This window comes from Comamonas sp. Z1 (assembly GCF_008121555.1).
GTDB lineage: Bacteria > Pseudomonadota > Gammaproteobacteria > Burkholderiales > Burkholderiaceae_C > Comamonas > Comamonas thiooxydans.
In genome coordinates this window covers 171,220-284,050 of sequence record NZ_VOQT01000004.1, presented here as the reverse complement: position 1 = coordinate 284,050, position 112,831 = coordinate 171,220, and the positions used below count along the sequence as shown (strand labels likewise).

General features: G+C 60.8%; 109 protein-coding genes and 1 tRNA gene (2 of these 110 running past the window's edge). 42 read left to right on the top strand and 68 right to left on the bottom strand.

Going from position 1 to position 112,831, the window contains the following annotated elements:
• The 11 genes from nuoE to rpsO form a co-directional block, all read right to left on the bottom strand.
• Nucleotides 1–481: the 5' portion of an NADH-quinone oxidoreductase subunit NuoE gene (gene nuoE, locus FSY45_RS10195; RefSeq protein WP_003057829.1), read on the bottom strand. 11 nt of this gene lie to the left of the window's left edge; only the first 481 of its 492 coding nucleotides appear in the window; it begins with the start codon at nt 479–481; its stop codon lies beyond the left edge, outside the window.
• Nucleotides 478–1,731, bottom strand: coding sequence for an NADH-quinone oxidoreductase subunit D (locus FSY45_RS10190; protein ID WP_003076498.1), 1,254 nt, complete (start codon nt 1,729–1,731; stop codon nt 478–480). Before FSY45_RS10190 ends, nuoE begins: the two co-directional genes overlap by 4 nt.
• A 29-nt stretch (nt 1,732–1,760) precedes the next feature.
• A complete protein-coding gene (locus tag FSY45_RS10185; protein WP_012837316.1) occupies nt 1,761–2,372 on the bottom strand; it encodes an NADH-quinone oxidoreductase subunit C in 612 nt (203 codons plus the stop codon).
• Between the two features lie 9 nt (nt 2,373–2,381).
• Nucleotides 2,382–2,861: an NADH-quinone oxidoreductase subunit B family protein gene (locus FSY45_RS10180; protein WP_003057832.1), complete on the bottom strand. Its 480-nt coding sequence runs from the start codon at nt 2,859–2,861 to the stop codon at nt 2,382–2,384.
• 22 nt (nt 2,862–2,883) lie between these two features.
• On the bottom strand, nt 2,884–3,243 hold the full coding sequence (locus FSY45_RS10175; protein WP_003064381.1) for an NADH-quinone oxidoreductase subunit A: 360 nt from the start codon (nt 3,241–3,243) through the stop codon (nt 2,884–2,886).
• Nucleotides 3,244–3,317: 74 nt separating this feature from the next.
• A tRNA-Leu gene (locus tag FSY45_RS10170) sits at nt 3,318–3,402 on the bottom strand.
• 120 nt (nt 3,403–3,522) lie between these two features.
• Nucleotides 3,523–3,918, bottom strand: a complete 396-nt coding sequence (gene secG, locus FSY45_RS10165) for a preprotein translocase subunit SecG (protein ID WP_034378756.1) — start codon at nt 3,916–3,918, stop codon at nt 3,523–3,525.
• 57 nt (nt 3,919–3,975) lie between these two features.
• Nucleotides 3,976–4,722: a triose-phosphate isomerase gene (tpiA, locus tag FSY45_RS10160; protein WP_034359791.1), complete on the bottom strand. Its 747-nt coding sequence runs from the start codon at nt 4,720–4,722 to the stop codon at nt 3,976–3,978.
• Nucleotides 4,719–5,726: an NAD(P)H-quinone oxidoreductase gene (locus tag FSY45_RS10155; RefSeq protein ID WP_034361840.1), complete on the bottom strand. Its 1,008-nt coding sequence runs from the start codon at nt 5,724–5,726 to the stop codon at nt 4,719–4,721. The genes tpiA and FSY45_RS10155 overlap by 4 nt, the downstream gene beginning before the upstream one ends.
• Before the next feature lie 131 nt (nt 5,727–5,857).
• Nucleotides 5,858–8,101, bottom strand: coding sequence for a polyribonucleotide nucleotidyltransferase (gene pnp / locus FSY45_RS10150; protein ID WP_039049937.1), 2,244 nt, complete (start codon nt 8,099–8,101; stop codon nt 5,858–5,860).
• Between the two features lie 205 nt (nt 8,102–8,306).
• On the bottom strand, nt 8,307–8,573 hold the full coding sequence (rpsO, locus tag FSY45_RS10145; protein ID WP_003057844.1) for a 30S ribosomal protein S15: 267 nt from the start codon (nt 8,571–8,573) through the stop codon (nt 8,307–8,309).
• Nucleotides 8,574–9,170: 597 nt separating this feature from the next.
• Between rpsO and FSY45_RS10135 the strand changes: the two genes are divergently transcribed.
• The 9 genes from FSY45_RS10135 to FSY45_RS10095 all read left to right on the top strand — a co-directional run bounded on the left by FSY45_RS10135 (nt 9,171) and on the right by FSY45_RS10095 (nt 19,993).
• Nucleotides 9,171–9,776 (top strand): GspH/FimT family pseudopilin, encoded by a 606-nt coding sequence (locus tag FSY45_RS10135; protein WP_046461242.1) that lies wholly within the window; start codon nt 9,171–9,173, stop codon nt 9,774–9,776.
• A 67-nt stretch (nt 9,777–9,843) separates the two neighbouring features.
• Nucleotides 9,844–10,416, top strand: a complete 573-nt coding sequence (locus FSY45_RS10130; RefSeq protein ID WP_223305659.1) for a GspH/FimT family pseudopilin — start codon at nt 9,844–9,846, stop codon at nt 10,414–10,416.
• Nucleotides 10,407–11,054 (top strand): type IV pilus modification protein PilV, encoded by a 648-nt coding sequence (gene pilV, locus FSY45_RS10125; RefSeq protein WP_080944439.1) that lies wholly within the window; start codon nt 10,407–10,409, stop codon nt 11,052–11,054. The genes FSY45_RS10130 and pilV overlap by 10 nt, the downstream gene beginning before the upstream one ends.
• Nucleotides 11,051–11,989 carry a PilW family protein gene (locus FSY45_RS10120; RefSeq protein WP_080944438.1) on the top strand — a complete coding sequence of 313 codons (939 nt, stop codon included), beginning with the start codon at nt 11,051–11,053 and terminating at the stop codon, nt 11,987–11,989. The genes pilV and FSY45_RS10120 overlap by 4 nt, the downstream gene beginning before the upstream one ends.
• 39 nt (nt 11,990–12,028) lie before the next feature.
• A complete protein-coding gene (locus tag FSY45_RS10115; protein ID WP_223305658.1) occupies nt 12,029–12,796 on the top strand; it encodes a PilX N-terminal domain-containing pilus assembly protein in 768 nt (255 codons plus the stop codon).
• 93 nt (nt 12,797–12,889) lie between these two features.
• On the top strand, nt 12,890–16,624 hold the full coding sequence (locus tag FSY45_RS10110) for a pilus assembly protein (protein ID WP_046461287.1): 3,735 nt from the start codon (nt 12,890–12,892) through the stop codon (nt 16,622–16,624).
• 11 nt (nt 16,625–16,635) lie between these two features.
• A complete protein-coding gene (locus FSY45_RS10105; protein WP_046461240.1) occupies nt 16,636–17,085 on the top strand; it encodes a type IV pilin protein in 450 nt (149 codons plus the stop codon).
• Nucleotides 17,086–17,115: 30 nt separating this feature from the next.
• Nucleotides 17,116–18,225, top strand: a complete 1,110-nt coding sequence (gene ribD / locus FSY45_RS10100; RefSeq protein ID WP_046461239.1) for a bifunctional diaminohydroxyphosphoribosylaminopyrimidine deaminase/5-amino-6-(5-phosphoribosylamino)uracil reductase RibD — start codon at nt 17,116–17,118, stop codon at nt 18,223–18,225.
• 52 nt (nt 18,226–18,277) lie between these two features.
• The gene (locus FSY45_RS10095) at nt 18,278–19,993 is read left to right on the top strand and encodes a phosphatidylserine/phosphatidylglycerophosphate/cardiolipin synthase family protein (protein ID WP_046461238.1); all 1,716 of its coding nucleotides are present in this window, start codon (nt 18,278–18,280) and stop codon (nt 19,991–19,993) included.
• On the opposite strand, the gene FSY45_RS10090 is transcribed toward FSY45_RS10095, so the two are convergent.
• On the bottom strand, nt 19,947–20,990 hold the full coding sequence (locus tag FSY45_RS10090) for a tRNA-dihydrouridine synthase (protein WP_046461237.1): 1,044 nt from the start codon (nt 20,988–20,990) through the stop codon (nt 19,947–19,949). The two genes, FSY45_RS10095 and FSY45_RS10090, sit on opposite strands and share 47 nt — an antisense overlap.
• 172 nt (nt 20,991–21,162) lie before the next feature.
• Between FSY45_RS10090 and FSY45_RS10085 the strand changes: the two genes are divergently transcribed.
• Nucleotides 21,163–21,774 carry a hypothetical protein gene (locus FSY45_RS10085; RefSeq protein WP_052951067.1) on the top strand — a complete coding sequence of 204 codons (612 nt, stop codon included), beginning with the start codon at nt 21,163–21,165 and terminating at the stop codon, nt 21,772–21,774.
• Between the two features lie 11 nt (nt 21,775–21,785).
• On the opposite strand, the gene FSY45_RS10080 is transcribed toward FSY45_RS10085, so the two are convergent.
• From FSY45_RS10080 to moaE, 6 genes are all read right to left on the bottom strand, one after another.
• The gene (locus FSY45_RS10080) at nt 21,786–23,000 is read right to left on the bottom strand and encodes a class I SAM-dependent methyltransferase (protein ID WP_046461236.1); all 1,215 of its coding nucleotides are present in this window, start codon (nt 22,998–23,000) and stop codon (nt 21,786–21,788) included.
• A gap of 35 nt (nt 23,001–23,035) precedes the next feature.
• Nucleotides 23,036–23,560 (bottom strand): GNAT family N-acetyltransferase, encoded by a 525-nt coding sequence (locus tag FSY45_RS10075; protein WP_034348967.1) that lies wholly within the window; start codon nt 23,558–23,560, stop codon nt 23,036–23,038.
• 267 nt (nt 23,561–23,827) lie between these two features.
• Nucleotides 23,828–25,267 carry a coniferyl aldehyde dehydrogenase gene (locus tag FSY45_RS10070; RefSeq protein ID WP_003064341.1) on the bottom strand — a complete coding sequence of 480 codons (1,440 nt, stop codon included), beginning with the start codon at nt 25,265–25,267 and terminating at the stop codon, nt 23,828–23,830.
• A 180-nt stretch (nt 25,268–25,447) separates the two neighbouring features.
• Entirely contained in the window at nt 25,448–25,804 is a 357-nt protein-coding gene (locus tag FSY45_RS10065) for a hypothetical protein (RefSeq protein WP_046461235.1), read from the bottom strand.
• A 29-nt stretch (nt 25,805–25,833) separates the two neighbouring features.
• Nucleotides 25,834–28,446: an ATP-dependent chaperone ClpB gene (clpB, locus tag FSY45_RS10060; RefSeq protein WP_034359764.1), complete on the bottom strand. Its 2,613-nt coding sequence runs from the start codon at nt 28,444–28,446 to the stop codon at nt 25,834–25,836.
• 416 nt (nt 28,447–28,862) lie between these two features.
• The gene (moaE, locus tag FSY45_RS10055) at nt 28,863–29,321 is read right to left on the bottom strand and encodes a molybdopterin synthase catalytic subunit MoaE (RefSeq protein ID WP_046461285.1); all 459 of its coding nucleotides are present in this window, start codon (nt 29,319–29,321) and stop codon (nt 28,863–28,865) included.
• 53 nt (nt 29,322–29,374) lie between these two features.
• Here moaE and FSY45_RS10050 point away from each other — a divergent pair, with 53 nt between their 5' ends.
• On the top strand, nt 29,375–29,629 hold the full coding sequence (locus FSY45_RS10050) for a hypothetical protein (RefSeq protein WP_003057869.1): 255 nt from the start codon (nt 29,375–29,377) through the stop codon (nt 29,627–29,629).
• A gap of 3 nt (nt 29,630–29,632) precedes the next feature.
• Nucleotides 29,633–29,959 carry a hypothetical protein gene (locus FSY45_RS10045; protein WP_046461234.1) on the top strand — a complete coding sequence of 109 codons (327 nt, stop codon included), beginning with the start codon at nt 29,633–29,635 and terminating at the stop codon, nt 29,957–29,959.
• Between the two features lie 68 nt (nt 29,960–30,027).
• Here the strand turns inward: FSY45_RS10045 and FSY45_RS10040 are convergent, their stop codons facing one another.
• The 3 genes from FSY45_RS10040 to FSY45_RS10030 form a co-directional block, all read right to left on the bottom strand.
• Nucleotides 30,028–30,615 carry a hypothetical protein gene (locus FSY45_RS10040; protein ID WP_046461233.1) on the bottom strand — a complete coding sequence of 196 codons (588 nt, stop codon included), beginning with the start codon at nt 30,613–30,615 and terminating at the stop codon, nt 30,028–30,030.
• Nucleotides 30,612–30,962, bottom strand: a complete 351-nt coding sequence (locus FSY45_RS10035; RefSeq protein WP_003064326.1) for a GIY-YIG nuclease family protein — start codon at nt 30,960–30,962, stop codon at nt 30,612–30,614. The genes FSY45_RS10040 and FSY45_RS10035 overlap by 4 nt, the downstream gene beginning before the upstream one ends.
• A 171-nt stretch (nt 30,963–31,133) precedes the next feature.
• Nucleotides 31,134–31,700, bottom strand: coding sequence for a TetR/AcrR family transcriptional regulator (locus FSY45_RS10030; RefSeq protein WP_034361874.1), 567 nt, complete (start codon nt 31,698–31,700; stop codon nt 31,134–31,136).
• Between the two features lie 95 nt (nt 31,701–31,795).
• Here FSY45_RS10030 and FSY45_RS10025 point away from each other — a divergent pair, with 95 nt between their 5' ends.
• Nucleotides 31,796–32,989, top strand: coding sequence for an MFS transporter (locus FSY45_RS10025; protein ID WP_046461232.1), 1,194 nt, complete (start codon nt 31,796–31,798; stop codon nt 32,987–32,989).
• Nucleotides 32,990–33,097: 108 nt separating this feature from the next.
• Here FSY45_RS10025 and FSY45_RS10020 read toward each other — a convergent pair whose 3' ends face one another.
• The 9 genes from FSY45_RS10020 to FSY45_RS09980 form a co-directional block, all read right to left on the bottom strand.
• Nucleotides 33,098–33,451 carry a recombinase family protein gene (locus FSY45_RS10020; RefSeq protein ID WP_046461231.1) on the bottom strand — a complete coding sequence of 118 codons (354 nt, stop codon included), beginning with the start codon at nt 33,449–33,451 and terminating at the stop codon, nt 33,098–33,100.
• A complete protein-coding gene (locus FSY45_RS10015; protein ID WP_003064320.1) occupies nt 33,448–34,875 on the bottom strand; it encodes a short-chain fatty acid transporter in 1,428 nt (475 codons plus the stop codon). Before FSY45_RS10015 ends, FSY45_RS10020 begins: the two co-directional genes overlap by 4 nt.
• 234 nt (nt 34,876–35,109) lie before the next feature.
• Nucleotides 35,110–35,364 (bottom strand): molybdopterin converting factor subunit 1, encoded by a 255-nt coding sequence (gene moaD, locus FSY45_RS10010; protein WP_003064318.1) that lies wholly within the window; start codon nt 35,362–35,364, stop codon nt 35,110–35,112.
• Nucleotides 35,365–35,375: 11 nt separating this feature from the next.
• Nucleotides 35,376–36,632, bottom strand: coding sequence for a gephyrin-like molybdotransferase Glp (glp, locus tag FSY45_RS10005; RefSeq protein WP_003064316.1), 1,257 nt, complete (start codon nt 36,630–36,632; stop codon nt 35,376–35,378).
• A gap of 14 nt (nt 36,633–36,646) precedes the next feature.
• Complete coding sequence (gene mobB, locus FSY45_RS10000) at nt 36,647–37,189, bottom strand: molybdopterin-guanine dinucleotide biosynthesis protein B (RefSeq protein WP_046461230.1); 543 nt, start codon at nt 37,187–37,189, stop codon at nt 36,647–36,649.
• 129 nt (nt 37,190–37,318) lie between these two features.
• Complete coding sequence (gene thrC, locus FSY45_RS09995) at nt 37,319–38,743, bottom strand: threonine synthase (protein WP_034378722.1); 1,425 nt, start codon at nt 38,741–38,743, stop codon at nt 37,319–37,321.
• A gap of 155 nt (nt 38,744–38,898) precedes the next feature.
• Complete coding sequence (locus FSY45_RS09990; protein WP_046461229.1) at nt 38,899–40,095, bottom strand: hypothetical protein; 1,197 nt, start codon at nt 40,093–40,095, stop codon at nt 38,899–38,901.
• Between the two features lie 91 nt (nt 40,096–40,186).
• A complete protein-coding gene (locus tag FSY45_RS09985; RefSeq protein ID WP_003064309.1) occupies nt 40,187–41,521 on the bottom strand; it encodes a homoserine dehydrogenase in 1,335 nt (444 codons plus the stop codon).
• 68 nt (nt 41,522–41,589) lie between these two features.
• Complete coding sequence (locus FSY45_RS09980; protein WP_003057902.1) at nt 41,590–42,879, bottom strand: pyridoxal phosphate-dependent aminotransferase; 1,290 nt, start codon at nt 42,877–42,879, stop codon at nt 41,590–41,592.
• A gap of 166 nt (nt 42,880–43,045) precedes the next feature.
• On the opposite strand from FSY45_RS09980, the gene FSY45_RS09975 reads away from it, so the two are divergent.
• The 4 genes from FSY45_RS09975 to FSY45_RS09960 all read left to right on the top strand — a co-directional run bounded on the left by FSY45_RS09975 (nt 43,046) and on the right by FSY45_RS09960 (nt 46,393).
• Nucleotides 43,046–43,414, top strand: coding sequence for an Mth938-like domain-containing protein (locus tag FSY45_RS09975; protein ID WP_003064306.1), 369 nt, complete (start codon nt 43,046–43,048; stop codon nt 43,412–43,414).
• Nucleotides 43,415–43,553: 139 nt separating this feature from the next.
• Nucleotides 43,554–44,042, top strand: a complete 489-nt coding sequence (locus FSY45_RS09970) for a peroxiredoxin (protein WP_003057908.1) — start codon at nt 43,554–43,556, stop codon at nt 44,040–44,042.
• Nucleotides 44,043–44,263: 221 nt separating this feature from the next.
• Complete coding sequence (locus tag FSY45_RS09965; protein WP_046461228.1) at nt 44,264–45,988, top strand: PhoH family protein; 1,725 nt, start codon at nt 44,264–44,266, stop codon at nt 45,986–45,988.
• On the top strand, nt 45,989–46,393 hold the full coding sequence (locus FSY45_RS09960) for a hypothetical protein (protein ID WP_046461227.1): 405 nt from the start codon (nt 45,989–45,991) through the stop codon (nt 46,391–46,393).
• 158 nt (nt 46,394–46,551) lie between these two features.
• Here the strand turns inward: FSY45_RS09960 and dnaB are convergent, their stop codons facing one another.
• The 5 genes from dnaB to rpsF form a co-directional block, all read right to left on the bottom strand.
• Entirely contained in the window at nt 46,552–47,985 is a 1,434-nt protein-coding gene (dnaB, locus tag FSY45_RS09955; protein ID WP_034359740.1) for a replicative DNA helicase, read from the bottom strand.
• A gap of 150 nt (nt 47,986–48,135) precedes the next feature.
• Nucleotides 48,136–48,588 (bottom strand): 50S ribosomal protein L9, encoded by a 453-nt coding sequence (rplI, locus tag FSY45_RS09950; RefSeq protein WP_003064296.1) that lies wholly within the window; start codon nt 48,586–48,588, stop codon nt 48,136–48,138.
• 11 nt (nt 48,589–48,599) lie between these two features.
• The gene (gene rpsR, locus FSY45_RS09945) at nt 48,600–48,881 is read right to left on the bottom strand and encodes a 30S ribosomal protein S18 (protein ID WP_003057920.1); all 282 of its coding nucleotides are present in this window, start codon (nt 48,879–48,881) and stop codon (nt 48,600–48,602) included.
• An 18-nt stretch (nt 48,882–48,899) separates the two neighbouring features.
• Nucleotides 48,900–49,190, bottom strand: coding sequence for a primosomal replication protein N (gene priB, locus FSY45_RS09940; protein WP_003064293.1), 291 nt, complete (start codon nt 49,188–49,190; stop codon nt 48,900–48,902).
• A gap of 20 nt (nt 49,191–49,210) precedes the next feature.
• The gene (gene rpsF, locus FSY45_RS09935) at nt 49,211–49,573 is read right to left on the bottom strand and encodes a 30S ribosomal protein S6 (RefSeq protein WP_003064289.1); all 363 of its coding nucleotides are present in this window, start codon (nt 49,571–49,573) and stop codon (nt 49,211–49,213) included.
• 314 nt (nt 49,574–49,887) lie between these two features.
• On the opposite strand from rpsF, the gene grpE reads away from it, so the two are divergent.
• From grpE to dnaJ, 3 genes are all read left to right on the top strand, one after another.
• Entirely contained in the window at nt 49,888–50,433 is a 546-nt protein-coding gene (gene grpE / locus FSY45_RS09930) for a nucleotide exchange factor GrpE (RefSeq protein ID WP_046461226.1), read from the top strand.
• Nucleotides 50,434–50,558: 125 nt separating this feature from the next.
• Complete coding sequence (gene dnaK, locus FSY45_RS09925; RefSeq protein ID WP_046461225.1) at nt 50,559–52,502, top strand: molecular chaperone DnaK; 1,944 nt, start codon at nt 50,559–50,561, stop codon at nt 52,500–52,502.
• 100 nt (nt 52,503–52,602) lie between these two features.
• Nucleotides 52,603–53,733, top strand: coding sequence for a molecular chaperone DnaJ (dnaJ, locus tag FSY45_RS09920; RefSeq protein ID WP_003064279.1), 1,131 nt, complete (start codon nt 52,603–52,605; stop codon nt 53,731–53,733).
• 63 nt (nt 53,734–53,796) lie between these two features.
• Here dnaJ and FSY45_RS09915 read toward each other — a convergent pair whose 3' ends face one another.
• A complete protein-coding gene (locus tag FSY45_RS09915) occupies nt 53,797–55,101 on the bottom strand; it encodes a tetratricopeptide repeat protein (protein ID WP_080944435.1) in 1,305 nt (434 codons plus the stop codon).
• A 350-nt stretch (nt 55,102–55,451) separates the two neighbouring features.
• On the opposite strand from FSY45_RS09915, the gene FSY45_RS09910 reads away from it, so the two are divergent.
• The 11 genes from FSY45_RS09910 (at nt 55,452) to accD (ending at nt 69,546) form a co-directional block, all read left to right on the top strand.
• Nucleotides 55,452–56,420 (top strand): LysR family transcriptional regulator, encoded by a 969-nt coding sequence (locus tag FSY45_RS09910; protein WP_003064272.1) that lies wholly within the window; start codon nt 55,452–55,454, stop codon nt 56,418–56,420.
• Between the two features lie 57 nt (nt 56,421–56,477).
• Nucleotides 56,478–57,899 (top strand): 3-isopropylmalate dehydratase large subunit, encoded by a 1,422-nt coding sequence (gene leuC / locus FSY45_RS09905; RefSeq protein WP_046461224.1) that lies wholly within the window; start codon nt 56,478–56,480, stop codon nt 57,897–57,899.
• A gap of 125 nt (nt 57,900–58,024) precedes the next feature.
• Entirely contained in the window at nt 58,025–58,681 is a 657-nt protein-coding gene (gene leuD / locus FSY45_RS09900; RefSeq protein WP_003057935.1) for a 3-isopropylmalate dehydratase small subunit, read from the top strand.
• Between the two features lie 237 nt (nt 58,682–58,918).
• Nucleotides 58,919–59,995, top strand: a complete 1,077-nt coding sequence (leuB, locus tag FSY45_RS09895) for a 3-isopropylmalate dehydrogenase (protein WP_046461223.1) — start codon at nt 58,919–58,921, stop codon at nt 59,993–59,995.
• 373 nt (nt 59,996–60,368) lie between these two features.
• Nucleotides 60,369–61,481: an aspartate-semialdehyde dehydrogenase gene (asd, locus tag FSY45_RS09890; RefSeq protein ID WP_003064263.1), complete on the top strand. Its 1,113-nt coding sequence runs from the start codon at nt 60,369–60,371 to the stop codon at nt 61,479–61,481.
• A gap of 370 nt (nt 61,482–61,851) precedes the next feature.
• Nucleotides 61,852–64,761: a FimV/HubP family polar landmark protein gene (locus tag FSY45_RS09885; RefSeq protein WP_046461222.1), complete on the top strand. Its 2,910-nt coding sequence runs from the start codon at nt 61,852–61,854 to the stop codon at nt 64,759–64,761.
• Nucleotides 64,762–64,801: 40 nt separating this feature from the next.
• Complete coding sequence (truA, locus tag FSY45_RS09880) at nt 64,802–65,632, top strand: tRNA pseudouridine(38-40) synthase TruA (protein ID WP_046461221.1); 831 nt, start codon at nt 64,802–64,804, stop codon at nt 65,630–65,632.
• A gap of 42 nt (nt 65,633–65,674) precedes the next feature.
• Nucleotides 65,675–66,460, top strand: coding sequence for a phosphoribosylanthranilate isomerase (locus tag FSY45_RS09875; RefSeq protein ID WP_046461220.1), 786 nt, complete (start codon nt 65,675–65,677; stop codon nt 66,458–66,460).
• Nucleotides 66,385–67,677, top strand: a complete 1,293-nt coding sequence (gene trpB, locus FSY45_RS09870) for a tryptophan synthase subunit beta (protein ID WP_003064250.1) — start codon at nt 66,385–66,387, stop codon at nt 67,675–67,677. Before FSY45_RS09875 ends, trpB begins: the two co-directional genes overlap by 76 nt.
• Nucleotides 67,674–68,483 carry a tryptophan synthase subunit alpha gene (gene trpA, locus FSY45_RS09865; protein ID WP_046461219.1) on the top strand — a complete coding sequence of 270 codons (810 nt, stop codon included), beginning with the start codon at nt 67,674–67,676 and terminating at the stop codon, nt 68,481–68,483. The genes trpB and trpA overlap by 4 nt, the downstream gene beginning before the upstream one ends.
• A 187-nt stretch (nt 68,484–68,670) precedes the next feature.
• Entirely contained in the window at nt 68,671–69,546 is an 876-nt protein-coding gene (gene accD / locus FSY45_RS09860; RefSeq protein WP_046461218.1) for an acetyl-CoA carboxylase, carboxyltransferase subunit beta, read from the top strand.
• Between the two features lie 176 nt (nt 69,547–69,722).
• Here the strand turns inward: accD and FSY45_RS09855 are convergent, their stop codons facing one another.
• Entirely contained in the window at nt 69,723–70,289 is a 567-nt protein-coding gene (locus FSY45_RS09855) for a YggT family protein (protein WP_046461217.1), read from the bottom strand.
• Between the two features lie 60 nt (nt 70,290–70,349).
• Between FSY45_RS09855 and FSY45_RS09850 the strand changes: the two genes are divergently transcribed.
• From FSY45_RS09850 to FSY45_RS09830, 5 genes are all read left to right on the top strand, one after another.
• Nucleotides 70,350–71,000: an LON peptidase substrate-binding domain-containing protein gene (locus FSY45_RS09850; RefSeq protein ID WP_046461216.1), complete on the top strand. Its 651-nt coding sequence runs from the start codon at nt 70,350–70,352 to the stop codon at nt 70,998–71,000.
• A 242-nt stretch (nt 71,001–71,242) separates the two neighbouring features.
• Nucleotides 71,243–72,787 carry a lysine--tRNA ligase gene (lysS, locus tag FSY45_RS09845; RefSeq protein WP_003064235.1) on the top strand — a complete coding sequence of 515 codons (1,545 nt, stop codon included), beginning with the start codon at nt 71,243–71,245 and terminating at the stop codon, nt 72,785–72,787.
• A gap of 162 nt (nt 72,788–72,949) precedes the next feature.
• Nucleotides 72,950–73,978 carry a hypothetical protein gene (locus tag FSY45_RS09840; protein ID WP_034361865.1) on the top strand — a complete coding sequence of 343 codons (1,029 nt, stop codon included), beginning with the start codon at nt 72,950–72,952 and terminating at the stop codon, nt 73,976–73,978.
• Nucleotides 73,979–74,091: 113 nt separating this feature from the next.
• Nucleotides 74,092–75,150: a diguanylate cyclase domain-containing protein gene (locus FSY45_RS09835; RefSeq protein WP_012837272.1), complete on the top strand. Its 1,059-nt coding sequence runs from the start codon at nt 74,092–74,094 to the stop codon at nt 75,148–75,150.
• 138 nt (nt 75,151–75,288) lie between these two features.
• Nucleotides 75,289–75,945: a mechanosensitive ion channel family protein gene (locus FSY45_RS09830; protein WP_003064226.1), complete on the top strand. Its 657-nt coding sequence runs from the start codon at nt 75,289–75,291 to the stop codon at nt 75,943–75,945.
• 70 nt (nt 75,946–76,015) lie between these two features.
• On the opposite strand, the gene purT is transcribed toward FSY45_RS09830, so the two are convergent.
• The 26 genes from purT to FSY45_RS09700 all read right to left on the bottom strand — a co-directional run bounded on the left by purT (nt 76,016) and on the right by FSY45_RS09700 (nt 100,720).
• Nucleotides 76,016–77,233, bottom strand: a complete 1,218-nt coding sequence (purT, locus tag FSY45_RS09825) for a formate-dependent phosphoribosylglycinamide formyltransferase (protein ID WP_046461283.1) — start codon at nt 77,231–77,233, stop codon at nt 76,016–76,018.
• A 132-nt stretch (nt 77,234–77,365) separates the two neighbouring features.
• Nucleotides 77,366–77,719 carry a hypothetical protein gene (locus FSY45_RS09820; protein ID WP_046461215.1) on the bottom strand — a complete coding sequence of 118 codons (354 nt, stop codon included), beginning with the start codon at nt 77,717–77,719 and terminating at the stop codon, nt 77,366–77,368.
• Nucleotides 77,720–77,834: 115 nt separating this feature from the next.
• Complete coding sequence (locus tag FSY45_RS09815) at nt 77,835–78,305, bottom strand: hypothetical protein (RefSeq protein ID WP_046461214.1); 471 nt, start codon at nt 78,303–78,305, stop codon at nt 77,835–77,837.
• A gap of 54 nt (nt 78,306–78,359) precedes the next feature.
• A complete protein-coding gene (locus tag FSY45_RS09810; protein WP_003057959.1) occupies nt 78,360–79,415 on the bottom strand; it encodes a 6-phosphofructokinase in 1,056 nt (351 codons plus the stop codon).
• A 112-nt stretch (nt 79,416–79,527) separates the two neighbouring features.
• Complete coding sequence (locus FSY45_RS09805) at nt 79,528–81,309, bottom strand: ABC transporter ATP-binding protein/permease (RefSeq protein ID WP_046461213.1); 1,782 nt, start codon at nt 81,307–81,309, stop codon at nt 79,528–79,530.
• A gap of 191 nt (nt 81,310–81,500) precedes the next feature.
• A complete protein-coding gene (gene nagZ, locus FSY45_RS09800) occupies nt 81,501–82,604 on the bottom strand; it encodes a beta-N-acetylhexosaminidase (protein ID WP_046461212.1) in 1,104 nt (367 codons plus the stop codon).
• 56 nt (nt 82,605–82,660) lie between these two features.
• Nucleotides 82,661–83,056, bottom strand: a complete 396-nt coding sequence (acpS, locus tag FSY45_RS09795) for a holo-ACP synthase (protein WP_003064212.1) — start codon at nt 83,054–83,056, stop codon at nt 82,661–82,663.
• Nucleotides 83,057–83,120: 64 nt separating this feature from the next.
• Nucleotides 83,121–83,894, bottom strand: coding sequence for a pyridoxine 5'-phosphate synthase (locus tag FSY45_RS09790; RefSeq protein ID WP_046461211.1), 774 nt, complete (start codon nt 83,892–83,894; stop codon nt 83,121–83,123).
• Complete coding sequence (gene recO / locus FSY45_RS09785; protein WP_003064206.1) at nt 83,891–84,670, bottom strand: DNA repair protein RecO; 780 nt, start codon at nt 84,668–84,670, stop codon at nt 83,891–83,893. Before recO ends, FSY45_RS09790 begins: the two co-directional genes overlap by 4 nt.
• 145 nt (nt 84,671–84,815) lie before the next feature.
• Nucleotides 84,816–85,919: a GTPase Era gene (era, locus tag FSY45_RS09780; protein WP_122975080.1), complete on the bottom strand. Its 1,104-nt coding sequence runs from the start codon at nt 85,917–85,919 to the stop codon at nt 84,816–84,818.
• Nucleotides 85,916–86,599: a ribonuclease III gene (gene rnc, locus FSY45_RS09775; protein WP_003057967.1), complete on the bottom strand. Its 684-nt coding sequence runs from the start codon at nt 86,597–86,599 to the stop codon at nt 85,916–85,918. The genes era and rnc overlap by 4 nt, the downstream gene beginning before the upstream one ends.
• 9 nt (nt 86,600–86,608) lie before the next feature.
• Nucleotides 86,609–86,959 (bottom strand): DUF4845 domain-containing protein, encoded by a 351-nt coding sequence (locus FSY45_RS09770; RefSeq protein WP_003057968.1) that lies wholly within the window; start codon nt 86,957–86,959, stop codon nt 86,609–86,611.
• 72 nt (nt 86,960–87,031) lie between these two features.
• On the bottom strand, nt 87,032–88,009 hold the full coding sequence (gene lepB, locus FSY45_RS09765; RefSeq protein ID WP_003064198.1) for a signal peptidase I: 978 nt from the start codon (nt 88,007–88,009) through the stop codon (nt 87,032–87,034).
• Nucleotides 88,009–89,817 (bottom strand): translation elongation factor 4, encoded by a 1,809-nt coding sequence (gene lepA, locus FSY45_RS09760; protein ID WP_046461209.1) that lies wholly within the window; start codon nt 89,815–89,817, stop codon nt 88,009–88,011. Before lepA ends, lepB begins: the two co-directional genes overlap by 1 nt.
• Nucleotides 89,818–90,246: 429 nt before the next feature.
• A complete protein-coding gene (locus FSY45_RS09755) occupies nt 90,247–91,746 on the bottom strand; it encodes a DegQ family serine endoprotease (RefSeq protein WP_003064192.1) in 1,500 nt (499 codons plus the stop codon).
• Between the two features lie 259 nt (nt 91,747–92,005).
• Complete coding sequence (locus FSY45_RS09750; RefSeq protein ID WP_003064189.1) at nt 92,006–92,794, bottom strand: sigma-E factor negative regulatory protein; 789 nt, start codon at nt 92,792–92,794, stop codon at nt 92,006–92,008.
• 27 nt (nt 92,795–92,821) lie between these two features.
• Nucleotides 92,822–93,451, bottom strand: coding sequence for an RNA polymerase sigma factor RpoE (gene rpoE / locus FSY45_RS09745; protein ID WP_003064186.1), 630 nt, complete (start codon nt 93,449–93,451; stop codon nt 92,822–92,824).
• A 38-nt stretch (nt 93,452–93,489) separates the two neighbouring features.
• The gene (locus tag FSY45_RS09740) at nt 93,490–93,972 is read right to left on the bottom strand and encodes a hypothetical protein (protein ID WP_046461208.1); all 483 of its coding nucleotides are present in this window, start codon (nt 93,970–93,972) and stop codon (nt 93,490–93,492) included.
• Between the two features lie 123 nt (nt 93,973–94,095).
• Nucleotides 94,096–95,343, bottom strand: a complete 1,248-nt coding sequence (gene fabF, locus FSY45_RS09735; protein ID WP_003057981.1) for a beta-ketoacyl-ACP synthase II — start codon at nt 95,341–95,343, stop codon at nt 94,096–94,098.
• A gap of 36 nt (nt 95,344–95,379) precedes the next feature.
• Entirely contained in the window at nt 95,380–95,619 is a 240-nt protein-coding gene (gene acpP, locus FSY45_RS09730) for an acyl carrier protein (RefSeq protein WP_003058049.1), read from the bottom strand.
• Nucleotides 95,620–95,778: 159 nt separating this feature from the next.
• The gene (fabG, locus tag FSY45_RS09725; RefSeq protein ID WP_046461207.1) at nt 95,779–96,522 is read right to left on the bottom strand and encodes a 3-oxoacyl-ACP reductase FabG; all 744 of its coding nucleotides are present in this window, start codon (nt 96,520–96,522) and stop codon (nt 95,779–95,781) included.
• Entirely contained in the window at nt 96,519–97,463 is a 945-nt protein-coding gene (gene fabD / locus FSY45_RS09720) for an ACP S-malonyltransferase (protein ID WP_034353350.1), read from the bottom strand. Before fabD ends, fabG begins: the two co-directional genes overlap by 4 nt.
• Nucleotides 97,464–97,514: 51 nt before the next feature.
• Nucleotides 97,515–98,495 (bottom strand): beta-ketoacyl-ACP synthase III, encoded by a 981-nt coding sequence (locus FSY45_RS09715; protein ID WP_003064176.1) that lies wholly within the window; start codon nt 98,493–98,495, stop codon nt 97,515–97,517.
• Between the two features lie 8 nt (nt 98,496–98,503).
• Nucleotides 98,504–99,544 carry a phosphate acyltransferase PlsX gene (gene plsX / locus FSY45_RS09710; RefSeq protein ID WP_012837262.1) on the bottom strand — a complete coding sequence of 347 codons (1,041 nt, stop codon included), beginning with the start codon at nt 99,542–99,544 and terminating at the stop codon, nt 98,504–98,506.
• A gap of 197 nt (nt 99,545–99,741) precedes the next feature.
• Nucleotides 99,742–99,924 (bottom strand): 50S ribosomal protein L32, encoded by a 183-nt coding sequence (gene rpmF, locus FSY45_RS09705; protein WP_003058062.1) that lies wholly within the window; start codon nt 99,922–99,924, stop codon nt 99,742–99,744.
• A gap of 241 nt (nt 99,925–100,165) precedes the next feature.
• Nucleotides 100,166–100,720 carry a DUF177 domain-containing protein gene (locus FSY45_RS09700; RefSeq protein ID WP_046461206.1) on the bottom strand — a complete coding sequence of 185 codons (555 nt, stop codon included), beginning with the start codon at nt 100,718–100,720 and terminating at the stop codon, nt 100,166–100,168.
• A gap of 25 nt (nt 100,721–100,745) precedes the next feature.
• Here FSY45_RS09700 and FSY45_RS09695 point away from each other — a divergent pair, with 25 nt between their 5' ends.
• Nucleotides 100,746–101,354, top strand: a complete 609-nt coding sequence (locus FSY45_RS09695) for a Maf family nucleotide pyrophosphatase (protein WP_012837261.1) — start codon at nt 100,746–100,748, stop codon at nt 101,352–101,354.
• Nucleotides 101,351–102,139 (top strand): SAM-dependent methyltransferase, encoded by a 789-nt coding sequence (locus FSY45_RS09690; protein ID WP_046461205.1) that lies wholly within the window; start codon nt 101,351–101,353, stop codon nt 102,137–102,139. The genes FSY45_RS09695 and FSY45_RS09690 overlap by 4 nt, the downstream gene beginning before the upstream one ends.
• 99 nt (nt 102,140–102,238) lie before the next feature.
• Here FSY45_RS09690 and FSY45_RS09685 read toward each other — a convergent pair whose 3' ends face one another.
• The 4 genes from FSY45_RS09685 to FSY45_RS09670 are packed head-to-tail and all read right to left on the bottom strand — an operon-like array spanning nt 102,239 to nt 105,357.
• Nucleotides 102,239–103,285, bottom strand: coding sequence for a S49 family peptidase (locus FSY45_RS09685; protein ID WP_003067704.1), 1,047 nt, complete (start codon nt 103,283–103,285; stop codon nt 102,239–102,241).
• Between the two features lies 1 nt (nt 103,286).
• Nucleotides 103,287–103,652: a Rieske 2Fe-2S domain-containing protein gene (locus tag FSY45_RS09680; protein ID WP_046461204.1), complete on the bottom strand. Its 366-nt coding sequence runs from the start codon at nt 103,650–103,652 to the stop codon at nt 103,287–103,289.
• Nucleotides 103,653–103,660: 8 nt separating this feature from the next.
• Nucleotides 103,661–104,344, bottom strand: coding sequence for an HAD family hydrolase (locus FSY45_RS09675; protein WP_034408589.1), 684 nt, complete (start codon nt 104,342–104,344; stop codon nt 103,661–103,663).
• Nucleotides 104,345–104,352: 8 nt separating this feature from the next.
• Nucleotides 104,353–105,357, bottom strand: coding sequence for an RluA family pseudouridine synthase (locus FSY45_RS09670; protein ID WP_050788990.1), 1,005 nt, complete (start codon nt 105,355–105,357; stop codon nt 104,353–104,355).
• A gap of 585 nt (nt 105,358–105,942) precedes the next feature.
• Here FSY45_RS09670 and FSY45_RS09665 point away from each other — a divergent pair.
• The 4 genes from FSY45_RS09665 (at nt 105,943) to queF (ending at nt 111,667) form a co-directional block, all read left to right on the top strand.
• On the top strand, nt 105,943–108,891 hold the full coding sequence (locus FSY45_RS09665; protein ID WP_148748057.1) for an Rne/Rng family ribonuclease: 2,949 nt from the start codon (nt 105,943–105,945) through the stop codon (nt 108,889–108,891).
• A gap of 107 nt (nt 108,892–108,998) precedes the next feature.
• Nucleotides 108,999–109,799: a peroxide stress protein YaaA gene (yaaA, locus tag FSY45_RS09660; RefSeq protein WP_003067720.1), complete on the top strand. Its 801-nt coding sequence runs from the start codon at nt 108,999–109,001 to the stop codon at nt 109,797–109,799.
• Between the two features lie 45 nt (nt 109,800–109,844).
• A complete protein-coding gene (locus FSY45_RS09655; protein WP_003067722.1) occupies nt 109,845–110,744 on the top strand; it encodes a 2OG-Fe(II) oxygenase in 900 nt (299 codons plus the stop codon).
• A gap of 77 nt (nt 110,745–110,821) precedes the next feature.
• A complete protein-coding gene (gene queF / locus FSY45_RS09650; protein ID WP_003067725.1) occupies nt 110,822–111,667 on the top strand; it encodes an NADPH-dependent 7-cyano-7-deazaguanine reductase QueF in 846 nt (281 codons plus the stop codon).
• A gap of 97 nt (nt 111,668–111,764) precedes the next feature.
• Here the strand turns inward: queF and FSY45_RS09645 are convergent, their stop codons facing one another.
• On the bottom strand, nt 111,765–112,831 hold the 3' portion of the coding sequence (locus tag FSY45_RS09645) for a hypothetical protein (protein ID WP_046460337.1). It continues 1,294 nt past the right edge of the window; the window shows 1,067 of its 2,361 coding nt (coding positions 1,295–2,361); its start codon lies off the right edge, out of view — the gene reads right to left on this strand; its stop codon occupies nt 111,765–111,767.

Here is a 112,831-nt window from a genome sequence, read left to right as displayed (position 1 = left end):
CCTCCGCAGCGCGCAGGCCGTCGACCAGCTCGTCGAGCTTTTCATTGCTCATGAAGCTGCACATGCAACGGTCGTTGACCAGCATCACGGGCGAATCGGCGCAGGCGCCCAGGCACTCGGACTGCTGCAGCGTGAACAGGCCGTCCTTGGTGGTCTCGCCCATCTTGATGCCCAGCTTGTGCTCCAGGTGGTGCAAGGCCTTGTAGCCGTCGCGCAGCTGGCATGGCAGATTGGTGCAGACATTGAGCTTGTACTTGCCAACAGGTTGCTGGTTGTACATATTGTAGAAAGTGGTGACTTCGTGCACCGCAATCTCGGCCATGCCCAGGACTTCGGCAATCACTGCCTCGCTTTCCTGGCTGACCCAGCCCTGCTCCTGCTGCACGATAGACAGGCAAGCCATGACGGCAGACTGTTTCTGGTCAGCCGGATACTTTGCCACCTCACGCGCAAAGCGTTCTCTGGTCGCTTCGGTAATCATCGGTCAACGTCTCCAAACACGATGTCCAGGGTACTGAGCACCATCACGGCGTCAGCCAGCATATGGCCACGGCTCAGTTCATCGAGAGCAGCCATGTGCGCAAATCCTGGTGGACGAATCTTCAGTCGATAGGGCTTGTTGGCACCATCGCTGATCAAATAAATGCCGAACTCACCCTTGGGATGCTCGACGGAAGCGTAAGCCTCGCCTTCGGGAACCTTGAAGCCTTCGGTAAAGAGCTTGAAGTGGTGAATCAGCTCTTCCATGTTGGACTTCATGGCTTCACGGCTTGCGGGCGCAACCTTGTGATTGTCCGTGATCACCGGGCCGGGATTGACACGCAGCCAGTCCACGCATTGCTTGATGATCTTGTTGGACTCGCGCATCTCGGCCATGCGAACCAGATAGCGGTCATAGCAGTCGCCCGTGGCACCCACCGGAATATCGAAGTCCAGCTTGTCGTAGACCTCGTAGGGCTGGGTCTTGCGCATGTCCCAGGGCAGGCCCGAGGCGCGCAGCATGGGACCGGTCAGGCCCAGATTGATGGCACGTTCCGCAGACACCACACCGATGCCGACGTTACGCTGCTTCCAGATGCGGTTGTCGGTCAGCAGGGTTTCGTACTCGTCCGCGCACTTGGGGAAGCGCTGCGTGAAAGCATCGATAAAGTCCAGCAGCGAGCCCTTGCGGTCTTCGTTCATGGCCTCCATGGAGCGCACATTGCGCACCTTGCTGGCCTTGTACTGGGGCATGCTGTCCGGCAGGTCGCGATACACGCCACCGGGGCGGAAGTAAGCCGCGTGCATGCGCGCACCCGACACTGCTTCGTACATGTCCATCAGCGCTTCGCGTTCGCGGAAGCTGTAGATCAGGATGGTCGAGCTGCCGGCATCGTTGCCCGAGGAACCCAGCCACATCAGGTGATTCATGATGCGGGTGATTTCCGAGAACATCACACGGATGTACTGGGCACGGATGGGCACTTCGATGCCCATCAGTTTTTCAATGGCCAGGCAGTAAGCGTGCTCGTTGCTCATCATCGAGCAGTAATCCAGGCGGTCCATATAGGGCAGCGACTGGATATAGGTCTTGCTTTCGGCCAGCTTTTCGGTCGCGCGGTGCAGCAGACCGATGTGCGGGTCGGCGCGCTGCACCACTTCGCCATCGAGCTCCAACACCAGACGCAGCACACCGTGCGCTGCCGGGTGCTGCGGACCAAAGTTCAGGGAATAGTTCTTGATTTCAGCCATGGTCTTCCGTCAAAAGGCGACGTGCGCCTTTAGTGCAGGCCTCCGCCGTAGTTTTCTTCACGAATGATGCGCGGCGTGATTTCGCGAGGCTCGATCGTGACGGGCTGGTACACCACACGTTGCTGTTCGGCGTCGTAGCGCATTTCCACGTGACCGGACAGGGGGAAATCCTTGCGGAATGGGTGGCCGATGAAGCCATAGTCGGTCAGGATACGACGCAGGTCTTCGTGACCCTCGAACACGATGCCGAACAGATCGAAGGCTTCGCGCTCGAACCAGTTGGCCGAGTTCCAGATGGGGTTGATCGAGGCCACCACGGGGAAGTCATCGTCGGCGCAGTACACACGCACACGCAGGCGCTGGTTCAACGTCAGGGACATCAGGTGGGATACAACGGCAAAACGCGGACCGTCCTTGCCGACTTCCGCATAAGTGGAATAGTCCACGCCGCACAGATCCAGCAGCATCTCGAACTGGCAGTCCGGGGCATTGCGCAGAATCTGCATCACGTCCAGATACTTGTCAGCGGATACTTCCACCGTCACTTCGCCATAGGCCAGAGTGACGGAGCGCACCCTGTCACCCAAGGCAGCAGTAACCACATCCCGAAGCTTTTCGGGGTGAATTGCAATTGCAGTCATCTCAGCCCTTTAAACGCGAGCGATGGTGTGGGTACGACGAATCTTCTGCTGCAGCTGGATGATGCCGTAGATCAGCGCTTCCGCTGTCGGGGGGCAACCAGGCACATAGACGTCGACGGGAACAATGCGGTCGCAACCACGCACCACCGAGTAGCTGTAGTGGTAGTAACCGCCACCATTGGCGCAGGAGCCCATGGAAATTACCCAGCGCGGCTCGGACATCTGGTCGTACACCTTGCGCATCGCGGGAGCCATCTTGTTGCACAGCGTACCGGCAACAATCATCAGGTCAGAGTGGCGGGGGCTGGCACGGAACACTTCGGAGCCGAAGCGACCGATGTCATAGCGAGCAGCTGCTGCGTGCATCATCTCCACCGCACAGCAGGCCAGGCCAAATGTCATGGGCCAGATCGACCCTGTCTTGGCCCAGTTCACCACCGTGTCATAACTGGTGGTGACGAAGCCTTCCTTCATCACGCCTTCGATCATCGTGTTTCCTCAGAAAAGCTGCTTATTCCCAATCCAGGGCGCCTTTTTTCCACTCGTAGGCAAAGCCCACGACCAGAATGGCCAGGAAAATCAGGACAGCAACAAAACCCACGCCGCCGACATCTTTGAGTGCGACAGCCCAGGGCAGCAGAAATGCGATTTCCAAGTCGAACAGAATGAACAGGATGGCGACCAGGTAGTAGCGCACATCAAACTTCATTCGAGCGTCTTCAAACGCCTCGAAACCGCATTCGTAGGGGGAGTTCTTGGCAGCATCAGGGCGGTTTGGACCCAGCACGTAGCCGAGCACCAGGGGTACAACACCCACAGCCATGCCAATAAGAATGAACAGAAGAACGGGAAGGTACTGATCGATGTTCATCGAGTGGGCCTTGTTATGAAAACATGCCTCACCGATCACTGCCTGATCAGCAGGGCAGGTTTTTAGTTATGTGTTGGTGCCGTCGGCGAGACTCGAACTCGCACAGCTTTCGCCACTACCCCCTCAAGATAGCGTGTCTACCAATTCCACCACGACGGCTTCGTCTCAAAGTCCGGCAATCTCTGGAACCTTCATTGCAAAGATTCTGATCCCCAGACAATCCCTAGATTCTAGCCTGAAAAACCCCACTCTTTGGGGTTCTTCAGGATTTTCTCCAAATTATTTCGTTGGGATCTGGGCTGCGCCCTCAGCACCAGCCGCCGGAGCAGCAGGAGGCACGGCTGCATCGCCGGCAGTTGCGGGCGGCACATTGGCAGCAGGCGCAGGAGCCGAAACAGGAGCAGCGCCTTCCAGCACACTACCCGAGCTCACTGGGCGAGCATTGCCCAGATAAGCCAGAGCCAATGTAGCCACGAAGAACACGGTGGCCAGAGCCGCCGTGGAGCGCGACAGGAAGTTGGCACTGCCCGAGGCGCCAAACAGGCTGCCCGACGAACCGCTGCCAAAGGAAGCCCCCATATCGGCACCCTTGCCGTGCTGCATGAGGATGAGGCCGATCATGCCCAGAGCGGCCAGCATCTGGACCGCGAGAATGACGCTGGAAAAGACGTTCATATCAAAACCTAAAAGTCTGAATCATTGCGCACCACACCGGAGTGCGGCGCAGACGAATTATTGCGCTGCCGCAATAATGGTGAGGAAATCCGGGGCCTTGAGCGCCGCACCACCGATCAGGCCACCGTCAATATCGGCCTGAGCCAGCAACTGCGCCGCATTGCCTGCATTCATGCTGCCGCCATAAAGCAGGGGCACGCGGTCAGCCTTGTCGCTGGCCGCCGCCAGCTGCGCCCGCAGCACGGCATGCACCTGCTGGGCCTGCTCGGGAGTGGCAGTCTTGCCGGTGCCTATGGCCCAGACAGGCTCATAGGCCACAACCAGCTCGCTCACGCAGTGGCCGACCTGATGAATCACGGCTGCCAGCTGACGCTTGACCACGGCCTCGGTCTGACCCGCTTCACGCTCCGCCAGGGTCTCGCCCACGCAGACGATGGGCGTGATGCCCTTGGCCAGCGCGGCCTGGGCCTTGGCAGCAACCACGGCATCGGTCTCGCCATGATACTGACGACGCTCGGAGTGACCGACCAGCGCATAGCGCACGCCGAACTCCTTGAGCATGACAGCAGAAGTTTCGCCCGTGAATGCGCCCTGCTCGTGCTGGGACACATCCTGTGCGCCCACCCCAATGGAAGTACCCGCAAGTTCCGCCTGGACTTGAGCCAGATAGGGCGCAGGAGCAGCCACGGCCACGCCCGCCTTGTTGCCAGCAGGCAAGCCCTGCTTGATGGCCTGCAGCAAAGCAGCATTGGCAGCCAGGCTGCCGTTCATCTTCCAGTTGCCAACAATGAGTTTTTGCTTCATGTTTCCCAAGTCAAAACGATTTTTCCGGTGTGCTGGCTGGATTCCATCAGCGCATGAGCCTGCGCCGCATCAGCAGCATCGAATTCACGATAGATGGCTGGGCGCACCTTGCCGGACTCCAGCAGGGGCCAGACATTGCGCTTGAGCGCCTCGGCGATCGCCGCCTTGAAGGCCACGGAGCGCGGGCGCAACGTGGAGCCAGTCACGGTCAACCGCTTGCGCAGCACCAGGCCGGCATCGAACTCGGCCTTGACGCCACCCTGCACCGCAATGATTACCAGGCGACCATCAGGAGCCAGGCATTGGACTTCGCGCGCCACATAGCTGCCGGCGACCATGTCGAGAATGACGTTGACGCCCTCGCCTGCCGTGATGCGCTGCACTTCTGCCGCAAAGTCCTGGGTCTTGTAGTTGATGGCGTGGTCGGCACCGAGCTTGAGACAGTCATCGCACTTGGCATCACTGCCCGCCGTGACAATGACCGTCGCGCCCCAGGCCTTGGCCAGCTGAATCGCCGTCACGCCAATGCCGCTGCTGCCGCCCTGCACCAGCAAGGTTTCACCGGGCTGCAGAGCCCCCCGGTCAAACACATTGCTCCAGACCGTGAAAAAGGTCTCGGGCAAGGCCGCCGCCTGCACGTCGCTGAAGCCCGCCGGCACCGGCAGGCACTGGTCCACGGGCGCAGCGCAGAAACTCGCATAGCCGCCACCGGCCACCAGCGCGCAGACGCGGTCGCCAAGCTTGAAGCCCGCCTTGGCCATGGCCGCCTCGTCGCCCGCCACGATCACACCCGCCACCTCCAGCCCCGGAAGATCGGAGGCTCCGGCAGGCGGTGCGTAATGACCTTTGCGCTGCAGCACATCGGGGCGATTGATGCCGCTCGCGGCAACGCGAATCAGCACCTCACCCTCAGCCGCCACCGGCATGAGACGTACACCCATGCGCAGCACGTCTGGCGCACCATAGCTGGTGATCTCCACCGCTCGCATTGTGTTGGCTTCCATAGTCAGGCTTTGCTTTATCAAAGAAATCAGGCTCAAACGCTTATGCAGAAAGCGCTAGCAGCTACAAAATCAGGATCAACCAGCAAACGACAAAACAGGAGACCGCCTCGCGGCGGACTCCTGCTCAGCCATTACTGCTGCTGTTGCTGCTGCTCGTCAGCGGCTGCGCGGTTTTCACGTGGCTCGCGATTCTCGCGGGGTTCGCGATTCTGGCGAGGAGCACGTTCGCGGTACTCGCGATCGCCACGGGGTTCACGCGGCTCGCGCTCAGGCATGCCGGCAGGACGCTCGGTCAGCGCCTTCATGGACAGCTTGACACGACCCTTGTCGTCGGTTTCCAGAACCTTGACCTTGACCACTTGACCTTCTTGCAGGTAGTCGGTGACCTTTTCCACGCGCTCGTGAGCGATCTGGCTGATGTGCAGCAGACCGTCCTTGCCGGGCAGCAGGTTGACCAGGGCACCGAATTCCAGAATCTTGACGATGGGGCCTTCGTAGACCTTGCCGATCTCGACTTCGGCCGTGATCTGCTCGATGCGCAGCTTGGCGGCTTCGGCCTTGGCGCCGTCGGTGGCGGCAATGGTGATGGTGCCGTCTTCCTCAATGTTGATCTGGGTGCCGGTCTCTTCGGTCAGCGCACGGATGGTGGCGCCACCCTTGCCGATCACGTCACGGATCTTCTCGGGGTTGATCTTCATGGTGTAGAGCTTGGGCGCGAAGCTGGAGACTTCGGTCTTGGCTTCACCCATGGCTTCCTGCATCTTGCCCAGGATGTGCATGCGCGCTTCCTTGGCCTGAGCCAGGGCGACCTGCATGATTTCCTTGGTGATGCCCTGGATCTTGATGTCCATCTGCAGGGCTGTGATGCCGTTGGTGGTACCGGCCACCTTGAAGTCCATGTCACCCAGGTGATCTTCGTCACCCAGGATGTCGGTCAGCACGGCAAACTTGTTGTCTTCCTTGATCAGACCCATGGCGATACCGGCCACATGCGCCTTCATGGGCACGCCGGCGTCCATCATGGACAGGCAGCCGCCGCAGACCGAAGCCATGGACGAGGAACCGTTGGACTCGGTGATTTCCGACACCACGCGGATGGTGTAGGGGAACTCTTCCTTGGTCGGCAGGCAAGCGGCCAGAGCGCGCTTGGCCAGACGGCCGTGGCCGATTTCACGGCGCTTGGTCGAGCCCATGCGGCCCACTTCGCCGGTGGCAAAGGGAGGCATGTTGTAGTGGAACAGGAAGCGGTCTTCGAACTCGCCAGCCAGCGCGTCGATCTTCTGAGCATCGCGCTCGGTACCCAGCGTGGAGATCACCAAGGCCTGGGTCTCACCACGCGTGAACAGCGCGGAGCCGTGGGTGCGGGGCAGCACGGAGGAACGGATCTCGATGGGGCGCACGGTACGGGTGTCGCGGCCGTCGATACGGGGCTCGCCCGCCAGGATCTGCGAACGCACGATGCCAGCTTCGATGTCGAACAGCATGCCTTCGACCTTGACGCCGTCGAACGCCACGCCTTGCTCGGTCAAGGCGGCCTTGACATCGGCGTATGCAGTGCGGCAAGCCAGGGTACGCACCTGCTTGTTGCGCTCCTGGTAAGCGGCGCGCAGCTTGGCTTCGCCCAGCTCGGCCACCTTGGCGATCAGCGCCTCGTCCTTGGCGGGAGCAGTCCAGTCCCATGCGGGCTTGCCGCCTTCACGCACCAGGTCATGGATGGCGTCGATGGCGATCTTGCCTTGCTCGTGACCGAACACCACGGCGCCCAGCATCACTTCCTCAGGCAGTTGCAGGGCTTCGGATTCCACCATCAGCACGGCGGATTCGGTGCCGGCAACGACCAGATCCATCTGAGAATCCTTGCGCTGGGTCTGACCGGGGTTCAGCACATATTCGCCGTTGATGTAGCCCACGCGAGCAGCACCGATGGGGCCGCTGAAGGGAATGCCGGACACAGCCAGGGCCGCCGAAGTGGCGATCATGGCAGCGATGTCGGCATCGACTTCGGGATTCAGCGAAATGGTGTGGATGACCACATGCACGTCGTTGTAGAAGCCTTCGGGGAACAGGGGACGGATGGGACGGTCGATCAGACGCGAGGTCAGAGTCTCCAGCTCGGAAGGCTTGGCTTCGCGCTTGAAGAAGCTGCCGGGGATCTTGCCGGCGGCATAGGTCTTCTCGATGTAATCGACGGTCAGGGGGAAGAAGTCCTGGCCGGCCTTGGCGATCTTGGAGCCCACGACAGTGGCCAGCACCACGGTGTCGTCGATGTTGACCAGCACGGCGCCGGAGGCCTGGCGCGCGATTTCGCCGGTTTCCATGGTGACCGTATGCTGGCCCCACTGGAAGGTCTTGGTAACTTTGTTGAACATGGTCATATTGACTCCCTTATGAATAGCTGGATGCGCTCATCCAGTCTTGATTTGGAGTGCAAACAGAACACGATGCCATTCCAGTGCTGCGCTGAGCGCTATCAATAGTGCAGCACTGGAATGACACAGCTTCGCTCTGTTTTGCGAACTCCGAAGTAAAAAACGCCTGAGCTAGGCAATCTAACTCAGGCGTTTCGATCTTTCACCGTGCTTACTTGCGCAGGCCCAGCTTGGCGATCAGTGCTGTGTAGCGGTCAGCGTCCTTGGACTTCAGGTAGTCCAGCAGCTTGCGGCGACGGCTCACCATGCGCAGCAGACCGCGACGACCGTGGTGGTCCTTGGCGTTAGCCTTGAAGTGGGGAGTCAGTTCGTTGATGCGAGCAGTCAGCAGAGCCACTTGCACTTCGGGGCTACCAGTGTCGTTTTCGGAACGAGCATTGGCCTTGACAACTTCAGCCTTCTTATCGGCAGCGATCATTTTGTTTTCCTTAGGATTTGGCACTCGACGAGGAGCACCTTGGTTACTTGCGCCAAGGCTGGAAAGGCCTCAGCGTGCGTCTTGCACCATGCAAAACTTGGCGATTATATCAAGAGGCGATTTATTCCCTATGCAATAGCACGACTAGGCACCAGACCAAGGCAGACAAACCCGCTTGCCCGCTCCTAAGCAAGACTCGGACAATGCGCCCATCACCTCCAGCCGGAGATCTGCAATGACCAGCTTTTCTAGACGCTATTCGTTTGCCAGCCTCTGCACTGCGGTCCTTATGGTATTCGCCCTCGCAGATCAGCCAGCACTCGCAGCCAACGCAGGCCAACGCAAGCACAAAGCAGCCAAGAAGCAAAGCGGCAAGGTCAAGATCCAGAACCCCCGGAGCAGTTCGGAAGAGACAACTGCCGAACGCGATAGACGGCTCTATCGGGAATGCCAGGGAAGACCCAACTCCGGGGCATGCGCGGGGTATGCCTACCCAGCTTCCGGCCGCCGCCGCTGAAAGCGACCACCGATCTCCCCATCAAGACCACTCATCCAGTCACAAAGCATTCGGCATGCAACGAAACGTAATATGCCAGCATGCCCAATTTGCCCCTCATTCGTCGCCATTTTACCAGAGGCTTCACAGCCATTGAACTCATGGTCACGGTTGCCATTCTGGCCGTTTTGGCCGGCCTTGCCGCGCCCAGCTTCAATCCAATCATTGAACGCTGGCGAGTGCGCCAGGTTTCGGAAGAGTTGCAGTCCACGCTTTACTTTGCGCGGTCAGAGGCGGTCAAGCGCGGAGGGGGGGTTACCATCCTCCGAAACACCAGCACCGACGGATGCACAATTTCCGACACTGACGCCGATGCATGGAATTGCGGGTGGCTCGTATTTGCCGACAAAAACAGCAACGGCGTCCAAGACAGCGGCGACGAAATTCTTCAGCAAACACCTCCTCCTAGCCGCATTAAAGTCAAGCTCACGAGTATCAATAGCAGCACCGGACAAGACAGCGGAAGCCTGACCAAGCCTGTTCAGGTCGATCGCTGGGGTCAACTTACAAGCAACAGCGTATCTTTTTTCGCCTTCCGCCTAACGCCTGCGGACAGCAGCAACGCAGAAGCCAGCGCCAGCTCGCTTTGCGTGAGTGGCAGCGGGCGCATCAAGCGCATGAATTCAAGCACCGTCGCCTGCACCTGAGAAAGCCCATAGAGGAACAGCAATGCAGGCCGGCTACACAGCTCGTGATTCTTGATAAGGAGTCCGCGTGTCTTGCTCTACCAGTTGCAGTTGCCAAAGGCAATCTTCATCTCGTGGACTCACGGCCATTGAGATGCTGGTGACCATGGCAGTGCTGGCCGCCTTGACTGCATTTGCGGCACCCAGCTTCACCCCCTTATTTGATCAATGGCGCGTATATCAAGTGACTGAGGCGATGAAATCCAGCTTGATGCTTGCCAGATCCGAAGCCATCAAACGTGGTGGCAAGGTCTATCTGGAAAAGCTTCCAAAAACCACCGCCGGATGTGTAACGGATGGAACCACTCAGGACTGGGATTGCGGCTGGGTTGTCTTTGTTGATGCCAATGCCAACAAGCGCTGGAATGCGGGCGAGGAAATTCTGCGCTTCGACACGCCCAAAAACATTCTGGTCACTAAAAATCCATCCGGCGCCACTATTAGCCTGAACCGTTGGGGTCAAGCCAATGGCGCCAACCTTTTCAGCTTTTATATCTCTCCACAAAAAACTGGAATTACGTCTCCTGCAGCCAAGGGCATATGCCTTGCTGCGGGCGGTCGCATTCGCATCATTGATCAAAAAGACATCCCATGCGTCTAACCCATACCATCCGCGCAAAAAAACAGCTTGGAATTACTCTGCTTGAGTCCTTGATTGCCATTGTTGTTGCTGCACTTGGCATTCTCGGCATTTTGGGCGTCCAGATGCGCACACTGACAGACACGCAGACCAGCATGCGCCGCACCCAAGCCATTCGGCTAATTGAAGATCTAAGCGAACGAATGAAGGTCAACCCCAATGCCCTCCTAAGCATTGGAGATTACACATCCACCTTTACAAAAAAAGCTGCCGACTACGCCAGCGCTGACTGCTCAACAGCAGCATGCACCCCCAGCAAACAAGCCAGTTTTGACTTAAAGATCTGGAAAACAACGCTCCAGCAAACACTTCCATTAGGTCAAGCTCAGATTTTTCTAGCTCCTGGAGAAAGCGCATCTGATGGTAATCGCCGCCAACTGGGCGTTATTATTGCTTGGCGAGAAAATGAACAAGATGGCGCCAAGGCAGACATCATTGATGCCAGCAAAATAAAAAGCTCCGATGGAAAGTTTGAAAATGCAGGTGGCGATGATAACGCCTGCCCTGAAAATTTCATATGCCATCTGCAATATATCTCTGTCTCTGCACGCTGCGCACCATACGGCGATAGCTCCAACCCCACCGTCTATTGCTCATGAAAATAGCGAAAAACATCAAACTGCGCCCGAAACCACTCCACTATTCGAGCAAATATAGACGCCATACCCCAATTCAACAACGAGGTGTAACTCTACTAGAAATGCTAGTGGGTCTAGTTATTGGATTACTGGTAGTAGCAGTTGCAGCCGGCGCTCTAATGGTATCGCGCGGCGTTTCAGGCACTGTCAGCGATGTGAGTGGAATTCAGCAGCAAGGCGCTCATATTATTCGAATATTAGCCTCGCAACTGCGCCAAGCCGGCTCTCTGTATCTGAATCCCAACCCAAGTTCCGTTGCTGCCTCAGCAACTGATGCGCTCAGCGCCGTAGTTTTTGAAATCAAAGCAAAATCCAAAGATGACAAAGGAAATAGCTTCGATCAATCAAATACTCTAATCGGAGGAGCTGACACGCTAACCACCGGATTCAGACGCTATCAAGATAATGTTTTTTTCTCCAGCAAATCCGGAAGCAACACAGATTTCCAGGCTCGAAATTGTTTAGGAGCCCCAGGAAATGAAAGCACAGATGAACGTGTAGAAAGCATTTTCACATTTTCTGAGGACAACCTTCGCTGCGCCGGCAATAGTAGCAATGCACAACCAATTGCACAGAATGTTGCTGAGTTTCAAGTCGCTTACCTTGTTCAAACTGTTGCCTCAGGCACTGGCTCCAGCATTCAGCGTGTGAAAGCAGCAGACATGCCTACAGAAAATACTGATCCAAAGTGGCGTCAAGTTCAAGGTGTAGAGATTTGCTTTGTTCTTTATGGCAATGAGCTTATAGACCTCAAAGACCTTCCCAAAGCAACGAGAAGTTACACACAGTGCGATGGCCAAAGCAAAGACCTCACCGAGCTCACTGGCGCTCGCAAGAGTCGCATCCACTTGCTTTTTCGCAACACCTTTCAGCTACGTAGCCAAGGCTTGCTCTGATTTATGCAATCTCACAACACCCCACTGCGACCAAACCGCGTGCAACCACAAATTCAATTCACAAGAAAAAATGGTCAGCAAGGAATCGCATTATTTTTGGTGATTATTTTTGTCATGCTCTCAATGCTCTTGGCACTATGGGCATCACGCACCTCTTTATTTGGAGAAATGATTGTTGGCAATGATGCGGATTACCAACGAACCTTCGAAGCAGCTCAAGCACTACTTCAGGATGCTGAATTGGATATTCGCGGAGAGACCTCCAGTGGTACAGCATGCAGTGCACCACCATGTCGCGCGTACAGCTCCGCCTTGCAGTTCCCGGGGGATTCTCAAGAAATAAACCCATTGATTACAAAACTGGAAGCTGAGGCAACGAGATGCAAAGATGCCCTTTGCGCAAGACGTGTGGGCCGACAGGATTTCTGGAATTTCGCGACATCAGAAACTCCCATATCACCGGCAGCCGATGCAAGTCTTGGCGAAGTACCTCTTTCAGCAATGATACCCGTTGGGGCACGTTATGGCCAGTTTACAGGTGCCGCTCATAAGACAGACAACGGCCAGTTAAACCCGATTCTCGCGGAAACCGCCGATGGTAAAGGTGGTTGGTATTGGATTGAGGTCATGCGCTACAGCGATGCTGCCAAAACTGCGAATTTAATTACAGATTCAAGCACCAGCCAACTACCTCTTAATCTTGATGTATATGTAATTTACAGAATTACAGCCTTGGCAAAAGGACGAAAAGATGGAACTACTGTTGTATTGCAGGAAACTTACGCTCGCCAGCGCATGAAGGACTGAGCATAACTACCAGCCAGAGAGTTTAACGGCTCTTCTTCAAAAAGAATATCAATATTTTTCTTCTATTTCATACTCAACAAAATGGAAGCAACCATGTCCAAAATTACAGTTTTTCCATTTCAGAAGAAACTACTTGCCATTGCCATCGGAGCAATAATCACACCCACGGCAACCTGGTCAATAAATTTAGTACAAGAACCCCCTCTTCCCACATCAAAGTCCGCTTTCGTCGCACCCAATGTAATTATCTCAATTGACGACTCCGGAAGTATGGACTGGGGCGTAAAAACCACACAAGATGGTCCAAGCACCATTGGCCCTGGATATACAGAACCTGACAGCGACGGAAAATGGAAAAGCAATGCAAAGCGCATCAATGTCCTCAAATATGCTCTAAAAGCAGTATTTAACGACAAAGAACTTATCCCAGATAATAAAATACGCATTGCTTGGCAAGCAATGCATGATAACGGCGGGTCAAAAAATAGCACCGCAAATAGTGTTGACTCAACCTCAATGAACACTAATTCAATGCGCCCCATTGATGCAAAAATAAACAATAGCACCCAGCATAGAGATAACTTCCTTAGCTTCGTAAATGGCTTGAAAGCTAATAATGGAACACCTTCACACAAGATGTTTAGTCAAGCCGATTCCTATATGCGAAGACCTTTGGGCAGAAATAGCCCTTGGTCCAGTGACCCCGGTGGAACAGGAAGTAAAAGCACTGAGTATTTAGGATGCCGTCGAAATTACCATATCATGATGACTGATGGTGTTTGGAACGGAACAGCCTCAGGAGGAGATCAAGATGGTCAAAATTGGCCTGCACTCAATGGTCGCCAAGCATATGATACGTCATCAGATCAGACAAAAATCTATTATGACGCATACTCCAACATGGCCGCTGACTGGGCTTTTAAAAGCTGGATGAACCCACTCCAAGACCCTACAAAGCTTAAAGACTCTGACAAACTCAAGCCCTCGCAAATTTATACAGAAGCGAGCGCCACTCAAAATTTTTCAGCTACAAAGAATGTAGGTATTTTCGAAACACGCCCTGTATATGGAGAAGTTTGCACTCAATGGAACTGGTGGAATCAATGTACAAAATATGAAACCAAACAAACAGGCACCGAACAAATTCAAGTTGGGACACGACAAGAGACCAAGTCTGTCAATTTAAACAAATATTGGAATCCTGCATACAACCCTGCCACGTGGCCTCATATGGTCACTTACACAATTGGCTTCAGCGAACAAGCAGTCTCCTGGAACCTGAGTCCCGATATCATTGCCCCCAGCAACAAAGTTCCATTTGGATATACAGATGGATTCATTGACTTAATCACTGGTTGGGTGACTTGGCCAGACCTACTCTCCAGCGCACATCACAAGTCCGACTCAAACTCGGACCGTGCACTAGACTTATGGCATGCAGCCATTAATGGACGGGGGCGCTTCTATGCAGTGACAGAAGCAGAAGACCTAGCCAAAGCATTTCGCGAAATCATTGGCAAGATCAACGACGAAAGCGCCCCACTTCCCGACAAAATTGCTGGCGGTGGCAGCACCAGCGGCTACAACGTTTCACAGAATAATGCCGGTATCTATGCCTCAGCCTATAGCCCCAAGGATGGCTGGAGCGGCTATATCACCGCCACTCGCGCACTTGAGCCAGAAACATACGCCTGCCCCACTAAAGACGATCCAGAAAAGACCTGCATCCGCTTTCCCGATGTAGTTTCCGGCTGGGACGGCAAAAGCACGGCAGAGAGGTTAGATGCTCTGCAGCCAACGAATGGCCAACCCGATGGTCGACTGGTGCTAAGTTGGAGCGACGAAAGCAATGCAGGCATTCCTTTCAAATGGACCACAACAGCTAGCCCGATAGGCTACAGCACGACCCAGATTAAGACGCTGATCGGCAGCACTACCGCAGGTGCTCTGACGGATGCCGATAGAGTCCTGGGACAAAACATCGTCAACTACATCCGAGGTGACCGCTCACTCGAAGGCACCACGGATGCCAAACCCCTGCGTGTACGCGCAAGTCGGCAGGGAGACATTGTGAACTCTGAAATCTGGTACACCGGTGGCCCGATCAGCAACTATTCCATGGGCTATTCGGCCTTTGTGACTGCGCAGAAAGACCGCAAGCCTGTCCTATATGTTGGTGGTAATGACGGTATGCTGCACGGCTTCTCAGCCGCCAATGGCAGTGAATTGCTGGCCTATGTACCCCGTGGCGTCGTAGGCGGACTCAAGAAGCTGACAGATAAGGACTATCTACATCAGTACTACGTCGATGGTTCACCAATGACCGGAGACATCAAGGATGGTGATAACTGGAAGACAATGCTTGTCGGCTCACTGGGAGCGGGAGGCAAAGGTTATTTTCTGTTGGACGTAACCAATCCAAGCAGTTTCACCTCAGCAGCAGTCATAAAAGATCGCACCCGCAGCAATAGCGAGACAGCCCCCACCTGTAGCGCGCTAACCGGAACTGCACAGCAAGATTGCGCCGCTACAGTGACCGAAGATGGCGATATCGGCAATATCACCGCCCGACCTGGACGCAACCCCGCCAGCCTGCAAGAAGCAACGCAAATCACGCGCCTGAACAATGGGCGCTGGGCAGTGCTAATGGGCAATGGCTATAACAGCACCAATCAACGTCCCGTGCTGCTGGTGCAATATCTGGACGGCGACAGGGCTCTTAAACGCATTCAAGCCACCACTGCCACGACCGGCACAGGCAATGCCAGCGACAACGGATTGGCATCGCCCGCATTGGTGGACCTTGATGGCAATGGCAAGACCGACGTCGTCTATGCTGGGGACAATTTGGGCAATCTCTGGAAATTTGATCTGACCAGCACCGTCGACAGCAACTGGGCCGTAGCCTATGGCTATGACAAGCCTCTGTTCACCGCACGCGGCCCTGCCACACTGACAAGCACCACTCGCGACCAAGTGCAACCAATTACGGCTCCGCCAATTGTGCGAGCCAATGACCGAAGTATGACCATAGGCTCAGGCACTGATGCTAAAAGTGTGCCCTTAGGAGGCATGATGATTGCATTCGGTACAGGCCGGAACCTCACGGCAAATGACCGCCGCACCGACATCGCGCAGAACGTGCAAACACTGTACTCAGTCCTGGACAACACACGCTATCGAATGAATACGGACAAAACCGCCTTGGAGGTTCACCCAGGCTCACTCGACTGCACTACAAACCCAGCATGCATTCCAACAGCTGCGCCTGTTGGCACCATGAACAGCACAGGGAAGCTGCTTGCACAGCAAAGCATTACTGTGCCCACCGGGGCTACCAATGATGACGCAACCGTAACAGCCAATCAGGAGCTGACCGCTGCAACCTGGAAAAGCTATAAGGGCTGGTATCTAGACCTACCAGCCGCTGGTGAGCGCCTGCTCAAACCCATGCAGTTCTTTGATGGCAGCAATATTTTGGCAGTTTATAGTGAGTCGCCCTCTGGCACCAAGAATGCCGAGAGCGACAACATCAACGAGAGTTGCGTCCCCGTCAAAGTGGACACCAGTGCCGGAGCTCAATGGCGCACACTTATCAATATCATGGATGGCAAGCGCCCCACCATTCAACTCGTGGACACCAATAACGACGGCTTCTACAACAGTTCGGACATGAACATTGCACGGGTAGCAGTCAAGACCGGTACGCCACTGCTGATTACAAAGCGCGATCGTATTACCGATCTCACTGGCGGCGGTGGACCGCGCGACACATTGGCACGCATGCCCGAACAATCCACACGCCCTAGCTGGCGCCAAATCAAATAAGAAGGGAAGCCATGACTTATCGAATTCGCACCGATCAACAGGGCTTTACTTTGATTGAGCTGATGATCGTGGTTGCCGTCATTGGCATTCTCGGCGCCATCGCCTACCCGAGTTATACGGAATATGTGCGCCGTGGCCATAGAGCTGATGCTCGGGCAGGACTATTGCAAGCGCAGCAATGGATGGAGCGCGCAGCAACGGCAACAGGCGTCTACCCAAGTGCTATTCCAGATACGCTGACTTGGGCTAGCGACACAAACAAGCGTTACACCATCAGCCTCAATAAAGATGGCAACAAGGACACTCAACTGGCATTTATTTTGAGTGCAGCCCCCAAGTCTCCCGGCCCACAAGCCAGCGATAAATGCGGGACCTACACAATCAGCAATACAGGACTGCGTGGAGCAAATGGAAAGACATCTGGTCAAACCGGCTACGACACAGATTGCTGGGGCAAGTAAGAGCGACGCCTCTGCATTACCATCCTGGGCATGACACCCTCTGCCCACTTCATGAACAAAGCGCTTGAGCAGGCTGCTCAGGCGCTTTTTATTTCTTCACCCAACCCGCGCGTTGGCTGCGTGATCGTCGATGCCTCGGACCGCATCATCGGCCAGGGCTTTACCCAGCAGGCCGGTGGCCCGCATGCCGAGGTGATGGCATTGCGTGATGCTTCTGCAAAAGGCAACGATGTGCGTGGTGCCACGGCCTATGTGACGCTGGAGCCCTGCTCGCACCATGGCCGCACCGGCCCCTGCTGCGACGCCTTGATCGCAGCCGGCATCGGTAAGGTGGTGGGAGCGCTGACGGATCCCAATCCGCAAGTGGCCGGCCAGGGTTTCGAGCGGCTGCGCGCTGCGGGTGTTGATGTGGAGATCGGCCCCGGCGGAGCTGAATCACGCGAGCTCAATATCGGCTTTTTCAGCCGCATGGTTCGCGGCACGCCCTGGGTGCGCATGAAGGCTGCCAGCTCGCTGGACGGCGTCACGGCCTTGCACAATGGCCAAAGCCAGTGGATCACCTCGGCGGCCGCCCGGGCCGACGGACATGCCTGGCGTGCCCGTGCCTGCACGATTCTGACCGGCATAGGCACGGTGCTTGAAGACAATCCGCGCATGAATGTGCGGAATGTAGACACGCCACGCCAGCCACGCATTGCCGTGGTGGACAGCAGGCTTGACATCCCGCTGGACGCTCATGTTTTGAAAGCACCTAGCGGTTGCCTCATCTACACCTGCAGCATAAATCAATCCAAGATCGAGCAACTGCAAGCGCTAAGCGCTACGGTTATTGCTATGCCCAATGCTGCGGGCAAGGTGGACCTGGCGGCCATGCTGCGCGATCTGGCCGAGCGCGGCACGAATGAGCTGCATGTGGAAGCTGGCTTCAAACTCAACGGCTCGCTGATTCGCGAAGGCCTGGTCGATGAGTTCCTCTTCTATCAGGCCCCAAAACTGCTGGGCACGGGAGCCATGGGTATTGCCAACTTCGGCCCGATCGACAGCCTGGACCAAGGTCTGCCATTGGTGTTCCATGATGTCGCCCGCCTGGGACCGGACCTGCGCATTGTTGCCAGAGTCCAGGGCCGAGAGCAGTTCTAGCGCAGTCTGTGTCCGACATGTGAACCCGGTCATCATGGGTTACAAAGCAGCAATGACGGCTTCTATCTCCACATCGTCACGGCTGCAGCCATCGGGGCCGCAAAAGCATCTGGCGTTGCTTGCAGGCGCTATTGCCGCGATGCTGCTCACGGGTTGCGCGGCGTCTCTACCCAAGGATGTGGAGCGCCCCGTCAGCACCGCATTGAGCCAGCCTCAAAACACCGACCTGGGCCTGTTCGTCTCTCAGGCTCGCCCGGCCAAGGCAAAGCCAGATGCCTCGGCTTTTGCCTTGATATCCGGCCCCAAGCATGCCCTCAGCAGCCGCATGGCGCTGGTGGAAAACGCACAGAAAACGCTGGATCTGCAGTACTACGCCATCCATGCCGACCAAAGTACCGGGCGACTGCTGCGCGCCGTCGTGCAGGCTGCCAGGCGTGGCGTGCGCGTGCGCGTGCTGTTGGATGACTTTCACAGCACAGGACCTGACGCACAGGTCATGCGCCTGGCTTTTGTACCCAATATCGAGATGCGCATGTTCAATCCTCTGGCCGGCTCGCGCGCTTCCACCATCGGCCGGGCCTGGACCTTGCTGACCGACTTTCAGCGTGCGCAGCAGCGCATGCACAACAAGCTGTTTGTGGCCGACAACACCCTGGCCGTAATTGGCGGGCGCAATCTGGGCGATGCCTACTTTGACGCCTCCAATGAAGGTAATTTTGTCGATCTCGATGTCTTGACCGGCGGCCCAGTCGTCAAGGATTTGTCGCGCAGCTTCGACCGCTACTGGAACAATGTTCGCGCCTACCCCGTGCAGTCGCTGATCAGCGAGCCTGACTTGCTCAAACTCAAAAAGCAGTTTGACCAGGAAGATGCCAGGAGCGAAGCCGAGCATGCCCGTAACACCACCGTCCCCAAACCGGAACCCGAAGACAGCCCTTTGAATCTGAACCAGATCCCATGGATCTGGGCCCAGGCCATGGTACTGGCCGACAGCCCGACCAAGATTCCTGCTGAAGGAGCGGAGCGGACTGCCGCCGATGAGTCATTCGAAGCAGCTGTGCTCAAGGCCGACGACGCCAACAGCCTCCCCCCCTTGGCCGCACCGGCGCTGAATGCCGAGTCGGTGGTCGACGGTCTGCTGGCTCTGATTCGCTCTGCCAGGCGGGACTTGCTGGTCGTTTCGCCCTACTTTGTACCGGGGCCGGAGATCATGGATGCCTTTCGCACCGCACGCAGCAAAGGCGTACGCATCCGGGTACTGACCAACTCCCTGGCCTCCAACGATGCTCCACTGGCACATGCCGGCTATGCCCGCCACCGCAAGGCATTACTGGAGATGGGCATCGAATTGCACGAAATGCGCAGCGAAGCGGCCAATGTCAGCTCCGCCCTGCGCGCAGGCGGCACGGGCTCCAGCGGGGGCAGCTCCGGTGCTTCGCGGGCCATGCTGCACACCAAGCTGCTGGTCATAGACGGGCGGCTGGTCGCAGTGGGTTCCATGAATCTGGACATGCGCTCACGCCTGCAGAACACCGAGATCGCCGTACTGATCGCCAGCCGCCGCTTCAGCCAGCTGGCCAGCGACAGCATCGATGAAAGTCTGCCCGAAAACAGCTGGCGGGTGGACCTGGATCCCAAGGGAAAGCTGGTCTGGCGTGCACCTCAGGACAGCGGGCTAGCGGACTCTTACTCGGAGCCCGATGCCAGCCTGGGTCTGCGCCTTATGCTGCAGCTGCTCGGGCCTCTGGCTCCAGACAGTCTGCTTTAGGCATGGTTTGCGGCCAAGCCCATTCTTTCTGCAGATCACGCTGTGGCAGCGCCTGCACCCAGTCGCTGATGGCGCGTTGATCGGTCTGGGTGCGCACTTCCTGATAAGCCAGCTCGGCCTCGGGAAAGCGTCTGCGCATGAGGTTGAGCCACTGTTTGAGGCGACCCGCACGCTGGCGCGGCTCCAGATCCTCGCAGACCATATGCCAAAAACGCTGCACCTGAGGCACCAGCGCCAGCCAGTCAATGCCAGCGACCGTGCTGACGCTGCCGTGCTCCACGGCGCGGCGCACGGCCAGGGCCAGACCCGGGTCGGCCACAATGCCGCGCCCGAGCATCAGATCGTCGCAGCCCGAAACTTCGCGGCAGCGCAAGGCCTCTTCCACAGTCCAGACCTCGCCATTGGCCACCACATTCACGCCCACCGCCTCGCGGATGCGTGGAATCTCTTCCCAATAGGCCGGCGGACGATAGCCGTCCAGCTTGGTGCGTGCATGGACGACGATCTCACAGGCACCGCCCTGCTCCATGGCCTGGGCACATTCGGTCATCAGCGCACGGTCGTTGAAACCCAACCGCATCTTGGCCGACACCGGCATCTGCGCGGGCACGGCACGGCGCACGGCGTCCACCACGCGCACGATCTGCTCGGGATCCTGCAGCAGCGATGCACCGCCGCCATGGCGGTTGACCACCTTGGCCGGGCAGCCGAAATTCAGATCGATGCCCTCTGGCCCCAGGCGCGCCAGATTGGCCGCATTCTCGGCCATGCTGACGGGGTCCGAGCCCAGCAGTTGCGCCCGCACCGGCACGCCGGCCAGCGTCCGGCTGCCGTTGCGCAGCTCGGGCATGGTACGCAGATAGACCTTGTCCGGCAGCAGCGAGCCGCTGATGCGAATGAATTCGGACACGCAGCGATCCGCGCCGCCCACCCGGGTCAGCACATCGCGCAGCACAAAATCCAGCAGCCCTTCCATGGGCGCGAGCAGCAGTCTCATTTCAGATTCAAATCAGATTGACCTGTGGCGCTTATTCAGAAAACGCCAGCAGATATTAATTCAGAAGCAATTGGCAAGCTTGGGCAGTAATGACTGGCCGATCCACTGCGAATTGGCGCAGATTCACACCAGTGTCATCGTCAGCTCATGCAATAGCGCATCCGCACTTGTAATGCGCCAGACAGAAGCAGCCATGATTTTGCAGAAAACCGCCAAGGCCCAGGAGGAACTTCAGCCCGGATCGCGCCAGCTGCCGCAGCGCGCGCGCTCCCTGCTGTTGCTGGCCGGCGGCAAGAGCATGGAAGAACTTGCCGCCATGCTGGGCAGTGATCATGCCGCACTGGCCCAGCAATTGGTGGAACAGGGATATCTTCAACTGATGCCAACCAGCGCCTCCAAAGAGCGCAGCCTGGCCACTCATCGAGCACCGCCTCTCGCCAAAGTTGGAGACAGCTCGGCCACACCAGCCCTGGCTCCAGCCGAAGAAGCCACTGATTCGACACCAGCCATCAATATGGCGGGCACGCGCATGTATTTATTCGATATGTGCGAGCGCCTGTTTGCCAACCGCCATGAGGCCCTGGCCCAGACATTGCGCACCCAGCTGCGCGAGGCCAGAGACCTGACCAGCTTGCGCAGCGCCGGTATCAGCCTGCTGACTGCGGTAGAGGAATATGCAGGCGAAGAGCGCGCACATTCGCTGCGCGAGAGGCTCGCAGCCCTGCTGGCGCACGGGGAAGCCGCTGATCCGCCCTGCCAGGAACTGCAAGGCGCAGCGGCCTAGCAGCCTGGCTGTCAGCCCGCCTTGGCCAGACGCCAGAGCGAGGTCACTTCGGCAGAGCGCGCAATGTGCAGAGGGTCCTCTCGGTCCTGTACCTTGCCATGATGCGGGCGAACATCTTCACGCCCCAGCACCTTGAGTCCGGCGGCTTCAATCCAGCCCAGCAGCTCGTCACGCGTGCGCAGCTTCAGATGCTCGGCCAGGTCGGAGATGATGAGCCAGCCTTCGCCACCTGGCAGCAGGTGTGCCGCCAGCCCTTGCAGAAAGCCACGCAGCATGCGGCTGTCTTCGTCATAAATCGCCTGATCGAGCACCGATGCTGCCTTTCCCGGCAGCCAGGGCGGGTTGCAGACGATCAGACCGGCCTGCCCTTGCGCAAACAGATCGGCATGCTGCAGCTCCACCCGGGAAGCATGACCCAGGCGCTGCAGATTCTCGCAGGCGCAGGCCAGCGCACGCTCGCTGGTATCGGTGGCGACCACCGACTTCACGCCGCGCTTGAGCAGCAATGCCGAGAGCACGCCCGTGCCGACACCAATATCCCAGGCCTGTTGAATACCGGCTGCGGGAATGCTCGCTCGCGCCACCAGATCGAGATACTCGCCGCGCACGGGCGAGAAAACACCATAGTGGGCATGAATGCGGGCGCCATCCAGGGAGGGAATCTCCACCCCCTTCTTGCGCCATTCATGGGCGCCGACCACACCCAGCAGATCGCGCAGCGGCACCAGCACGGACTGCGCAGGTGCTTCGGGCGGAACTGCCCCCCAGGCCTCTGAGCAGGCCAGACTCCAGTCCGGAGCGCGACGCAAGGCGCAATACCATTGCACATCCAGCTCGATCAGAATGCTGCCAAGCATGCGTGCACGCTGGGCCTGGGACTGGCGGTACAGATGAAAAGCATGGGGAAAGCCTGCCGCAGCGGGGCTCTTTGGCGGGCTCTTGCGGCGCGACTTCTTGTCCAGCCGGCGGCCCAGCGCCAGCAGCAGCTGGCGCGCGTTCTGAAAATCACCGCGCCACAGCAGCGACGCACCTTCGCTGATATGGCGAAACGCCGTATCAGCGGGCATGGTGTCATCGGCAACTTCGATGCGGCGGGGCTTGGGCAGGCTGCTTTCGCTGCGCCACAAGGCCCTATGGGCCTGGGCTTGCTCCCGCCATTGCAGCAGATCGAAAGCAGAGGCGGGAGCGCAGACTGAGGCCGCGAGCTTGCTGTGGAGAGACGTCACGGCCTGTCTTTCAGTGAGGGTTGAACGCTGTGTGATCAGCCGTTCAGAGGGCGCTTGACGCGCACTTCTTCAATCTTGATGCTGCCAATCACAGCCGTCTTGGCCGTGGACATTTCACGCTTGAAGCCTGCCATTTCATGGAAACGCAGGGCACGCTCGTTGCGCAGCGGAATCCAGGCTGTCACATTGGTGCAGCCTTCTTCCAGCAAACCATCTCGTGCGGCGTCCCACAGGGCAACGCCAACACCTTGATTCCAGTGCGAGGGAGCTGCATAGATAGCCCAGATCTCGCCGGTGGTCTGGCGGGATTTTTCATCACGGGAACGGTCAAAGCCGACAAAGCCAACGATCTTGTCGCCGTCAATGGCGACCTGGACCTGTGGCTCACAGTATTCAATAGCTTCGCGCCAGTAAGCCTGGCGCTTTTCAACCGAGGACATGGCCTTCAGTTGATCATCGGGAACCAGACCTCGATAAGCCTCCAGTGCGGAAGCAGTATGGATCTGGGCAATCGCTTTTGCATCGCGAAGAGTAGCGGGACGGACCTGGATACTAGACATGGAAAAACCGGGGCGGAAACATGTAAGAATAGAAGGGCGTAATTGTCTACAGATTCAGAGTTTTGGCACGCGGTGCAGTGGTTAGCCATTTGCTCAACTGCGGCTGTTCGCATTTTCTTGCTATGGCGCAATCTATGTGCTATGCGCTCCACTAAGCAGAGCAGCAAGCCCGCAACCATCAATGGTTTGCGTCACATTTGATGACAATCTGGCAAGCGCTCACAACAGCGCCGAAGCACTCAATCCCTGCTCGACGGCCAAGAAATTTCAGAGCCAGCGTCGCATGAAGTCCATCACCCGATCGAATTTTTCCCCGAACGGCGGGTACAGCAGGGAAGTCGCCGCCCAGCGCGACTGCACGAAAACCGCCTTCTGGTGCACAAAGCGCAAAAAGCCCTGCTCTGCGTGATAGGCACCCCAGCCGCTGTCGCCGACACCGCCGAATGGCAAGTTCTCATGCGCCACATGCAGCAAGGTGTCGTTCACACAGACGCCTCCGCTGACGGTGCGCATCAACACCGCATTGCGCTCGGCCTCGTCGTTGCCAAACCAGTACAGCGCCAGCGGGCGCGGGCTGGCGTTGATGGCATTGATCACGTCTTCGATATGCTCGTAGGAGATCACAGGCAGGATGGGGCCGAAGATCTCTTCCTGCATCAGTTGCATCTCGCCGGTGGCACCGAACACCAGCGCCGGAGCGAACTGCCTCTCCACGGCCTCGCCCCAGGCCGTGGTGTCACCGTCCGCAGCCGGGGCAGCCGCTTCATGCATCCAGTGCACCTGCGCTCCCAGACTTTGCGCCTGGCGCAGCATCTGCTTGAGTCGTGCCAGATGGCGCTTGCTGATGATGGCCGTGTAATCCGGGTTGCCCGAAATGCGCGGGTACAGCTGCTGCACCGCCGCCTGATAGGCCTCGGCAAACTCCTGCTCCTTGCCGCGCGGCAGCAGCACATAGTCGGGAGCGATGCAGGTTTGCCCGGCATTGACCAGCTTGCCATAGGCCACCTTGAGCGCAGCGGCCTGCATATCGCAGTCCTGCGCAATGATGCAGGGCGATTTGCCCCCGAGCTCCAGTGTGGTGGGCGTCAGGTGCACGGCTGCCGCCTGCGCCACACGCCGCCCCACGGCCGTGGAGCCGGTGAACAGCAGATGATCGAATTGCAGACCCGAGAACTGCGTGGCCACGGCCACGTCCCCCTCGATCACGCAGAACTCTTCGGGTGCAAAGAACTGGGCGACCAGCTCGCCCATTTTTGCCGAGGTATGCGGCGTCAGCTCGCTGGGCTTGAGCATCACGCGGTTGCCCGCCGCCAGAGCCGTGATGGCTGGCGCCAGCGATAGTTGTAGCGGATAGTTCCAGGGCGAGATGATGCCCACCACGCCCAGAGGCTGGCGCTCCACCCAGGCCTTGCCTGGCTGCAGCATCAGCGGCGTGCGCACGCGCTGACGCTTGCTCCACTTGGGCAGATGCTTGAGCGTGTGCCTGAGCATATTGCGCACCAGCATCAGATCCAGCATCTCGGTCCAGCGCTCGGAGCGCACACCAAAGTCCTGCTCCACCGCCGCGCACAAAGCCGGGCCGTTCTCGTCCAGCATCTTCTGCAGACGCAGCAGCCTCTCCCGGCGCACCAGCAAAGGTACATCGACCTGCGTGCGGCTGGCTTGGTACTGCAAGTCAAAAATGCGGTGCAAGTCCATGTAGTTCATGCCTGTCTGAAAATCCCAAGATCACAGTCCCGACCATACCGCGAGACTGCGTAAACACAGCGTAAAAAAAGAGCCTGATGCAACACTGCACAGGCTCTTGTGTGTTGACCGCGAAACAAGCCTGCGGCCCTTTATTGCCTCACCTGCTCCAAAGTATGAAGCCTGTGTAAGCGCTTGTCATTACGACTCGTGCACCTCGCGCGGCTGCACATCGGTCACATCGCCGGCACCGGGCAGAACGCCGCGGCGCCCGCGGGCTTCACGCTCATCCTTCTTGGCATCGGCATTGCCCGACGATTGCGCCATCCACTCGGCCCCCGAGCGGTACACCGTCTGCCAGCCGGCAAAGGGGCTCATGGCCCCCATGCCCATGGGCACCATGGGCTGGCCCGTGAGCCTGGCCCACAGGGCGCGCGCACCCCAGGCCAGGGCGATGAGGCAGGCCACGGCCATCAGGCACAGGAAAAACACCAGGCCCACCAGCATCAGCATGATGCGGACGGCCCAGCGGGTTGCAGTGGCGGCGAAATCGTTCAAAGCAATACCTCTTTCTAGGGTTCAGGTCCTCAGGCAGCGCCTGCGGACTCGAACCGGAACACCCCGGGATCATTCACCGGGTCGACTGTCACAGCTATCGTACTCTTGGGCGGGAATTTCCCCTCAAGTAACAACTTGGACAGCGGGTTTTCAATACGCTGCTGGATTGCGCGCTTGAGCGGACGGGCACCGAACACGGGATCGAAGCCCACCTTGGCCAGCTCGGCCAGGGCCTGCTCGGACACCTGCATGCTCAGTTCCATCTTCTGCAGACGGCTTTCCAGCAACTTCAGCTGAATCCTGGCAATCGCCTCGATGTTCTTGGCATCCAGGGCATGGAAGACCACGGTTTCATCGATACGGTTCAAGAATTCGGGTCGGAAATGGTTTTTAAGTTCCCCCCAGACCGCTTCCTTCACATCATCGGCATCCTCGCCAACCATGGCCTGTATCAGATGCGAGCCGATATTGCTGGTCATCACGATCACGGTGTTCTTGAAGTCCACCGTGCGGCCCTGGCCATCGGTCAACCGGCCATCATCCAGAACCTGCAGCAATACATTGAAGACATCAGGGTGGGCTTTTTCCACCTCGTCCAGCAGCAGCACGCTATAGGGCTTGCGGCGCACGGCTTCCGTCAGGTAGCCGCCTTCCTCGTAACCCACATAGCCGGGAGGCGCACCGATCAAGCGTGCCACAGAGTGCTTTTCCATGAACTCACTCATGTCAATACGCACCAGATGGTCCTCGCTGTCGAACAGGAAGCCTGCCAGCGCCTTGCACAACTCGGTCTTGCCCACGCCCGTAGGGCCCAGGAACAGGAAGGAGCCGGTGGGGCGATTGGGATCGGACAGACCCGAACGCGAGCGACGGATGGCATTGGCCACAGCGCTGATCGCTTCCTCCTGACCCACCACACGCTCGTGCAGCTTGTCCTCCATGTGCAGCAGCTTGTCTTTTTCGCCCTGCATCATCTTGGCCACGGGGATGCCAGTGGCACGACTCACCACCTCGGCGATCTCCTCGGCTCCGACCTGGGTGCGCAGCAGCTTGTTGGCCGTCGCGCCGTCCTGGCCCTCTTCCTTGGCCTGGGCTTCGTGCAGCTGCTTTTCGAGTGCCGGCAGCTTGCCGTACTGCAGCTCGGCCACCTTGTTGAAGTCGCCCTTGCGCTTGAACTCCTCGATCTGTATGCGCAGCTGGTCCACTTCCTTGCGGATCTGCTCAGAACCCAGGGCGCTGGCCTTCTCGGCCTTCCAGATTTCCTCAAGGTCGGCGTACTCGCGCTCCAGGCTTTCGAGCTCTTCCTCGATCAGCTGCAGACGCTTTTGCGAAGCCTCGTCCTTCTCGCGCTTCATGGCCTCGCGCTCGATCTTGAGCTGGATCATGCGGCGCTCGAGCTTGTCCATCACCTCGGGCTTGGAGTCCATCTCGATCTTGATCTTGGCCGCGGCCTCGTCGATCAGGTCAATGGCCTTGTCGGGCAGGAAGCGGTCGGTGATGTAGCGATGGCTCAGCTCCGCAGCGGCAACGATGGCGGGGTCGGTGATATCGACGTTGTGATGCGCCTCGTACTTCACCTGCAGGCCGCGCAGAATGGCGATGGTGTCCTCCACCGAAGGCTCGTCCACGATGACCTTCTGGAAGCGGCGCTCCAGAGCGGCATCCTTTTCGATGTACTTGCGGTACTCATCGAGCGTGGTCGCCCCCACGCAATGCAGCTCGCCACGCGCCAGCGCGGGCTTGAGCATATTGCCGGCGTCCATGGCGCCATCGGCCTTGCCGGCGCCCACCATGGTGTGGATTTCGTCGATGAAAAGAATGATGCGGCCTTCGTCCTGTGCGATTTCCTTGAGCACGGATTTGAGGCGCTCCTCGAAGTCGCCGCGGTACTTGGCACCGGCCAGCAGGCCCGCCATGTCCAGCGACAGCACGCGCTTGTTCTGCAGGCTCTCAGGCACTTCGCCGGCCACGATGCGCTGGGCCAGGCCCTCGACAATGGCGGTCTTGCCCACGCCGGGCTCGCCGATGAGCACGGGGTTGTTCTTGCTGCGGCGCTGCAGCACCTGGATGGCACGGCGGATTTCATCGTCGCGGCCGATCACCGGGTCCAGCTTGCCGCTGCGGGCACGCTCGGTCAGGTCCAGCGTGTATTTCTTGAGCGCTTCGCGCTGGCCTTCGGCTTCCGCACTGTCCACGTTCTGACCTCCCCGCACGGCATTGATGGCCGCTTCCAGGCTGGATTTGCTCACGCCGCTTTGCTTGAGCAAGGCACCGGCACGCGTGGCCGAGCCTGCGGCATCGGCCAGCGCCAGCAGAAACAGCTCGCTGGCGATGAACTGGTCACCGCGCTTGAGGGCTTCTTTCTCCGAGGCCTGCAGCAGCCGAGCCAGCTCGGAACCGACCTGCACATCGCCTTGCTGCTGCACCCGCGGCAGATCAGCCATGGCCTGTTCTGCCAGGTTTTTGAGTTGTTGCACATTGCCGCCAGCGCGCTGCAGCAGCGCACGCGGGCCGTCGTCCTGGCGCAGCATGGCCACCAGCAGGTGCAGAGGGTCGATGGTGGATTGATCAGCACCGAGCGCCAGGGACTGCGCGTCGGCCAAGGCTTCTTGGAATTTGGTCGTCAGTTTGTCAATTCGCATGGTTTGTCGCTTTCGCTCCAATCAGATTCATTGCTGATTTATCTGATAGCCAGGTGGTGAATTTCAAGACCGGAAGGGCAATAAAGCGGCTCAAAAGACGGCCGCAAGTCTGTGATTTGATCAAAATCAAACAACGCCCTGCGCCAGAAGCCAGACCCGAGCATCGCGCGTCAAAGCCAGATCCAATGTAGGCTCAAACCCACAATGTGCAAGATTGCGGCCCCATACCTGCCAGAGTCAGCAAAACCGGGATCTATCGAAAACCATAGCTTCTTGCGCTTTATACATAGGCGCCAGAGGCATTTTTATTCATAGATTTTTCAAGATCATGCACTGATGCGGCACAACCAGGCGTCACCTGGCCCAGGGCGGCCTGGCACCAGTACAGGTCTGCGCTCAGGCGGCTGCCGCCATTCTTATTGCCACCGCGCCAGCGCCTGTTCGTCACTGACACGCGCATCCACCCAGCGTGCGCCTTGCTCGGTCTGCTCTTTTTTCCAGAACGGCGCTTCGGACTTCAGATAGTCCATGATGTATTCACAGGCCTCGAAGGATTTGCCGCGGTGGGCGCTGCTCACCGCCACCAGAACGATCTGGTCCATGGGCTGCAGCAGGCCGATGCGGTGAATCACGCGCGCGCCATAGATGCCAAAGCGCGCCACGGCCTTGTCGATGATGGCCTCGATCGACTTCTCGGTCATGCCGGGATAATGCTCGAGCTCCATGCTGGAGACGGCATCGCCCTCGTTGCGGTCGCGCACCGTGCCGACAAAGCTGCAGACCGCGCCCACGCGCGCATCGCCGGTGCGCAGGGCGGCAATCTCGGCCGAGAGGTCAAAGTCCTGAGTCTGAATGGATACACGTGCTTCGGTCATGCCTGCATTGTCGCAGGCCAGCATGGGCATGTCTGGCGCATTAGCATTGGACCATGGCCACACAAACCATCAATCTGCCGGAGTACACGCTGTACCCCTCTCCGCGCAACGAGCACCGGATGATTTTCGAGTTCCAGCTCTTTGTGCCCTATCCCTATGAGCTGATCCACCTGCCCGACTACAACTTCAAGGGCAAGGCCACGCTGTTTGCTGCCCACCGCAAGCGCGACAACAAATCGGGCCAGCTCATTACCTGCGAGCTGGCCGTGGACATAGAGCGTTTCGAGCGCCTGTTCGAACCAAGCTAAGCCATGGACGACACCAGCCAAATTCAGCCGCCGACCAGCTTTGCCGAGCTGTTTCGCACGCGCAGCGGCAAGCTGTCCGTACCGATTGCCGAGGTCGTCGCACGCTATGAGCTATGCGAAGACCTGGCAAGCCATCTGACCGAGCAGGCACAGACGCTCTATCACTCGGGCAACTCCTCCGAAGAACAGGTGCTGCTGGGCATGCATGCGGGCCTGGCCGCGGAGGGCTCGGTCGTCACGGTGCCTGAGGCGGGCTGGATCGTGCAGCGCCTGGCCGAGCTGCTGGAATGGCGTACACCGCAGTTCCCCACTCCCGAAGACCCTGCCTGAAATCCCGGACGGAACCGCTTCTCAGCACTTTCAGACCCGCATTTTTCGCTTCAAACTCCGGAGCTAGATCAGAAGGCTCCGACAGGCGCATGCAGACGCTGCCAGGCCAAGGCCCGCCAGGCAGGCGTTCCATAGGCAGCGACCAGATCTCGCCCTATGGCGACCCAGGCCGGATCGGCCGGGTTCAAGCCCAAAGCCTCGATGAATGGCGCTTGCACGATGAAGCACTGGCGCCGATAAGGCAGCAAAAAACCATCCGCCTGCTGTGCGAGCACGCTGCGCGCCTGTGCGTACCCGCTGAACCAGATGTGCAGAAGAATGCCGCTACGCGGCACATGCCAGAAGCTGCCCATGTCATCACCCGGTGCCGCCAGCACTCCCAGCACCCGACGCGCCTGCTCCCAGCCGGCAAAGCCGACCTCGCGCGCCGCCTGATGCAAATGGTCGCGCAATGTGGCCGAGCCCGCAGCACCCTCGCGCCGCGCACGGTTCAGGCGCACGCGGGCGCGCACCTTGAGTTCGTCGACCAGGGCCTGCGGCGAAACGAATCCGGAAACAGAACCGGCCCCCGTGGCCGAACCCGACGGATCAATGGCTGCAGCACCACCGAGCAGCGCTTGGCCTGAACACATGGCATTCACGGTTTCACTGCTCATGGCTGTACCCCTTGCAGCTCTTGCTGCCACAGGGAAAGCAGGGCCTGAAGTTCGGCGTCATAGTCGAACAAAGGATCGTCGCGCTCCTTCACGCGGTCCAGTACCTCAAAACGAAATGCCTGTGCGCCATGGCAAGCCCAGGCCTGGGCCAGTGCCGCATCGCGCCGGAAGCCATTGCTCAGCTCGAACCGCAGGCGGTTGAGTATTGCGTCCACGTTACGGCTGGCCCCCAGGCGCAACAAGTCAGCGGCATCGCAGCGCACCGCGTAGATACCCATGGCGGGAAAAGCCTGTTTATAGTCCCGCGTCAGCGCGCGCCGCGCCTGGGGATGGAGAGATGAAGTCATGACAGTGCTCCAGGTTGCATCGGAGCCTCCCGCGCTGGGCCCCTAGAACAACCATGGTCTGACAGAACATCGAAATCGAGCGTGAACACGCTGTCGAAAGCAAGGGTGAGAGCCTCTTGTGCGGGCAGGCGCCCCTTGGCACCTGTGAGCCGCGATTCTAGGACAAGAGCCTCAGACCTGCTCAGGCACCAGTTGTTCGACCAGCTTGCGCCCGAACGCCACATCGGGCTGCAGACCATAAAGAATGCGATAGACGATGGGTGCCACCAACTGGTCCAGCATGGCTTCCACATCGGGCACCTCTTCGCCACGCGCGCGGGCCCGGCCCAGCACAATGCCAAGCTGGTCGCGAATGATGTCCACGCAGGCGCAGGTCACCTGGTCTTCCTGGGTTGCCACCAAGGTATCGCGCAGCAAGGTTCGTCCCAGGGGAGAGCCCATTTCCTCGATGTATTGCTCGGTCCAGGCCTGCAGATCGCCATGCAGACTGCCCGTGTCCGCAGGCTCGGCAATGGGACGGATGCGCTCCAGCGCCACATCGGCCAGCAGTTGTGGCAGATCGCCCCAGCGGCGATACAGCGTGGAAGGCGTCACGCCGGCCTCGGTGGCGATCAGGGGAAAGGTCAGCTCCTCGCGAGGCATGTGCTCCAGCAGTTTCCTCACCGCCTGATGCACGCTGGCCTGTACACGGGAGCTGCGCCCGCCCGGCCGGGATTGGACTGGGTCTTTTGCAATCATGGTCATTAAAGCTAAATATTTGCGTTAATGATGAATTAACGCAGAATACGCAAACGCAAAAAATTTGCTTTTATGGTAGCGGAGCCTGCTTTTCCATGCCCACATCCTCTGTATCCCTGACTGCGGTATCCAGCACCCGCAATATGGCTGCTGTCGCCCTGACCCTGGCCAGCTTTCTGGCGGCATCCAGCGCTCCCACGCCCTTGTATAGGCTCTACCAGCAGGCCTGGGGCTTTTCCTCGGGCATGCTGACCCTGATCTTCGCGGTCTATGCCTTCAGTCTGCTCGTCGCCCTGCTCACCATGGGCGCACTGTCCGATTACCTGGGCCGGCGCCCCGTCATTCTTGCGGCCCTGGGACTGGAGGCGGTCTCCATGCTGATGTTCACCCATGCACAGGATGCGCAGGCTCTGCTCTGGTCGCGTGTGGTGCAGGGTTTTGCCACCGGCATGGCGAGCGCAGCCCTGGGCGCGGCCCTGCTCGATCTGGACCGTGAACGCGGTGCGTTGATCAATACGCTGTCTCCCATGCTGGGTATGGCAGCCGGCGTGTTCGGCGCCAACCAGCTGGCCAGCCATGGCCATGACGGCTTGCACCAGATCTACTGGTGGCTGCTGCTGGTCTTTGCGGCATCGGCCTGGGCCATTGCCGTGATGCCTGAAACCGTCAGCCGCCGCAGCGGAGCCCTGGCCTCCATGCGCCCTCGCATCCGCCTTCCCGCGCATATCCGCCCGGCCTTCTTGCGCATGGCACCGCTGGATATCGCCGCCTGGGCGCTGGCGGGCTTTTATCTGTCGCTAGGCCCCACCCTGCTGCGTGTGATCACCGGCTCCACCCTGATGGCAGGCCTGGCCGTGTGCATCAACACCCTGAGCGCCGCAGCGGCCATCTGGCTGCTGCGCCATTGGACGGCCCAGCGCATGCTGCGCTTCGGTGGCTCGGCTCTGCCGCTGGGCATCGTGATTCTTCTGCTGGGCGTGGCCAGCCACAGCCTGACGCTGATGGTGGCCGCCTCCATCATTGCCGGCGCGGGCTTTGGCGTGGGCTTTCAAGGGGCGCTGCGCAGCGTGCTGCCGCTGGCCGAGCCACATGAACGCGGCGGCCTGCTGTCCACCATCTATGTGCTGAGCTATCTGGCCTTCAGCCTGCCGGCCATCGCCGCAGGCCTGCTGACCCAGAGCCTGGGGCTGGTGCCCACCACCTATGGCTATGGTCTGATGCTGATTGTGCTTGGCTTGCTGGCACTGGCTGCCACAAGGCAGAAAGCGGTCACCCGGCATGGTGCATAAGCTGTGCGTTGCGGTCTTGCTCTACATTGCCTGGCTCATTCGTCCCCGACCTCCATCAAAAAAGCCGTGCAGCAAACGCAGCACGGCTTTTTGATCGGCATGACGGCCTCAGGCCTGGATCGACTCGGCAGCCTTCCAGTCCGCGTAGCGGTTCAGTATGCGCTGCACTTGCCCATGGGTCCACTCACCGCCCTTGGCGGCCGCAATGCCCCGTGCATTGAGTTCAGCCGCCATGGCGCGGTGGGTCAGACCTTGTTGCAGCAATTCGGCGAACAGCGCTTCGTGCTGCCTGGCAAAGGCATCGGCCGCCGATTTACGTTTTTCCACCGTGGCGCGGATATTGGCCGTGCCGGCCGTGCCCAGCTTGACTCCACGCTCACGCGCTTCAGCCAGAGCCTTGCGGGTACGGGCGCTGATCTCTGGGTTCACTTCGGTAGATGGCAAATCGGCGGTTTCGGTCATGGCATTACAGGGGGGATATAGCTCAGGGTCTGACCCAGGAACCATAACAGGAACAGCACCACGGGCGCATGAACCAGCAACTGCACAAAGTTGAAGCCGATCAGATCACGCGCCTTGAGGCCCAGCACGCCCAACAGCGGCAGCATGTAGAAGGGGTTGATCAGATTAGGTAGAGCCTCAGCAGCGTTGTAGATCTGCACGGCCCAACCCAGGTGGTACTGCAGATCATTGGCCACCTGCATCACATAGGGGGCCTCCACAATCCACTTGCCACCGCCCGAGGGCAGGAAGAAGCCCAGCACGGCCGAGTAGGTGCCCATCAGCAGTGCATAGGTGTCATGCGTGGCAAAGCTGGTGAAGAAGGTGGAGATATGGTGGGCAATGCTGGCACCGCCGTCACCCTTGACGTCCGTCATGATGGCCGCAATCGCGCCGTACAGAGGGAACTGGATCAGCACGCCGGTCGTAGTGGGCACGGCACGTGCCACGGCATCGAGAAAGCTGCGGGGGCGCCAGTGCAACAGCGCACCGGCCATGAGAAACAGCAGGTTGTAGGTGTTCAGCCCAGAGATTGCCTGAATGAAAGGCTTGCTCGAGAACTCCTCCACCATCCAGCCCACGGTCAGCGCCACCAGCAAGATGATGAGAATGGGGCTGTATTCCAGCCATTCACCGGGGCGGCTGGGCTTTTTGACTTCCTGCACGACTTCTGTGCCCAGGTCGACCTGGCATTGGGCCGCATCACGCGCGGTCTTCTCACCGGGTGCAGTCATGTAAGCCACGACGATGGAGATCACCATCAGCACGCCCAGCATCACGCCGGACTGCCAGAGGAAAATAGTCTGCGTGAACGGAATCACGCCGGTAATGGCCAGAATGCCGGGAGGCAGGCTGGCTGGGTTGGCCTGCAGCTGCGCTGCCGAAGACGAAATGCCCAGCGCCCACACGGCACCCAGACCCAGATAGACGGCGGCACCGGCGGCGCGGTAGTCCATCTTGATGTCGGTGCGGCGTGCCAGTTCCTTGACCAGCAGACCACCGAACACCAGGCTCAGCCCCCAGTTCAGCAGCGAGGCGCTCAGCGCCACAAACGCCACCCAGGCCACGGCGCCACGGCCGGTCTTGGGCACGCGGGCCAGCGCCTTGATGAGTGCAGATGCAGGCTTGGAGCTGGCCACCACATAACCGCCAATCACCACAAAAGCCATTTGCATGGTGAAGGGGATCAGACTCCAGAAGCCCTTGCCGAAGGCCTTGCTGGTTTCCTGCACCGGCGCACCAATGGCAAACGCTGCCAGCACCACGATGAAGATGCCGACCACGGCAAACACCCAGGAATCCGGGAACCACTTCTCCGCCCAGCTGGCGCAGCGCATGGCAAAGCGCGCAGAGCGGGTCTCCTCCATATTGACGTGAGTTGTCATGAGTAAGTGCTTTCTGTCTTTCTTGTAGAAAGCGCGGATTCTCCAAAATGAATCTCGTCAGATTCACGAAAATACGCCCAGGAAAACCCTAGTAAGCAATCTCACGATCAAGGCTGGCACCTGGAAACCGACAAACAGCAAAAAGGCCTGTGCAAGCGGTTTGCACAGGCCTTCTGTGGACTTCAGGCTTCTTCAGAAACCGTTTTTAGAGGCTCACAAGCGCTCAGAGACTCATCAGCCCCCCGTCACTGGCGGAAAAAATGCCACTTCGTCGCCATTGCTGAGCACGGCATCGGCATCGCAGATATCCTGGTTCAGCGCCATGCGCACAGCCTTGCTGGCAGCCAGCACCTGGGCAGCCGCATCGCTGCGGCTCATCAGTTGCTCGCGCAATGCTCCCACGGTGGCTGCCGGGGTCTGCAGGCTTTCGCTGCCCGTACCCAAGGCTTCCCGGATAGAGGCGAAATATCGAATCGTAACGGTCTTCATCTCCAACTCCATCAGGCCATGAGCTCGGTAAACGGGATAAAGCGCACACTGTCGCCCATGGCAACCGTGGTGCCGGCAGGGTTGTCCACCACGCCGTCGCCCCAAGCCGTGGAAGTCAGCACGCCCGAGCTCTGGTTTCTGAACAACTCCAGCCCGCCACGCTCGTTGTAGCGCACCCGCAAAAACTCTCTGCGCTTGTCGCCCTTTGGCCAGACGAAATCGGCGCGCGCTTCGATGGCTCGCGGCAGCACATGCTGCACGCCCTGCAGACGCAGCAGGAACGGGCGCACCAGCACCTGGAAGGTGACAAAGCTGGAGACCGGGTTGCCCGGCAGACCGATGAAATGCGCAAAGCCCGTGCCGGACTCGCGATTGACGCGGCCGTAGGCAAAAGGCTTGCCGGGCTTGATGTTGATCTGCCAGAGGTCCAGCTGACCCAGCTCCTGCACGGCAGGCTTGATATGGTCTTCCTCACCCACGGAGACGCCGCCGCTGGTGACGATCACGTCGTGGTCCATGGCGGCATCGGCCAGCGCGGCAATCGTGGCCTCGCGGTCGTCGGGAACAATGCCCAGATCCGTCACCTCGCAGCCCATGCGCAGCAGCAATGCGCGCAGGAAGAAGCGGTTGCTGTTGTAGATGCTGCCCGCTGGCATGTCCTGCGGCGCAACGGTACCGGGCATGACCAGTTCGTCGCCGGTGGAGAACAGGGCCACACGCGGCTTGCGTGCCACCTGCAGGCTGGCAAAGCCCATGCTGGCTGCAAGACCCAGGTGGGCTGGCGTGAGACGGGTGCCGGCTTCGATCACGGTGGCGCCCTGCGTGATGTCTTCGCCCGCGCGGCGAATCCACTGGCCGGCACGGGGCTGGGCCTTGATGCGCACGCGGCCGTCCTCGAGCAATTCGCAGTCCTCCTGCATGACGATGGCATCGGCCCCGGCCGGCACGGGCGCCCCCGTGAAGATGCGGGCGACGGAGCCGGCAGCCAGCGCATCGGGCGAGGTGCCGGCAGGGATGCGCTGCGACACCGGCAGCACTGCAGCGCCGTCGGCACATTCGACGGTGCGCACCGCATAGCCATCCATGGCCGAGTTGTCCTGAGGCGGCACCTGCAGCGGCGAAACGGCGGCCTGCAGCAGAACGCGGCCATCGGCATCAAAGGTGTCCACCATTTGTGCGCCGGCCTGGGGCTGGGCATGGGCCAGCAGCTCCTGCAGGGCTTCATCCAGAGGCTTGAGCGGCTTGCGAGGCGTCTGTGGTGCTTGCATTGCTGTGTCTTTCCTTAGTTCTTGTATTGCAGGGAGTCCGAATGAGCCAGCAGCCATTGCAGCACAAGCTGGGGCTGGTTGAGATCCAGCACGGGCTGGACAGGCACTTGAGGCAGGTCATGGGCAGCGTCGGTGGCAACTGCCAGCACCCTAGGGTCATGCGCAAACAGCGGCTCCAGGCTCTTGCCCTTGTCCAGCCTGTCCTGCTGCTGCCGCCAGACCTCTATCTTGGGCAGCTCGCCATGCTTGAAACCTTCGACCAGCACCCAGTCCACGCTGGGGTCCAGCTGCGCCAGCATATGGTGCATGCTCAGCTGAGCAGGCTGCTCGTATTCGCGCATCAGCGCCATGCGTCTATCGGATGCGAGCAGCACTTCATAAGCGCCAGCCTTGCGGTGACGCCAGCTGTCCTTGCCCTCGCGATCCACATCAAAGTCATGGTGGGCATGCTTGATGACCGAGACCCTGAGTCCGCGCTGCTTCATCAGCATCACCAGCGCCTCGACCAAGGCGGTCTTGCCCGCGCCCGAATATCCGGCAAAGCCTATGACCTTCATCTTGATTTCAATATGTTTTTGATAGCTACCAACGCTCTATGGGCAAGCGCAAAATACCAATTTTATCCAAAGAAAAAAAGCACCTGTCGCCAAGCCACAGATGCTTTTCAAGCTTAACGCCGCAGGACTTTATCTGCAGTTTTCGGCGATAAAGGCCTTGACCTGGTCCACGTCGGAGGCCATGACGACCACACGCTTGGGCAGGTCTTCGATGCCGTTGAACTTGGCGGGACGGTCGGGCTGGCGGCCCAACGCTTCTTCGATCGTCGCCGCAAACTTGATGGGCAGAGCGGTTTCCAGCACCAGCATGGGCTCGGCGCCCAGATGCTCTCGCGCCACCTTCACGCCGTCGGCGGTATGGGTGTCGATCATCTGATCAAAACGCTCGAAGGTGTCCTTGATGGTGGCCAGACGGTCGGCGTGCGTGCTCTTGCCGCTCACAAAACCGTACTTGCCGGCCGCATCCTTGAAGGCGGGATCTGTGCTCAAATCGAACTTGCCGGCCTTGGCCACGCCTTCGGCGAACAGTTGCTTGGTGCGCACGCCGTCGCGCCCCACCAAGTCGAACACAAAGCGCTCGAAATTGCTGGCCTTGGAGATGTCCATCGAGGGGCTCGATGTCTCGTAGGTATTGGCCGAGCCTCGCACCTGGTAGACGCCGGTGCGGAAGAACTCGTCCAGCACATCGTTCTCATTGGTGGCCACCACCAGCTTGGCAATGGGCAGACCCATCTGGCGCGCCACATGGCCTGCGCAGATATTGCCGAAGTTGCCGGAAGGCACGGTGAAGCTCACCTTCTGGTCATTGGAGCGGGTGGCCTGCAGATAGCCGGCAAAGTAATAGACCACCTGGGCCAGCAGACGTGCCCAGTTGATGGAGTTGACGGTGCCGATCTTGTACTGGGCCTTGAAGGCGTGGTCGTTGGAGACGGCCTTGACGATGTCCTGGCAGTCGTCGAACACGCCTTCGATGGCGATGTTGTGGATGTTCTCGTCCTGCAGGCTGAACATCTGCGCCTGCTGGAAAGGGCTCATGCGGCCGTGTGGGCTGGTCATGAAGACGCGCACGCCCTTTTTGCCGCGCATGGCGTATTCGGCCGCGCTGCCGGTGTCCCCGCTGGTGGCGCCAAGGATATTCAGTTCCTCGTTGCGGCGGGCCAGTTCGTACTCGAACAGATTGCCCAGCAGCTGCATGGCCATGTCCTTGAAGGCCAACGTGGGGCCGTTGGACAGGGCTTCGATGTGCAGCACGCCGTCGAGTTGACGCACGGGCACGATGGCGTCGCTGCCAAAGACTTCCCTGGTATAGGTCTTGGCACACAGGGCACGCAGATCCTCGGCTGGAATGTCGTCGATATAGAGCGACAGAATCTCGAAGGCCAGGGCCGCATAACCCTTGTTGGCCAGCGTCTCGCGCAACTGGCTCAGCTTGGCATCGTCGATCTGGGGATACTCGACGGGCAGGTACAGGCCGCCATCGGGAGCCAGGCCTTCGAGCAAAATGTCGCAAAAACGCTTGCGGTCAGCATGGCCGCGGGTGGACAGATACAGCATCTCAAACTCGCCAAAAACTAAAATTCGGAACGGACAGCCAAACGGACAGAAGTCATGCCGCCAAGCCGACCATTATCGGTCAGCAAGCCCGATTTGACTGCGCGCGAATGCAGAGACCGGCCAACGCCATTGCCTCATATCGCGCCGGACGGGACTCAGGGCTGGAAATAGCGCTGCGCCCCCGGCTTGATATAGGGCTTGAGTTCCTTGAACGGGACACTGACGCCGCTGCCCAGGCACACACCCATGGCATGACCTATGCCCGAGATCACAAAGCTCATCTTGTCGGGCTTGTCGAGCATCAGCGCCATGTACTGGGGCAGCAGCTCGGTGCACTCCTTGTCATCCTCGGAATGCCGGTTCACGGCCTTGCTCAGAAAACGCGACAGCCGATCACCATACTCCAGCTTGTACTCGCCATATTTCACGTCCTTGAGCAGGCGGGTGAAGTCCATATAGCCGCCCTTGAGCAAGTCCAGCACAAAGGGGTCGTAATGATTGTTGGGATGTGCCCCGCCGCAACCGGTTGAACCGGACTCCACCACACTCATCAAGGCACTTGAGAGGTAGGTCACCTTGATCGACTCGTTATTGAAATCCCCCAGTGAGCCTGCCGCCGGGCCAGCGTTCTGGTAGATCGAGCCCACACAGGCCAGCGCCTCCAGACTCATGCCCCAGTGGCGCTGCTCCAGAACGGTATTGGTCTGCGCCAGAATTTTGCTATCCGGATGACGCGTGAGGCGCGGATACCAGAACTGGGTACGCGCATCGCGCACCGGCCTCCAGGCCAGCGTGGGGCTGACCACCACTTCCTTGCCCTGCTCCAGCTTTTGCTCGGCCACTTTCAGATAGTCGTAGGGCGTGGCCTGTGCCGAGATGGCAACGCCCGATGCAATACCGCTGCCCGCACCTTGCACAATCGCCAACGTCACGGCCTCCACACCGAATGGCGCTATCTTTTCAGGGTCGTACTGCGCAATATGGGTAAGGGCTAGCGGCAGTTTTTTGCCGTGAATATCATCCACCCATTCACCTGCCAAAGCACTGCCTTGCTGGCGCAGTTCCCAAACGATGCGGCGCTGTTGGGAGTCGGTCAACACGGGAGGCTCGCCACCGCTTTCACGCGCCCAGTCGTTATTCAAAGGACGTGCCTCAGACAGCCCATTCAGCGAGCCCCGGAGCGGAATATCCACTCCATGCCGCAGATAGAAATAGCGCCCCTGGCGTTCACCATCCTCACCCGGCTTGCCCAGCTCCATCACCACCGCCGAGCCGCCCAGCGTGCCACGATAGACATCGACGGGCGCCGCTTGCGCACCCGCCGCCACCAAAAACAAAAAGGCTGACGCCATAGGACACCAGCCTTTGAAGAAGTTTGCAATACCGACACCGCACTGAACAGGGAATAAACCGGTTTGAGTGCGACGGTACATGCTCAAGTCCTTAGTTCAGCTCTTCCTTGCGGATGCGGGTGATGGGAGCCAGCACCGTGGGCAGCCCCTGGATTTCGGCCAGGGCCTTGTCCATATCCCCTTCGCGGGTATCGTGCGTGAGAATGATCAGGTCGGTCTGGGTCGAGCCTTCGCCGCCCACTTCATCGGCTTCGCGCTGCAGCACGGCGTCGATGCTGATGCCGGCACCCGCCAGCAGGCCGGTGATCTTGGCCAGCACTCCGGCTTCATCGGCCACGCGGATGCGCAGGTAGTAGCTGGTCACGACCTCGGCCATGGGCAGCACGGGCAGCTCGCTGCCAGCGGCAGCCAGGCTGCTGCTCTGGAAGGCCAGGGCTGGCACGCGGTGGGCAGGATCGGACCCGTCCATGCGAGCGATATCCACCAGGTCGGCCACCACGGCGGAAGCGGTGGGCTCGGACCCGGCACCCTTGCCGTAGTACAGCGTGGTGCCCACGGCATCGCCGTTCACCACCACGGCATTCATCGCGCCTTCCACATTGGCGATCAGACGCTTGGAAGGCACCAGCGAGGGGTGCACGCGCAGCTCGATGCCCTTGTCCGTGCGCTTGGTGATGCCCAGCAGCTTGATGCGATAGCCCAGTTGCTCGGCGTAGCGGATATCGGCTCCGGCCAGCTTGGTGATGCCTTCCACATAGGCCTTGTCGAACTGCACGGGAATGCCGAAGGCAATCGCGCTCATCAGCGTGGCCTTGTGGGCCGCATCCACACCCTCGATGTCGAAGGTGGGATCGGCTTCGGCATAGCCCAGACGCTGCGCTTCCTTGAGCACCACGTCGAAGTCCAGGCCCTTGTCGCGCATTTCGGACAGGATGAAGTTGGTCGTGCCGTTGATGATGCCGGCCACCCACTGGATGGAGTTGGCGGTCAGGCCTTCGCGCAAGGCCTTGATGATGGGAATGCCACCGGCCACGGCAGCTTCATAGGCCACCATCACGCCCTTCTCGGCTGCGGCCTTGAAGATTTCCGTGCCGTGCACGGCCAGCAGGGCCTTGTTGGCGGTCACCACATGCTTGCCGGCCGCGATGGCTTCCAGCACCAGGGCCTTGGCAATGCCGTAGCCGCCGATCAGCTCGACCACCACATCGATATCGGGGTTGGCGATGACTTCACGTGCATCGCCGACCACCTTGACCTTGTCACCCACCACGCTCTTGGCGCGTTCGGTATCCAAGTCGGCGACCATGGTAATTTCAATGCCACGACCCGCACGACGGCGAATCTCGTCTTGGTTGCGTTCCAGCACATTGAAAGTACCGCTGCCTACGGTGCCAATGCCCAACAGGCCTACTTGGATGGGTTTCATAAGTTCTAAGGTCAAAAAAGCGCTGAAGCGCTTGAAAATCAAGCGCCACCAGCTATCAAAAAGATGAGTTACGCGGCTTTCTCAGCCTTGGCAGGCTTGAGTGCCTTTTCTGCCGGCACTGCCTTGGGCTTGTCCGTGCCATGGCGCTTGCGGTACTTCTCGAGGAAGGCTGCCAAGCGGTTGATGGCCTCGCGCAGATCTGCCTCATGCGGCAGGAACACGATGCGGAAGTGATCAGGCTCGGGCCAGTTGAAGCCCGTACCCTGCACCAGCATGACCTTGGTTTCCTGCAGCACTTCGAGGAAGAACTCCTGGTCGTCCTGGATGGGGTAGACGGCGGGATCGAGGCGCGGAAACATGTACAGCGCGCCCTGAGGCTTGACGCAGCTCACGCCGGGAATGGCGTTGATCAGCTCCCAGGCCAGATCGCGCTGCACACGCAGGCGACCGCCCTCCTGCACCAGGGCGTCGATGCTCTGGTGGCCGCCAAGCGCCGTCTGCACGGCCCACTGGCCAGGCACATTGGCGCACAAGCGCATGTTGGAGAGCATGTTCAGGCCCTCGATGTAATCCTTGGCGGGCTTTTTGTCGCCCGAAATCACCATCCAGCCAGCACGGTAGCCGCAGGAGCGGTAGGCCTTGGAGAGGGAATTGAAGGTGATGGTCAGCACATCGATGGACAGGCTGCCCAGCGGCGTGTGCTTGGCATCCTCGTACAGCACCTTGTCGTAGACCTCGTCCGCGAAGATGACCAGGCCATGCTCGCGCGCCAGCTCCACGATCTGCAGCAGCAGCTCCCTGGAGTACAGCGCACCCGTAGGGTTGTTGGGGTTGATGACGACGATGCCCTTGGTGCGCGGCGTGATCTTGGCGCGGATGTCGTCCATATTGGGCATCCAGCCATTGGACTCGTCGCACATGTAATGCACGGGCGTGCCGCCGGACAGGCTGGTGGCAGCCGTCCACAGCGGGTAGTCGGGCGCAGGCAGCAGCATCTCGTCACCGTTGTCCAGCAGCGCGTTGGTGGCCAGGCTGATCAGCTCCGAAGCGCCGTTGCCCAGATAGATGTCGTCCAGCGTCACGCCCTTGATGCCCTGGCGCTGGGTTTCGTGCATCACGGCCTTGCGCGCCGCGAAGATGCCCTTGCTGTCGGAATAGCCGGCCGAGTTGGGCAAATTGCGGATCATGTCCTGCTGCACTTCCTCGGGAGCATCGAAGCCGAACACGGCCAGATTGCCGATATTGAGCTTGATGATCTTCTGGCCGTCGTCCTCCATCTTCTTCGCCGCGTCCATGATCGGCCCGCGGATGTCGTAACAGACGTTTGCTAATTTGGCGGATTTTTGAACGGTTTTCATGCGAATCAATGCAAAAGGATTTCAGGCACGCCAGGGCGCATTAAACGCCATGGTGAAACCTATAATTTAAGCACAGTTCCGCGCTGCAGCAATGTCCCCACCCTCTCTGTATGGAGACAGCAGCCATCGCCCCCGTCCAGCGCGCCGATTGCGCACACTCTCCATCATGAAATTTCAGGCAGACAAATCCGATGCGCAAACCATCACCGGCTATGGCCCGGGCTGGATCGCGGTTGACAAGCAAAACCACGAAACCAGTCTGCTGGTCGGAGCCCGCGGCCTGCTGACCGAGTGGAACTGCGCCCGTTTCGAAGACCTGACGGCCGAGCATTTCGAGGAGCTCGCCAAGCTGGATGCGGAAGTCGTCCTCTTTGGCAGCGGCAGCAAGAACCGCTTTCCACCCGTGGCCTGGCTCAAGCCGCTGATCGCCAAACGCATTGGCCTGGAGAGCATGGACACCGCCTCGGCCTGCCGTACCTATAACGTTCTGGCCAGCGAAGGCCGCAACGTGGTCGCAGCCCTGCTGCTAGCATAGACTTCTGAGCTTACATTGAGAGAAATACGTATTTCAGGGTAAAATCGCAGGTTGCGGTTGGGGGCGATCGATTGATAAAAACAAAAATACCACCGACGCCCTCGGCATTTCAACGAACACACCCGAGAGATACAAGCGCATGGCGATCGTTGTCAACAAACCACTCCCAGAATTTGAAGCCAACGCCACCGGCGGCGTCAAGGTGTCCAACACCTCGCACAACGGCCAGATTCTGATCCTGTATTTCTACCCCAAGGACAACACGCCGGGTTGTACCACGGAAGCAATGCAATTCCGCGATAAGTACAAGGATTTCGTGAAGGCTGGCGCCACCGTGTTCGGCGTGTCGCGCGACAACATGAACTCGCACAACGACTTCAAGGAAAAGCTGGAACTGCCGTTCGAGCTGATTGCCGACACCGAAGAAAAGATGTGCCACATGTTTGGCGTAGTCAAGAACAAGATCATGTACGGCAAGAAGGTCAAGGGCATCGAGCGCTCCACCTTCCTGATCGGCGCCGACGGCATCCTGATGCAGGAATGGCGCGGCCTGAAGGTTCCCGGCCATGTGGACGAAGTACTCAAGGCCGTCAAAAGCCTGAAGACCCAAGACAAGAAGGTGGCCTGAGCCCCGCCCGGGACTGAAAACCTTGCAATCATCTACACGCAAAGTATTTCAAAGTCTTTAAACAAGGCAAAACAGGAAATACTGCTTTAGGCCCTCGGAGCCTATGCATAATGGGGCATGCCTCAGTGCTACGCAGTATTCTCTGTTCACCCCACCAAAGCCGCCTCGGTTTCCAGGCGGCTTTGTGCTTTTTGAATCTTGTTGAGAACGGTTCGTCCACTATGCCCCTGCCCCCCGCACCCGGCCACCGCGCCGCAAAGCTTTCCGCAGAAGCCTTTTCGTCCATCCGCAAGACTGCCAAGCAGACTGCAGAACTTGACGAGGATCTGAACCCCTCCGACGGAGCCGCCCTGAATGCGGCTCCAGAGACCGCGCCCGCGGTCACCAAGCCGCGCCGCAGCAGCAGCAAGCCCAACGCAACCGCCAAGCCGCGCAAGACCGCCACAACGGTTGGCGTAGCGCCGACGACAGCAGCATCCACTGCCGCAGTACCTGCAAAACCTGCCGACGCAGCTGCCAAGCCTGCCCGCCGCGCCCGCAATACGCGCACCGGCCCGACCACGCTGTTCGTGCTGGACACCAATGTGCTGCTGCACGACCCCAGCAGCCTGTTCCGCTTTGAAGAGCACGACATCTTCCTGCCCATGGTGGTACTGGAAGAACTGGACAACCACAAAAAGGGCATGACCGAAGTGGCGCGCAACGGCCGCCAGGTCAGCCGCACGCTGGACTCCCTGGTTGCCTCCCAGCCCGCCGACGGTCTGGAAAAAGGTCTGCCGCTCAATGCCACAGGCCAGCGCAGCGCCACCGGCACGCTGTACTTCCAGACCAACCCTCTGGATGCATCCCTGCCCGAGAGCCTGCCCCAGGGCAAGGCCGACAACCAGATTCTGGGTGTGGTCGCCGCCCTGCGCGAGCAGCACAAGGATCGCGAAGTCGTGCTGGTGTCCAAGGACATCAATATGCGCGTGAAGGCGCGCGCCCTGGGCCTGGCCGCCGAGGACTACCAGAACGACAAGGTGCTGGAAGACGGCGATCTGCTGTACTCGGGCGCACTGGCCCTGCCCCACGACTTCTGGGCCAAGGCCGGCAAGAATGTGGAGAGCTGGCAGGAAGGCGCCATCACCTACTACCGCGTCAGCGGCGCCATCGTCGACCAGTTGATGATCAACCAGTTCGTCTACTACGAAGCACCGGGCGAGCCCAGCCTCTATATGCGCGTGACCGAGATCCGCGACAAGACGGCCGTGCTCAAGACGCTGCGCGACTTCGGCAACCCCAAGAATGCCGTCTGGGGCGTGTCCACACGCAATCGCGAGCAGAACTTCGCCATGAACCTGCTGGTCAACCCCGAAGTCGACTTTGTCACGCTGACAGGCACGGCCGGCACCGGCAAGACCCTGCTGGCCCTGGCCGCCGGCCTGGCCCAGGTGCTGGACGAGCGCCGCTATACCGAGATCATCATGACCCGCGCCACGGTGAGCGTGGGTGAGGACATCGGCTTCCTGCCCGGCACCGAAGAGGAAAAAATGGGCCCCTGGATGGGCGCCCTGGACGACAACCTGGAGTTCCTGGCCAAGGGCGACGGCGGCAATGCCGGCGAGTGGGGACGCGCCGCCACCAACGAGCTGATCCGCAGCCGCATCAAGATCAAGAGCATGAACTTCATGCGCGGTCGCACCTTTCTGAACAAATACGTCATCATTGACGAGGCCCAGAACCTGACGCCCAAGCAGATGAAGACCCTGATCACCCGTGCCGGCCCCGGCACCAAGATCATCTGCATGGGCAATCTGGCCCAGATCGACACGCCCTACCTGACGGAAGGCAGCTCGGGCCTGACCTATGTGGTGGACCGCTTCAAGGGTTGGCCCCATAGCGGCCACATCACCCTGGCGCGCGGCGAACGCTCGCGCCTGGCGGACTTCGCCAGCGAGGTGCTGTAAGTGGCGAGCTGGATCGCGGCACTCAAGCTCGTGCCCTGGGGCGAGGTCATCAAGGCCACGCCTCAGGTGGTGAAGGCCGCCCAGGGCATGCTCAAGAAGAAAGAAGCCCAGGCCGAGGCGCGCGAGCAGGACGCCAGCGCGCAAAGCGCTGCGCAGTGCATCTCGCCACCGGCCTCCGCCGGCGAGCAGGCGCTGCTGCTGATCCAGCAGCAGGAGGAGCGCATCGCCCAGCTCGAGCAATCGCAGCGCCAGTCGCTGGAGATCATCGAGAAGCTGGCCCAGCAAAATGCCCAGATCGTCGCAACCGTGGGCGCGCTGCGCATAGGTGCACAGCGCCTGGCCTGGGCCTGCGGCGTACTGGGACTGTGCGTGATCGGTCTTGGCGTCTACCTGTTCAGCCGCTAACCCCGCAGCTGCTCAAAAAAACAAAGCCCGCAAGGTCTGTGCCTTGCGGGCTTTTCTTATGTCCTTCAATTTGATAGCTTGCAGCGCTTGATATTCATAGCTTACATATTCATAGAGTTATGAAATCCATACCCAACAAGCGCTAACAGCTATGATTTTTAGTATTCGTCCGTGCCGTAGCCCTGCGCCAGGTTCTCGAAACGCGTCTGGTTCTTCTGGAAGAAGAGCTTCACCGTTCCCGTCGGCCCGTTACGCTGCTTGCCGATGATGACCTCGGCAATATTGGGCTCCTTGCTCTCTTTGTTGTAGTAATCGTCGCGGTAGATGAACATGATGATGTCCGCATCCTGCTCGATGGCGCCCGATTCGCGCAGGTCGGACATCATGGGACGCTTGTCGGTACGCTGCTCCACCGAGCGGTTGAGCTGGGACAGCGCGATCACCGGGCATTGCAGCTCCTTGGCCAGCATCTTCAAACCCCGCGAGATTTCGCCCAGCTCGGTGGCACGGTTGTCGGAACTGGCTGCAGATCCCGATCCGCTCATCAGCTGCAGGTAGTCAACCACGATCAGGCCCAGCTTGCCGCACTGGCGCGCCAGACGACGCGCATTCGCACGCAGCTCGGTTGGAGACAGGCCCGGCGTTTCGTCGATATGCAGCGACACGGTGCGCAGACGCTCGATGGCCTCGGTCAGACGCGGCCACTCGTCGTCGCTGAGCTTGCCGGTACGCAGATTACCCTGGTTGACGCGGCCGATGGAGCCGACGATACGAACCGCCAGCTGAGCCGCACCCATTTCCATGGAGAAGATGGCGACCGGCAAGCCCTCATTGAGCGCCACATGCTCGGCAATATTCACGGCAAACGAGGTCTTGCCCATGGAGGGACGCGCCGCCAGCACCACCATGTCGCCGGCCTGCAGGCCCGAGGTCATGCGATCCAGATCGACAAAGCCCGTGGGCACGCCGGTCACATCCATGGGGTTGTCGGCCATCTCCTGGACCCGGTCCAGCAGATCCACCACCAGCGAATCCAGCGACTGGAAACCCTGCTTGTTGCGCGCCCCCTCCTCGCCGATCGCCATGATCTTCTGCTCGGCTTCGTCGAGGATGCGCTCCACGGTCTTGCCCTGCGGATTGAAGGCATTGGTCGCGATGTCGTCGCTGGCCGTGACCAGTTTGCGCAAGATGGCGCGCTCGCGCACGATTTCCGCATAGCGGCGGATATTGCTGGCACTGGGCACATACTGCGCCAGCTGGTTCAGGTACATCAGGCCGCCGATTTCCTCGGCTTTGCCCATGCCCTGCAGATGCTCATAAACCGTGATCACGTCGGCCGGCTTGCTGGCGTTGATCAGCTTGCCGATGGCTTCGTAGATCAGCTTGTGCTCGTGTCGGTAGAAGTCGCCGTCGCCAAGCAGATCACCAACGCGCTCCCAGGCATTGTTGTCCAGCAGCAGACCGCCGAGCACCGAAGATTCCGACTCCATGGAGTGCGGCGGCACACGCAGTTGCGCCACCTGCTGATCGGCAGTGGGAACCGGGGCGAATGCATCATCTTGCAGATCAAGCGGGGGCATTACTGACGACATGAGACTCCTAGAGACAAGTCCTCCATCGTAGCGGGAGGCGGTGGCGACGTCACGGCGGGTGACGATAAAAACGCTGGCGAGACAAACAATTACCAGAAAGCAAAAAACCGCCCGAAGGCGGCTTTTTGCCAATTCAGAACAGAGCCTGAATTAGGAGTGGTCGCCGTACACGGAGACGGCCACTTCTGCAGCCACGTCGGTGTGCAGAGCCACCACCACAGTGGCGTCGCCAACGGTCTTGATGGGGCCGTTGGGCATGCGCACTTGCGACTTGTTCACTGCGAAACCAGCCTTGACCAGTTCTTCAGCGATGTCGGCGTTGGTGATGGAACCAAACAGACGACCGTCAACGCCAGCCTTCTGAGTGATCTTCACGTTCACGCCGTTGAGCTTTTCGCTCAGTTCTTGAGCGGCAGCCAGCTTCTCGGCGGCAGCCTTTTCCAGCTCAGCGCGCTTGGCTTCGAATTCAGCCTTGGCAGCAGCTGTTGCACGACGTGCAGCGCCGGAGGGGATCAGGAAGTTACGAGCGTAACCGTCCTTGACCTTGACGATATCGCCCAGGTTACCCAGGTTCACAACCTTTTCGAGCAGAATGATTTGCATAGTCGTGCTCCTTAGATCTTGTGCTGGTCAGAGTAGGGCAGCATAGCCAGGAAGCGAGCGCGCTTGATGGCTGTGTTCAGCTGACGCTGGTAGATGGCGCGCGTGCCGGTCAGGCGTGCGGGCACAATCTTGCCGTTTTCGGCGATGAAGTCACGCAGGGTGTCGACATCCTTGTAGTCGATTTCTTCGACGCCGGCGACTGTGAAGCGGCAGAAACGCTTGCGCTTGAACAGCAGCGACTGGGTGTTGCGCTTAGGACGCTTGTCCTTGTTGAATTTCTTGAACGTGGCCATTGCTGGACCTCTTGAAAATTAATTTTGTTGAATATCCTGAATGTGCAAAACCAGCATCTTGCTATTGCGCGGCGTGGCCAGAAAACCTTGAAAGGTCCATTGGCTACCGGGTGCTTGGCGGGCCAGCTTTTCAGCCAGGGCGCCAAAGGCAACAGCCTTGACAGATGCATTCACGTTGCGCGCACTGCCCAGCTCTTGCTGCTGCGAACTGTGTTCAATTCGCAAATCCAGGGCCGGCAATCCGGCGGGCGTGTAGCGCAAAGCAGCTTGCTCTACGAGAAGGCCCGTCAATACAACGCGGTTTTCCACTCCTTCAGTGTCTGATGCTATTAAGCGTGCTCAGCCTGGTTGGCCTTGCGGGCTTCTTCGCGCTCAACGCTCTTCATCATGGCGGAAGCAGCTGTTTCAGCCTTCTTCTTCTGCACAGTCAGGTGACGCAGCACGGCATCGTTGAACTTGAAGGCGTGTTCCAGTTCAGCCATCACAGCCTGGTCGGCTTCGATGTTCAGGCACAGGTAGTGAGCCTTAGCGAGCTTGTTGATCATGTAAGCCAGCTGACGACGGCCCCAATCTTCTTCGCGATGCACCTTGCCGCCACCAGCGGCAATCATGCCCTTGTAGCGCTCCAGCATCGCGGGAACTTGTTCGCTTTGATCCGGATGGATCAACAAAATGATTTCGTAATGACGCATAACGACTCCTTTTGGGTAAACGCCGCCCACTGCGTCTGTAGCGGTGCGGCAAGGCAAAACGTGAGATTCTAGCCGAGTAGCAGACTATCTGTACACTCTGGGGCCTATAAACCTGCGATTACCATTGGTCAATCAAGGCGAGATGTCTTGAAATCACAAGTACTCACTCTCCTGGAATGCCCCGCAAATCCCGCAGGCTCACCCCAGCCGCTGCGCCCGCCGCCCTTTGTTGGGCGGCACGGGTCTTGAAATAGACCTGGCGGAGCGCATCTGGCAGACAGATTGTCTTAAGTTTTGAGAAACCTTCACCAACTATGACCGAGAACCACAACCCCAACACCATCAACGACGCCAGCCCCGAGGAACTGGAAGCGGCCCTGGTAGCCAATGCGTCGGACGAACTGGGACGTCTGCAGGCCGAGCTGGAAGAACTCAAGGCCAAGAGCGCCGATCTGGCCGACCAATACCTGCGTGCCAAGGCCGACGCCGAAAACATGCGCCGTCGCGCCGAAGAAGAGGTCGCCAAGGCACGCAAGTTCGGCATCGAGAGCTTTGCAGAAAGCCTGCTGCCCGTGATCGACAGCCTGGACGCGGCCCTGGCCATCCAGAACGCCACGCCCGAACAGCTGCGCGAAGGCTCGGACGCCACGCTGCGCCAGCTGAATTCGGCCCTGGAGCGCAACAAGGTACTCGCCATCAATCCCGCTGCGGGCGAGAAGTTCGACCCTCACCACCACCAGGCCATCTCCATGGTTCCCGCCGACCAGCCCGCCAACACCGTGGTTGCCGTGCTGCAAAAGGGCTATGTGATCGCCGACCGCATCCTGCGCCCCGCGCTGGTGACCGTGGCCCAGGGCTGAGCTGGCTAGACACCCCAAAAAAACAACCGTCAGGGCAAAAAATAGTAAGTGACGGCTCTTGAAGCCGGCCACTACGCCCACAAGTGACGAATCAAGCAAACATTCAACAGATTACGGAGAGAATTATGGGAAAAATCATCGGTATTGACCTGGGTACCACCAACAGCTGCGTCGCCATCATGGAGGGTAACAACACCCGCGTGATCGAGAACAGCGAAGGTGCCCGCACCACCCCCTCCATCGTTGCCTATCAAGAAGACGGCGAAATCCTGGTCGGTGCATCCGCCAAGCGCCAGGCCGTCACCAACCCCAAGAACACCATCTACGCTGCCAAGCGCCTGATCGGCCGCAAGTTCGCCGAAGCCGAGGTGCAAAAGGACATCGACCTGATGCCCTTCCAGATCGTCAAGGCCGACAACGGCGACGCCTGGGTGCAAGTGCGCGACCAGAAGCTGGCTCCTCCCCAGATCAGCGCCGAAGTGCTGCGCAAGATGAAGAAGACCGCCGAGGACTTCCTGGGCGAAGCCGTGACCGAGGCCGTCATCACCGTGCCCGCCTACTTCAACGACGCACAGCGCCAGGCCACCAAGGACGCCGGCCGCATCGCAGGCCTGGAAGTCAAGCGCATCATCAACGAACCTACCGCTGCTGCCCTGGCCTTCGGCCTGGACAAGGTGGGCAAGGGCGACCGCAAGGTGGCCGTGTATGACCTGGGCGGTGGTACGTTCGACGTCTCCATCATCGAAATCGCCGACGTGGACGGCGAAAAGCAGTTCGAAGTGCTGTCGACCAACGGCGACACCTTCCTGGGCGGCGAAGATTTCGACCAGCGCATCATCAACTACATCATCGACGAGTTCAAGAAGGAACAAGGCGTCGACCTGTCCAAGGACGTGCTGGCCCTGCAGCGCCTGAAGGAAGCTGCCGAAAAGGCCAAGATCGAGCTGTCGAACTCCGCACAGACCGACATCAACCTGCCCTACATCACCGCCGATGCCACAGGCCCCAAGCACCTGAACATCAAGCTGACCCGCGCCAAGCTGGAATCGCTGGTGGACGATCTGATCGAGCGCACGATTGCACCTTGCCGCACCGCCATCAAGGATGCAGGCATCTCGGTCTCCGACATCCACGACGTGATCCTGGTCGGCGGCATGAGCCGCATGCCCAAGGTGCAGGAAAAGGTCAAGGAATTCTTCGGCAAGGATCCCCGCAAGGATGTGAATCCCGACGAAGCCGTGGCCGTGGGCGCTGCCGTGCAGGGCCAGGTGCTGGGTGGCGAGCGCTCCGACGTGCTGCTGCTGGACGTGACTCCCCTGTCTCTGGGTATCGAAACCCTGGGCGGCGTCATGACCAAGATGATCAGCAAGAACACGACCATTCCCACCAAGTTCGCGCAGACCTTCTCCACGGCTGAAGACAACCAGCCTGCCGTGACCATCAAGGTGTTCCAGGGCGAGCGCGAGATCGCCAGCGCCAACAAGATGCTGGGCGAGTTCAACCTGGAAGGCATTCCGCCCGCAGGTCGTGGCGTGCCCCAGATCGAAGTGACCTTCGACATCGACGCCAACGGCATCCTGAACGTGTCCGCCAAGGACAAGGCTTCCGGCAAGGAAAACAAGATCACCATCAAGGCGAACTCTGGCCTGTCGGAAGAAGAAATCCAGAACATGGTCAAGGATGCTGAGCTGAACGCAGCCGACGACAAGAAGAAGCTGGAGCTGGTGACTGCAAAGAACCAGGGCGAAGCCGCTGTTCACAGCGTCAACAAGAGTCTGGCCGAGCATGGCGACAAGCTGGATGCCGCCGAAAAGAGCGCCATCGAAACTGCCGTCAAGGAGCTGGAAGAAGTGCTCAAGGGCGAGGACAAGGACGCCATCGACGCCAAGACAACGGCCCTGATGACAGCCAGCCAGAAGCTGGGCGAGAAGATGTACGCCGACGCACAGGCCGCTGGCGGTGCCGAAGCTGCTGCTGCCGCAGCAGGTGCCTCCGCCGGTGCCGGCGCCTCGGCTGCCGCTGACGACAACGTGGTTGACGCCGAAGTCAAGGAAGTCAAGAAGGACTAAGCGCGGGCAGGTCCTGGCCTCAAACCATTGACCGCTTGCCGCCGCGCCGAGCTCCCTGGAGCTGGCGCGGCGTTCCTGTTCCATTCGACCGAAAACTCACATGTCCAAACGTGACTACTATGAAGTTCTGGGCGTTGCCAAAAGCGCCTCGGACGATGACATCAAGAAGGCCTATCGCAAGCTGGCGATGAAGTTCCACCCTGACCGCAATCAGGGCGAGAAGGCCAAGGAAGCCGAGGAAAAATTCAAGGAGGTCAAAGAGGCCTACGAGATGCTTTCCGACAGCCAGAAGCGCGCGGCCTACGACCAGTACGGCCATGCCGGCGTGGATCCCAATCGCGGCATGGGCGGCGGCGAGGGCTTTGGCGGCTTTGCCGAGGCCTTTGGCGACATCTTTGGCGATATGTTCAACGGTGGCGGCCGCGGCGGTCGCGGCGGCCGTCAGGTCTACCGCGGCAACGACCTCAGCTATTCCATGGAAATTACCCTGGAAGAGGCTGCCAAGGGCAAGGATGCCCAGATCCGCATTCCGAGCTGGGACAGCTGCGACACCTGCAGCGGCAGCGGCGCCAAGCCCGGCACCAGCACCAAGACCTGCACCACCTGCAACGGCATGGGCACGGTACAGATGCGCCAGGGCTTTTTCAGCGTGCAGCAGACCTGCCCGCACTGCCGCGGCACAGGCAAGATCATCCCCGAGCCCTGCACGTCCTGCGGCGGCCAGGGCAAGGTCAAGCGCCAGAAGACGCTGGAAGTGAAGATTCCCGCCGGCATCGACGACGGCATGCGCATCCGCTCGGCCGGCAACGGAGAGCCCGGCACCAATGGCGGGCCGGCAGGCGACCTCTATATCGAGATTCGCGTCAAGGACCACGACATCTTCGAGCGCGACGGTGACGATCTGCACTGCAATGTGCCCGTGAGCTTCATCACCGCCGCTCTGGGCGGCGAGATCGAAGTGCCCACGCTGCAAGGCAAGGCGGCGATCGACATCCCTGAAGGCACGCAAGCCGGCAAGCAGTTCCGCCTGCGCGGCAAGGGCATCAAGGGCATTCGCTCCAGCTACCCCGGTGATCTGTACTGCCACATCGTGGTGGAGACTCCGGTCAAGCTCACCGAGTACCAACGCAAGCTGCTCAAGGATCTGGACGAATCGCTCAAGAAAGGCGGCTCCAAACATTCGCCCAGCGGCGAAAGCTGGACGGACCGCCTGAAGAGTTTCTTCAGCTAGGCCCCTGCACCCAACAAAAAGCCCATCGGCAATGCCTGGTGGGCTTTTTTCATGGCTCGCCAATCACTCCTTGGCGGGCTTCCAGTTGCGCACCTCGCGCTGCACCTTCAGCCGCTCTGCGGGGCCCAATGCCTGCTCGGCCGTCTGCATGCGGCTTTGCAGCGAGGGATCCTTGGCATGAGCGATAGCCAGCCAGAAATAGGCCTTGCCCATGTCTTTCTGCACGCCCTGACCGCTGACATACATGGCTGCCAGATTCGACTGTGCCAGGGTGTAGCCCTGCTTGGCGGCGCGATCGAACCAGCGCGCCGCCTGGCCTGCATCCTGCGGCACGCCCTGGCCGTTGGCATAGAGAAAACCCAGAGACGACTGAGCCGCCGCATTGCCCTGACCGGCGGACTTCTCCAGCCACCGCGCCGCGCGCGTCAGATCCTGCGGCACCAGCGCACCTACGGCATAGATCATGCCGGTGTTGTACTGGGCGTCGGCATGGCCTTTCTCGGCCGCCTGTTCAAACCACTGCAGGGCGGCCCGGCCATCCTCCTTGACGCCCCTGCCGCTGGAGAGCATCACTCCCAGGCTGTACTGGCCTGCAGCCTCGCCACTTTTGGCCGAACGCTCGAACCATTGCACGGCCTGCGCATCATCGGCCGCCACGCCGCGCCCCTCGGCATACATCAGACCCAGATTGTTCTGCGCAATGCCGTCGCCCTGCTCTGCCGCCTTGCGGTACCAGTTCACGGCCTGCACTTCGTCCAGAGTCACGCCCCGCCCGTTGGCGTAGAGCACTCCCAGGTCGGATTGCGCAGGTGCATAGCCCTGGTCGGCCGACTGGCGATACCAGTGCACGGCCTGTGCCAGGTCCTGATTCACACCCTTGCCAAAACGGTAGCGCGAGCCCAGCAGATACTGGGCCTTGGCGTCGCCCGTCTGTGCTGCTGCACGCATGGCGGCCAGCTCCTTGGCATCTTCGGCCTGATTGTTCCTGGCCTCCGGCGTCCAATGCTCACGACCCAGCGGAGCTGCCGCTGCCGCACCTGCTGCCGCAGCACCAGCGATCGCTGCATTGCGGCCGGTGTGCCCTTTTTTACCGGCCTTGCCGGCGGACTTTGCCGATGAAGATTTGGCAGCACCTGCAGTCGTGCTCTTGGTGGACTTGGACGATTTGGCTGGCGCGGCCGCACTGGATTTGGCCGGGGGCTTGCCTTTGGCCACAGCTGGCAAGGCAGTGCCGCCCAGCGCCAGCGCAGCCGTCAGCAGGCAGACCTGACCCCAGCAACGGCTGCGGCGCAAGAGGGGCGACCCCGAAGCCATAGCTGGCAACTCGGAAGGCTCACTGTCGGACATCGGATGGTTGGGAACTCTCATGACTCACATTTTTGCAGCGAATAGCGTCGATTCCAGGCTGCTTTACTGACGATTTACTTTGTAAAAAAACACCGGAACTCAGGCAGCAGGAAGACTTCCGCACCTCAGGCCGGATCATGCTTGAACGATTCTGGCATCTAGAGTCTTCGCTATGAAAATGCAAGTACACAAGACTGACAAATGCAACATCGCTTTCCAAGGTCTTGCCAAGTCATCGCAAAGTAAGAAATCACCCATCTCCAAAATTTACCCATCGCCAAGCAAGACATCTCATTCAAAGATGGATACAGCTAGATTAATCGGTAAAAATGCTGAAAACTTCTCGAAACGAGAAGACTTGAGCCTACCCCATGAAGAATTCAGAGCGCAGTTTTGCGCGCCGCATCGATCTCACCTCGCTTCAGCTGTTCGTCGCCGTGTGCGAACTGGGCAGCATTGGCCGCGCCGCTGAACGCGAGTTCATTGCAGCCTCGGCCGTCAGCAAGCGGCTGTCCGACCTGGAAGCGACGGTGGACACCGCCCTGCTCTATCGCCACAGCCGCGGCGTGACGCTGACGCCGGCCGGCGAGAGCCTGCTGCACCATGCGCGCAATGTGCTCTACGGGCTGGAGCGCATGCAGGGCGAGCTCTCCGAATACGCCGACGGCGTGCGCGGCCATGTGCGCATGCACGCCAATATGTCGGCCATCGTGCAGTTTCTGCCCGAAGACCTGGGAGCCTTTGCGCGCGAACACAGCCAGATCAAGATCGATCTGCAGGAGCACCTGAGCCCCGACGTGCTGAGCGCCGTGGCCGAGGGCACAGCCGATATCGGCATCTGCACGCTGGGCAATATCAGGAGCAGCGAAGGCAATCAGGCCACCGTTCAGCTGACCCAGGGCAATGTGCCGCTGCAGTACCGCAGCTATCGCAAAGACCGATTGGTCGTCGTCGTGCCCGAGCGCCATGCCCTGGCCGACCGCGAAAGCGTCGCCTTCACGGAAGTGCTGGAATGGGACATCGTCAGCCTGCATGCCGGCTCCTCGATCAGCCTGGCCATGCGCGCTGCCGCAGCCCAGGCTGGCCACCCGCTGCACCAGCGCATCCAGGTCACCAGCCTGGACGCCATGTGCCGCATGATCGACAACGGCCTGGGACTGGGCCTGCTGCCCGACCGCGCATTCGAGCTGATGCATGGCGTGGGCCATCTGCGCGCCGTGCAGCTCACCGACGACTGGGCGCACCGCGAACTCTGCGTGGTGGCCCGCGACTTCGAAGCGCTGCCGGTGACCACCCGCCTGCTGGTCGATCACCTCTGCCCCGCCAGCGCCAAGGCTTGAAACATCGCATCAAGCCACAACAGAATCCTCCCAACAAACCAACCTCACGAGACCACCATGGGACGCACCCTCTACGACAAGATTTTTGACGAGCACGTCGTTCACACCGAGGAAGACGGCACCTCCGTCCTCTATATCGACCGCCATCTGGTGCACGAAGTCACCAGCCCCCAGGCCTTCGAAGGCCTGCGCATGGCCGGCCGCAAGCTGTGGCGCGTCAGCTCGGTCGTGGCCACGGCCGACCACAACACCCCCACCGACGGCTGGGAGCGCGGCTATGACGGCATTGCCGACCCCATCAGCAAGGAACAGATCACCACGCTGAACAGCAATATCGCCGAGTTCGGCTCGGCCGCCTTCTTTCCCTTCATGGACAAGGGCCAGGGCATTGTTCACGTCATGGGCCCCGAGCAAGGCGCGACCCTGCCCGGCATGACCGTGGTCTGCGGCGACAGCCACACCTCCACCCACGGCGCTTTCGGCGCGCTGGCCCACGGCATCGGCACCTCCGAGGTCGAGCATGTGATGGCCACCCAGACCCTGCTGGCCAAGAAGGCCAAGAACATGCTGGTGCAGGTCAACGGCAAGGTCGCGCCCGGTATCACCGCCAAGGACATCGTGCTGGCCATCATCGGCAAGATCGGCACCGCCGGCGGCACGGGCTACACCATAGAGTTTGCCGGCGAAGCCATCCGCGACCTCAGCGTGGAAGGCCGCATGACGGTCTGCAACATGGCCATCGAAGGCGGCGCCCGCGCAGGTCTCGTGGCCGTGGACGACAAGACCATCAACTACATCAAGGGCCGCCCCCTGGCGCCCACGGGTGGCGAATGGGATGCCGCCGTCACTTACTGGAAGACGCTGCATTCCGACGCCGATGCGAAGTTCGACCGAGTGGTGGAGCTGAACGCCGCCGACATCGTGCCGCAGGTGACCTGGGGCACCAGCCCCGAGATGGTGCTGGGCATCGATGCCGCCATTCCCGACCCCGACAAGGAAAAGGACTCGAACAAGCGCGGCGCCATCGAACGTGCGCTGACCTATATGGCACTGGAACCCGGCAAGCCCATCAACGACATCTTTGTCGACAAGGTGTTCATTGGCTCCTGCACCAACAGCCGCATCGAGGACATGCGCGAAGCCGCCGCCGTGGTCAAGAAGCTGGGCCAGAAGGTCGCCAAGAACATCAAGCTGGCCATGGTCGTGCCCGGCTCCGGTCTGGTCAAGGAACAGGCCGAGCGCGAAGGCCTGGACCAGATCTTCAAGGCCGCCGGCTTTGAATGGCGCGAACCCGGCTGCTCCATGTGCCTGGCCATGAACGCCGACCGCCTGGAGCCCGGCGAGCGCTGCGCATCGACCTCGAACCGCAACTTCGAAGGCCGTCAGGGCGCCGGCGGCCGCACTCATCTGGTCAGCCCCGCCATGGCCGCTGCGGCAGCCATCCACGGCCACTTTGTCGACATCCGTAAATTTGCGTAACCCCCTGAGTCGCTGCGCGTCTTCCCCCAAGGGGGACGACGGCCTTTGCTGCGGGGCGGCCCTTGCTGGCCGTCTCTGATGCAAGACGCGAACGTCGCCAAGACCAAAGATTCTGGAATCACACCATGCAAAAATTCACCGTGCACAAGGGCCTCGTCGCCCCCATGGACCGCGAGAACGTCGACACCGACGCCATCATCCCCAAGCAGTTCCTCAAGTCCATCAAGAAGACCGGCTTCGGCCCCAATCTGTTTGACGAGTGGCGCTATCTGGACCAGCCCGGCCAGCCCGGCGTGCCCGAAGCCGACCGCAAGCCCAATCCCGACTTCGTGCTCAACCAGCCCCGCTTCAAGGGCGCCAGCATCCTGATCGCGCGCAAGAACTTCGGCTGCGGCTCCAGCCGCGAGCACGCGCCCTGGGCCCTGGACCAGTACGGCTTCCGCGCCATCCTGGCCCCCAGCTTTGCCGACATCTTCTTCAACAACAGCTTCAAGAACGGCCTGCTGCCCATCGTGCTGCCCGAGGCCACGATCGACCAGCTGTTCAACGACGTCGCGGCCTTCCCCGGCTACGAGCTGACCATCGACCTGGAGCGCCAGGTGATCCTAAGGCCCCAAGGCGAAGAAATTGCCTTCGACGTCATCGCCTTTCGCAAGTACTGCCTGCTCAACGGCTTCGACGATATCGGCCTGACCATGCGCCATGCCGACAAGATCAAGGCCTTCGAAGCCGAGCGTCTGGCGCAAAAGCCCTGGCTGGCGCATACATTGATTCAGAAGTAACCCCCTGAGCCGCTGCGCGGCTTCCCTCTTTCTCGATGCGTTGCATCGGAAGGGGGACGGCATCTTCGCTGCGGGGCGGCCCTTGCTTGATGCCCCTTGTTTGGGGCGTGCTTGTTTTTAGGTTGCTACCCATAAATGAGCTGCTTGCGCCTTCTATTCATGAACATCAGCATTAATTCAATCTGAAGTCTATGAATAACAAGTGCAAGCAGCTATCAAATTAATCAAAGGAACATCATGAAGATTGCAGTTTTGCCCGGTGATGGCATCGGTCCCGAAATCGTCGCGGAAGCCGTCAAGGTGCTCGAGGCCCTGAATCTGGGTCTGGAGATGGAAACCGCTCCCGTGGGCGGTGCCGGCTATGAAGCTGCCGGCCACCCCCTGCCTCCTGCCACGCTGAAGCTGGCACAGGAAGCCGATGCGATCCTGTTCGGTGCCGTGGGCGACTGGAAGTACGACACGCTGGACCGCCCCCTGCGTCCCGAGCAGGCCATTCTGGGCCTGCGCAAGGCCCTGGGTCTGTTCGCCAACTTCCGCCCCGCCATCTGCTACAAGGAACTGACCCATGCTTCCAGCCTCAAGCCCGAGCTGGTGGCGGGCCTCGATATCCTCATCATCCGCGAACTGACCGGCGACATCTACTTCGGCCAACCGCGCGGCCGCCGTGTGGCTCCCGACGGCCATTTCCCCGGCGCCGAGGAAGCCTTCGACACCATGCGTTATTCGCGCCCCGAGATCGAGCGCATCGCCCATGTCGCCTTCCAGGCCGCCCAAAAGCGCAGCAAGCGCGTGACCAGCGTGGACAAGGCCAATGTGCTGGAAACCTTCCAGCTCTGGAAGGACGTGGTCACCGAAGTCGCCAAGCAGTACCCCGACGTGGCCCTGGACCATATGTATGTGGACAACGCCGCCATGCAGCTGGTCAAGGAACCCAAGCGCTTCGACGTGGTGGTGACCGGCAATATGTTCGGCGACATCCTCTCCGACGAAGCCTCGATGCTGACCGGCTCCATCGGCATGCTGCCCAGCGCCAGCCTCAACGACAAGAAACAAGGCCTGTACGAACCCAGCCACGGCTCGGCTCCCGACATCGCCGGCAAGGGCATTGCCAACCCCCTGGCCACCATTCTGTCGGCCGCCATGATGCTGCGCTTCAGCCTGGGCCAGGAAGCAGCCGCCCTGAAGATCGAAGCCGCCGTGCAAAAGGTGCTGGCCGACGGCCTGCGCACTGCCGACATCTACAGCGAAGGCACGACCAAGGTCAGCACCCGTGAAATGGGTGATGCCGTGGTCAAGGCGCTGGCCGGCGTCTGAGGCACCGAAACCGCTGAAGCCCAGCCGCCGCCGTAAGCGGCGGCTTTGGGTTTGACGCAAAATTCGGCACCAAATAAAACAAAACGTCAAAAATAAATCATTTATTTCGACGTTTTGACTAGAGTTTCAAGCACTTTTAGTTCTTCAAGCTTTGGCTCTAGTCGCTAGAATGACAACTCTTATGTTTGCCGCACGCACCTTCGCTCCCGAAATCGTCACACCCGCAAAGACTGCCGGTGTGAATGCGCGCGCAATCACCATTAAGACGATTACAGGCTGACCCAGCCCGGTTCGTCGCGCGCCCCTTCCGGCCCTGACGAGCCGGACGAATCAGTCTCAAGCTACTGTTTTCAAAACTGAAAGGGCGTTTCAAATGAGCAAGCAATTGGTAGGTTTGGTGGGCTGGCGCGGCATGGTCGGCTCCGTGCTGATGGATCGTATGCAGGCCGAAGGCGACTTCGCGCTGATCGAGCCCGTGTTCTTCTCCACCTCCAATGCCGGCGGCAAGGCCCCGGCCATGGCCACAGTGCACACCGAGCTGAAGGACGCCAACGACATCGCCGAGCTGTCCAAGTGCGACATCATCATCACCTGCCAGGGCGGCGACTACACCAAGGAAGTCTTCCCCAAGATCCGCGCCGCCGGCTGGAACGGCCACTGGATTGACGCCGCCTCCTCGCTACGCATGGAGAACGACGCCGTCATCGTGCTCGACCCCGTCAACGACGACCTGATCCAGCAAAAGCTGGCCGCCGGCGGCAAGAACTGGATTGGCGGCAACTGCACCAACTCCATCTTGCTGATGGGTCTGGGCGGTCTGTTCAAGGCCGGTCTGGTGGAATGGGTCTCCTCCATGACCTACCAGGCCGCATCGGGCGGTGGCGCCAACCACATGCGCGAGCTGCTCAAGGGCATGGGCGTGGTGCACGCCGCCGTCGCCGACGAGCTGGCGACTCCTGCTTCGGCGATTTTGGAAATCGACCGCAAGGTGGCCCAGACCATCCGCGAAGATGTGCCCACCGAATTCTTCGGCGCGCCTCTAGCCGGCGGCCTGATCCCCTGGATCGATGTGCAGCTGCCCAACGGCCAGTCCAAGGAAGAATGGAAGGGCCAGGCCGAGGTCAACAAGATTCTCGGCACCGAAGCCACGATCCCCGTCGACGGCCTGTGCGTGCGCATCGGCGCCATGCGCTGCCACTCTCTGGCCCTGACCCTGAAGCTCAAGAAGGACCTGCCCCTGGAAGAGATCGAGGCCCTGATCAAGGGCGGCAATCCCTGGGTCAAGTTCGTGGCCAACGACCGCGCACTGACCGTCAAGGAGCTGACTCCTGCTGCCACCACCGGCGGTCTGGAAGTGGCCGTGGGCCGCGTGCGCAAGCTCAACATGGGCCCCGAGTACGTTTCGGCCTTCGTGATCGGTGACCAGCTGCTGTGGGGCGCTGCCGAGCCGCTGCGTCGCATGCTGCGCATCCTGCTGGCTGCCTGATCCCGTCCACCATCAAGCCTGCGAATGGCTTGATCCAGCACAGCAAAGCGCCAGTCATCCTCGTGATGGCCGGCGCTTTTTTCATGTCCAAGCTCCAGGCTTGGGCGACAATTGCCCGCTTATTCGGGCGAATGCAAACCGTCAGCAACCTACATTAAGTTTCATCTCGTTGCCAATCGACAACAATTGAGAGCCTTGCCAGCCATGCTTTTGCTCACATTGCAATAGCGTCGTTGACAATGCAAACTGTGTCCGCCGGGCCGAGAGACCTTTGCCGCCTGCTGGAATTTCCAATTTTTATGTGCACCGCAGCCACAAACCCGATCAAGAACAAGAGGGCTGTAGGCTGCACGAATCAAGTCTGAGCCCTATGCAACGCTGGAAACTATCTGCGCTCGCCGCAGCCACCCTCGCACTGTCAAGCCTCCCGGCCACCGATGCATGGGCATTGGCGCTGGGTCGCATCACGGTGCAGTCGGCTCTGGGCGAGCCCTTGCGTGCCGAGGTCGAGATCCCTCAACTCAGCGCAGCCGAGGCCGACAGCCTGCAGGCAGCTATCGCATCGCCAGCTGCATTCCGTGCCCAGGGCATGGAATTCACGGGCACGGCCAACTCGGTGCGCGTGCAGGTGCAAAAACGTGCCAACGGCTCGGCCGTGCTCAAGCTCAGCAGCTTTCAGCCAGTCAATGATCCCTTTGTCGACCTGGTGATCGATGCCAACTGGGCATCGGGCAAGCTGCAGCGCAACTACACCTTGCTGCTCGACCCTCCTGCAACGCGCCGCCCTGCTCCTGCGCCCACCACCGCTGCCCAGGCCACGCCTGCCGTGGTGCCTGCGCCTGCGCGTCCCGCCGTGACTGCACGCCCGGCGTCCAGCCCTGTCAACACGGCCGGCCGGGACCTGCGCAATGACCGCGATCAGGACGAAGCTGCAACCAAGCCTCAGCGAAAACGCCAGGCCGGCACTGCAGCACCGGCTGGCAGCAGCGATGAAGTTCGCGTCAGGACAGGCGACACCGCAGGTCGCATTGCTGCAGCGCACAAGCCAGCAGGCGTCTCGCTTGATCAGATGCTGGTCGCCATGCTGCGCAGCAACCCGCAGGCCTTTGTCAATGGCAATATCAACCGCATGCGCAGCGGCGCGGTGATTCAGTTGCCCGATCAGGCGGCTGCCCAGGCCACCTCGGCCAAGGAAGCCCGCCAGATCATGGCGGCCCAGTCTCAGGATTTCAACCAGTTCCGCCGTCAACTGGCTGGCGTGGCACCTGTGGCTCCTGTGGAAGCTGCATCGCGCAGCGCTTCCGGCCAGGTTCAGGCCCATGTCGCCGATGCCAAGGCCGCCACCGCAGCCCCCGACAAGCTAACCCTGTCCAAGGGCTCCGTCAAGGGCATGGCCGCCGATGAGCAAGTGGCCCAGCAAAAACAGGCAGCAGACCAGTCTGCGCGTGCCGATGAGCTCAAGCGCAATATGGCCGAGCTAAGCCAGATTGCGGCAGCCACCAAACCTGCAGGTACGGCCGCAGCTCCCGCAGCAAGCGCCCCGGCTGCAGCTGCACCAGCGGCAAGCCCTGCAGTCACCGTACCCGCGGCCAGCGCCGCCAATGCTGCAGCGCCTGCCCTCGCACCGGCTGCTGATGCGGCTGCAACGTCTGCGCCCCCAGCCACACCCGAGGCGGCTGCAGCCGATGCCGGCAAGCCAGGCGACACCGCGCCTGCACCAGCTCCGGCCGAAGGCGAACCGGCACAGGCCGCAGCCGAGCCTGCAGCGCCCGCACCGGCACCGGTTGCACCTCCCAAGCCTGTGGCAGCACCGGTCCCCATTCCCGAAGAGCCCAGCTTTATCGACAGCCTGATGGAAGACCCGACCATCCCGCTGGCTGGCGCAGCACTGCTGGCCCTGCTTCTGGGCTATGGCGGCTACCGTGTTTCTCAGCGTCGCAAAGCCGCTGCGGCAGGCGCGGACAGCACACTGGGCGACAGCCAGCTGTCGGCGGACTCCTTCTTCGGCGCCAGCGGCGGCCAGCGCGTGGACACCACGACCAGCAGCAGCCAGATGTCGGGCCAGTCCATGCAGTACTCTCCCAGCCAGCTCGACGCCGGCGATGTGGACCCGCTGGCCGAAGCCGATGTGTACCTGGCTTACGGCCGCGACCTGCAGGCCGAGGAAATCCTCAAGGAAGCGCTGCGCAGCGACCCCAACCGCCTGGTGCTGCACCAGAAGCTGGCTGAAATCTATGCCAAGCGCCATGACCGCATGGCCTACGCATCTGTAGCCAACAACGTCTTTGCCCTGACCCAGGGCAAGGGGCCCGAATGGCAGCGGCTGGCCGATCAGGGCCGTATCCTGGATCCGGAAAATCTGACTTACCAGCTGGGCGGAGCTCCCCAGGCTCATGCAGCGGCAGCTGCGACCCCAAGCGCCTTCAGCCCCACCGATCCCTCAAGCGCCCTGCAAGGCGGCGTGGCCGCCGCCGTGGGCTTCGGCTCGGCACTGGCTGCTGCACAGGCTGCGGAAGCCGCTGCCAGCCACGAAGGGCCACCCACAGAGCCCGCCGGCATGGACTTCGACATGGATCTGGAGCTGCCGGCGGACCTGCCTGACACCGCAGCCAGCGCAGCGCCTGTGGCCTCCGAGCCCGTCTCCTTGCCCAACGAGCAGGATTTCGCGGCACTGGCACAGTGGGACACCCCTGTCACCGCATCCGAGCCAGCACCCGCAGCAGACAATGGCCTGAACCTGAACCTCGACGATCTGGCCTCGTTCAGCCTGCCCGCCACGGCATCTCAAGCCCCGGCCCCTGTCGCAGCTCCCGCGCCCGCCGAGCAAAGCTCCCTGAATGCGCTCGAGTTCGACCTCGACAGCTTCACACTGCCTTCGCAGGCACAGCCCGAGGCCGAGAGCGGACAGGAAACTGCGCCGCTGGAACTATCTTCCAGCCAGGAGCGCCTGGACACAGAGCAGGACATCGAAGCCCTGACCTTGCAGCAACCGGGTGAAGAGGCCGCCAGCCCTGCCGCCGCCCCTGCGCAAGCCGATGTGACCTTCGACCTCAGCGGCCTGTCGCTGGACCTGGGCACATCCGATATCGCTGCGTCAATCGATGCCGTGCCAGCGCCCTCCGAACCCGAAGACCCGCTGGCCACCAAACTGGCCCTGGCCGAAGAGTTCAATGCCATCGGCGACAGCGACGGAGCGCGTACACTGATCGAGGAAGTGATCGCCGAAGCCCATGGCGATCTCAAGGCCAAGGCTCACAGCCTTCTCTCTCAGATTGGTTGATTGATTTGATGCATTCAGACCCCGCGCCGGGAGCCATGCCATGCGCATAGCTCTTGGCGTCAGCTACAACGGTCAGGCCTATCGCGGCTGGCAAAGCCAACCCGATGGCAACACCGTACAAGACAAACTCGAAGCGGCCCTGGGCCGCTTTGCTGCTCAAGAAGTCTCCACCATCTGCGCCGGTCGCACCGATTCCGGTGTGCACGGCCTGATGCAGGTCGTGCACTTTGACACCGAGTTGCAGCGCACGCCCAACTCCTGGGTGCGCGGCACCAACACTTTCCTGCCCAAGGACATCGCCGTGCAATGGGCGGCCGAGGTCGCCGACGGCCCGAATGGCTTCCATTCCCGGGCCTGTGCCACTGCACGCCGCTATGCCTATGTGCTGCTGCAGTCACCCGTGCGCCCCAGCGTCGACCATGGCCGCGTGGGCTGGGTGTTTCAGGCCCTGGATGCGCAGCGCATGCGTGCAGCCGCCGACCTGCTGCTGGGCGAGCATGATTTTTCGTCCTTTCGCGCGGCAGGCTGCCAGGCCAAGAGCCCGGTCAAGACCCTGCGCCGCATCGACATCCACTACCGTCCCGCAGGCCAGGCACCCATGCGCGACGGACAGATGGAATGCGGCTACTGGCGTTTCGAGTTCGAGGGCAGCGCTTTTCTGCACCACATGATCCGCAACATCATGGGCTGCCTGATCTACGTGGGCCAGGGCTCCAAGCCCGTGGAATGGATGCAGCAAGTGCTGGAGGCACGCTCGCGCGAAGTGGCAGCCCCCACCTTCTCCCCTGACGGTCTGTACTTTCTCGGCCCCATTTACGATACGCGCTGGGGCCTGCCTGTAGACACCCCCCCGTTTGCCTGGCTGCCCTGAGCGGCCAGCGGCCAACGATTGCTGCAACGCCAGAGATTTGCCATGTCTTCCATTGCCCCCCGCACCCGCATCAAGATCTGCGGCCTGACCCGCGAGCAGGATGTCGACGCTGCAGTGGCCGCCGGTGCCGATGCCGTCGGCTTTGTGCTTTATGCGCCAAGCCCGCGTGCCGTGACGCTGCAGCGCGCGGCCGAGCTGGCCCGGCGGCTGCCGCCCTTTGTCACACCTGTTTTGCTCTTTGTGAATGAAACAGCTACCAATGTGATAGCTGCTTGCACCCTAATACCCAACGCCTGCGTGCAATTTCATGGTGATGAATCGGCAGCGGATTGCGAGGCCGCCACCCGGGGCGTCCAGCCCTGGTTGCGCGCCGCGCGCATACCCCTTGGAGACGATGCGGCGCGATTTGACCTCGTAGAATATGCCCAACGTTATTCAAAGGCCCAAGCCATCCTGCTCGACGCCCATGTCGATGGTTATGGTGGCGGCGGCAAGGCATTCAATTGGTCACTTCTGCCAACAAGCGTCGACTCTCACCTCGTTTTGTCTGGTGGACTCACGCCTGCAAACGTGACCGATGGCATCTTGCAAGTGCGCCCTCGCGGGTTGTCTCTGGCCGTTGATGTGAGCTCTGGAGTCGAGGCCGAAGGCCCCGACGGCAAGCCCCTCAAAGGCATCAAGGATGCCCACAAGATTCATCGCTTCATTGCTGCCGTACGTGCAGCTGATGCCCAAATTTTGCAGACTGACACATGTTTGAATACCAGTATCCCGACGTCCACGGCCATTTCGGCCGCTACGGCGGCAGCTTCGCCAGCGAAACCCTGACCCACGCGCTCACCGAGCTGCGTGAGGCCTACGCTAAGTATCAGAACGACCCCGAATTCATCGCCGAATTCCAGTCCGAGCTGGCACACTATGTAGGCCGTCCCTCGCCCGTCTATCACGCCTCGCGCATGAGCCGTGAAATGGGTGGCGCGCAGATCTATCTGAAGCGCGAGGACCTCAACCACACGGGCGCACACAAGATCAACAATGTGATCGGCCAGGCCATGCTCGCCAAGCGCATGGGCAAGCCGCGCATCATTGCCGAGACAGGTGCCGGCCAGCACGGCGTGGCCACGGCCACCATCTGCGCTCGTTACGGCCTTGAATGCATCGTCTACATGGGCGCCGAGGACGTGAAGCGTCAAAGCCCCAATGTCTACCGCATGAAGCTGCTGGGCGCCACCGTGGTGCCCGTGGAATCGGGCTCCAGGACGCTCAAGGATGCGCTCAACGAAGCCATGCGCGACTGGGTGGCCAATGTGGACAACACCTTCTACATCATCGGCACCGTGGCCGGCCCCCATCCCTATCCCATGATGGTGCGCGACTTCCAGAAAGTCATCGGCGACGAGTGCCTGACGCAGATGCCCGAGTTCCTGGGCGCCGACAAGCAGCCCGACGCGGTAGTCGCCTGCGTGGGCGGCGGCAGCAATGCCATGGGCATCTTCTACCCCTATATCCCCTACGAGAACACCCAGCTGTTCGGCGTGGAAGCGGCGGGCGAAGGCCTGGAGTCCGGCAAGCACTCGGCCTCGCTGCAAAAAGGCAGCTCGGGCGTGCTGCACGGCAACCGCACCTTCATCCTGCAGGACGAAAACGGCCAGATCACCGAGACGCACTCGGTGAGCGCCGGCCTGGATTACCCCGGCGTGGGCCCTGAACATGCATGGTTGCAGGAAATCGGCCGTGCCCAGTATGTGGGCATCACCGATCAGGAGGCGCTGGACGCCTTCCACTATCTGTGCCGCGCCGAAGGCATCATCCCGGCTCTCGAGTCCAGCCACGCCGTGGCCTATGCCATGAAGCTGGCCAAGACCATGCGCGCCGACCAGTCGATTCTCGTCAGCCTATCGGGCCGTGGCGACAAGGACATCGGCACCGTGGCCGACCTCTCGGGTGCCGAATATTTCGACCGTCCCTCCATGCGCGGTCTCACCGTCAAGGGCGCTCCCGGACATGATGCAGCCAAGGCTGCCGCAGGGGGCAACAAGTTATGAGCCGAATTACCGCCACTTTCAGCAAGCTCAAGGAAGAAGGCCGCAAGGCCCTGATTCCCTATGTGACTGCAGGCTTTCCATTTGCCGCCATCACCCCCTCCCTCATGCACGGCATGGTGGAAGCCGGTGCCGACGTGATCGAGCTGGGCGTGCCCTTCTCGGACCCCATGGCCGACGGCCCCACCATCCAGCGCGCGGGCGACAAAGCCATCGCCAACGGCGTGGGCCTGAGCCAGGTACTGGCCTATGTGGCCGAGTTCCGCAAAAAGGACCAGACCACGCCCGTGGTGCTGATGGGCTATGCCAACCCCGTGGAACGCTACGACCAGATCCATGGCGAGGATGCCTTCGTCAACCATGCGGCGGCTGCCGGCGTCGATGGCGTGCTGATCGTGGACTATCCGCCCGAGGAGTGCGAAGTGTTTGCAGCCAAGCTCAAGGCCCGCGACATGGACCTGATCTTCCTGCTGGCTCCCACCAGCACCGAGGAGCGCATGCAGCAGGTGGCGCGCGTGGCCAGCGGCTATGTCTACTATGTCTCGCTCAAGGGCGTGACCGGTTCGGGCGCGCTGGACACTTCGGCCGTGGAGGCCATGCTGCCGCGCATTCGCCAGCATGTCAGCGTGCCCGTGGGCGTGGGTTTCGGCATTCGCGATGCCCAAACCGCACAGACCGTGGGCCAGGTTGCCGACGCCGTCATCATCGGCAGCCGCATCATTGACCTGCTCGACAACCAGCCCCACGAGAAGATCGTTCCTTTGGCAATAGACTTTCTGCGTGGTGTGCGAAAGGCTCTCGACGCATAATGCTGCCCTGAAATCAGCCACCCCCTGAGCGGCTTCGCTGCTTCCCCCTTGAAGGGGGACGACAGCCTCGCAGCGGGGCGGCCCTTGCTCGCTGTCCCTGACCGGGATTGCGCCAGTGCCTGCGCCGCGCCGCCCTCATGGGTTGCGGGTGGCGCGCAGTGCAGTGGAAACTGAAAAGGAAATAACCATGTCCTGGCTTGAAAAACTTCTGCCTGCAAAAATCCAGCAGACCAATCCGACGGAACGCCACCAGCAGATTCCCGAAGGTCTGTGGATCAAGTGCCCCAGCTGCGAAACCGTTCTGTACAAGACCGATCTGGAAAAGAACCAGAACGTCTGCCCGACCTGCGGCCACCACCACCGCATCGGCGCGCGCGCGCGTCTGAACCATTTCCTCGATGCCGAAGGCCGCTATGAACTGGCCCAGGAAGTCATTCCTGTCGACCCGCTGAAATTCAAGGACAGCCGCAAGTACCCCGAGCGTCTGAAGGAAGCGCTGGAGAACACTGGCGAGACCGACGCACTGATCGTCATGGGCGGCTCCGTCAAGAGCATCAATGTGGTCGTGGCCTGCTTCGAGTTCGACTTCATGGGCGGCTCCATGGGCTCCGTGGTCGGCGAACGCTTTGTGCGCGGCGTGGAAACCGCCATCGAGCAGAAAGTGCCTTTCATCTGCTTCACCGCCACCGGCGGTGCCCGCATGCAGGAAGGTCTGCTGTCGCTGATGCAAATGGCCAAGACCAATGCCGCACTGACACGTCTGGCCAAGAAGGGCCTGCCCTATATCTCCGTGCTGACCGACCCGACCATGGGCGGTGTGTCCGCCGGCTTCGCCTTCGTGGGCGATATCGTAATCGCCGAACCCAAGGCCCTGATCGGCTTTGCCGGCCCTCGCGTGATCGAAACCACCGTGCGCGTGAAGCTGCCCGAAGGCTTCCAGCGCGCCGAATTCCTGCAGGACAAGGGCGCCGTGGACATGATTGTCGACCGCCGCGAGCTGCGTGATCGCGTCTCCAGCTCTCTGGCCATGCTGCAACGTCTGCCTGCGGACGCCGTGGAATAAGCACCGGACGAGCAAAAAGCAAAACGGCTGACGCAGCATTCATCTGCGTCAGCCGTTTTTTTGTCGGTTTTAGCGCCTCGGAACATCCAAAACACACCGTACAGCATGCTTTGGAATTGACGAGGTTTCATCCGCAAACCTCAAGGCGATACGGCTTTCCCGGCCCGGGCAGCCCCCTAGCGCACACCGGCAATCATGGACAGGCCGCCAGCCTGCACATAGTTGAGCACCATCAGCAGCACCTGCAGGCCAATCAGGGCAATCAGCGCCGAAAAGTCCACATTGCCTATCAGGGGCACCACCTTGCGGATCGGTGCCACCAGCGGATCGGCCAGACGCTGCAGCACGCCGTAGATGGGCGAATAGGGCTGCACCCAGGACAGGATGGCGTAGATCAGCAAGATGCCCATCATGCCGGACAGGATGACCTTGATCAGCCCGCACAGCGCCAGCCATGGCAGCGCCAGAACCGAGCCCTTGGCACCTAGCAGCAGCCAGATCAGCAGCACCTGCGCCAGTTGCAGCAGCAAGGCTGCAATAAGACTGGATTTGTCCCAGCGGCCCTTGGCGGGAACGACTTTGCGCAACGGCATGACGATCCAGTCGCTCAACGCAAAGACCAGTTGTCCCACGGGATTGCCGAACGGCACACGCTGCGCCTGCATGTACATGCGCAGCAGGCAGGCCCCGCTGATCAACCCGACGACGACATCCAGCAGAAACAAAACGATTTCAAACAGCATGTGACCCAATTCAGAAAACAGTGAGCAACTCACCCATTCGTGGGATGATAGCCGGGCACCATGACTGATACACAAAGTCTGCATTCCCTGCCCCTGTTCCCGCTGAACACGGTGCTGTTTCCTGAAGGCCTGCTGAGCCTGCAGGTCTTCGAGGTGCGTTATCTGGACATGATCCGCAAATGCCAGCATGCCGACGCCCCTTTCGGCGTGGTTGCGCTGCAGTCGGGACAGGAGGTGCGCAAGGCCGGCGCCCAGACCGAGCGCCTGCACTCGGAGGGCGTGCTGGCCCATATCGCCCAGCTCGATTCCCCTCAGCCCGGACTGCTGCACCTGCAATGCAAGGGCGTCCAGCGCTTTCACATCCAGCGCTGCTGGCAACTGCCGCATGGCCTGTGGGTAGCCGATGTCGCCATGCTGCCCGACGACCCCAAGGTCACTGTCCCCAAGCATTTGCTCAGCACCTCCTATGCACTGGCTCAGGCCTTGCTGAACTTGCACAGCCACGACCCCGACCACGCGCAACTGCCCACTCCGACGCAGATGCACGACTGCGCCTGGGTTGCCAATCGCTGGGCCGAGATGCTGCCCCTGCCGGTGCGGGTCAAGCAGCAGCTCATGACACTGGATGCCCCGCTGCTGCGACTGGAGCTGATTGCCGATGTGCTGGAGCAAAGCGGCATTACCGGATCAGGCCCACAGGAGGAAGCCTGAATTTGACTCCTCCCTTTAACGGCGGTGTAGAAACACTACTTTTTCGGCAGCATTCAGCTGGCTGGCTCGGCTGCAGTCTGGGCCATGGAGGCGACATTCCGCAGTTCCTGCGAGCGCTTTGCCCGGTCGCTTACCGCTGACTCGGCAAAAAACTTAAAATCACCGGTTTCGGGCAGCGGCTATCCTTGCCGTGCCCCCATTCCTGGCCTCCAACCGGCGCTTGTCGCTGGCGCTCTCTTTTCATGACTGAACAAAACATCTCTTCTGCGGCAGAAAACACCGCCCCTCAGGACGAAAACAAACTCATCGCCGAGCGCCGCGAAAAACTCAAAGCCCTGCGCGAGTCTTCCAAGGCCAACGGCGGCGTTGCCTTTCCCAACGACTTCAAGCCCGAGCATCGCGCCGCAGCCCTGATCGCCGAGCACAGCGACAAGGATGCCGAAGCCCTGGACGCTGCAGCCGTCGCCGTCAGCGTGGCTGGTCGCATGATGCTCAAGCGCGTGATGGGCAAGGCCAGCTTTGCCACCGTGCAGGACGCCACGGGTCGTATCCAGGCCTATGTCACCCGCGATGCCGTGGGTGAAGAGGTCTACGCCGACTTCAAGAAATGGGATCTGGGCGACATCATCTCCGTCGAAGGTCAGCTGATGAAGACCAAGACCGGCGAGCTGTCGATCAAGGCCACGAAGATCCGCCTGCTCACCAAGAGCCTGCGCCCCATGCCCGACAAGTTCCACGGCATGGCCGACCTGGAGCAGAAGGTGCGCCAGCGCTATGTGGACCTGATGACCGACGAAGAAGCCCGCAAGCGCTTCGTGGCCCGCAGCAAGGCTGTGGCCGGCATCCGCGACTTCATGGTCGAACACGGCTTCCTGGAAGTCGAGACACCCATGCTGCACCCCATCCCCGGCGGTGCCAATGCCAAGCCCTTCATCACCCACCACAATGCGCTGGACCAGGAGATGTACCTGCGCATCGCGCCCGAGCTCTACCTCAAGCGCCTGATCGTCGGCGGTTTCGAGCGCGTGTTCGAGATCAACCGCAACTTCCGCAACGAAGGTATCTCGGTGCGCCACAACCCCGAGTTCACCATGATGGAGTTCTACGCGGCCTACTGGAACTACCAGGATCTGATGGACTACACCGAAAAGCTGATCCGCGACGCGGCCATGAAGGCCGTTGGCACGCTGGAGCTGAGCTATGGCGGCAAGCCCGTGGACCTGGCCAAGCCCTTCGAACGCCTGACCATCCCCGAAGCCATCGTCAAATACACCGAAGCCGGCGACAACGTGGGCAACCGCGAATGGCTGACCAATGCCCTGAAGAAGTTGGGCATGAAGGAAGACAAGGACAAGCTGTCCACCCGCACCCTGGCCAGCCTGCAGGTGCTGTACTTCGAAGAGGTGGTGGAAGATAAGCTGTGGAACCCCACCTTCATCATGGAACACCCCACCGAGATCTCGCCGCTGGCGCGCGCCAACGACGAGCGCCCCGAAGTGACCGAGCGCTTCGAGCTCTACATCACGGGCCGCGAATTCGGCAACGGCTTCTCCGAGCTCAATGACGCCGAAGACCAGGCCGCCCGCTTCAATGCCCAGGTGGAAGCCAAGGACGGAGGCGACGACGAAGCCATGTACTTCGACCACGACTTTGTGCGCGCCCTGGAATACGGCATGCCTCCCACCGGCGGCTGCGGCATCGGTATCGACCGCTTCATGATGCTGCTGACCGACAGCGCCAGCATCCGCGACGTGATTCTGTTCCCGGCATTGCGCCGCGAGGTCTGAGAAGCGGCTGTGCGCCCGGCTCGGGCGTTGCGGAACAACATGGCCTGACGAGCCGAGGACGATCCGCGACTGAGACACCAATAGCCACCGGCACAGCCAGATTGCGCACCGGCCATGATTCAAAATAGGCTGTCGCAATACTGGCTGGCTATACTGCTTGACATGCAGATTCCCCAATACTGGGCTCAGGCAAGACTACGTCATCAGACCGGCGTACGCCATGGCGTCACCGTTCAACGCTGGGGCTGGTCTGACAACAGCGAGTCCGATGCCCAGGCTCATGCTCAGCAAAGAGCACAGCAGGCACTGGAGACAGCTCTCGCTGCCGCTGCCAAGCGCAACCTGCCCGAATACTTCGAGCGCATGGAATGGCGCACCGAATACGGGCTGGACGGCGGCACACCCATTCGCGAAGAGGTGTTGGAGCGGCGTGATGAATCCGTCATGACGCGCAACAGCTATGGCGCACACTGCCTGAATACAGAGAACGTGGCCATTGCCGATATCGACTTTCCACATCAGAAAAAGCCTGCCCGCTTCCCTGTCATTTCGTCGCTGCTGCTGGCTCTGGCCCTGCCCTGGCTGTGGATGACCCCGCTGACCTGGAGTCTCGGTGTGGCGATGTTGATGCTGTTGGTGGCCAGCATCGGCCTGGTCTTCTGGTCAGGCCTGAAGCAATGGCTGCATGCCCGCCAGACGCAGCGCAACAATGCCCGCCTGCCACCGCCTGTGGATATTGCACTGGCAAAAGTTCGGGCGTTCTCAGCCAGGCACCCGGACTGGGGCTTGCGCGTCTACGAAACGCCCAAAGGACTGCGCGTCATTGTCACCCACGCCGCACTCGCCCCCTCCTCGCCCGAGGTCCAGGGGCTGTTCCAGCAACTGGAGGTTGATCCGCTCTACGCCATGCTGTGCAACCAGCAGCAGTGCTTTCGCGCCCGAGTCAGCGGCAAACCATGGCGCATGGGCCTGAACGGTCTGTCGGGCCAGGAAAGGCGCTGGCCCCTGTCTGCCGCCTCTCAGACTGCACGCCAGCAGTGGGTGTCGGTTTATGAAACAAGATCGACGCAGTTCGCGGCCTGCCGCTTTATCGATCAACTGGGCGCGACGACGCTGTGTTCAGCGGCACAGACTTTCGTCATCTGGCACGATGAACGCAGCAAAGCGCACTCCTCTCTGGCATTGGCCTGAGCATGTCCGTGACCATTCACAAAGCCTGTTGCTTGAAACCGGCGTATAAAGTAACAATATATTTCCCAGACCATGCCTGAACTACCGATGAGTCTGACCCTGACCTTCCTCTCATGACAGCTCTGCCATCTTCTGCATCAGCTTTGTCTGCCATCGAATCCAGCGGGGCACGGTTCTCGTCACCCGATTCTGCGACGCCGTTCTCCGTACTGGTCGTCGAGGATCAGGCAGTCATGCGAGCTGCTCTGGTGACGGAACTTCGCCAGGCCGGTGTGACACAGGTGCTGGAAGCCGAAAACGGCCGCACCGCGCTGGCACTGTTTCGCAGCGAAAGACCTGATCTGGTGCTGCTGGACATCCGCCTCCCCGGCGAAGACGGCTATTGGGTCGCGCGTCAGCTGCGCGAGGCCGAGCCCGGCGAGTGGACACCCATCATCTTTCTCTCCGGCCTGGACAACGATCTGGACGTCTGGCGCGGTATTGAGGCGGGGGGCGACGACTACCTGGTCAAACCCGTCAAACCCATTGTGCTGGTCGCCAAGCTGCGCGCCATGCGCCGCCTGCTGGACATGCGCCGTCGCCTAGTCACGGTCTCTGCAGAGCTGCATCTGGCGAATCAAAAGCTCAACGAAATGGTGGAGCTCGATGCGCTCACGGGTCTGGTCAATCGTCGAGGCCTCGATCGCATGCTACATGCCGAAATTGCTGCGGCAAGGCGCGAGAGCAGGCCGCTGACGCTGATGCTTTGCGACCTCGATCACTTCAAGCACTTCAACGATACCTACGGCCATGTCCAGGGTGACGAATGCCTCAAGCAGGTCGGGCGTCTGCTACGCGAAGTCTGCGTGCGCCCGCGCGACATCGCCGCACGTTATGGCGGTGAAGAGTTTGCCATGATCCTGCCCAATACCCCGCGTTCCGGCTCGATGACGTTCGCACGTGCTCTCGGCCAAATGCTCAAGTTCCTCAAGATTCGCCCGCCAGGAGCCGCCGAGGATATTCCGCTGACCCTCTCCGGCGGGATTACCACCTGCATTCCCGACGAGCACACCAGCGCCGAATCCATGCTGATGCGAGCCGACGAAGCCCTGTATGCCGCCAAGTCTCAAGGGCGCAACCGCTTCTTCAGCTTCGAGATGCAGATGGACACCATAGAGCAGAGACAGATCTAGCAGTCCGCCAAGCTGCGTTGCGGCACTGCCTGCCCATTCGACACTTATCAGCTCCGCTCTCAAGAGACGCTAGGATTGGCGCATTGTCCTGTCAGCCCTTCTGGGCTGACCTCTGCCGTTTTTCTAGAGTGACTGGTTATGCGTCGTCTTCAAATGCACCTGCCCGATTGGATGCAGGACTGGCTTGAAATCCTGATTCCCGGGGTTCAGATCTTTCTCATCATCCTGGTGGCCTGGCTGATCAACTGGCTCATCAAGCGCATCATCTCGCGTGCAGGCAAGGCCTATGACCTGCCTCATGAACTGCTCATGCCGCTGCGCGGCGTGTTTCGCTGGATCATCATCGCCGCCGCCATACTGGCGATTCTGGAGCGCCTGGGCATGTCGGCTACCGTGCTCTGGACGGCTTTCACCGGCTTTGCCACAGTGGGTGCCGTTGCCTTCTTCGCAGCCTGGAGCGTGCTCTCCAATCTGTTTTGCGCGCTGCTGATCGTCACCGTCGGCCCCTTCCGTCTGGGCGACTATATCGAGGTGCTCGACACTGCCGAGAAGCCTGGGGCCAAGGGCCGCGTGATCGACCTCAATATGCTCTACATCACCTTGCAGGATGACAGCGCACCGGCAGGCATGCCCAATCTGCTGCAGATTCCCAACTCACTGATCTTCCAGCGCGTCATTCGCCGCTGGAAAGGCGGCATGCCGGTGGTGACGGAGAACACGCCGGCCACCAGCCAGGAAGAAGCGTGCGCGGTGGCCATCACGACTCCTGGCGGCAGCGCCGCTGCCTCGGGCTGAGACCGGCTGATATCGGCTGATACCCGGCCTCCATGCAAAAGGGCTTCCTGAGAAGCCCTTTTTGATTACCTCAAGGCAGGCGCGGCTTGACCTTGCTGGCGGCCAGCTTGGCATTCACACGTGCCTGCTCCACATCGCCAGCGCGCGCCAGGGCCACGCCCATGCGACGCTTGACGAAACTCTCGGGCTTGCCGAAGAGGCGCAAATCGGTGCCGGGCACTGCCAGGGCTTGCTCCACACCATCAAACACCAGGCCTTCGGCATCCTGACCGCCATAAATCACGGCACTGGCACCAGGGTTGCGCAGGCTGGCATCCACGGGCAGACCCAGAATCGCGCGGGCATGCAACTCGAACTCGCTTTGCCATTGCGTGCACAGCGTCACCAGACCTGTGTCATGAGGACGTGGCGAGACTTCGCTGAACCAGACCTGCTCGCCCTTCACAAACAGTTCCACGCCAAACAGGCCCAGACCACCCAGGTCGTCGGTGGCGGCCTTGGCAATCTGGCGCGATTTCTCGAGCGCGGCAGGATGCATGGGGTGAGGCTGCCAGCTCTCCACATAGTCGCCGGCCTGCTGGATATGACCCACGGGATCGCAGAAATGGGTTTCGATCTGGCCATCCGCCCCCTTGGCGCGCACGGTCAGCTGGGTGATTTCGTAATCGAAGTCGATAAAGCCTTCGACGATCACGCGCCCCTTGGCCACACGGCCGCCGGCCATGGCGTAATCCCAGGCCTTGGCCACATCGGCAGGGCCGTCGATCTTGCTCTGGCCCTTGCCCGAGCTGCTCATCACGGGCTTGACCACACAGGGGTAGCCGATGGCAGGCTGGCCGTCGCTGCCGTCGATCGCGGCTTGCAGCTCGGCCAGAGAGTCACAGAAACGGTAGGGGCTGGTGGGCAGGCCCAGGGTTTCAGCGGCCAGACGGCGAATACCTTCACGGTCCATGGTCAGACGCGCGGCGCGGGCCGTGGGAATGCAGGTGATGACGCCTGCGGCCTCCAGCTCTTCCAGCATGGGCGTGGCAATGGCCTCTATCTCGGGCACGACCAGATCGGGCTTGACCTCTTCGATCAGCGCCTTGAGCTGGGCCGCATCGCTCATGGTGATGGTGCGCGCATGGTGGGCCACCTGCTGGCCAGGCGCGTTTTCATAGCGGTCCACGGCAATGGTTTCCACGCCCAGGCGCTGCAGGGCAATCAGCACTTCCTTGCCCAGCTCGCCGCTGCCCAGCAGCATGACTTTGGTGGCATTGGGGGAGAGAGGGGTTCCTAGGGTGGTCATGGTTGCATCCTGCATATATGGGGCCAAGCCCCCGATCATAGGCGAGCAGGCAAGCCTCTCGTGACTGCAGCTTGGCAATTCGGCCGCTTTCAGCGCCGAGCTATGAAGCGCATGGCGCGGCTGACTGAAGATTCAGTGCGGCATTGGCGAGTAATGCTCGATGCGGCAGGCGCCGCGATTCTTGCATTGCCCGTCCAGATAGCGAAAGCGTACCGTCACGGCAGTACCGGGACTGGGCCATTGCCTGCGCGGCAGCTCGCTTTGATAGTCTGCCGTTTCGGGCCTGAAGCTCAGCGCCGTGCCCGGTTGCGGGCATTCGGCATCGCCGCTGGCCTTGGCTTCGAGCACGCGGGTCTGCAGCGCGCGGCCACCGCTTTGCTTTTCTCGCACCTGCACCTTGAGATCGCAGATCTGCCAGTCTGCAGCCTGGGCGGCAGCGGCGCAGGCGGTCAAAGCCGCCGCGATCAGAATTCGGAAAAGAGTCATCTGCCTACCTGCGAGTGAGTGGTGTTCATGGGCCAGCATCTCTACCAAATAGATAGCTTCAATCGCTTCAAGACAAAGGGATTGAGGCCAATATCTTGAAATTTTTCGGTGGGTATCAGTGCGTCAGACCGACAGCCTTGCCGCCACGCTGCGGAATGCTTCCCGCGTCGAATCGCATCTCGGAAGTCCAGACCGCATCGTCCCAGACCCAGGGGCTGCTGGCCTGCTCCAGACCCAGCACATGCACGCCGCTCAGGTCCTTGATGCGTTCCTTGAGCCAGTCGATCTGATCGCTGCGCACAAACACCAGGCAGGCAATCTCCCAGTCGGGCTGCGTGATGCCCAGGCCGTGCAGCTGCGACAGCAGCGGGGCATACCATTTCTCGACCCGCTCGTTGAGACGGTTGACCAGCGCCAGCGGATAGCCGGAAGCCGATACCTCGACCACATAGACCTGGCGACGAGCCGGGCGCAGTGCCACGAAAGCCGGGCATTGCCAGCCATCGGCCACCTCGTACTTGGGGGCCACAAAAGTCTCACCGTTGGCCGTGAGCAGCTGCATCACGGCTTCTTCATGTCGGTCCATGCTGAATTTCTCCGGCGCGCCGAAAGTGCGCGCAGGCTCACACCTTAGCTCAGCTCAGGCCTCGCCAAAGCAAATTCCGATATCGCGCGCCATGGTCAGCAGCGGGCTGTCCAGCGGCACGGTGCGCTGGGTATTGGCCACATCGGCAATCGCCACACTGCCGATGCGGCCGTTCTGCAGCGTGACCATATGGCCCAGCTGGCCGCCCAGCACCAGTTGCGCCGCATGGTGGCCGAACTGCGTGGCCAGTACCCGGTCAAACGGCGTCGGATCGCCGCCGCGCTGCACATGCCCCAACACCGTGGTGCGCACCTCGCTCTGGAGATGGGGTTGCAGCCGCTCGCGCAGCACATGGCCGACGCCGCCCAGACGCACTGGGTCGGGACTGTGCGCAATCCGCTCGCGCACCGTCAGGCTCTGGCCGCTTTCCTTGGCACCCTCGCCGATGCAGATGATGGTGTAGCGCTGACGCCGCTCGCGCTCCTGACAGACCTTGATGATGGACTGCAGGTCGTAATCGATCTCGGGCAGCAAAATGATGTCGGCAGCACCAGCGATGCCGGACTCCAGCGCCAGCCAGCCTGCGTGGCGCCCCATGGTCTCCACGATCATCACGCGGTGGTGACTCATGGCCGTGCTCTCGATGCGGCGCAGGCTTTCGGTCACCGTGGCCACGGCCGTGTCGAAGCCGAAGCTGCGCTCGCAGTTGGCAATGTCGTTATCGATGGTCTTGGGCACGCCCACGCATTGCAGTCCCACCTGCGCCAGGCCATGGGCCAGGCTCATGGTGCCGTCGCCGCCGATGGCGACCACCACATCCAGTGCCAGCGCCTTGACATTGCGCCCCACCTGGGCCAGCGTGGCCGCATCGCGCAGCGGGTTGGCGCTGTTGCTGGTGCCCAGGATGGTGCCGCCGATATGCAGAATGCCGCTGACCTCGTCCCAGCTCAGCGCTCTGACGCGCGGACTTGCATCCATCAACCCTTCAAAGCCGTCGGCAATGCCCAGTACCTCGCACTGGCCATGGTTGATCAGGGACTTGGTGACCGCACGGATCACCGCATTGAGGCCGGGGCAGTCGCCGCCACCGGTCAGCACACCAACGCGCATGGGCTCGTTCTCCAAAGATTCTCGAATGCACATCATCCCACGAGAAAGTCGCTGCCAGAGCCTCCCATGCCTGCACCGTGGTTGAGACTGCTTGTCCCCGAACCTGCCTGCCTCAGCGGCTCCCGGGCAGGTCGGCCTCCCGGATCCCTTGCTGCGGCTGCAGCAGCCAGCGGGCCGTGTGGAACTCCGTCACACTGTCGCGGTGCGCCACCGAGACCAGTGCCCCGCCTCTGCTCTGCACCAGTTGCACCAGCCGGCTGTAGATCTGCGCTTCGGCGGCATTGTCCAGCGCGCTCGTGGCCTCGTCCGCAAACACCCAGGCCGGACGCTTGAGCAAGACCCGCGCCACGGACAGCCGCTGCTGCTCGCCTCCCGACAGGCTGCTGTTCCAGGCCGCCTGGCTGTCCAGCCGCTCCTGCAGCTGCGGCAACTGCGCTTCGCGCAAGACCTGTTTGAGCTCAGCGTCGCTGTAGCTTGCCGCCGGCTCCGGATAGGCCAGGGCATCGCGCAGGCTGCCGTCGGGAAAATAAGGGCGCTGAGGAATGAACATTACGTCCAGAGGCCGCTCCACCCGACCTCGCGCATAGGGCCAGATACCAGCAAACGCCCGCAGCAAGGTGGACTTGCCGCTGCCCGAAGGGCCGCTGATCAACAGCCTCTGGCCCGGGCGTATCCGGAGGCTAGCATCCGTCACGATGCGATCGCCTGCGGGCAGGAAAACATCGAGCGCCTGGGTCTGCAACTGGGCAGACGGCACGAGCTGCACACCGGCCTGGCTGTCCTCCTCCTCACGCAGGCTCTCGTCAAATCCCGCCAGACGCGCAGTCGTGGCCCGCCAGGCCGCAATATCGGAGTAGTTGGTGACGATCCAGCTCAGCGAGTCCTGCACCTGATTGAAGGCCGAGCCTATCTGCATGAGCTGACCCAGCTGGATGGCGCCACTGAAAAAACGCGGTGCGGCAATGATGAAGGGAAAGACCACGGCTGCCTGGCCGAAGAAATTGGTAAACCAGCCCAGACTCTTCTGCTTCTTGATCAGGTCCAGATAGTTGCCCAGGGCGTCGCCGAAACGCAGGCCGATCTGAGCCCCCTCCACGCGCTCGCCACCGTCCAGGGCGATCGCCTCGGCATGCTCGCGCACACGGATCATGTGATGGCGGAAGTTGGCCTCCAGTTGCTGCTGGCGGTTGTTGAGTCGGACCTGGGGCTTGCCGATCCAGAAGGTGATCGCGCTGCCGACCAGACAGTACAGCACGGCCATCCAGACCATGAAACCGGAAATCTGCAGCTGCCCGCCGCCGAACATGGCCGGCCAACTGACATCGACGACGGAGCTCAGGCTCCACAGAATGCCGACGAAGCTCACAAAGGTGACGACCGCATTCAGCAGCCCCATGGAAAGCGACACGGTATAGGTGGTGAACAGATTCAGGTCCTCCTGAATCCGCTGATCGGGGTTGTCGGGGGCCTTGGCATTGCCATCCACGCCATAGCGCCCCAGCTCCAGCCGATAGAACGCCTTGGCCAACAGCCAGCGCTGCAACATATGCTCGGTCAGCCAGCGCCGCCAGTTGAGCTGCAGCAACTGCGTCAGATAGAACTTGTAGACCGCGATGACGATGTACACCAGAGCCAGCCAGAGAAAGCGCCATAGCTGCTGCCAGAACACCTCGGCCTGCTTGTTCTGCAATGCGTCATAGAACACCCGGTTCCATTCATTGATCTGCACCAGCATGAACACCGCGGCGAGATTGAGGCCCACGATGGCGGCCAGCAGCCCCCAGGCCTTCCATTTCTCCTCGGACTGAAAATAGGGCCGGGTCAGCGAAAAGGCCTGGCGCAGCACGCCCGACCGGTTTTTGCGGGACTCAGTTCCCGGGATCTTGGAAGTCATGCAGGCTTTCGGTGATTCATGAACCGCTGGCGCCACGGCGATGCCGCTGCCAGGCTTCTGAGCACACCCTAAGCCGGCTAACTGAGGCCAGACTTAAATTTCAGCAGCCGACCTGCCCAGCCTTCGAAAGGCATAAAAAATCCGCTGCCCTTGCGTCAAAGGCAGCGGATGGCGGGCCGGCTCAGTGCCGCCTAGGGCAACAGATCCAGCGCCTGCAGATAGGCAGGCTGGCGCATCAGATCGTCCCAGGCCTGAGGTTCCGTGTCGGGCAGCAGCGAGACACGGCGCGACTCGGAGTCGATATTGGGCACCCAGCGGCCGTCGCGCAGCGCGGCATCCATGCCGTCCAGCAACTCGTCCACATGCTCGCCCAGACCCAGGCTCTGGTTGCACAGCAGCACCATGTCGCAGCCCGCATTCAGGGCCGTCAACGCGGCATCGGTGTAGCTGATGAGTGCGCCGTCGATGCGGCGCGCGCCCTCCATGCTCAGATCGTCGCTGAAGATGGCTCCGTCATAGCGCAGACGGGCGCGCAGAATGTCCTTGAGCCATTTCTCGCTGAAGCCCGCCGGGCGCTTGTCCACCTTGGGGTAGATCACATGGGCGGGCATGACGGCCGTGAGCACGCTGGACAGCCAGGGATATGGAGCGGCGTCTTCGTCGAGGATGGCCGTCAGGCTGCGCTTGTCGACGGGAATGTCCACATGCGAGTCGGCCTTCACAAAGCCGTGACCGGGAAAATGCTTGCCGCAGTTGCCCATGCCGGCCTGCAGCAGACCCTGCATCAGGCTCCTGGCAAGAGCGGCCACCACGCGCGGGTCGCGGTGAAAGCTGCGATCGCCGATGACCGAGGATTCGCCATAGTCCAGGTCCAGCACGGGCGTGAAGCTGAAGTCCACGCCGCAGGCACGCAGCTCCGTGCCCAGCACATAGCCGGCGGCCGTGGCGGCGTTCATGGCCCGCATGGCGCCGCTGCCTTCGCGGTATTTTTTACCTTTGCCGCTGCGCACGCCGTCGTCCATCCACATCTCGCCAAAGGCACGCATCGGCGGAATATGCGTGAAGCCATCGGTGCGAAAGCGCTGCACGCGGCCGCCCTCGTGGTCCACGCTGATCAGCAGGTCGGGCTTGACGGCCTTGATATCGGCACACAACTGGACCAGCGCGCTGCGGTCCTCCCAGTTGCGCTTGAAGAGAATGATGCCGCCCACCAGAGGATGGGCCAGGCGCGCGCGGTCCACATCAGTCAGCGATGTGCCGGCAATATCAATGATCAGAGGTGCATGCATGCTCATGATTTAAAAATTTCCATAGCTGTCAGCGCCTATGTATCAGGCACCAGAGGCTGATTTCATTCTTTTCTTTCGACGACACAAAAGCTGGCTGCGTAGTCGGATTCATCGGTGACGGACAGGTGCGCCGTCAGATTGTTTTTCTCGAACCACTCCTTGAGTTCGCCATGCAGACGAATCGCAGGCTGGCCGCTGGGCAGCTTGATGACTTCGCAATGGCGCCAGGTCATGGGCATGACCATGCCCATTCCCACGGCCTTGCTGAACGCCTCCTTGGCCGAAAAGCGCGTGGCCATATAGCGGATGCCGCGCTCGGGCCAGCGCTCGCTGCGCGCCTTCCAGGTCGCCAGTTCGCCATCGGCCAGAACCTTGCGGGCAAAGCGCTCGCCATGCTTTTCCAGGCTGGCGCGTATGCGGCGCACATCGCAGATATCGGTGCCGATGCCGTAAATCATCCATGGCTCCTTATAGAGAAAAAGGCCTTAAACGCTTACCCACAAAGCGCTGGCAGCTATCTTTTCAGGAATTCTTGCCTTTCATGCCAGCGTCGATGCAGGCCTGATAGGCCTTGACGGTCTCGGCATAGCCCAGCTCCAGTGCATCGGCAATCAGGGCGTGGCCGATGGAGACTTCGGCCAGACCCGGCACCCGGGCCACAAAGGCGGCCAGATTGTCGCGATTAAGGTCATGGCCGGCATTGATGCCCAGCCCGGCATCCAGCGCGGCCTGCGCGGCCCTGGCATAGGTCTGCAGTTGTTGCTCCTGCTCGGCCTTGCCCCAGTTGGCGGCAAAAGGCTCGGTGTAGAGCTCCACGCGGTCGGCACCTACAGCCTTGGCCGCCGCCATCTGCTCGGGGATGGGGTCCATGAACAGGCTCACGCGCACGCCCAGAGCCTTGCATTCGGCAATCAGCGGCTTGAGGCGTTCGGCATCCTGGGGAAAGCTCCAGCCATGGTCACTGGTGAACTGGTCTTCGCTGTCGGGCACGAACGTGGCCTGATGCGGGCGCGTCTGGCGGATGAAGTCCATCAGGTTCTGCGTGGGATTGCCCTCGATATTGAACTCGGCGCCAGGCCAGTTCTTGAGCAGCTCGTGCAGTTCGAAGACATCCTGAGCGCGGATATGACGCTCATCGGGACGCGGGTGGATGGTGATGCCCTGCGCTCCGGCCTCCAGGCAGATCTGCGCCGCACGCGTCACCGAGGGAATGCCCAGATGGCGGGTATTGCGCAGCAGCGCCACCTTGTTGACATTGACCGAAAGCGCGGTGCGAGGGGAGGCAGAGGTATTCATAGCGATTGCAGATCCATCATCAGCTGGCGGGTGCGCAGCATGGTTGAGCCGCAATGGTATTGCAGAAGATGGCGCAATTGCGGCTTCAGGGCCTGGGCCACCTCCGGCTCGGCCAGCGCGTTCAGGGTTCTCGGAAATGGCTGCTCGGCCTGCAGCGCCAGCTCTATGGCCTGCCACTGCTGGCCGCTCAACGCCGCGCGCTCGTAGCCGGCGGCCTGGCGCAGGCCGCCGTCGGCCACCAGGGTGTAGCGCAAAACACTGTTGAGCTGGCTGAGCGTTGCGCTTTCCTGCCTCAGATCGGGCAGATGGCCGAGTTCGCGCAGCAGCACCAGCTCGAAGGCGCGCAGCACGGGTTCGATGGCCTCGGTCGTGCCGCCATGCTGACCAGCCAGCACGCGCACCACACCGGCATAGATATCGAACAGCGCCGTATAAGGGTCATCGCGCGCCAGCAGGCGCAGCAGCAACTCGTTCAGATACATGCCCGACCACAGCGCATCGCCCTGGGGCATGACATGGCCGCCCACCCATTCCGCCCCCTTCAGGCTATGAATCTCGGCATTACCCTCTGCTCCCAGCGTGTAGCTGAGCTTGAGCGGCTGCAGCGGCAGCAGCACGGGGCGAAAGTTGGAGGTATGGCGCTTGACGCCCTTGGCCGCAAGCGCCACGCGCCCGCGATGGCGCGTGAACACCTCCAGGATCAGGCTGGATTCGCTCCAGTCGTACTGGTGCAGGATGTATGCGGGTTCGTCGCCGACGCGTTTGGCGCTAGCCATGACTTGCTCCGTACCACAACAAAAATGTGAAGGGGGTGGTTTTGCCGCCGGGCCGCCCCAAGGCAAAACCCGGCCTAAGCCGGGTCAGGGCCCCCTCGGGGGGCAGCGAGCACACGCAGTGAGCGAGCGTGGGGGTCAAAAAGTTTTACTCGTAGCCGAAGGATTTGACCCGGGCCTCGTCATCGGCCCAGCCGGACTTGACCTTGACCCAGACTTCGAGGAACACCTTGGCATTGAGCAGCTTTTCGAGCTCCTGACGGGTTTCGGTGGAGATGCGCTTGAGGCGCTCGCCGCCCTGGCCGATCACCATGGCCTTGTGACCGTCGCGCTCGACCACGATGGTGGCGGCAATGCGCATGAAGCGACCGAACTTGGGGCTGGGCTCTTCCTCGAACTTGTCGATGACCACCGTCGATGTATAGGGCAGCTCGTCGCCCGTGAAGCGGAACAGCTTCTCGCGCAGAGTCTCGGAAGCCAGGAATTTCTCGCTGCGGTCGGTCAGTTCGTCCTCGCCGTAGAACCAGGGCTGCTGCGGCAGGTATTTGGCGCAGATGCCATACATGCGCTCGATATCCTTTTTGTTCTTGGCCGACATGGGCACGAACTCGGCAAAAGGATGGCGCTCCTGCATGTCGCGCAGCCAGGGGGCGATCTCGGCGCGGCGACCCACGGTGTCGAGCTTGTTGGCGATCAAGAGCGTGGGAATGCCGGGCTTGAACAGGCTCAGCACCTTGGCATCGGCCAGCGTGAAGCTGCCCGCCTCCACCACGAACAGGATCAGGTCCACATCGCCGATCGCACCCATCACGGTCTTGTTGAGCGACTTGTTCAGAGCGGTGGAATGCTTGGTCTGGAAACCGGGGGTATCGACAAAGACGAACTGGGTCTCGTCCTTGGTGCGGATGCCGGTGATGCGGTGGCGCGTGGTCTGGGCCTTGCGCGACGTGATGGAGATCTTCTGGCCCACCAGCGCGTTCATCAGCGTGGACTTGCCCACATTGGGCTTGCCGACGATGGCGATCAGGCCGCAGCGCTGCTCTTCGGGCGCGTAGACGCGGGCCGGAGCCTCTTCCTCCTGATCGCGGATGGCGGTCGGCGTGCTACCGGGCTTGGCAGCGGCCAGCATGGCGCTGATGTAGTCCAGGCTGGGGTCGCTGATATCGGTAGTCACAGACTTGGGGGCCTTTTGGCCCTTGGCTTTTTCTGCACCTGCGGTGCCCGCTATCTTTTTCTTAGCAGCATCGGTCATGGATTTTTGGCTTTCACTTTTTCCAGCAAGGCAGCGGCGGCTGCCTGCTCGCCCATGCGACGGGATGCTCCCGAGCCCTGGGCGCTGATATTCCATTCGGCAATCGTGCACTCGACCTTGAAGGTCTGCTTGTGCGCCGCGCCACTGATTTCCACCACATGGTATTGCGGCAGCTTCATGCGCTTGCCCTGTAGCAATTCCTGCAGTGCGGTCTTGGGGTCTTTGTCGGCCGCACGCATATGGGGGTTGATGTCCACGCCCTCGAAGAGGTGGTGGACGACTTTCTCGCCTGCGGCAAAGCCGGCATCGAGGTAGACGGCACCGATCAGCGCCTCCACGGCATCAGCCAGGATGGAGGGACGCTGCTTGCCGCCGGACTTGGCCTCACCTTCGCCCAGGCGCAGCAGATCGGGCAGCTGCAGCTTCAGCGCAATCTTGTGCAGCGTGCCTTCCTTGACGAGATTGGCCCGAACACGCGAGAGATCGCCTTCGGGCATGGAGGCCAGCTTGGCATAGAGCAAGCTGGAGATAGCCAGACTGAGCACCGAGTCGCCCAGAAACTCCAGTCGCTCGTTGTTGTCGGCCGAAAAGCTGCGGTGCGTGATAGCACGCTGCAGCAGCGCCGGATTGGCAAATTGATGTTGCAGCCTTTGCTGCAGAGCGACTAGAGCAGGTTCCACCTGAAAGGTCTATTTCTTGAAACGGTAAACAAGGTAGGCAGGGCCTGCCAGATGAATCTCACGGGAATACTCGAAGCCCACGACGATCTTGTCGTTGACCTTGGTCACGTTCAGATCGTTGCCAGAGATGGACTTGAAATCATCAATGGAGGCCGAACGATCGAAGCTGGCCTTGACTTCAGCAACGGTACTGCCTTCAGCGGCGGCCTTGTTGGCCGCCTTGGTGATGGCCTGGTACTCCAGGAAGACGGGCACCGATTGTGCGCCAATTGCGGCAACTGCCACGATGATGGCCACGAGAAACACCAGACCGATGAAGGACAGACCACGCTGCCTGGAGCGCAATGCCAGATTCTTCATGCTTTTCCCCTCTCAAGCCGGGCATGTTTCTGCCCGTGTATCCCAGAAAAATGACGAAACGATTGCCGGTGCTCAGTGGAAACGGCCGATACGGCTCAGGTCACCAAAGTTCATCCAGACAAAAAAGGCCTTGCCCACGATGTTCTGGTCGGGCACAAAGCCCCAGTAGCGCGAATCCAGCGAGTTGTCGCGGTTGTCGCCCATCATGAAGTAATGGCCCTCGGGCACCTTGCAGGTCACGCCTTCCACGCTGTAGCGGCAGTTTTCCTTGAAGTCGAAATTGCTCGCCCCCTGAATGAAGGCCGGCACATCGTTGTTGACGATGGCACGGTGCGGCTGCTCGCCCAGAGTTTCCTCGAACTGCTTGAAGTAACGCATCACGTCACGGTCCAGAAAGTCCGGTAGCTCACGGGTGGGCAGCTCCTTGCCGTTGATGCTCAGGCGCTTGTTGATATAGGCCACCTCATCGCCGGGCACGCCCACCACACGCTTGATGTAGTCCAGCGTGGGCTGGGGCGGGTAGCGGAACACCATCACATCGCCGCGCTGGGGCTTGTTGCCTTCGGTGATCTTCTTGTTGATCACGGGCAGGCGGATGCCGTAGGTGAACTTGTTAACCAGGATCAGGTCGCCCACCATCAGCGTCGGAATCATGGAGCCCGAGGGAATCTTGAACGGCTCGAACAGAAAGGAGCGCAGCACGAAGACGATGGCGATCACCGGGAACAGACCGGCGGTCCAATCCAGCCACCAGGGTTGCATGAGGATGCGACCTTTGGCGTCTTCGGAGACTTCGATGTCGGTCTTGGCAATGCCCATGCGGTCTAGCTCGGCGCGGCGCTCGACCGCGGCCTGCTCCAGCGCAGCCGCAGCCGCGCGGCGTCGAGGCCAGAAGTAAAAGCGCTCGGCCAGCCAGTACACCCCGGTCACCACGGTTGCCAGAAACAGCAGCAGTGCGAAGTTGCCTTCGATGGAGCCGGTATACCAGGCCGCGATATAGCCTACAAAGGCCGCCAGGATGGCGGCCGTGATCCACTGCATGACTTGCATCAATCCTCCACTTGCAGAATGGCCAGGAAGGCTTCCTGCGGCACTTCCACGGAACCGATCTGCTTCATACGCTTCTTGCCGGCCTTCTGCTTTTCAAGCAGCTTGCGCTTACGCGTGATGTCGCCGCCATAGCACTTGGCCAGCACGTTCTTGCGCATGGCCTTGACGGTTTCACGCGCAATGATGTTGGCGCCGATGGCGGCCTGAATGGCCACATCGAACATCTGGCGGCTGATGATCTCGCGCATCTTGGCCACCACGGCACGGCCGCGATACACGGACTGCGAGCGGTGCACGATGATGGACAGGGCGTCGACCTTTTCGCCATTGAGCAGAATGTCGACCTTCACCACGTCGGAGGCGCGATATTCCTTGAACTCGTAGTCCATGGAGGCATAGCCGCGCGAGACGCTCTTGAGCTTGTCGAAGAAGTCCAGCACGATTTCGCCCAGCGGCATCTCGTAGGTCAGCATGACCTGACGGCCGTGGTATTGCATATTCATCTGCACGCCACGCTTCTGGTTAGCCAGCGTCATCACCGGACCCACATAGTCTTGCGGCATGTAGAGGTGCACGGTCACGATGGGCTCGCGGATCTCCTGGATGCGGCCGATGTCGGGCATCTTGGAAGGATTTTCCACATCGATCAGCTCGCCATCGCCCTTGATCACCTGGTAGACCACGCTGGGTGCCGTGGTGATCAGGTCCTGGTCGAACTCGCGCTCCAGGCGCTCCTGCACGATTTCCATGTGCAGCAGGCCCAGAAAGCCGCAGCGGAAGCCAAAGCCCAGCGCCTGCGAGACTTCGGGCTCGAACTGCAGCGCCGCATCGTTGAGCTGCAGCTTTTCCAGCGCATCACGCAACTGGTCGTATTCAGAGGCTTCGGTAGGGTACAGACCCGCGAAAACCTGGGGCTTGACTTCCTTGAAGCCCGGCAGAGGCTTGTCGGCAGGACCCAGGTTGTTGGGCAGCTTTTTTTCCAGCGTGATGGTGTCACCGACCTTGGCAGCCTTCAGCTCCTTGATGCCGGCAATGATGTAACCCACCTCGCCGGCCCTGAGCATGTCGCGCGGCTGGTTGGCCGGGGTGAACACGCCGATGTTGTTGGCTTCGTAGGCAGCGCCGCTGGCCATCATCTTGAAGCGCTCGTTCTTCTTGAGCTCGCCATCGACCACGCGCACCAGCATCACGACGCCCACATAGGGGTCGAACCAGCTGTCCACGATCATGGCACGCAGCGGGCCATCGGGATTGCCCTTGGGGGCCGGCACCTTGGCCACGATGGCTTCCAGGATCTCGTCGATGCCCATGCCGGTCTTGGCCGAGCAGGGAATGGCATCGCTGGCATCGATACCGATCACGTCCTCGATCTCGGCCTTGGCGTTCTCGGGATCGGCCTGGGGCAGGTCCATCTTGTTGAGGACGGCGAATACCTCCACGCCCAGGTCCAGCGCGGTGTAGCAGTTGGCCACGGTCTGGGCTTCCACGCCCTGGGAGGCATCGACCACCAGCAGGCCGCCTTCGCAGGCCGACAGCGAGCGCGAGACTTCGTAGGAAAAGTCCACGTGGCCAGGGGTGTCGATCAGGTTCAGGTTGTAGACCTTGCCGTCCTTGGCCTTGTACTGCAGGGCAGCGGTCTGGGCCTTGATGGTGATGCCGCGCTCTTTCTCGATGTCCATCGAGTCCAGCACCTGGGCTTCCATATCGCGGTCGGCAAGGCCTCCGCAGCGCTGGATCAGGCGGTCCGCCAGAGTGGACTTGCCATGGTCAATATGCGCAATGATGGAGAAATTACGGATGTGATTCATCAACGAGAAAGACAGCTTTGGAATTGAAAAAAGTGGCCTGCAGCAGCAAGAAAAAAGGGCGCGTCCCTCAAGCGGCGCGCCCTTAACCAACAATCTCTGGCAACTGCGATAGTTGGGACTTTATTGTAGGCAAAACTGGCCGCAAGCCAAGACCCAGCAAGGCTTGACAAGTTTCGGTTTGTGATTTTCGAATTCATTTATCAACAAATTATCCACAAACCAGAAAACACCGTTTAGCCATCAGCAGCCGGAGATTGCAAAGGCTTTTGCACCGCTTGAAAACCGCCTGTCAGCGTGATTTTTTGCGTCCAACCACCATGCATTTGCGTGGGATTCTACCCAATGGCATAGGGGCACTGACAGGCTGAGGGCTTGTTGTCATTTCAGATCACGAAATGGCAACAAGCCCATGCAGGCTTTTCGCCACATTTATTTGGCAGGGCGAATCAGCACATACTGCGCCCAGTCACCACGGCGCACCAGCACATTGACGGGCTTGGACTTGTCGGCCTTGGCCCAGGCGGCCTCGAAGCTCTTGAGATCGGAGACTTCCGCATTCGCCAATTGCAGAATCACATCGCCTTCACGCAGACCGGCACGGGCTGCGGCATCCACCGCAGCCGACACGCGCACGCCGCCCTTGATGGCCAGCTCCTTCTTCTGTGCAGACGTCAGCTCGCTCAGCGTCAGGCCCAGAGCCTTGTTCTCCAGCGTACCGGATGGAGTCTTGCCTGCACCACTGTTGCCTGCCTTGGTCTTGGCAGATTCGTCGGAAGGTACTTCGGCAATCACCATGCTCAGCTCCTTGAGCTTGCCGCGGCGCAGCACGGTAATGGTGCTCTTGGTGCCGGGCTTGGTATTGCCCACGAGACGCGGCAGATCGGAGACCTTCTCGATGGCCTTGCCATCGAACTTGGTGATCACGTCGCCCGCCTCCACACCGGCCTTGGCCGCGGGAGAGTCCGGCTCGACGGCCGACACCAGAGCGCCTTCTGGCTTGCCAAGGCCGATGGACTCTGCCACGTCCTTGGTCACGGGGCCGATCTGCACGCCGATACGGCCGCGCGTGACCTTGCCGGTGGCACGCAGCTGATCGCTGACACGGATCGCTTCATCCACGGGAATTGCAAAGCTGATGCCCATGAAGCCGCCCGAGCGCGAGTAGATCTGGCTGTTGATCCCCACCACCTCGCCGCGCATATTGATCAGCGGGCCGCCCGAGTTGCCGGGGTTGATGGCCACATCGGTCTGGATGAAGGGCAGATAGTCACCGGTATCGCGCTGCTTGGCAGAGACAATGCCGGCTGTGACCGAATTTTCGAGTCCGAAGGGCGAGCCAATCGCCATGACCCACTCGCCCACGCGCAGCTTGCTCACATCGCCGATCTTGACTGCGGGAAGCCCTTTGGCATCGATCTTGACCACGGCCACATCGGTGCGCTTGTCCGCGCCGACTATTTTTGCCTTGAACTCGCGCTTGTCGGTCAGCGTGACAATGACTTCATCGGCACCATCGACCACATGGGCATTGGTCATCACATAGCCGTCAGCCGTGAGGATGAAGCCCGATCCCACGCCACGTGGCTGCTCTTCCTCGGACTGACCGCCCTTGGGCGAGCGCTGACGCGGCACATTGGGCACGGGAAGGCCGAAGCGGCGGAAGAACTCCAGCATGTCTTCATCCATGCCCAGAGCTTCGGCGCTGTTGTTGGAGACCTTCTCCAGCGTACGGATGTTGACCACCGAAGGCCCGACCTGATCGACAAGATCCGTGAAGTCCGGCAGCCCGCGCGCCGTTGCAGCACTTTGGGCATGAGCAGCTGTAACCGGCAGCATGCCTCCTGCGGCCAGGGCCGCGATCGCCATCGAACTGGCAATGGCTGTAGCCGAAACACGGGATTTGAGCGTCATCCAGGATGGTGTGCGCATCGTTTTTATTCCTTGTTCGAGTCGTCGGACAGAACGGGTCGCCAAATCAGACCCATGAGAGAAAACAGGTGAGAGCATTGAAGCGCATTCTGGCAAAAGCAGCCATCAACTGAAAGCGCTCCGGCCCGTGAAATCGGGCACAGATCAAACAGTATCTGCGCCCAACAGATCCTAAATCAATAGCTTCGCACGCAAGCTGCATAAAGCTTAGACCTGAAAACCATGCGTTTCAGGCCTAAGACTGCTGTGCGGAGAAGCATCAATGGCGGGTAGCCGTGGCAAAGCTTGCATTGCGCAAAAAGCTGGCAGGCATCTGCAGATTGGGCGCGCTGCTTTGCTGAGGGTGAGAAGCCAACAACTCGTCCAGACGCGGATCACGCAGCATCACGGTCTGGCCGTTGGGGCCAGCAACTGCCACTACGGTGGAAGACTGGGCTTCCGAACCCAGGGGCATGGCCGTCTCTTCACCGCCCGAAACGGGCTGACTCAATCCTAGCGATGCGGCAGGCGCGGCAGCCACCACGGCATTCGGGCTGAGAGCAGCGAGTTGCGCCCCACCCTGGCGGCCGTACAGCCCCCCCGAACCTGCGAGCATGACCCCCCAGCCAACGGCTGCCACGGCAGCAACCGAAGCAAAGCCGGCTGCCATTTTCCAGCGAAAGACCGATGCATTGGCCGCCTGACGGGCAGGCAGGCTGACCACGGTTGCGCCATTGCCCAGCGCCTGCCCACGTTCCTCGGCAGCTGTGATCTGCTCCAGACCACCCAAGCTCAATGAACTGGCCGCATCTGCGGTCACACCGGGCAGATGAATGCCACGGATCGGCTCACGCTCCATATGGGCGCGCACGCCGCTCAAAATATCGTGCTGACTGTGATGGGCCAGCTCCGGAGAACGCAGCACATCGCCAATCAGGTGGTACATGGCCCAGGACTGCTGGCCTTCGTCGCTTTCCGCATAGGAGAGCACGGCCTGCATCTGGACCGAGGAAGCCTCGCCATCCACCAGTGCCGACAACTGTTCCTGCTTGATCAGATCGTCATTCATGAAGTTCACCTGCTCGTCTTGCCTGTACTACCAACGCTTTCCACCCTGGCGCTCCAGCAGGGGCTTGACCCTGGCCGAAATCGCCTCGCGTGCCCGAAAGATGCGCGAGCGCACCGTGCCTATGGGACAGTCCATCGCCTGCGCGATTTCCTCATAGCTGAGCCCCTCGATTTCGCGCAGCGTGACCGCCTGACGCAAATCCTCGGGCAAAGCCTCCATGGCGGCGTTGACGGCTTCGGCAATTTCACGCGCCGCCAACACTGTTTCCGGGGTTTCCTGAGTCGTTAGTTCCTGTCTGTGAACAGAAGTTTCATCCTCATCGTCCCCAGTGTGTAACGCGCTCTCGGTCATCACCGGCGAGCGATGCATTTCCATCAAGGCCTTCTTGGCCGTATTAACGGCAATGCGGTACAGCCAGGTGTAGAACTGGGCCTCGCCGCGGAACTGGTGCAAGGCCTTGTAGGCGCGGATGAAGGTTTCCTGCGTGATGTCAGGCACCAGATCGACATCGCGCACCATGCGGCCCACCAGACGTTCGATGCGACGCTGGTACTTGATGACCAGAAGCTCAAAAGCCCGTGTGTCGCCAGCATTGGCTCGTTCGACCAAAGCCAGATCGCTGTCGGCAGAGGGAGTGGGAAAATCGGGAGGTGTCATGAAAGGCCAAGCGGCGTGCTGCCATAACCGGCGAGGGCCTAGCCCTGCTCTGCCAGCGGCACGATGGAGGAATATACCGCACGCCGCAAGTCTCCCCATTGCTCGGGGCTGTGTCGTTGAGACAGGAAAATCCATAGCACCCGGCGCCTGCCGCCCTTGGTCCTGAACACCAGAACATCCGAAACGCTGAGCCAAAGCCAGTGGCCACCATCAAGCCCCACCGCCAGCCGCACAGGCAGTGACCGCGCGGTTGACAGGTTTTCGGCCTCCAGCAACCAATGCTCGCCATTCCAGAGCAGACGTCCTTGCGGCCAGTTGCGCCACTGTCCGCAAAGCAGCACTGCGGCCAGGATCAAGGCCGGCAAAGCCAGCAGCACCTGCAACCAGCCCGACTGGACTTGCAGGCACCAGACCAGCAGAGCCATCAGCAAGACCATCCCGGTCAGCAGCAGCAGTCCTCCGGCGCAGCCAGGCCGGACAAAGACATAGGCAACGGCTGGAGCATGGTAGCGAGCACTCATGGGCCGACCATGTGCGAAAACCCGGCTGCAGCAAAGCTAGGGAAAGCACGATCAAGCCGCACATAGAACAAAGCCCGCAAGGCCAGGGCCTGTGCGGGCTGTGCAGAAGCTGCTCGAAGCGACTTAGACGCGCTTGAAGACCAGCGTGCCGTTGGTGCCACCGAAACCGAAGTTGTTCTTCACGGCAACTTCCAGCTTGGCGTCACGCGCCGTATTGGCGCAATAGTCCAGATCGCACTCGGGATCCTGGTTGATCAGATTGATGGTCGGAGGAATCTTCTGGTCGTGCAGCGCCATCACGGTGAAAACGCTCTCGATACCACCAGCACCACCCAGCAGGTGACCCGTCATGGACTTGGTCGAGCTGACCACCAGATTCTTCTTCGCAAACTCGCCCATGGCCGCCTTGATGGCATTGGATTCATTCGCATCGCCCAGAGGCGTGGAGGTGCCGTGCGCATTCAGGTAATTGACCTGATCCTGGTTCACACCGGCATTGCGCAAAGCGTTGAGCATGGCACGTCGAGGGCCGTCCATATTGGGTGCGGTCATGTGACCGGCGTCGGCACTCATGCCAAAGCCTGCCAGCTCCGCGTAAATCTTGGCGCCGCGGGCCTTGGCGTGTTCGTACTCTTCGAGCACCAGCACACCGGCACCTTCGCCGAGCACAAAGCCGTCACGGTCTTTGTCCCAGGGGCGCGATGCAGCCTTGGGGTCGTCGTTGCGCGTTGACAGCGCACGCATGGCAGCAAAGCCGCCCACACCCAGAGGCGAAACAGTGGCTTCCGTGCCACCGGCCACGACGATGTCTGCATCGCCGTATTCGATCATGCGTCCGGCTTCGCCGATGCAGTGCAGGCCTGTGGTGCAGGCTGTCACTATCGACAGATTCGGCCCCTTGAAGCCAAATCGCATGGACACATGCCCTGCCACCATATTGATGATGGAAGCAGGCACGAAGAACGGCGTGATGCGGCGAGGACCGCGGGCAGCCAGTTCTGCGTGAGTGTTCTCGATCAGCGGCAGGCCGCCAATGCCCGAGCCGATCACGCAGGCAATGCGTGTGGCCAGGTCTTCGGACAGGGCTTCACCTGTGGGCAGGCCTGCGTCCAGAACGGCTTGCTCCGCAGCCGCGATGCCGTAATGAATGAAGGTATCCATGGAGCGCGCATCTTTGGCGCTCATGTATTTCTCCACATCAAATCCCTTGACCTCACCTGCAATCTTGCAGGAGAAGTTCGACGCATCGAACTTGGTGATGAGGTCAATACCGGACTGGCCGGCCAAAAGATTGGCCCAGGCTTCGCCCACCGTGTTACCCACGGGGGAGATGCAGCCCAGACCGGTCACGACAACGCGACGACGGCTCATGCGTTCAAACCTTTAACTGATCGCTGAAAAAAGACCTTAGGCCTTTTGGTGGGTATTGGCGTAGTCGATGGCGTTTTGCACCGTCGTGATCTTCTCTGCGTCTTCGTCAGGGATCTCGATGCCGAATTCATCTTCCAGGGCCATCACCAGTTCCACTGTGTCCAGGGAGTCAGCGCCCAGGTCAGCCACGAAGGCCTTTTCGTTGGTCACTTGGGACTCTTCAACGCCGAGTTGTTCGGCAATGATTTTTTTGACACGTGCTTCGATATCGCTCATGGTTTCCCTCAGGGGGTTGTGAATGAACCCGCGATTCTAGCCGTTTCGGGAGAAGCCCCTTGGCGGCTGGCCGTCGCGAGGAAACGGCCACTGAACTTGCAAAAGTGTTCAGCTTCTGGCAGCAAGTGCGGCAAACACCGCGCAAACTGCCGAAATTTCTTACATGTACATGCCGCCGTTGACGTGCAGTTCCTGCCCCGTCACATAGCCAGCACCGACAGAAGCCAGATAGGCCACGGCATGCGCGATGTCGCTGGGCTGACCCAGATCACCCATGGCGATCTGTGCCTTGAGCGCAGCCTTTTGCGCCTCTGGCAGATCTGCCGTCATATCTGTGGCGATGAAGCCCGGAGCTACACAGTTCACGGTGATGCCGCGACTGCCCAGCTCCTTGGCCAGAGCACGGGTCATGCCAGCCACGCCAGCCTTGGCTGCAGCGTAATTGGCCTGACCTGCATTGCCCGAGGCACCGACCACGCTGGTGATGCTGATGATGCGGCCGAAGCGCTGCTTCATCATGGGACGAATAGCCGCACGGCTGACTCGGAAAACAGCCTTCAGATTGGTGTCGGTGACGGCATCCCAATCGTCATCCTTCATGCGCATCGCCAGGGTATCGCGGGTAATGCCTGCGTTATTGACCAGCACATGCAGGCCGCCGTCATTCTTGACGATGGAGTCGATCAGGGCATCCACGGCAGCGCCGTCGGTCACGTTCAGCGTGACACCACGGCCACCGAAGGCGGACAGAGCCTGGCTGATCTTTTCAGCACCAGCATCCGATGTGGCCGTGCCAATCACTTGATAGCCCTTGGAGGCCAGCTCCTGCGCGATGGCGGCACCAATGCCACGGGTGGCACCGGTGACCAGGGCAACCTGGGGCTTGGTCTGGTTATCAGTCATGCGAGCAATTCTTTCACGTCAGCCAGGGTGGCTGTATCAAACAGGGGAACACCCGTCAGGTCGGCGTCAATACGCTTGACCATTCCGGCCAGCACCTTGCCGGGTCCACATTCCACGATATGGGTCACGCCGCGAGCCTTGATGGCCTGCACGCACTCCACCCAGCGCACCGGACCAAAGGCCTGACGATACAGGGCATCGCGAATCGCATCAGCGTCCGTCTGGACGGTGACGTCGATATTGTTGATGACGGGAATCAGAGGAGTAGCCAGCGTCAGCTCGGCCAGCGCGGCCTTGAGCTTTTCTGCAGCAGGCTTCATCAGGCTGGAGTGGAAAGGTGCGGAGACCGGCAGAGGCAGGGCGCGCTTGGCACCGGCCGCCTTGACCGCTTCACAGGCCTTCTCCACAGCCAGCTTGCTGCCGGCGATCACGGTCTGACCGGGATCGTTGAAGTTCACGGCTTCCACCACTTCAGCACCGCCCAGCTGAGCCGTCACTTCGGCGCAGACCGCCTTGACCTTTTCGGCATCCAGGGCCAGCACGGCCGCCATGCCACCCGTGCCCACAGGCACGGCATCCTGCATGGCTGCGGCACGCAGACGCACCAGCGGAGCGGCCTGAGCCAGCGTCAGCACGCCGGAAGCGACCAGCGCCGAGTATTCACCCAGGGAGTGACCGGCCACGGCATCTGGCAGTGCACCGCCTTCTGCCTGCCAGACACGCCAGGCCGCAACACCGGCGACCAGCATCACGGGCTGGGTATTGGTGGTCAGCGCCAGAGCTTCCTTGGGGCCTTGCTTGATCAGCAGACCCACATCCTCGCCCAGAGCCTCGGAGGCTTCGGCCACGGTCTGAGCCACGACGGGATGATCCCCCCAGCCATCCAGCATGCCTACGGACTGCGAACCCTGGCCAGGAAATACAAATGCGAATTTCTTCATATTTCTTAGTATAAAAATTGCCTGAAACGCTTATTTATATTGCGTCTACAGCTACATCTTGAGGAGCACCGCACCCCAGGTGAAGCCACCGCCCACCCCTTCGAGCAGCACGGTCTGGCCTTTTTTGACCTGTCCGCTGCGCACGCCATGATCGAGTGCCAGAGGAATCGAAGCCGCCGAGGTGTTGCCATGCTGATCGACGGTAACCACCACCTTGTCCATGGACAGCTTGAGCTTGCGCGCCGTGCTTTGCATGATGCGGATATTGGCCTGGTGCGGGATCAGCCAATCGATGTCGGCATCCGTCAGACCCGCTTTTTCCAGCGCGGAGCGAGCCGCCTTGTCCAGCACGCTCACTGCCAGCTTGAAGACAGCCTGACCGTCCATCTTGAGCAAGGGATCGCCCAGCACATTGCCGCCGGAGACATTGCCCGGTACGCAGAGAATGCCCACATGGCTGCCATCGGCATGCAGCTCGGTAGCCAGAATGCCAGGCTCGTCGGAAGCCTCCAGCACCACGGCGCCTGCGCCATCACCGAACAGCACGCAGGTCGTGCGGTCGTTGAAATCCAGGATACGGCTGAAGACTTCGGAGCCCACCACCAGCACGCGCTTGGCAGCGCCGGTCTGGATCATGGAATCGGCCACCGTCAGGGCATAGACGAAACCGCTGCACACGGCCTGCACATCGAAGGCCGGGCAGCCATTGCTGATGCCCAGCTTGTGCTGCAGGATGGCGGCCGTCGAGGGAAACACCATGTCCGGAGTGGACGTGGCGACAATGATCAGATCGATGTCCGAAGCCTCGATGCCTGCGGCCTCGATGGCCTTGCGGCTGGCCTCAAGAGCCAGGTCGCTGCTGGTCACATCGGGCTCGGCGAAGTGGCGGGCACGAATGCCGGTGCGTTCGACGATCCACTCGTCCGAGGTTTCCAGGCCGCGCTGAGCCAGCTCGGCTGCGAGGTCGTTATTGGTCAGGCGGCGGGGCGGCAGGTAACTGCCGGTGCCAATGATGCGTGCGTAGCGTCTCATGTCTTCTATCAGGGCGCCGAAGTTCCAGATTCCGTCTGCGCTGCCAGCAGCAAAGGTGCGGCAGCAGCAATACGGCTGCGGACACGGTCAAGCAGGTTGTTGCGTGCCGCATCATACGCGCGGTTCAAAGCATGCTCGAATGCCATTGCATCAGCCGAGCCATGGCTTTTGAAGACCAGCCCGCGCAGACCCAGCAAGGCAGCGCCGTTGTAACGACGATGATCAACACGCTTCATAAGCGCAGATAGCACCGGATAGGCAATGATGGCGGCAATCTTGGTGAAGATGTTGCGCTTGAACTCTTCCTTGAGAATCCCCGAGATCATCGAGGCAACCCCCTCGGTGGTCTTGAGTGCAACGTTACCAACGAAACCATCACACACGACAATGTCCACCACACCCTTGAAGGTGTCGTTGCCTTCCACATTTCCGTAGAAATTGAGGTTGCCCGCATCGCCTGCAGTGCGCAGCAGCTCGCCGGCACGCTTGATGACTTCGCTGCCCTTGATCAGCTCTTCACCGATATTGAGCAGGCCGACACTGGGCGCCTCCGTATTCTTGAGCGCAGACACCAGAGCCGAGCCCATGACCGCAAACTGCAGCAGATGTTCTGCCGTGCAGTCCACATTGGCCCCCAGATCCAGCATGGTGGTGTCACTGCCCTTGGCGTTGGGCAAACCAAAGGCAATCGCGGGACGATCGATGCCATCCAGAGTCTTGAGCAGATAGCGCGAGATTGCCATCAGCGCCCCGGTATTGCCCGCCGACACTGCAGCCTGAGCCGCACCATTCTTGACCTGCTGCACGGCCACGCGCATGGACGAGTCCTTTTTCTTGCGCAGAGCTATTTCCACGGGATCATCCATGCTCACCACCTCCGTGGCGGGAACAAGGGTCACGCGTTCATGCTTGAAGCCGGCCAACTCCTCGGCCTTGCCGACCAGCAGCAGATGCGCATCGGGGTGTGAATTCAGAAACTGACGGCACGCGGCCAGCGTGACGCGGGGGCCATGATCGCCCCCCATGCAGTCAACAGCCAAATTAATCATGGGCGACTGACAAATCCAATTAGGCTTGGGATGATGAATTGAAGGATCCGAGGACCACAACAGAAGCTATTTGCAAAACCAGCATTGAGATTTTGCAGCCATGCCCGTCATGACAGGCTTTGCAAATATCTCCCATAAAAACAAAAGCCTGCTGCTACAAAAAATGTAGCAACAGGCTTTGCGAATGCAGTCGTCGCTTAGGCTTCGGACTTGTTCTTCAGCACTTGACGGCCACGGTACACGCCGTTGGGGCTGATGTGGTGGCGCAGGTGTGTCTCGCCGGTAGTGGCTTCGACAGCGATGCCAGGCACATTCAGTGCGTTGTGCGAACGGTGCATGCCGCGCTTGGAGGGAGACTTCTTGTTTTGCTGAACAGCCATGATGGCTCCTGTGTATCTTGAAAGGGTTGGTAACACGACTCACACAGCAAGACCGGGCAAAAAACTCTGCCTTTCGACGCCCCCACCGAGAGTGAGAGTGCGCCCTTGTCCGTGCAAGTCCTAAAAAAACGCGATCAGCCCATTAAAGACACGAGGGGGTTTCGCGCGAAGCTCACGATTATAGCGCAAACGCTTTTCGCGGCCCAGGCAAAATCAAATCCCCACCGTGCCATGGGATGGATCAGTCGGCAGACTTGCCTACATTGAGAGATTGCAGCACGGCAAAAGGGTTTTCCTTTTGCTCGTTGGCCTGCTCGAAGGCGTCATCGCTGACCTCCAGCTTGACGGGTACCGGGCAGGCCTCATGGCGAGGCACTACAGGCACTTCCATCAGCAACTCGTCCTCAATCAACTCCAGCAGATTGAACTCGCTGCTCAATGCCAGCACATCCTCATCGCTATCGTCATCTTCCAGTTCTGCCGTCGCTTCGTCCGGAACGAAGCGAAATGACCGATCCACGTAAAGGGGAATATCGGCCTCGGTCAGGCAGCGCTGGCAGGTCAGCGGCAAAGCCACCTCGGCACTCAGGTGCAGCCACACATGGCCGCCGCCACCTTTTTGCTCCACCAGCTCGCCTTCGGCTTCCCAGCGCACCAGAGGCTGCTCGCCGGTAATCGCCAACGCATCGGCCGCCAGACGCTTGAAGTCCGACAATGGTGCCTGACCATGCAAATGACCTTCAGCCTGCGCGAAAGCACGCACATCCAGCCGGGTCGCAGAAAAATCCTTGCTCATGCAGCCAGTGTAAGAGAATCCCGCAATGCCCGACTTATTGATTGCCGGACGACTTGAGCGTCCATTGATTCTTGGCTCCACCTCGCGCTACCGCCGTGAGCTGCTCAGCCGCCTGCAACTGCCGTTCGAGACGGTGTCTCCTGAAGTGGATGAAACCCCGCTCAGCGGCGAAACACCCCACGACCTGAGTCTGCGCCTGGCCATAGCCAAGGCACAGGCCGTGGCCCGGTTGCACCCCGGCGCCATCGTGATCGGCTCCGACCAGGTGCCCGAGCTCGATGGCCAGCCCCTGTCCAAGCCCGGCACCCACGAGCGCGCCACCGAACAGTTGCGCCAGATGAGCGGCCGCCAGATGAATTTCCACACCGGCGTCTGCGTGAGCTGTGCCGAAACCGGCTTCACGGAATCCAGCGTGGTCACGGTGCAAGTGCGCTTTCGTGAACTGAGCGATGTCGAGATCGAGCGCTATCTGCGCGCCGAGCAACCCTATGACTGCGCAGGCTCGGCCAAGAGCGAAGGCCTGGGCATCGCCCTGCTGGATGCCATCGTCAGCGACGACCCCACGGCACTGATAGGCCTGCCGCTGATCCGCACCTGCCAGTTGCTGCGCGCCGCAGGAGTGGTTCTGCCATGAGCGAAACACCGAAAAGCAAATCAGGCACCCTTTATCTGGTACCCGCTCCACTTGATTTCGGCTGCGAAAGCCAGACCGCTTTGACCGAGGTGCTGCCCGAGGGCACGCTGCGCCGCGCCGCCTCTCTGACTCACTGGATCAGCGAAAACGCCAAGACCGCACGCGCCTATCTCAAGCGCATCGACGCCTTGTTCCCGCTGGCTGCTCCGTTGCAGGCCCAGAACATTGTCGAGTTGCCACGCGAAGCCCACAAAAAAGGCGACCATGGCAACAAGGGCGCGGCCGTCTTCGACCCCAAGCCCCTGCTGGCAGCGGCCCTGGCCGGACAGGACATGGGTTTGATCAGCGAGGCGGGCATGCCCGCCGTGGCCGACCCCGGCAGCTCCATCGTGCGTGCCGCCCATGATCTGGGCATTCGCGTCGTGCCGCTGACGGGACCGGTGTCGCTACTGCTGGGCCTGGCGGCCAGCGGCCTCAACGGCCAGAACTTCGCCTTTGTCGGCTATGTGCCTCAGGATGGCTCCGAACGCACGGCCCGCATCAAGGAGCTGGAGAGCCTGGCCCTGCGCCAAGGCCAGACCCAGCAGTTCATCGAGACGCCTTACCGCAATGCCTCCCTCTGGCAGGCATTGCTGCAAACCTTGCAACCCAATACCAGACTGGCCCTGGCCAGCGGATTGACGCTGGAGACAGCACGCATCGAAAGCCATCTGGTGCGCGAATGGCGCCAGCACAATACCCCGCCCGACAACCGAACACCGGTGGTGTTCGCCATAGGCCGCTGAGCGCCTGAAATCAAAAAAAGCCTGCGGCATAGGCCGCAGGCTTTTTTGATAGCTACCGGCGCTTATCTGGCAAAGGGTTAGCGGCTTTTTAATGCCTTATCAGCGAATGCTGGGCACCAGGCCACGCATGGCTTTGACCGAGCCCTCGCCGATGGCGGCGCCAAAGCGCTTGGCCAGGCGCTCGGCCACGTTGTCGCGGCGGGTGTAGTCTATGACTTCCTCGGCCTTGACCACCTCACGCGCCACATAGTCGAGGCTGCCCAGCTTGTCGGCCAGGCCCAGCTCCACGGCCTGCTGACCAGTCCAGAACAGTCCGCTGAACATTTCGGGGGTCTCATGCAGGCGGTCGCCACGACCAGCCTTGACCACGCCGATGAACTGCTGGTGAATCTGCTCCAGCATCTGCAGCGCAAATTCCTTTTGCTGCGCCGACATGGGGCTGAACGGATCGAGAAAGCCCTTGTTCTCACCGGCCGTCAGCAGGCGGCGCTCCACGCCGACCTTGTCCATCACGCCCGTAAAGCCAAAGCCGTCCATGAGCACGCCGATGCTACCCACGATGCTGGCCTTGTCGACGAAGATCTCATCGGCCGCCGCCGCAATGTAGTAGGCCGCCGAGGCGCAGGATTCCTCGACCACCGCATACAGAGGCTTGTTGTACTTGGCCTTGAGACGCGTCATCTCGTCGTTGATGATGCCGGCCTGCACGGGGCTGCCGCCGGGCGAGTTAATCAGCAGCACCACAGCGCGCGAGCCCGAATCTTCAAAGGCGCTGCGCATGGCAGCCACCACGAATTCGGCACTGGCGTCCGCTCCCGAGGCGATCTCGCCCTTGATCTCCACCACCGCGGTATGGGGCGAGGTGCTGGTCTTGGTGGCCGTATCCTTGAAGAACACCGCCCACATCACCAGCAGCACCACCACGGACCACAGCAGACGGCTGAAAAAGCGCCAGCGCCTTGCCGCCCGCTGCTCCTTGATGGAGGCGAACACCAGCTTTTCCAGCACATCGCGCTCCCAGCCCCCGTTCCCGGAGGCCTTGGCCGCAGCGGCGGGCGCCTCAGCGGACGCAGCAGACGCCTTGGACCAGAGGTCCGCGCCCGGCGTCACATGCGACTGGGAATCATGGTTGTCAGGAGTACTCATCTCAAAACTTCAGAGGTTTCAGTTGTGGCCCAGTATGCCAGCGCACCAAGCCGCCGCTTTCGCTCAAGGCGATTTTTACCAACCCACCGCGGCAAGGACCGCCTGCACAGGCGCCGCTGTCAGGTTCGTAGGCAGCTCCGTGGGTAGAACACAACAGCCAGCGACCGGAATCGTCAAAAAACTGACCTTCCTGGTAGTCCATTTCCATGGGGATATGGCTGCAGCGATTCAGATAGGCATGAACCTGCCCCTGGTAGCGAATCGCAAACGCGCGGCTGCTCTGACCGGCATACAGCACATCAAAGCTCATCGCCCGGCCGCCGTCGACCAGATCCGCACTGGCACACAGCTCCACGGCATCTGTCATATCTGGATTCACGCGTTGGCCAGCAGCCAGGCCCGCAGCTGCATCGCCGAATCGGCCACGAACAGCGGATTGAACTGGGCGAAGCCGTCGGGCGCATGGGCACCATAGGAAACCCCCACACAGGCACAGCCGGCGTTCTGCGCCATCTGCAAGTCGTGCGTGGTGTCGCCAATCATCAGCGTTCGCTCGGGTTCCACACCGAATTCGGCCATCAGCTCGTGCAGCATCAGCGGACTGGGCTTGCCGGCGGTCTCGTCGGCCGTGCGCGAACCGTCGAACAATCCCTTGAGCTGCGGATCCTGCAGCGCATGGTTGAGCCCCATGCGGCTCTTGCCCGTGGCAACGCTCAGCCAGTGGCCGCGCTCGCGCAGCTCGGCAAGCAGCGGCAGTATGCCGTCAAACACGCAGATATCGTCCTGATGCTTGAAGAAGTGAAAGCGATAGCGATTGGCCAGTTCAGGATATTTTTCGGGCGGCACATCGGGTGCCGCGCGGGCCAGGGCCGGCATCAACGCCATGCCGATCACATAGGCAGCCTGCTCGTCGCTGGGCACAGTGCCGCCCACATCACGCACCGCCTCCTGGATGCTGCGACTGATGATGGCCGTGGAGTCCGCCACCGTGCCATCCCAGTCGAATGCAATCAGATCGAAGCGGCGTGGTCGCCGGGCGCTATGGTTTTCAGTAGTCATGAAGCCTGTCAGTTCACAAAATCCGCCAGCTCCGGCGGCAGCTCGGCACGCAACTCGACACGCTCGCCGCTGGCGGGATGATTGAACTGTAGCCGCCAGGCGTGCAGAAACATGCGTTTGAGGCCCTGCTTTTGCACACGACGGTTGAGATCAAAATCACCATATTTGTCGTCGCCCACGATGGGATGCCCCTGCGATGACAGATGCACGCGAATCTGGTGGGTACGACCTGTCTTGATGGTCACCTCCAGAAGACTCATCGCAGGCAGTCCCTGCAGGGGACGCGGCTCGATCAGCTTTCTGACCTTGACCAGGGTGATGGAACGCATTCCATCCGGGTCATCGGCCGTGGTCACGCGCACGCGGCGCTCGCCGTCGGCCTGCAGATACTTGTGCAGCGGCAGATCGATGACCTTCTTGTTGGCCGGCCAGGCCCCCTGCACCAGTGCCAGATAGGTCTTGCCGGTCTCGCGCTCGCGAAACTGGTCCTGCAGATTGATGAGCGCGGAACGCTTCTTGGCCACCAGCAAAATGCCCGAGGTTTCGCGATCCAGCCGGTGCACCAACTCGAGGAACTTGGCATCAGGACGCGCCTGGCGCAGTTGCTCGATGACGCCAAAGCTCACGCCCGAGCCTCCATGCACGGCCACGCCGGCAGGCTTGGACAATGCAAGCATGTGTTCGTCATCCAACAGGGCGGGAAAGTCCTTAGCCGGCGCTGGGCGTTCTGCTTTTTCGCTGACTTTTTCGGAAATCCGGACCGGGGGAAGGCGCACCACGTCGCCGGGCTGAACCCGGGTCTCGGCGCTCACGCGCCCCTTGTTGATGCGCACCTCGCCGCTGCGGATGATGCGGTAGACATGGGTCTTGGGCACCCCTTTGAGGTGGCGCATGAGAAAGTTGTCGAGTCGCTGTCCGGCGGAGTCTTCATCGACCTCGATCAGCCGTACTGAGGCCGCGGCCGTATTCTGGGACCGGTCCTGTGCCGGTTTGCCCTCTATAATGTGTTTCACCTGTGCCGAGCTTAGTTGTAAGTGATTGATTCGCATGGAGTTTAGTCCAAACAATCATTTCCCACCGCACAGGCAGGTCGATGCCCGCCAGTTTTGCACACGCAAATTGCAGTCAAGATGAGCTGCAGCAGCCTGTGAGAGCCTGGCAAAGGCTGACGAATTGAAACACTGATACGGAATCTCATACCGTGCAGTTGTCCAGGCAAAAGCAGCCTGCAACTGTCGGTTCTCTCAACGAGCATGTGGATCTTTTGGACATTGCTGATCAACCTCTGGGGCAAGGCACGGCCGGCCCCCGGGACGAGCCATGTCTCAAAGAAACCACCCACCTCCCTAGCACGCGCGTCGGCTTCTTTTGTACCCCGTCTGCATGCGCGTCCTCTCCCGCTCGTCCCCCGGCCTGTACCTCCGCTACTGACTTGAGATCAGGCCAGTAGCGCCGTCCTGTACCGCCCCAGATTCCTCATCCGTTTCAACTCGTTCGTCTGGCATCACGGCTCCTGTTGAGCCTGTCTTTGATTACCAGTCAAAGGTGCGTTGGTCTGTGACCAACGTGCCTCATAAAACGAATAAAGGAAACGCATCATGAAACGGATGCTGATTAACGCGACGCAGTCCGAAGAACGCCGCCTGGCCATTGTGGACGGCCAGAAGCTGCTGGACTACGAGATCGAGATCGAAGGTCGCGAACAACGCAAGGGCAATATCTACAAGGCCGTCGTGACCCGCGTCGAGCCATCTCTCGAAGCCTGCTTTGTGGACTACGGCGAAGACCGTCACGGCTTCCTGCCCTTCAAGGAAATCTCCAAGCAATACTTTGCCGAAGGCGTCTCGCCCAGCCAGGCCCGCATCAACGACGTGATCCGCGAAGGTCAGGAGCTGATCGTCCAGGTCGAAAAGGAGGAGCGCGGCAACAAGGGTGCAGCCCTGACCACCTTCATCTCGCTGGCCGGCCGCTATGTCGTGCTGATGCCCAACAACCCCCGTGGCGGTGGCGTTTCGCGCCGCATCGAGGGCGAGGACCGCGCCGAGCTCAAGGAGGCCATGGACCAGCTCGAGTACCCCAAGGGCATGTCCATCATTGCACGCACTGCCGGCATCGGCCGTTCGGCCCCCGAGCTGCAGTGGGACCTGAACTATCTGCTCAAGCTGTGGAGCGCCATCGACGGCGCCGCCAAGGCCTCCAAGGGCGCCTTCCTGATCTATCAGGAATCCAGCCTGGTGATCCGCGCCATCCGCGACTATTTCAACAATGACATCGGCGACATCCTGATCGACACCGATGACATCTACGAACAGGCCCAGCAGTTCATGGCACATGTGATGCCCGAGCACGCTGCCCGCGTCAAGCGCTACCGCGACGACGCCCCCCTGTTCTCGCGCTTCCAGATCGAGCACCAGATCGAGTCCGCCTATTCGCGCACCGTGACCCTGCCCTCGGGCGGCGCCATCGTGATCGACCACACCGAAGCCCTGGTCTCCGTGGACGTGAACTCGGCCCGCGCCATCAAGGGCGGCGATATCGAGGAAACCGCGACCCGCACCAACCTCGAGGCAGCCGACGAAGTGGCGCGCCAGATGCGCCTGCGCGACCTGGGCGGCCTGATCGTGATCGACTTCATCGACATGGAAGAGGCCAAGAACCGCCGCGAAGTGGAAAACCGCCTGCGCGATGCCCTGCGCCAGGACCGCGCCCGCGTGCAGTTCGGCACCATCAGCAAGTTCGGCCTGATGGAAATGAGCCGCCAGCGCCTCAAGCCCGCCTTGTCCGAGGGCGCTCACATCAACTGCCCACGCTGCGGCGGCTCCGGCCACATCCGCGACACGGAAAGCTCGGCGCTGCAGATTCTGCGCATCATCCAGGAAGAGTCCATGAAGGACAACACGGCCGCCGTGCACTGCCAGGTGCCCGTGGAAGTGGCCTCCTTCCTGCTCAACGAGAAGCGCAGCGAAATCACCAAGATCGAGCTCAAGCAGCGCGTCAACGTGATCATGGTGCCCAACAAGTCCATGGACACGCCGCACTACAAGCTCGAGCGCCTCAAGCACGACGACTCGCGCCTGGAATCCATGGAAGCCAGCTACAAGCTGGCCGACGAGCCCGAAGAGGTGACCACGGTCACACGCCGCTCGCAGGAGCCCACCAACAAGCAGACTCCCGTCATCAAGGGAGTGCTGCCCGATGCTCCCGCGCCGATTGCCGAGCCTCGCCCACCGCGCCAGCCTCGCGCTGCCGCTGCGACGCCCGCTCCCGCCGCGGCCCGCCCCGTGGTGCGCGAGCAGGGCTTCTTTGCCTGGCTCAAGAATCTGTTCGGCTTTGGCGCGCCGGCTCCCGTGGCAGCGCCCGCTCCCGTGGCCGAGGCTCCCGCTCCCGCCGCCCGTGAAGGCAGCCGCGACGGCCGCCGAAGCGAAGGCCGTGGCGGCGACCGCAACCGCCGTGGCGGTGACCGCAATGAGCGCAGCGACCGCAACAGCGCGGAGCGCAATGGCAGCGAACGCGGCGACCGCAACAACCGCCGCAATGCCCAGGGTCGTGACGAGCAGCAACGCAACGAGCGTCCCGAACAGCAACAGCGTCAGGACCGTCCCGAGCGCGGCAACCGCCGCGGCGGCGAACGCAACGAGCGTCGCGACGAGCGCCAGCCCCAGGTGGCAGAAGCTGCTCTGAACGGCGAAGAGTTCAACGCAGCTCCCAAGCCCGAGCGCAACCGCCAGGAACGCGGTGAGCGTACAGAACGCAATGAGCGCGGTGAACGCGGTGAAGGCCGCCGCGAGCGTCAGAATCGCAACGCCGATGCCCAGCCCGCCATGCAGGCCGTGGCCGACGAAACGGTGCTGAACACCGCCCAGGTCGACGCTGCGGATGCGCAGGCACAGGATGGAGCGCAAGGCGATCCCGCACGCGAGCCCCGTCAGCGCCGTTCGCGTGACCGCTACGGCCGTGACCGCCGCGACCGTGCACCGCGCGATGCCCAGGCAGAAGGCCAGGCTGCAGAGCAGGCTGCCGAAGCCCAGGCCCCGGTCGAAGTGCCTGCCGCAGACGCTGGCGAGCAGCCGGCACGCCGCAGCTACTTTGATGCTGTTGCGCCTCAGGCTCAGGCAGAGCAAGCGCCTGTTGCTGCAGAAGCCGTGGTGGCATCGGTCGCCCCTGTGGCAGAACTTTCTCAGCCCGTGCAAGCAGAACCTGCTGCTACCGCAGAGCCTCAGGCTGCCGCCGTGGAGCCTGTGGCTGAAACCGAGGCTCCTGCTCCGGCAGTCGCAACGAAGGCACAGAGCTATGCGCTGCCGATTGCCGAGCTGCAGGCCCTGGCAGCCGCATCGGGTCTGGAATGGATCAACTCCGATGCCGAAAAGATCGCCGCCGTCCAGGCTGCGATTGCCGCTGAGCCCAAGCCCGTGCGCATTCCGCGCGAGCGCCCACCGGTGGTGGTGCTCGACGAAGGCCCGCTGATTCTGGTCGAGACCCGCAAGGATCTGAGCCTGATGCAGCTGCCGTTCGAGAAGGAAGAACAGGCTGCAGGCGTCAACGCCTAAGCAGACTGCCTTCCGGCATCACAGGGCCAAGGGGACTGTCCACTCCGGTGGATGGGGCCTTGGCCCTTTTTCATGCGCCCTTTCTTTGATTGAGTGAACGTCAAGCCATGTTGTTTCTGATCTCTCCGGCCAAATCGCTGGACTATGAAAGCCCTGTTTCCGCCGAGTTGCCGCACACGCTGCCGGTTTTCAAAAAGCAGCCCCTGGAACTGATCGAAGTGCTACGCGAGAAATCGCCCCAGCAGATTTCCGAGCTCATGAGCATCAGCGACAAGCTGGCCGTACTCAATGTGGGCCGCTACGAAGCGTTCAGTGCCAAGTTCACCACCAGGAACTCGCGCCAGGCCGTGCTGGCCTTCAATGGCGATGTCTATGAAGGCCTGAATGCCGCCAGCCTCAAGCCCAGGGAGCTGGACTGGGCCCAGGAGCATGTCGTGATCCTTAGCGGCCTCTACGGCGTGCTGCGCCCGCTGGATCTGCTGCAGCCCTACCGCCTGGAGATGGGCACCCGGCTGGAAAACGCCAAGGGCAGCAACCTCTATCAGTTCTGGGGAACCCAGATTGCCGACTACCTGAACGAACGCAGTGCTGCGCAAGCCGAGCACGGTGACGCCCAGGCCGAGCGCATTGTCGTCAACCTGGCGTCTCAGGAATACTTCAAGGCAGTGGATCTCAAGGCGCTCAAGGCCCCCGTGGTCGAATGCGTTTTCGAGGACTTCAAGGGCGGCAAGTACAAGATCATCAGTTTCCATGCCAAGCGCGCACGCGGACTGATGGTGCGCTGGGCCGTACAGCACAAGGCCAGGAAGGTGGCCGACCTGCGCAAGTTCGACCTGGAAGGCTATGCGCTGGCCGAGCAGGCCAGCACGCCCGGCAAGCTGGTGTTCCGCCGCAAGCTGCAAGACTGACGCTGCGCATTGAAATCGGCATCAGTGCACACTAGCATTGTCGACATGAGCACCTCCACCCAAGACGAGTTCGTCACACCTCCCGGCCTGACACCCGAGCTGATGCAATGGGTGCGCGCGCAAAGCGCCTCCGGCGTATCGCTGCCATCGCTGCTGCAGTCCATGCGCAAGGCTGGCTGGGCCGAGCATCTGGCGCGCCGCGCGCTGGCTCTGCCCGAAGAGGGTGAACTGCCCCTGCCTTTCGCAGCAGCCCGGCCCGAAACCGAAGTGGCAGTGCAGGTCCATGAGTCAGGGGTTCCCGAGCCTGATCTGCTGACCGATCCCTGCTGCGTCCATGCCGGCGATCGCGATGTCCATGTGCTGATGAGCGTGCGCCACCCGCGCGTGGTGGTGTTCGGCAATCTACTCTCCGACGAGGAGTGCGATGCCATCATCGCAGCTGCCCGCCCGCGCATGCGGCGCTCGCTGACCGTGGACAACCAGAGCGGCGGCGAGGCTGTCAACGATGACCGCACCAGCAATGGCATGTTCTTTCAGCGCGGCGAGAACGAGCTCATCAGCCTTGTCGAGCAGCGCATCGCACGCCTGCTGAACTGGCCGCTGGAAAACGGCGAGGGCATGCAGGTGCTGCACTACCGGCCTGGCGCCGAATACAAGCCGCATTACGATTACTTCGCACCCAACGAGCCCGGCACGCCGACCATACTCAAGCGTGGCGGCCAGCGTGTGGGAACCCTGGTCATGTATCTCAACGAGCCCGCGCGCGGCGGCGCAACCACCTTTCCCGATGTAGGGCTGCAGGTCGTTCCGCGCCGTGGCAATGCCGTATTCTTCAGCTATAACCGGCCCGACCCGGCCACCAAGACCCTGCACGGCGGCGCTCCCGTGCTGGAAGGCGAAAAATGGATTGCCACCAAGTGGCTGCGCGAACGAGAGTTCAAGTAAAAAAAACAGGCTCCAACCCTTACTTACAAAGCGCCAGCAGCTATCTTTTTTACTGCTGGCCATTTTGTTTTTGAATCATGCACACCCCTGAACAATCGCAGCTGGGCAAAAGCTCGGCCTATGTGGACCAGTACGACGCGTCCCTGCTCTTCCCCCTGCCACGCCTGACCAAGCGCGAGGAAATCGGCGCCGCCATCAACCCACCGTTCTTTGGTGCCGATCTGTGGACTTCATTCGAAGTTTCCTGGCTCAATCTGCGCGGCAAGCCCCAGGTGGCGCTGGCGCATTTCACCATCCCCTGCGAGACGCCCAATCTGATCGAGAGCAAGTCCTTCAAGCTGTATCTGAACAGCTTCAACAACACCCGCTTTGCCGACGCCAGCGAGGTGCTGGCGCGCCTGCGCACCGATCTGTCCGAAGCCACCTGGCGCGGCAGCGAGGCCCAGGGCAGCGTGGGCGTGCGGCTGCTGCAGGCAGAGCAGTTCGATGCCCAGCAAGTGCATGAGCTGGACGGCCTGCTGCTGGACCGCCTCGATGTGGAGTGCACCCGGTACACGCCGGCTCCCGAGCTGCTGCGCGCCAACCACGACGAAGCCCCCGTCAGCGAAACCCTGGTCAGCAACCTGCTCAAGAGCAACTGCCTGGTCACCGGCCAGCCCGACTGGGGCAGCGTGCAGATTCAATACAGCGGTGCGCAGATCGAGCAGGAAGGTCTGCTGCAGTACCTGGTGAGCTTTCGCAATCACAACGAATTCCATGAGCAATGCGTGGAACGCATCTTCATGGACATCTGGACCCGCTGCAAACCCATCAAGCTGGCCGTCTACGCCCGCTACACACGCCGCGGCGGCCTGGACATCAACCCCTTCCGCACCAGCCACCCGGGTGCCCTGCCCGCCAACGTGCGTACGGCACGCCAGTAACACCAGCACCGACTCAATCAGGGGCAGCAAGCAAGGGCCGCCCCGCAGCAAAGCTGCCGTCCCCCTCAGGGGGAGGCCTCAGAGTGGCTCAAGGGAATCAACTCTTCCATGGGCAGTCATCCTGTCCCAGCAAAGCCTCGGCATAACGCAGATCCTGAATGCGCAGCCACAGCCCGTTCATGCCCTGGCGCAGGGGCTCGACGGCAGCACGCTGCCAGGTCTGCGCTACCACGAGCTGACGCGCCGCTGCGGGCTCCGACTGGGGCTTGTGAAACGCGCTGGCCTCGCCCTGCAGCGCCACTTCGTCAGGCAAGGGCAGATCCTGCCAATGCAGGCCCTGGGCATCCCAGCCCTGCAGCACCGGCATGCGCGCCTTGAGTGTCAGCGTGCGTACTTCCTTTTCCACGGGGTTGAGCCAGTGCAACTGCCATTGACCCAGCTCGCCATAGCGTGTCTCCACGGGCTCCAGCAAGGCCCAGCCTTCGCCTGAAGGATGGGGACAGGCGCAGGGCCCGACACCGCAGAACGCCAGACCGCTGCGCGTCATGATCACGCCGTCCTTGCGAGGTTCATCATGCTGCCAATAGTGATTGACGCGCTCGTTCACGCCGCCCCACCACCAGACGGTGTCTCCGCGCACATCGTCACGCCAGACATAGTCGCCGTCGGAACAGGGGTGTTGAATCTGTCTCACCTCGCGCCAGCGCGGCAGCAACTGCCAGCGCCCTTGCGCATCGGGCGCCAGTTCGCGCTCTGAGTAGAGCGGGCGCCAGTCGGGTCTTGCCAGATGGCTGGCCGATACGGACTGCAGAGGCCAGCGCCAGGATGCGGTCGAGGGGTCCCAGTCCTTGTCCGCCAGGCTGGCCGTCAGCGCCAGCACGCGCAGGCGGGCAGCCATGCCGCCCTTGACCGAAGGCACAGCGGCCAGCCGCACCACGGGCCAGGGCAGGTCCACGCTTTGCAGGCGCTCCCCGTCCCAGACCTGCAGGCTGCCGCTGCCACCGCGAATCGGTGCACGCCCATGCGGCATGAGAATCGCCCAGCGTCCCTGCACGATCACGTGTTCCAGCGCCCAGGTGCCGGGCAGATGGCGTTCGCCCCATTGCAGGTTGTAGGCCGCCGTTTCGCCCAGCTCCTCCCTGGCAGGCTTGGACAGGGTCCAGA

What these genes read in the sequence shown, in the direction of transcription:
- FSY45_RS10190 (WP_003076498.1), bottom strand. Translation starts at nt 1,731, where the DNA reads ATGGCTGAAATCAAGAACTATTCCCTGAACTTTGGTCCGCAGCACCCG.
- FSY45_RS10185 (WP_012837316.1), bottom strand. Translation starts at nt 2,372, where the DNA reads ATGACTGCAATTGCAATTCACCCCGAAAAGCTTCGGGATGTGGTTACT.
- FSY45_RS10180 (WP_003057832.1), bottom strand. Translation starts at nt 2,861, where the DNA reads ATGATCGAAGGCGTGATGAAGGAAGGCTTCGTCACCACCAGTTATGAC.
- FSY45_RS10175 (WP_003064381.1), bottom strand. Translation starts at nt 3,243, where the DNA reads ATGAACATCGATCAGTACCTTCCCGTTCTTCTGTTCATTCTTATTGGC.
- secG (WP_034378756.1), bottom strand. Translation starts at nt 3,918, where the DNA reads ATGAACGTCTTTTCCAGCGTCATTCTCGCGGTCCAGATGCTGGCCGCT.
- tpiA (WP_034359791.1), bottom strand. Translation starts at nt 4,722, where the DNA reads ATGAAGCAAAAACTCATTGTTGGCAACTGGAAGATGAACGGCAGCCTG.
- FSY45_RS10155 (WP_034361840.1), bottom strand. Translation starts at nt 5,726, where the DNA reads ATGGAAGCCAACACAATGCGAGCGGTGGAGATCACCAGCTATGGTGCG.
- pnp (WP_039049937.1), bottom strand. Translation starts at nt 8,101, where the DNA reads ATGACCATGTTCAACAAAGTTACCAAGACCTTCCAGTGGGGCCAGCAT.
- rpsO (WP_003057844.1), bottom strand. Translation starts at nt 8,573, where the DNA reads ATGATCGCTGCCGATAAGAAGGCTGAAGTTGTCAAGGCCAATGCTCGT.
- FSY45_RS10135 (WP_046461242.1), top strand. Translation starts at nt 9,171, where the DNA reads ATGCCCAATTTGCCCCTCATTCGTCGCCATTTTACCAGAGGCTTCACA.
- pilV (WP_080944439.1), top strand. Translation starts at nt 10,407, where the DNA reads ATGCGTCTAACCCATACCATCCGCGCAAAAAAACAGCTTGGAATTACT.
- FSY45_RS10120 (WP_080944438.1), top strand. Translation starts at nt 11,051, where the DNA reads ATGAAAATAGCGAAAAACATCAAACTGCGCCCGAAACCACTCCACTAT.
- FSY45_RS10110 (WP_046461287.1), top strand. Translation starts at nt 12,890, where the DNA reads ATGTCCAAAATTACAGTTTTTCCATTTCAGAAGAAACTACTTGCCATT.
- FSY45_RS10105 (WP_046461240.1), top strand. Translation starts at nt 16,636, where the DNA reads ATGACTTATCGAATTCGCACCGATCAACAGGGCTTTACTTTGATTGAG.
- ribD (WP_046461239.1), top strand. Translation starts at nt 17,116, where the DNA reads ATGACACCCTCTGCCCACTTCATGAACAAAGCGCTTGAGCAGGCTGCT.
- FSY45_RS10095 (WP_046461238.1), top strand. Translation starts at nt 18,278, where the DNA reads ATGACGGCTTCTATCTCCACATCGTCACGGCTGCAGCCATCGGGGCCG.
- FSY45_RS10090 (WP_046461237.1), bottom strand. Translation starts at nt 20,990, where the DNA reads ATGAGACTGCTGCTCGCGCCCATGGAAGGGCTGCTGGATTTTGTGCTG.
- FSY45_RS10085 (WP_052951067.1), top strand. Translation starts at nt 21,163, where the DNA reads ATGCGCCAGACAGAAGCAGCCATGATTTTGCAGAAAACCGCCAAGGCC.
- FSY45_RS10075 (WP_034348967.1), bottom strand. Translation starts at nt 23,560, where the DNA reads ATGTCTAGTATCCAGGTCCGTCCCGCTACTCTTCGCGATGCAAAAGCG.
- FSY45_RS10070 (WP_003064341.1), bottom strand. Translation starts at nt 25,267, where the DNA reads ATGAACTACATGGACTTGCACCGCATTTTTGACTTGCAGTACCAAGCC.
- clpB (WP_034359764.1), bottom strand. Translation starts at nt 28,446, where the DNA reads ATGCGAATTGACAAACTGACGACCAAATTCCAAGAAGCCTTGGCCGAC.
- moaE (WP_046461285.1), bottom strand. Translation starts at nt 29,321, where the DNA reads ATGACCGAAGCACGTGTATCCATTCAGACTCAGGACTTTGACCTCTCG.
- FSY45_RS10050 (WP_003057869.1), top strand. Translation starts at nt 29,375, where the DNA reads ATGGCCACACAAACCATCAATCTGCCGGAGTACACGCTGTACCCCTCT.
- FSY45_RS10045 (WP_046461234.1), top strand. Translation starts at nt 29,633, where the DNA reads ATGGACGACACCAGCCAAATTCAGCCGCCGACCAGCTTTGCCGAGCTG.
- FSY45_RS10040 (WP_046461233.1), bottom strand. Translation starts at nt 30,615, where the DNA reads ATGAGCAGTGAAACCGTGAATGCCATGTGTTCAGGCCAAGCGCTGCTC.
- FSY45_RS10035 (WP_003064326.1), bottom strand. Translation starts at nt 30,962, where the DNA reads ATGACTTCATCTCTCCATCCCCAGGCGCGGCGCGCGCTGACGCGGGAC.
- FSY45_RS10030 (WP_034361874.1), bottom strand. Translation starts at nt 31,700, where the DNA reads ATGATTGCAAAAGACCCAGTCCAATCCCGGCCGGGCGGGCGCAGCTCC.
- FSY45_RS10025 (WP_046461232.1), top strand. Translation starts at nt 31,796, where the DNA reads ATGCCCACATCCTCTGTATCCCTGACTGCGGTATCCAGCACCCGCAAT.
- FSY45_RS10020 (WP_046461231.1), bottom strand. Translation starts at nt 33,451, where the DNA reads ATGACCGAAACCGCCGATTTGCCATCTACCGAAGTGAACCCAGAGATC.
- FSY45_RS10015 (WP_003064320.1), bottom strand. Translation starts at nt 34,875, where the DNA reads ATGACAACTCACGTCAATATGGAGGAGACCCGCTCTGCGCGCTTTGCC.
- moaD (WP_003064318.1), bottom strand. Translation starts at nt 35,364, where the DNA reads ATGAAGACCGTTACGATTCGATATTTCGCCTCTATCCGGGAAGCCTTG.
- glp (WP_003064316.1), bottom strand. Translation starts at nt 36,632, where the DNA reads ATGCAAGCACCACAGACGCCTCGCAAGCCGCTCAAGCCTCTGGATGAA.
- mobB (WP_046461230.1), bottom strand. Translation starts at nt 37,189, where the DNA reads ATGAAGGTCATAGGCTTTGCCGGATATTCGGGCGCGGGCAAGACCGCC.
- thrC (WP_034378722.1), bottom strand. Translation starts at nt 38,743, where the DNA reads ATGCTGTATCTGTCCACCCGCGGCCATGCTGACCGCAAGCGTTTTTGC.
- FSY45_RS09990 (WP_046461229.1), bottom strand. Translation starts at nt 40,095, where the DNA reads ATGGCGTCAGCCTTTTTGTTTTTGGTGGCGGCGGGTGCGCAAGCGGCG.
- FSY45_RS09985 (WP_003064309.1), bottom strand. Translation starts at nt 41,521, where the DNA reads ATGAAACCCATCCAAGTAGGCCTGTTGGGCATTGGCACCGTAGGCAGC.
- FSY45_RS09980 (WP_003057902.1), bottom strand. Translation starts at nt 42,879, where the DNA reads ATGAAAACCGTTCAAAAATCCGCCAAATTAGCAAACGTCTGTTACGAC.
- FSY45_RS09975 (WP_003064306.1), top strand. Translation starts at nt 43,046, where the DNA reads ATGAAATTTCAGGCAGACAAATCCGATGCGCAAACCATCACCGGCTAT.
- FSY45_RS09970 (WP_003057908.1), top strand. Translation starts at nt 43,554, where the DNA reads ATGGCGATCGTTGTCAACAAACCACTCCCAGAATTTGAAGCCAACGCC.
- FSY45_RS09965 (WP_046461228.1), top strand. Translation starts at nt 44,264, where the DNA reads ATGCCCCTGCCCCCCGCACCCGGCCACCGCGCCGCAAAGCTTTCCGCA.
- dnaB (WP_034359740.1), bottom strand. Translation starts at nt 47,985, where the DNA reads ATGTCGTCAGTAATGCCCCCGCTTGATCTGCAAGATGATGCATTCGCC.
- rplI (WP_003064296.1), bottom strand. Translation starts at nt 48,588, where the DNA reads ATGCAAATCATTCTGCTCGAAAAGGTTGTGAACCTGGGTAACCTGGGC.
- rpsR (WP_003057920.1), bottom strand. Translation starts at nt 48,881, where the DNA reads ATGGCCACGTTCAAGAAATTCAACAAGGACAAGCGTCCTAAGCGCAAC.
- rpsF (WP_003064289.1), bottom strand. Translation starts at nt 49,573, where the DNA reads ATGCGTCATTACGAAATCATTTTGTTGATCCATCCGGATCAAAGCGAA.
- grpE (WP_046461226.1), top strand. Translation starts at nt 49,888, where the DNA reads ATGACCGAGAACCACAACCCCAACACCATCAACGACGCCAGCCCCGAG.
- dnaK (WP_046461225.1), top strand. Translation starts at nt 50,559, where the DNA reads ATGGGAAAAATCATCGGTATTGACCTGGGTACCACCAACAGCTGCGTC.
- dnaJ (WP_003064279.1), top strand. Translation starts at nt 52,603, where the DNA reads ATGTCCAAACGTGACTACTATGAAGTTCTGGGCGTTGCCAAAAGCGCC.
- FSY45_RS09915 (WP_080944435.1), bottom strand. Translation starts at nt 55,101, where the DNA reads ATGAGAGTTCCCAACCATCCGATGTCCGACAGTGAGCCTTCCGAGTTG.
- FSY45_RS09910 (WP_003064272.1), top strand. Translation starts at nt 55,452, where the DNA reads ATGAAGAATTCAGAGCGCAGTTTTGCGCGCCGCATCGATCTCACCTCG.
- leuC (WP_046461224.1), top strand. Translation starts at nt 56,478, where the DNA reads ATGGGACGCACCCTCTACGACAAGATTTTTGACGAGCACGTCGTTCAC.
- leuD (WP_003057935.1), top strand. Translation starts at nt 58,025, where the DNA reads ATGCAAAAATTCACCGTGCACAAGGGCCTCGTCGCCCCCATGGACCGC.
- leuB (WP_046461223.1), top strand. Translation starts at nt 58,919, where the DNA reads ATGAAGATTGCAGTTTTGCCCGGTGATGGCATCGGTCCCGAAATCGTC.
- asd (WP_003064263.1), top strand. Translation starts at nt 60,369, where the DNA reads ATGAGCAAGCAATTGGTAGGTTTGGTGGGCTGGCGCGGCATGGTCGGC.
- FSY45_RS09885 (WP_046461222.1), top strand. Translation starts at nt 61,852, where the DNA reads ATGCAACGCTGGAAACTATCTGCGCTCGCCGCAGCCACCCTCGCACTG.
- truA (WP_046461221.1), top strand. Translation starts at nt 64,802, where the DNA reads ATGCGCATAGCTCTTGGCGTCAGCTACAACGGTCAGGCCTATCGCGGC.
- FSY45_RS09875 (WP_046461220.1), top strand. Translation starts at nt 65,675, where the DNA reads ATGTCTTCCATTGCCCCCCGCACCCGCATCAAGATCTGCGGCCTGACC.
- trpB (WP_003064250.1), top strand. Translation starts at nt 66,385, where the DNA reads ATGTTTGAATACCAGTATCCCGACGTCCACGGCCATTTCGGCCGCTAC.
- trpA (WP_046461219.1), top strand. Translation starts at nt 67,674, where the DNA reads ATGAGCCGAATTACCGCCACTTTCAGCAAGCTCAAGGAAGAAGGCCGC.
- accD (WP_046461218.1), top strand. Translation starts at nt 68,671, where the DNA reads ATGTCCTGGCTTGAAAAACTTCTGCCTGCAAAAATCCAGCAGACCAAT.
- FSY45_RS09855 (WP_046461217.1), bottom strand. Translation starts at nt 70,289, where the DNA reads ATGCTGTTTGAAATCGTTTTGTTTCTGCTGGATGTCGTCGTCGGGTTG.
- FSY45_RS09850 (WP_046461216.1), top strand. Translation starts at nt 70,350, where the DNA reads ATGACTGATACACAAAGTCTGCATTCCCTGCCCCTGTTCCCGCTGAAC.
- lysS (WP_003064235.1), top strand. Translation starts at nt 71,243, where the DNA reads ATGACTGAACAAAACATCTCTTCTGCGGCAGAAAACACCGCCCCTCAG.
- FSY45_RS09840 (WP_034361865.1), top strand. Translation starts at nt 72,950, where the DNA reads ATGCAGATTCCCCAATACTGGGCTCAGGCAAGACTACGTCATCAGACC.
- FSY45_RS09835 (WP_012837272.1), top strand. Translation starts at nt 74,092, where the DNA reads ATGACAGCTCTGCCATCTTCTGCATCAGCTTTGTCTGCCATCGAATCC.
- FSY45_RS09830 (WP_003064226.1), top strand. Translation starts at nt 75,289, where the DNA reads ATGCGTCGTCTTCAAATGCACCTGCCCGATTGGATGCAGGACTGGCTT.
- purT (WP_046461283.1), bottom strand. Translation starts at nt 77,233, where the DNA reads ATGACCACCCTAGGAACCCCTCTCTCCCCCAATGCCACCAAAGTCATG.
- FSY45_RS09820 (WP_046461215.1), bottom strand. Translation starts at nt 77,719, where the DNA reads ATGACTCTTTTCCGAATTCTGATCGCGGCGGCTTTGACCGCCTGCGCC.
- FSY45_RS09815 (WP_046461214.1), bottom strand. Translation starts at nt 78,305, where the DNA reads ATGGACCGACATGAAGAAGCCGTGATGCAGCTGCTCACGGCCAACGGT.
- FSY45_RS09810 (WP_003057959.1), bottom strand. Translation starts at nt 79,415, where the DNA reads ATGCGCGTTGGTGTGCTGACCGGTGGCGGCGACTGCCCCGGCCTCAAT.
- FSY45_RS09805 (WP_046461213.1), bottom strand. Translation starts at nt 81,309, where the DNA reads ATGACTTCCAAGATCCCGGGAACTGAGTCCCGCAAAAACCGGTCGGGC.
- nagZ (WP_046461212.1), bottom strand. Translation starts at nt 82,604, where the DNA reads ATGAGCATGCATGCACCTCTGATCATTGATATTGCCGGCACATCGCTG.
- acpS (WP_003064212.1), bottom strand. Translation starts at nt 83,056, where the DNA reads ATGATTTACGGCATCGGCACCGATATCTGCGATGTGCGCCGCATACGC.
- FSY45_RS09790 (WP_046461211.1), bottom strand. Translation starts at nt 83,894, where the DNA reads ATGAATACCTCTGCCTCCCCTCGCACCGCGCTTTCGGTCAATGTCAAC.
- recO (WP_003064206.1), bottom strand. Translation starts at nt 84,670, where the DNA reads ATGGCTAGCGCCAAACGCGTCGGCGACGAACCCGCATACATCCTGCAC.
- era (WP_122975080.1), bottom strand. Translation starts at nt 85,919, where the DNA reads ATGACCGATGCTGCTAAGAAAAAGATAGCGGGCACCGCAGGTGCAGAA.
- FSY45_RS09770 (WP_003057968.1), bottom strand. Translation starts at nt 86,959, where the DNA reads ATGAAGAATCTGGCATTGCGCTCCAGGCAGCGTGGTCTGTCCTTCATC.
- lepB (WP_003064198.1), bottom strand. Translation starts at nt 88,009, where the DNA reads ATGCAAGTCATGCAGTGGATCACGGCCGCCATCCTGGCGGCCTTTGTA.
- lepA (WP_046461209.1), bottom strand. Translation starts at nt 89,817, where the DNA reads ATGAATCACATCCGTAATTTCTCCATCATTGCGCATATTGACCATGGC.
- FSY45_RS09755 (WP_003064192.1), bottom strand. Translation starts at nt 91,746, where the DNA reads ATGCGCACACCATCCTGGATGACGCTCAAATCCCGTGTTTCGGCTACA.
- FSY45_RS09750 (WP_003064189.1), bottom strand. Translation starts at nt 92,794, where the DNA reads ATGAATGACGATCTGATCAAGCAGGAACAGTTGTCGGCACTGGTGGAT.
- rpoE (WP_003064186.1), bottom strand. Translation starts at nt 93,451, where the DNA reads ATGACACCTCCCGATTTTCCCACTCCCTCTGCCGACAGCGATCTGGCT.
- FSY45_RS09740 (WP_046461208.1), bottom strand. Translation starts at nt 93,972, where the DNA reads ATGAGTGCTCGCTACCATGCTCCAGCCGTTGCCTATGTCTTTGTCCGG.
- fabF (WP_003057981.1), bottom strand. Translation starts at nt 95,343, where the DNA reads ATGAGCCGTCGTCGCGTTGTCGTGACCGGTCTGGGCTGCATCTCCCCC.
- acpP (WP_003058049.1), bottom strand. Translation starts at nt 95,619, where the DNA reads ATGAGCGATATCGAAGCACGTGTCAAAAAAATCATTGCCGAACAACTC.
- fabG (WP_046461207.1), bottom strand. Translation starts at nt 96,522, where the DNA reads ATGACTGATAACCAGACCAAGCCCCAGGTTGCCCTGGTCACCGGTGCC.
- fabD (WP_034353350.1), bottom strand. Translation starts at nt 97,463, where the DNA reads ATGAAGAAATTCGCATTTGTATTTCCTGGCCAGGGTTCGCAGTCCGTA.
- FSY45_RS09715 (WP_003064176.1), bottom strand. Translation starts at nt 98,495, where the DNA reads ATGAGACGCTACGCACGCATCATTGGCACCGGCAGTTACCTGCCGCCC.
- plsX (WP_012837262.1), bottom strand. Translation starts at nt 99,544, where the DNA reads ATGATTAATTTGGCTGTTGACTGCATGGGGGGCGATCATGGCCCCCGC.
- rpmF (WP_003058062.1), bottom strand. Translation starts at nt 99,924, where the DNA reads ATGGCTGTTCAGCAAAACAAGAAGTCTCCCTCCAAGCGCGGCATGCAC.
- FSY45_RS09700 (WP_046461206.1), bottom strand. Translation starts at nt 100,720, where the DNA reads ATGAGCAAGGATTTTTCTGCGACCCGGCTGGATGTGCGTGCTTTCGCG.
- FSY45_RS09695 (WP_012837261.1), top strand. Translation starts at nt 100,746, where the DNA reads ATGCCCGACTTATTGATTGCCGGACGACTTGAGCGTCCATTGATTCTT.
- FSY45_RS09690 (WP_046461205.1), top strand. Translation starts at nt 101,351, where the DNA reads ATGAGCGAAACACCGAAAAGCAAATCAGGCACCCTTTATCTGGTACCC.
- FSY45_RS09685 (WP_003067704.1), bottom strand. Translation starts at nt 103,285, where the DNA reads ATGAGTACTCCTGACAACCATGATTCCCAGTCGCATGTGACGCCGGGC.
- FSY45_RS09680 (WP_046461204.1), bottom strand. Translation starts at nt 103,652, where the DNA reads ATGACAGATGCCGTGGAGCTGTGTGCCAGTGCGGATCTGGTCGACGGC.
- FSY45_RS09675 (WP_034408589.1), bottom strand. Translation starts at nt 104,344, where the DNA reads ATGACTACTGAAAACCATAGCGCCCGGCGACCACGCCGCTTCGATCTG.
- FSY45_RS09665 (WP_148748057.1), top strand. Translation starts at nt 105,943, where the DNA reads ATGAAACGGATGCTGATTAACGCGACGCAGTCCGAAGAACGCCGCCTG.
- yaaA (WP_003067720.1), top strand. Translation starts at nt 108,999, where the DNA reads ATGTTGTTTCTGATCTCTCCGGCCAAATCGCTGGACTATGAAAGCCCT.
- FSY45_RS09655 (WP_003067722.1), top strand. Translation starts at nt 109,845, where the DNA reads ATGAGCACCTCCACCCAAGACGAGTTCGTCACACCTCCCGGCCTGACA.
- queF (WP_003067725.1), top strand. Translation starts at nt 110,822, where the DNA reads ATGCACACCCCTGAACAATCGCAGCTGGGCAAAAGCTCGGCCTATGTG.